Below are 115,343 nucleotides of genomic sequence, written 5' to 3'. Positions count from 1 at the left end.
AAACGCCGGAATATAAAGCGTTCTTAGTCAACATCGAGAAGGCGTAAGGGGGCGAACAGATGGCTATGGAAACGCAGGACATTATCAAAAGGTCCGCAACTAACTCCATCACGCCGCCTTCTCAGGTGCGTGATTACAAAGCAGAAGTCGCGAAACTTATCGACGTTTCCACCTGTATCGGCTGTAAAGCCTGTCAGGTGGCGTGTTCTGAGTGGAACGACATCCGTGATGAAGTGGGGCACTGCGTCGGGGTTTACGATAACCCCGCCGATCTGAGCGCCAAGTCATGGACGGTGATGCGCTTTAGCGAAACCGAACAGAACGGCAAGCTGGAGTGGCTGATCCGTAAAGACGGCTGTATGCACTGTGAAGATCCGGGCTGCCTGAAGGCGTGCCCGTCTGCTGGTGCGATCATTCAGTACGCTAACGGGATTGTCGATTTCCAGTCGGAAAACTGCATCGGCTGTGGTTACTGCATTGCCGGGTGTCCGTTTAATATTCCGCGCCTCAACAAAGAGGATAACCGGGTATATAAATGCACACTCTGCGTCGATCGCGTCAGCGTCGGCCAGGAACCGGCTTGTGTGAAAACCTGTCCGACCGGGGCTATCCACTTTGGCACCAAGAAGGAGATGCTGGAGCTGGCGGAACAGCGCGTGGCGAAACTGAAAGCGCGCGGTTACGAACATGCTGGCGTCTACAACCCGGAAGGGGTCGGTGGTACGCATGTCATGTACGTGCTGCATCACGCCGATCAGCCGGAGCTGTATCACGGTCTGCCGAAAGATCCGAAGATCGACACCTCGGTAAACCTGTGGAAAGGCGCGTTGAAACCGCTGGCAGCGGCTGGCTTTATCGCCACTTTTGCCGGGTTGATTTTCCACTACATCGGTATTGGCCCGAATAAGGAAGTGGACGATGACGAGGAGGAGCATCATGAGTAAGTCGAAAATGATTGTGCGCACCAAGTTTATTGATCGCGCCTGTCACTGGACCGTGGTGATTTGCTTCTTCCTGGTGGCGCTGTCCGGGATTTCGTTCTTCTTCCCGACGCTGCAATGGCTGACGCAAACCTTCGGTACGCCGCAGATGGGACGCATTTTGCACCCGTTCTTCGGCATTGCGATTTTCGTCGCGCTGATGTTTATGTTTGTGCGTTTTGTGCATCACAACATCCCGGATAAGAAAGATATTCCGTGGCTGTTGAACATTGTCGAAGTATTAAAAGGCAATGAGCACAAAGTGGCGGATGTTGGTAAGTACAACGCCGGGCAAAAGATGATGTTCTGGTCGATCATGAGCATGATTTTCGTGCTGTTGGTGACCGGGGTGATTATCTGGCGTCCGTACTTTGCGCAGTACTTCCCGATGCAGGTTGTCCGTTACAGTCTGCTGATCCACGCGGCTGCGGGTATCATCCTGATCCACGCCATCCTGATCCATATGTATATGGCGTTCTGGGTGAAAGGGTCGATTAAAGGGATGATCGAAGGGAAGGTGAGCCGTCGCTGGGCGAAGAAACACCATCCGCGCTGGTATCGTGAAATCGAGAAGGCAGAAGCGAAAAAAGAGAGTGAAGAAGGGATATAATCTCTTTTGAACTTTAAGCTGAAAATGGCGCTGTAAAAGGCGCCATTTTCATATTGTAGACAACGTAGGCTTTGTTCATGCCGGATGCGGCGTGAACGCCTTATCCGGTCTACAAACCGTTCAAATCTAATAGATTGCAGTGAACGTGTAGGCCTGATAAGCGTAGCGCATCGGGCAATGTTGCGTTTGTCATCAGTTTCAAATGGCGCTTTATAAGGTGCCATTTTTTTATTGCGTAACCAGACGGCGCAGTCGCGACACATCCACCGTTTTTTCCGCCTCTGCCAGACTCCAGGCGTTTTGCAGATTCAGCCACATTTGCGGCGAACTGCCGATCACCACGGAAAGTTTAATCGCCATTTCTGGCGTCAAAGCTGCTTTTCCGGTCAGCAATCGGCTTGCCGTTGAGGGCGCAATTTCCATTGCTCTGGCAAACTCGCGCAGGCTGACATTAAGTTCGTCCAGTGATTCCTGAATAATGTCCCCCGGGCGGGGATGATTGGCCATTTTCATCAGTGATAGTCCTCGTAATCCAGTATGTATGCATCGCCATTGACGAATTCAAATGTGATTCGCCAGTTGCCCGAGACAGATATCGCCCAAATTCCATCGCAATCGCCGCTTAACGGGTGTAGTCGGTAACCGGGCATATCGATATCAGCAAGACAGCTTGCTGCATCAATCACAGCGAGTCGGTGGCGTAATCGTTTGACTTGCGTCGGTATAACGCCGGAGGTTTTGCCGAGAAGAAACAAGTCACGCAATCCCTTGTGTCTGAAATTCATTATCATCTCTTCATCCTTGTTCCCTCGAAAGGAACACTATCACTATTGTTCCGTGCAGCGCAACAAATTTCGCTACGTTTTCGCGAATTGTGAGGGGAAAGATGGGGGAGGAAAAGAAGAAGAGTGAAATTGCGGAAAGCGTCTCGCAAAACAGGCTGCGACCCGAATATGGCAGTCGCAGCAAAGGCCTCTTAGCGACGGAAATCAATCACCATACGGCCACGGATTTTGCCTTCTTCCATCTCGGTAAAGATGGTGTTGATGTCCGCTAACGGACGCAGGGCGACTTTCGGCACCACTTTGCCTTCGGCGGCAAACTGAAAGGCTTCGGTTAGATCCTGGCGCGTGCCGACCAGCGAACCGACCACTTCAATACCATCCAGCACAAGGCGTGGGATATCCAGGCTCATAGACTCCGGCGGCAGACCGACAGCCACAACACGCCCACCTGCACGGACAGCATCAACTGCCGAGTTAAACGCAGCTTTAGCCACCGCTGTCACCACCGCGGCGTGAGCGCCACCGGTTTTTTCCTGCACAATTTTGGCGGCGTCTTCAGTGCGTGAGTTAATCGCTAAATCAGCGCCCATTTCGGTTGCCAGTTTTAACTGCTCATCATTGACATCAATGGCGATCACTTTGGCGTTAAAGACATTCTTCGCGTATTGCAGGGCGAGGTTACCCAGACCGCCAAGACCGTAGATAGCAATCCACTGTCCTGGACGAATTTTTGACAGTTTAACGGCTTTGTAGGTGGTGACGCCCGCGCAGGTAATACTGCTGGCGGCCGCCGAGTCCAGGCCATCTGGCACTTTTACCGCGTAATCCGCCACCACGATGCACTCTTCAGCCATCCCGCCATCAACGCTGTATCCGGCATTTTTTACCGAACGACAGAGAGTTTCGTTACCGCTGTTACAGTATTCGCAATGACCGCATCCTTCGTAGAACCACGCCACGCTGGCACGATCGCCTGGTTTTAATGAGGTGACACCGGGGCCAACTTCTGTCACCACACCAATACCTTCATGACCCAAAATCACACCGGTCTTATCACCAAAATCGCCATTCTTAACATGAAGATCGGTATGACATACACCACAACACTCCATTTTCAGCAGGGCTTCGCCATGTTTCAGTGAGCGCAGTGTTTTATCCGTAACGTCAACATGATGATCCTTCGTAACAACCGCAGCCTTCATAGTTCCTCCTTTTCGGATGATGTTCTGCATAGCAGGTGAGGCAAATGAGATTTATTCGCCACTACCCAGTATGGATGAGATCTGAAAAAGGGAGAGAAAAATTGCCCGGTAGCCTTCACTACCGGGCGCAGGCTTAGATGGAGGTACGGCGGTAGTCGCGGTATTCGGCTTGCCAGAAATTATCATCAATGGCCTGTTGCAAAGCTTCGGCAGACGTTTTCACCGCCACGCCTTGCTGCTGCGCCATTTTGCCAACCGCAAACGCAATTGCGCGGGAGACTTTCTGAATATCTTTCAGTTCCGGTAGTACCAGACCTTCGCCGTTCAGGACCAGCGGCGAATACTGAGCAAGCGTTTCACTTGCCGACATCAGCATCTCATCGGTGATACGTGACGCGCCGGAAGCAATAACGCCCAGCCCGATGCCCGGGAAAATAAAGGCGTTGTTACACTGGGCGATAGGGTAGATTTTATCTTTCCATACCACTGGGTTAAACGGACTGCCAGTGGCGACCAGCGCGTTACCTTCGGTCCAGGCGATAATGTCCTGCGGTGTGGCTTCCACGCGTGAGGTCGGGTTAGACAGCGGCATCACGATCGGACGCGGACAGTGTTTGTGCATCTCACGGATGATTTCTTCGGTGAAAAGCCCGGCCTGTCCGGAGACACCAATCAGAATATCCGGTTTGACATTGCGCACCACATCCAGCAGTGACAGCACATCGCTGTCGGTATCCCAGTCACTGAGGTTTTCGCGCTTCTGCACCAGTTTGGTCTGGAAAGGCAGCAAGTTCGGCATCTTGTCGGTCAGCAGGCCAAAGCGATCGACCATAAAGACTTTCTGCCGCGCCGCTTCCTCGCTTAATCCTTCGCGCTGGGTCTGGGCGATGATCATTTCGGCAATGCCGCATCCTGCGGAACCTGCGCCAAGGAAGACGATTTTTTTCTCGCTTAACTGACCGCCTGCCGCGCGACTTGCTGCGATCAGTGTGCCTACCGTTACCGCCGCGGTTCCCTGAATATCATCATTAAAGGAACAAATTTCATTGCGATAGCGGTTAAGCAGTGGCATCGCATTTTTTTGCGCGAAGTCTTCAAACTGTAACAGCACGTCCGGCCAGCGTTGTTTCACTGCCTGGATAAACTCGTCAACAAATTCATAGTATTCGTCGTCTGTAATACGCGGGTTACGCCAGCCCATATACAGCGGATCGTTAAGCAGTTGCTGGTTGTTAGTCCCAACGTCCAACACCACCGGGAGCGTATACGCCGGGCTGATACCGCCACAGGCGGTATAGAGCGACAGTTTACCGATCGGAATGCCCATCCCGCCAATACCCTGGTCGCCGAGGCCCAGAATACGTTCGCCATCGGTCACCACAATCACTTTGATATTATGGTTCGGCACGTTTTGCAGAATATCGTCCATATTGTGGCGGTTCTGGTAAGAGATAAACACGCCGCGCGAACGGCGGTAGATCTCAGAAAAACGCTCACAGCTGCGCCGACGGTTGGGGTATAAATAACAGGCATCATCTCATCAAGATGATTGTTTACCAGACGGTAGAAGAGGGTTTCGTTGGTGTCCTGGATATTACGCAGGTAGATGTGCTTGTCGATTTCGGTTTTGAATCCCTGATACTGGATCCACGCACGTTCCGCTTGTTCTTCGATGGTTTCGACCACTTCCGGCAGTAACCCCAGCAGGTTGAAGTTACGGCGTTCTTCCATGCTGAAGGCGCTGCCTTTATTCAACAACGGAAATTCCAGCAGTACAGGGCCAGCGTAAGGAATATAAAGCGAACGCTGTTTTTTTGTTTTTGGTTCCATGTCACTCACTCTTTTTTGAATATCCATCCCTGGGGTGCTTTTATCTTCTTTGCTTTACCGCCAGGGCGTCGGCCCCAAGTATAAAGCAGATAAAAACAAAAACACCATTGCGCAGGCAATGGTGTTTAATCGTCATTGAGGACTGATGGTTATGAATTACTTTTCAGCGGGGCGTTTTCTGCCGGTTGGGGTATTTACCACGCTGGATTTGTCACCTTCGGTAACTATTTTGCGCTGGTTAGAAATTTTATGATCCAGTCCAAGAATATGACGTGCCTGACGGTTCGATTTCATTTGTACTCCTCAATCCTGTAGCTAGTTTTAAGGACAACATCGCCGTAGCGAAGAAACACGTGCTAAACCCCTAAATTAGGTTGCCGATCAAGCATAGCAGCTTAAAGCGTAGGGTGCTGGCCGCTGATCACATAATTTATCGTTTGCTGGTAGATGTCACTGAGGATGTCGTTATCAGAGGCTTCGACCCATTTGGTCAGCTCCATGAGAATGTCATCTTCAGTGACAACACCGTGCTCTGCCCGAAGGCCTTGCTCAATGGCATTAACCAGAGCGGGTTCTGCTGTTGAATTTTTTGCCTGATAATAAGTAAACATAGTGATTCTCCGTGTCTGTGTATTTATGGTGTCTGCTACGGATTACAGATTTATAAAGCACATTCAGCATGACAAATATTTACCGCTTCGTTGTTAAGATTAGTCCTGGTTGATGATTTTTATATTTTAACCCCATGATATTGATAGTTATTATTATTGTGATGAGTTGATTGATATTGAGGCAATATCTCTTGAGTTATATATTTCCGGCTATCTATTGTGGGAATTTAATTTAAGTGCAGAAGTAATATTTTCGCCGGATTTTATTCGGAATATCCTGCTTATCCTCGTACTGTTTCTCACGTAGTCTATAATTTCCTTTTTAAGCCCACAGGAGAGCAACAATGACAATCCATAAGAAAGGTCAGGCACACTGGGAAGGCGATATCAAACGCGGGAAGGGAACAGTATCCACCGAGAGCGGCGTGCTGAACCAACAGCCGTATGGGTTTAACACGCGTTTTGAAGGCGAAAAAGGAACTAACCCTGAAGAACTGATTGGCGCAGCGCATGCCGCATGTTTCTCAATGGCGCTTTCATTAATGCTGGGGGAAGCGGGATTCACGCCAACATCGATTGATACCACCGCCGATGTGTCGCTGGATAAAGTGGATGCTGGTTTTGCGATTACTAAAATCGCACTGAAGAGCGAAGTTGCCGTGCCGGGTATTGATGCGTCCACTTTTGACGGCATCATCCAGAAAGCAAAAGCAGGATGCCCGGTTTCTCAGGTACTGAAAGCGGAAATTACGTTGGATTATCAGTTGAAAGCATAAGTACTCGCCGGATGATGTTGTCATCCGGCAAGCATTTACACAGATATTTTCTGCTTATCCCAATGAAACCTCGCATTTAAACTGCATCTTCATTTTTTTCGTTATTCCTGCCTGTTCTCGAACAATCATTATTGCATCAGGTTGTAAACTCCTGTTTCGTTAAGAATAACAGTAAAACTTTGTTTATTTATGTTCTCTGTTTGATGGTAAGAAATATTTATGGCATTGTAAGATTCAGTTGATTTAATTAACCTGAATTAATTAAATTTAATTAATGAGCTAATTAACATTGTTTAATAAGGATGAAACTATGTTGATGAAAAAGGTCTCTTTTGCCATTACTTTAATTTCCCTAAGTCAGTATGCAAGTGCGTCTTCAGAATTTAATTTCTTATCTGACAATGTTTTTGTTGATGCTTCTCTTTCATTTCTGAATGGTGAGTCAGGTGAGTTTGTTTATAGCAATGGTGGCAAACTTAGCCAACTGGACTGGAAAATCCAAAATACCCCCATTGCTAAAATGGGGGTAACCTGGGATGCAATCTCATGGCTGACGCTTAATGCTAAAGGCTGGACGACGATTGCGCCTGCCGGCACGCTGATGGATGATTATGACTGGCTGGAGCCGGGGCAGCACCACTGGAGCGATTGGTCACATCACCCGGCAACGCGGTTGAATTTTGCAAATCAGTTTGATCTCAATATGACAGGTTGGTTTTTAAAGGAGCAAAACTACCAACTTGGCGCCATGTTAGGCTATCAGGAGACGCGTTTCAGTTGGATCGCGAAAGGAGGTTACTATAGTTATGATAATGGCGCCGACACTGGAGACATTCCTCATAACGAAAGAGTTATTGGCTACCAACAAAAATTCAGTGCTCCCTATTTAGGTCTCTCTGGTAAATATATCTATCATGATTTTGATATCATTGCTCAATTTAAATATAGCGCCTGGGGAGAAGGGAAAGGTACGGATCAGCATTATTTGCGCAACATTACATTTAAAGATGAAGTATCCAACCAAAAATATTATTCAGGTCTTATTAATGTGGGATATAACATTAATTCACAGGCGCGTATTTTCACAGAAATGTCATGGAGTAGATTTTCTAATGATATTGGGAATACTATAATTTATCATAAAGAAAATGGCGAAAGTGTAAAAGAGAAAGATTCGCCAGGGATGCAAAACTATAATTATATTATTGGCGCGGGTATTCAGTATCGATTTTAATATAGCGTCGGGTGAATGGCTGAATGTGAATACATGAAATCTTGCCCGTCTGCACGGGCAAGATGTACTAAGCGTCGATTTGAAGCGGTAGCGCAGTAGACATCCAGACAGAGATCTCTTCGGCGGGCAAAGGACGTGAGAATAAATAGCCCTGAATAACGCGACAGTGGATCTTGCGTAGCATCTCAAATTGTTCTTTGGTTTCGACGCCTTCCGCCACGACGGTTAAATTGAGGCTTTGCCCAATGCTGGTAATGGCTTCAAGTAAGGCACGGATGCGTTTTTCGGTCAGACAACGATCGACAAAGCTTTTGTCGATTTTGATTTCCGTTACCGGAAGACTGACTAAACGGGATAAACCAGAAAATCCAGTGCCGAAATCATCGACAGATAAACCTACGCCCATATCACGCAGGATCTGAATGCGCTTAAAGATTTCGGTATCGTGTTCCATCATCATGCTTTCCGTGATTTCCACCGTCAGCTGGTGGCCGTCAATACCCCAGGCTTGCATTGCATCAGACACCTGATTGGGTAGCTGATTGCTACGAAAGTGCAGCGCAGACAAGTTAACGGAAAGCGCCGGGATATGAATATTCTGGCTACGCCATTCTGCTAGCTGGCGGCAGGCTTCAGCAATAACCCAGCGACCAATGTTTTCGATTTCGCCAATCTCTTCAGCAAGGGGGATAAATCGTGAAGGGGGAACATGACCATGCTGTGGGTCATACCAGCGAGCGAGGGCTTCGATACCATACAGTTCACCGGTTTCCGCAAAGATCTGCGGCTGATAAACCAGTTTTAGTTTGTTGTTGCTGATAGCTTCTTTCAGCGCCGCACCAAGAATCAGACGCTCTTTCACCATTTCGTTCATTACCGGGCTAAAGAATTGCCAGCCGTTACCGCCGTTTTTGCGAATAAAATCCATCGCATTGTGGGCAGTCGAAAGCAGGTAGTCCCGGTTTTTACCAACGTCGTAACTGATACCAATGCTTAAGGTTAGCGGGAATGGTTTATCGTCAATCATGACCGGTTTATTCACGACGTTGCGAAGTTCATCGGCTATTTGGGTAATGTTACTGACGTCGTTTTCCGGACTGATGAGGACAAACTGTGTACCTTCAATACGACAGAGATACTGGTCAGGTTTGATCTTTTCGCGAAAGCGATTGACCACTTCCAGCAATGCCTGATCGGCCCACGCATAGCCAAGGCTGTCGATGACATCCTGAATATGGTCAATGCCAATAAGATACACCACCGGAGAGACGGCATTTTCTACCAGGTCATCGAGATAATTGTGTAGGTTATTGCGGTTTGGCAAACCGGTCATCGGATCAAACTGAATGAGCTGCTCAATATGCTGGCGACTTTTTTCCTGTTCCAGCGCCAGGGCGGCCATATGCTGGCTGATATCCGCCACTCGTTCGATAAACGCACTGGTTACCGCCCCGGACGCTGTTTTGATTTTCAGAATCCCGGCAGGTGCGCCATCCCGCTGGCGAATGGTGACTGACCAGCTTTGCGCATTCTTTACTTCCGTCCCATGAGAGGACGACGCCCAATGCACCGGCATACCATTACGCAATGCATACAACGACACATGGGATTCATGAAGAATGGATTCAATATTCCGGCAGATGATTTCGCCCATTTCATGAAATGGCGGGCTGCTACACATCGCGGCGAGGATATTGCCTTCAAGCTCACGAATTTGTCGTTCTTCGGTGATATCGGAGAAGGTCATCACCAGGTTTTGCAGATTAGCCAGCACATCATAAACTGGGCTAATAGAGGCTTTAATCCAGATTTTTTCCCCCGTGCGCGTTAACAACAGAAATTCATCCTGATCACGCGCTGTTTTCCATAGCAGTTGCTGTAAGCGAATACGATTATCTGCTGGGTATTCAGGGATGTTAAGCAAAGTATCGGGCTGCATACCGCTGGCTTCGCTGATGCAGTAACCAAACATTTCAGTAAACGCGCGATTGCACTGCACGATATGGCGTTCCGGGTCCAGCACAATGACCGGGCGGTCGAGATGGTCAACGGCAATAATTAACTGCCGGGTCTGTTCTTTCTGTGCCATTTCTACGCTGGCATCACGTACCAGCGCCAGGTAATAAATTTTCCCTTCAGCAGTGACTTTGGATAGCGCGAAACGGGTCCAGATTTTACTGCCGTCTTTTTTCTCCAGCTGCAATTCCCGGCTCATACCTTCGACCCGCGCTTTACCGCCTTCGCGGTTATGGCGAATATATTCTGGATGCGCAGGGCGCAAATTATGGGGAATCAGCATATCAATGTTATTGCCTATCACCTCTTCGCGCTTATAGCCCCAGAGCTTCTCCGCCGCAGGATTAAAAAACATCACTTCGTCATTTTCGTTAATTAACACCGCGCCCATCATATTTTGCTCAAGGGCGGGAAAAAAAAATGCCGTCGGCGGCATTTTCTGCATCGGTTAGCTTCATGATTACCTCTGCATCCGGGAGCATCTAAAGACTGGCTTTCCAGAGTTCAACACGGTTTCTACCTCGTCTTTTCGCGATATACAGAGCTTCATCGGCTATTTGAATTAAGCGTTCATAATCAGGATGCCCATTAAACATGGCAGCGCCAATGGACAAAGAAAGGGTGATGTCTTCGCCATTTGCGGCTTTCAGTTTGGTTTTTTCCACCCGGCTGCGGATCCGCTCTGCGGTACGCAAAGTGTCATTTTCTGAAGCTTCAGTCAGCACTATGATAAATTCATCGCCACCGTAGCGAAAAACATAGTCACTGCTACGTACGTTGTCGTAAAACGCCTGTGAGACCTTACGTAAAATCTCATCGCCTGTGTTATGTCCCCATGTATCGTTGATCTCTTTGAATTTATCTACATCGATGATCAGAACAGACAATGGTGTACCGGCCCGATTGGCATGGGCAATTTCACGTTTAAAGATAGTCGGCAAGAAACGGCGGTTAAGTAATTTCGTCAGTACATCCATACCCACTTCATGACGCGAGACTTCTTCAAAGAGTTCACGCAGTAAGGTGATAATTTGCGATACGGTATTTCGTATCTGTAATAAAAACTTCACGCGCAGACTTTTGTTACTCAAATTTTTGGCATTGAGCATTGTCTGATGAAAAACCCCGTCGAAATCCTGAATAAGGCGAGAGATATGACCAACTTCAGCAATGCCACTAAAATAATGGCGACCTTTATGGTTAAACCACAGGCCAAAATCAGCCTGACTTAACGGTAAGCTGCTGCCTAAATCAGAATCCAACAGGACTTTATAAATAATATCTATTTCCCATGAAAGTAATGAGGCTATTTGGCGTTCTTTTTCTTCTTCGGCGTTTTCCAGTAATGAGAAGATACGATAGTTCTCGTCTTCTTTAGCCGCGCTACTGTCGCTAAAGGTAAATGCTCTGGTCATCACTTCCATGGCTATGTCGATACTGTTAATCGAAAAGTGATAAACCTGAAGTTTTTCAGAAGGTGAATAATCAGAGGAAAATATTACCGGGTAGAGGATTTTTTTCAGCACGCGAAAACCCATCTCGACAATTTCTACCGGAATGCCAATACGAGCATGGACTTCGGCTACGGTATGTTGGATTTGTATAAGTCTTTCAACATCGTCCGTTTGTGCAGAGAGCACATTGATAATCCACGTTTCCATCGCACTTTTAAGTTGCCTTTCAACCTGTTCGTTACTCAAAAACTCTTCGGCATGCGGGTCAGTGCGTACAATTCGATAAAACTCAACACTTAAGTAATGAGCATGCGTTACGGCAATTTCTGCCGCTTTGTTACGAATGAGGGGGTCGACCTGGGCAACTAATCCGGTCCACTCATCTTTCATTCTTTTAAAGTACATCTCCATAATTCATACCCTTATACGGCTGGAAAGGCAGACGGAATCGAAAAACGCAACTCGTTTGGACAGGTTTATGGCACCATATTCTCCTGAAATATGAAGATATACCGAAACGAAATAAATGACTTATGACCGTTTTAATCTACGTTACTGGTCTTCTGAAGAGTATAGCCCATCGTGATTATTTTTCGGTGATGGTTAATATCGTATGGTTTTTCATATTCATACGTTTTTATCAGGGGAATTATAACAATTCGACTTAAGTTGATTTGATTATTCGTTGAGAGTGTTTTGTTGATGACAAGCCGGTGTTTAAAGCACCGGCAGTGTCATAAAGTAAGAAAGGGCGTTTAGCTTCCCCAACGGCTTTGCAGATAGCTAACTGCCTGTTGAGTTTGCGGCTTGTTCAGATAGTCTTCGCGGAACAAAATCGTGCCGCTAATTTCTGGCACGGCGTCGTTAAGATCGAGCTGCTTTTTCAGTTCTGGCACGCCGCCGTTAACCATCCAGTCTGGTTCTATCTTTGAGGGTTCGCCGACTTTATAGAAGGCGATACCAATATAAAGACGGGTTTTGGTTGGTTTGACGACATCTGCCCACCATTTTGCCAGTACGTCATAACGTGCTGCGCTACGCGAGAACGGCCAGTAAATTTGCGGGGCTATATAATCCAGTAAGCCTTGTTCGACCCAACGACGAGTGTCTGCGTAGGACTCATCATAAGCTGCGGCCCCGCGCGTATCAGAACCGAGCGGATCGTGTGAGCGATTGCGCCAGACGCCCGCAGGGCTTACACCAAATTCGACTTCCGGCTTAATACTTTTAATGGTGTGCGACACCTTAGCAATTAACTGCTGGGTATTGTTGCGCCGCCAGTCAGCTTTTGACGCAAATGCACCACCGTATTTGCGGTATGTCTCGTTATCGTTAAGCCGTGAATCCGGTGATTCAGTATAAAAATAGTCGTCAAACTGCACGCCATCTACCGGATAACGAGAAACCACTTCAGCAACTATCGATGTGATCCAGTCCTGAACTTCAGGGATCCCTGGGTCGAGAACAAAACGGTCACCTGACGTCCTGATCCAGTCGCGATGTTGAACATAGACGCTGGCCGGTTGTTGAGACAGGGTGCTATTCAGTTCCCTGATAGTTCCGGGCTTCGTATTAACCGACACGCGGTAGGGGTTAAACCAGGCGTGTACTTTCATCCCACGCTTATGGGCTTCGTCGAGAATAAATTGCAGCGGATCGTAACCAGGATATTCACCAATTTTGCCGGTCATTAGATCGGACCACGGTAAAATCTTCGACGGCCAAAGGGCAGTGCCGTCGGGCTTCACCTGGAAAAAGACCGTGTTAATTCCCAGTCGTTGCAAGTTTTCCAGTTTGTCGATCATCGCCTGCTGTTGCACGCGAACCCGGCTGGTGGGGTTGCTGATGTTAACCGAGGAGACGGGAGGCCAGTCGAGGCGGGACACCGTGGCCAACCAGATACCGCGCATAGGTTGCGACGACTGTTGTGCGGTCGCTGGTGGTTTTGAGCCTGCTGGTGGTGTCGTCATTGAATCTGGAGGCGTGCTTTTACAACTACACAGTAAAAGAGCCAGTGCAACCAGTGCCGCTGGCCTTTTAATCGCGGATTTCACAGTTCGGGAGCAGATATCCATATATGCTTATTTCCGGTAAACAGATGTGCGCTTATTCTCGTACTTATCTGGGGCAAGTCAATACGGCAATAAGTACGCAAAAGGGAGCGATTAATTTTCGCTCCCTTGTGTTATTACCACTCAGACACGGTTAGTGTTTCTTATCGTTCATCACAATATAGTGCGGTGAACGAGCACGTGGATGCAGGAAGAAGTGACCTTTCGGCGCGTTCTGGCTGTTAATTGGCTCCAGTGTAACACCTGTATTCGCTTTGCCTTTACGGTCATGAATGGCATAGAGAATAAAGGGCAGGGCAAGTACCACCAGGAAACTAACGACCAGTAATTCGACATACATATCGGTAGAGTCACCCTGGATGTTATCCGGCGGCAGGAAGGAAACAATAAACGCCATAATTGAAGTCAGCAGACCGACAATAGCCACGACCAGTTTCACCCCTTTACCACCAGGGATATTAAATGTGCGTTTTAAGTCAGGATGTTTAAGAACCAACACAATGTAGCCAATAAACAGCATGAAATAAGCACACAGATAAATCACCACCGTCAGCGCCAGTGCGATCAGGAAGGACATGTTGTTACCACCACCGGTGTTGGTGAGGATGATCAACGCGATAGAGGTAATCACCAGCTGGGAAATTACCAGAGTTACCGGCACACCATTTTTGTTCATTTTAGCGAACGCGGCGGGCAGTAGATTTTTCTGCGCGGTGACATACATCCCACGAGAAGGGCCAACAATCCATGAGGCGATTTCCGCCAGAACACCCAGCAGCAGCAGGGCAGAGATAACGCGAACCGTCCACTCAATTTCCGGTGCCACATGAGACATCAGCACGGTGAATGTTTGCATTACACCTGCGGACAAGTTGATTTCATTACCCGGAATCACCATCGCAATGGACAAACCGCCTACTGAACTTAAGCAAATCGCTGCTACCATCAGCAGTAACATTGCCAGCGGATAGTCGCGCCCGGGGTTGCTCATTTCATTGACGTGGGTCGCGGAAGCTTCTACCCCCATATAACTCAAAATGAAGGCGACAAACACAACCAAAGTGCCAACTTTCGAGAAATCAGGGAAGAAGGTTTTGGCATCCATTTCGATAGCAACCGGTGCTCCGGAGTGCAGATAAATCGCTGCTAATGCAATCAAAATAAATGCAGGCAGTAGAATACCCGCGAAGAAACCCACTTTCGCAATTCGCGCAGTATATTTAGTTCCGCCAAACTGAGTTAATGCCAGCGCCCAAAGAATAATCAGCGCCGCGATAGTTTTCGTTACCGGGTCTTCATTCAGTGCTGGCCATTTCAGAATGTAGGACAGCGCCCCTAACACGAAATAGAGCATTGGAATAAAGCCAATAGCGATTTGCAGATAGCCAAATGAGATTGCAGCGAATCCCCATTTCGGCCCCAGGGTATTTGATACCCAGGCGAACACACCACCTTCTTCCCAGCCGTCCACGGTAGCCATTTCCGCAGCACAAAGACCAACGGGAATAAACCATAAAATCCCGCCTAAGAGCAGGAAGAAGACCAATGAAAAGCCAGATGTTGCGAAGGTAGGGTATTCATAAACAGCCATTACCATCGACGCCGTGATGGCGAAGAACCCGAGTAATGTTAGCTGCTTAGCTTTACCTGTCTGTACTGATGTAGCCATATTATCCCCCTAAAACGGTTGTCCTGTGGAACCGCACCTGTTTTGCTCTGAAGTGCCTTCAGAACAATTTTTTCCGTTGCTAATGCCAGTGAACAGACTTCGGAAATTGTCCCGAAACGGTTCGTTTCGGGACACCGTTACCGCTTAAACGTTATCAGGTATGTTTAAAGCTGTTCTGCTGGGCAATGCCCTGCAGTTTCGGGTGATCGCTGAGGTATTTCAGGGAGGCTTTGTAGTCTTCCAGCAACAGTTCAGCGAAGTCCATTTCGAAGCCACGGCGGCACATAATGCGCATTACCACGATGTCGGTGGCTTCACCGCCGAGAGTAAATGCCGGAACCTGCCAGCCGCGCAGACGCAGACGTTCAGAGAGGTCATACAGGGTATATCCTGGATTTTCCCCGTCTTTCAGTTTGAAGCACACCGCCGGGATACCTTCATCCGGGCGACCCGTACAGATGAACTCATACGGCCCCAGTTTGGCGATTTCATCCGCCAGGTAAGCAGCAACCTGGTAAGAGGCGTTCTGTACTTTGGTATAGCCTTCACGACCGAGGCGCAGGAATTCATAGTACTGGGCAATCACCTGACCTGCCGGACGGGAGAAGTTGATGGCGAAAGTACCAATCTGACCGCCGAGATAGTCAACGTTGAATACCAGTTCTTTCGGCAGCGCTTCTTCGTCACGCCAGATAACCCAGCCGCAGCCCAGCGGAGCCAGACCGAATTTATGGCCTGAAGCACTGATCGATTTCACGCGCGGCAGGCGGAAGTCCCAGACAATATCCGGCGCCACGAACGGCGCAAGGAATCCACCGCTGGCGGCGTCAATGTGCATGTCGATGTCGATACCGGTATCGGCCTGGAATTTATCCAGTGCATCGTGCAGCGGTTGCGGGAATTCATAGTTACCGGTATAGGTCACGCCGAAAGTCGGCACCACGCCGATGGTGTTTTCGTCGCAGGCCTCAATCATGCGTTTCGGATCCATGAATAGCTGACCGGGACGCATAGGGATCTCACGCAGCTCGACATCCCAGTAGCGGGCAAATTTATGCCAGCAGATTTGCACCGGGCCGCAGACCAGATTAGGTTTATCGGTCGGCTTACCTGCGGCTTCCATACGCTTGCGCCAACGCCATTTCATCGCCATCCCACCGAGCATACAGGCCTCGGAAGAACCAATGGTGTTGGTGCCAACGGCCTGGCCGTTTTTCGGTGCAGGCGCGTGCCACAGGTCAGCAACCATATTTACACAGCGCAGGTCGATGGCTGCGGATTGCGGATATTCTTCTTTGTCGATCCAGTTTTTGTTGATCGACAGATCCATCAATTTATGGACATTTTCGTCGTCCCAGGTCTGGCAAAATGTTGCCAGGTTCTGACGCGCATTACCGTCGAGAAATAATTCATCATTGATAATTTGAAATGCGACATCATCACGCATTTCATGCAGCGGAAAATGTTTAGATTCAGCGATGGTGGAAATAGATTTTGTACCAAAACGTGAATCGAGTAGTTCCGACCTTAAATCCGTTACTTGCTTCTTATCCATTTCAAACTCCTTAAAATGATTGGATCGCAATAAAAAAGTAGGATTTATCGATAAAGTAAGCAAGCTCAATGGTCTGGGTTTTAAATAACAAAATCCTAATCTTGTTTAGTTCCTGACAATAATTACATTATATTTTTTAAAGTAAAATCAAAAGGATGAACAATATGTCAATGATAATTTCGGGGTTTTCAGTGTTATTTTAATGTGTTTTTTTACCTGCCGTTATTATTGCGTAAAAATTAGCCAATAAAATATCATTATTAGTTAGTGGTTAATTTTTTGAACGTTTTTAAAGATTATCGAATAAAAAAGAGATAATTACCAGAATCCCCGCCAACATTGTTAGTGGGGTAATTTGTTATTTCGGCAGTAATACTACGATATAGGTAACTGCGTGAAGGAGTTGTTGCCCTGGATGTAAACTGATTTTTACCCTACGTGTCATATGGACGTTCACTTATTATCTTTGAAGGCCAGGCAAGATAACGTCAATACGGCGTTGGGGATCGTTTACACGCCAACTTCCGAAACTGATAAGTCTTCCTTTTAATTAATAGTGTAAAATTCAGGTATAACTCTGACAGGAGGAAATATGCGTAAATACATCACCAGCAGCGAATGGACGCTTTTTTTTAATGCTATAACGGGTACGCGAAATGAAATCCGTGATAAAGCACTACTGCAAATAGCTTACATTCATGGGCTTCGCGTCAGTGAATTGATAGACCTTAGGCTGGGAGATCTTGATATGACTGAAAAAATTGTTTTTATTAGGCGACTGAAAAATGGATTATCAACTTCACATCCATTACAGCCAGAAACAATAGAATTATTGCAACGCTGGTTCCTGATTAGAAAAAGATACGCTAAGGGTAGTCAGGATGATTATCTTTTTCTGTCAAGCCATGGAAAAAAAATTTCCAGACAATGGATTTATAAACTCTGCGCACGATATAGTCAGCGTGCGGGTCTGAGAATTAAGGTTCATCCGCACATGTTGCGTCATGCCTGTGGTTATGCTCTTGCTAATCAGGGACTGGATACCCGTCTGATTCAGGATTATCTGGGTCACAGGAACATTCATCATACTGTACTGTATACAGCCAGTAATCCAGGACGTTTTCATCGGGTCTGGCGAAGTTAAATTTTTACGCAAGGAATGAGGAATTGCATATCCATAATATTTTTATTATCTGTTCTGTGAAATAGTGTATATATAGGTCCTCTTTTTATAACACATTTATTAATACACAGTGCCCCCATGGCATCATATATATGAAAATCAAAAATCTCTTTGTATGTCCCAGTAAATTCCTGGCTGGCATATAAACCATCAGGAAGAAGCGTCTCTGGTAGGGAAAAACTGTTTATTTCTTTAAAAGTATAAATTAGTTCAGAATCTGTTTCTCTGGAGGGTATCATTTCGCCTGAAATCATAAAATCAGACATTTCATCAACAGGACCATAAATTGATATTATGGACTCAAAAAGGTTACGGTTATAAATAAAATGATCGCCGCTCTGGGTATGGATAAAGTCCATTCCCAGATTCACAGGCATTTTAAGGTTTGGAACAGAAGGATGATTGCCCTCAGCTATCTCAATCATTCTGAATTTTGTGCACAGTGTGGTTCTGTACAATACGGGCTGGGCATACTGCATATCCCAGGCATCCGCATTGCGATACTGTACTGGTGACACCTTGAACTGTTGCCTGAAAGCACGGGAAAAAGCCTGGGGCGAACTGAACTCATACATTAGTGATATATCTGTTATCCGGCGACTGGTATGACGCAAAAGTAAAGCGGCAAGTGTTAGTTTTCTGCGACGTATGTATTGCGCCACACTGATCCCCGTTACATCCTGAAACAGTTTGTACAACCAGCGTTCTGAATAGCCTGAACGTTCAGCAAGAACTTTTACTGACAGTGAGCTGTTCAGATTCCCTTCGATAATTCCCGCCAGTTGCTGGATTAAATTCATTTGCTATACCTGTGGGTCCATGCCAGTTGACTGTTCTTAAGAGCAATCGGTGTTTTATTCTGCTTTCCTGACTTTAGCACGTTTAGCCATAGCCTGATGGGGGCATCGTGTCACTCTTGACCGCTCTGTTTCATCTGACCGGAGCCATTAATGTCTTCCCGAAAATTTCTTACTCACCATGAAGTCAGCCTTTTGCTACAGGCGGTGCTGAAGGGGCGCCACCCGGAACGTGATGCCTGCATGATACTTCTTGCCTTTATCCACGGACTCAGGGTCAGCGAAATGCTTTCGTTACGTCTTGCTGACCTTGAGCTCGAGTCCCGAAAACTGTGCGTCCGGCGCCTGAAAAACGGCTTCAGTACCGTGCATCCCTTACTGACTGAAGAAGTACAATGTATCAGGAACTGGCTCAAAGCCCGGGGAACTATAAAGTTGTCTGCAGACGAAGAAGCGATGGGTTGGCTGTTTATTTCCAGAGCAGGGCGTCCGCTTACCCGTCAACGATTTTATAACTTGCTGGCTGAAGCCGGAAGAAATGCCGGGCTGGCTGTTGCTGTCCATCCACATATGCTGAGACATGGGTGTGGTTACGCGTTGGCAGATAACGGCATCGATACACGCCTGATTCAGGATTACCTGGGACACCGGAATATCCGGCATACGGTGATTTATACAGCTTCAAATTCGGCCCGCTTTGAACGGTTATGGAAGCCGTCAAAAAGGGCGAAAAAGCAACTTTTTGACCCAAACTGTAAACTGCCTGTATTGCGGTTGCAAATGTTAAAAAACACATGTTATGCAAACAACAATTAATTAAAGATCATTTGATTTAAATCAATAAAACCCCCGAATCAATTCCCTTCTGTAACAATATGGCATTGATGTCTGTCAGTTTTCTAAATTTTCCAAAACTCCATCAATAGTATAAATAGCCAAAAATATCACATAACTAAGAAAATAAAACCAGATAAAAACAAAAATTTAGTTTTTTAATCCAATGTTGTCAAAATGGGTCATTTTGACAACAACAGATCCTCTTCTTGTGCACCTGTACTGCGCGTTACTCAGCACTGATAACCCGACACAAGCGGCAACAGATGTCTGTTGTCATTATTGGGTGGAGGGATGTCAGTGCTTCTTAATTCATACTTCTGACGGAGAGATATTCAGGTGGCGGGTATGCCTGAGAGACGCAGACGAATAAAGAGACATTTTTTCTGTCCTGAGTGTGTTCAGGACATGCAGGCTCGGCCACTGTATATCATCGTGACCTTCTGGGGGATGCGAATCGGCAGGTTACTGACAGTTGAGGCGGTCAGCCGGGAGTTTCATATTCCCCAGAGAACAGCAAAAGATATTCTGTATTACATTGAGCACGAGGGACGAAACCATATCCGCTGCAGGCGCTTTATACAGAACGAACCGACAACGGGACGAAGACGCGCCCTGCGGATCCTGGATATACAGGATCCGCAGGAAATCCCGGCCAGTTCAGGAGCAAAACTGGATGTTCAGTTGGAACCTGTTGCCCCCGCAGCAAAGCAGTCACTCAGGCCACATACAAAATTTCAGAAACTACGTCAGTGGATGGTATCGAGAAAACAGAATGAACAGGCTCCTCTGGAGCTGACAGAATACGGATGAAACAGATATTTTTGATGAGTCAGTGTCAGTACACCCGCCTCGGGCTTTTGGCAGTGATGGAAAGTGCCGGGCAACATGCTGTTCAGGTTATTTCCGTGGAAACACCGGAGCAGATTGTGTCGCATATTCTGTCTGATAGACACCTCCCCGGGAAACAGCGTGTCATTGTGGTAGATCTCACCTGCCATGAGTCATCAGTGACTGTGAGGGCGCTGTGGTTTTTGTGGAATCTGTCAGTCCTTTATTCTGAACGCCACGAACTGAGAGAGATTCCATGCTTTTTATTTGGACATAAGGAAGGGCGTAATAATATCAGATATCCTTTTGTCTGGATTTCTCCGTCACAAAATTTTCGGCAGTTGAAAAATACTTTTCTGCACATTCTTGCCGTGCCTTCTCTCTATATAAGTAGTGGGTATGGACTTCAGCGTTTAAGTGTTAATGAGCGAAGGGTGATAAATGAACTTCTTAGTGGGGAAACTGTAAGTGATATTGCAAAGCGCATGGAAATACATTACAGCAATGTGTGTTACTACCGACAAAAGGCGATATTTAAAATCGGTCTGAGAAACCGGAATGATATTGCATGGATTATGAACAGGACGTTTTTGTAAGCGCTGTAACTGTACGTACTGAACGGATACACTTCCGAAATTGATAAGTCTTTCCGCACGTAAACTGTAAACTAACTCCTGCGCGTAGCCGGAAGTAATGCAGGGAGCATTTCATCTGCAACGACTAAAGTCGTTGGATAAATATAATGAAATGCGCGAGGCGTGACTTCGTGAGCATGTCATGTGTGAGCACATCTCTGCTATTACAGAAGAATATCATAACTGAACGATGGGTATTACTCATTATAAGAAAAACAACTCAGTTATATTGTTAGCGTACTCATCGTGCTTTTCAACGCTTATATATTTTTGAAGGTGAAAATATGTCAACGCTGAAGAATACATTTTTTATTCCTCCGCCTGATACGCCAACGCAGGCAGGGCCTGAAAATATTTTTTATGACTTTAATGATGGTGCACGTGTATTGCTTCCTGAAGGGAAATGGCACGTGCGTCTGCTGGATGCGGATTCAGAAAATATTCTTTTCTGCTGCGATGTGGATAAAGGCTGGGTAACCAGCAGTAAGAAATATTTCGTGCGCTTTCGTATTCAGGTATTCCGTCAGGGTGAAGAAACGCCTCTGCTGGATGAAACCCTGAAATTAAAAGACCGGCCTGTACTGATTTCATTCCCGACCGGGACGCTGGGCGATTTGCTCGGCTGGTTTCCTTATGCGGAACGCTTCCAGTCCCTGCATAAGTGCCGTCTGGAATGCACGATGGCGCAGGACATTATTGATCTGCTGGCGCCTCAGTATCCGCAGATACAGTTTTCCACGCCGGATAAGCCGCGCACGGTGGCGCCTTATGCCACCTATCGCGTGGGGCTCTATTTCGGTGGCGATACAAACAATCAGCCGGTGGATTTCCGCAAGGTCGGTTTCCACCGCTCTGCGGGCTACATTCTGGGCGTTGACCCGCGTGAAGCCCCCGTCCGGCTTGACCTGTCTGCCCCCCGGATTATCCAGGAGCCTTATGTGTGCATCGCCACACAGTCCACCTGTCAGGCGAAATACTGGAACAACGGCACCGGCTGGAGTGAGGTTATCGCACACCTGAAATCACTGGGTTACCGGGTGCTGTGCATTGACCGGGATGCCCATTATGGCCAGGGCTTTGTCTGGAATCACATCCCGTGGGGCGCAGAGGACTTTACCGGCAAGCTTCCGCTGCAGGAGCGGGTGAACCTGCTGCGGCATGCCAGCTTCTTCATTGGCTTGCCAAGCGGCTTGTCATGGCTGGCCTGGGCTACCCGTATTCCGGTGGTGCTGATAAGTGGCTTCAGCCTGCCCAACAGCGAATTTTATACCCCGTGGCGGGTATTCAACTCCCATGGCTGTTATGGATGCTGGGACGATACATCGCTGAATTTTGACCACCACGATTTTTTGTGGTGCCCGAGACATAAAAACACTGACCGGCAATTTGAATGTACCCGGCTGATAACCGGCGCTCAGGTCAATGGTGTCATCAATAAACTTCACCGTTCTTTAACTGAACAGGGTGTTGAGGACACTCTGGAGGAAGGAGTAAGCAATGAATAAGGTTTATAACACTGTGTGGAACGAGTCCACCGGGATGTGGGTCGTTACCTCAGAGCTGACCCGGAAAGGAGGCCGGCGCCCCCGTCAAATCAAACGTACCGTACTGGCAGGGCTGATTGCCGGCCTGCTTCTGCCGTCGGCGCCTGCTCTGGCAGTAGTTTATAACGATCAGGTGCTGGGGAAAGGAGGTACAAGCGCATCCATGTCTCTGGGGTCTGGCGACACGGCAACAAACACGACTATTAACAGTGGTGGGCAGCAGCATATCTCCAGTGGTGGCAGTGCCACGAGTACCACCATTAACCTGTTTGGGGCGCAGTATGTTTCCAACGGCGGCAGTGTCACTGACACCACCATTAAATATGGAGTGCAGCATGTCTTCAGCGGGGGGAGTGCCACGAATACCAACGTTAGCGGTATGCAAGCTGAACAACATGTCTATATCGGTGGCAGTGCCACGAACACCATTGTTAGCGGCTCCGGGAAGCAACAAGTCTTCGGTAATGCCACCAGTACCACCGTTAGCGGTACTGGTATCCAGTATGTTCACAGCGGTGGTAGCGCCACGAGCACTACCATTAATAGCGGAGGATTGCAGATAGTCTCCAGCGGCGGCAGCGCGATCGCTACAACAATCAACAATGCAACCCAGAATGTTCACAGCGGTGGTAGCGCCACGAGCACTACCATTAATAGAGGAGGATTGCAGATAGTCTCCAGCGGTGGTAGCGCCACGAGCACTACCATTAATAGAGGAGGATTGCAGATAGTCTCCAGCGGCGGCAGCGCCACGGGCACTACTGTTAACACAGATGGTAAGCAGAAAGTTAACTCTGGTGGTCTTGCGAACGGCACCACCATTTGGGGAGGGAGTCAACAGGTGGCGGCAGGCGCCAGTGTGACCAGCACCACCCTGATAGGAGGAGGGTGGCAAGTTATTGAACCAGGTGCCTCTGCCACAGACACTGTTATCCACTCTGGCGGCATTCAGCAATTATGGCTAACTAGTGTCGCAGACACTGTTATCCACACTGGTGGAGAACAGTATGTGTATGGCGGTAGCGCAACAAACACCACCATTAATGGTGGGGTCCAGTATGTTACGGAATATGCAAATGCTGGTTCCCCAGTGTTAGGCAGTGCCACAAATACGATAATCAACTCAGGCGGGAGCCAGCTTGTATTTATTGCCAGCGTGACCAGTTCCACCATTAATGAAGGTGGTGTTCAGGAACTGCTGACGCGTGGCAGTGCAACGGATACGATCGTCCACTCCGGCGGGACTCAGCATGTTCTTGGCGGCAGTGCAATCAGCACCACCCTCAATGGTGGTGTTCAGTATGTGGTGGAATATCCTGACCCTCAAACTTCCATCGTATCGATTGGATCTGCCACCGATACTGTGATCAATTCAGGCGGTGTACAGAATATCTTAGGTGGTTCAGTGACCAACACATCTATTAATGACGCCGGTACCCAGAATGTGCAGGTAGGTGGCAGTGCATCCCTGACCACTATTAATAACGGGGGGAGCCAGACTGTGCTACGTGACGGTAAGGCCAGTGACACCATTCTCAATAGTGGCGGCACCCTGATGGTGGATGCAGGTGGCACCGCCACCGCAATTACCCAGAATGATGGTGGTGCGGTGGTGACAAACACCAGTGCATTCCTGAGTGGTACCAACGATAACGGCAGTTTCAGTATCGCTGGCGGCAGTGCAACCAATATGCTGCTGGAGAACGGCGGATACCTGACGGTGTTTGACGGTCATCAGGCCAGCGATACGATGGTTGGCAGTGACGGTACGCTGGATGTCCGCAGCGGCGGTGTGCTCTACGGCACCACCACCCTGACTGATAAAGGGACGCTCGTCGGTGACGTTGTCACAAATGAAGGGAACCTGCATTTCCTCAGCAACAGTGCTGCGACCTTCGCAGGCACCCTGACGGGGACCGGTACCCTGACGCAGGAAGGCGGTAGCACCCGTTTCAGCGGCCTGTTGTCTCAGGACGGTGGGATTTTCCTTAAGAGTGGCGGGGCCATGACGATGGATGCCCTTCAGGCGAACACTAATGTGACGACACAGTCAGGTACCACCCTGACGCTGGATAACGGGACCATCCTGACAGGGAACGTTGCGGGAGACAACACCGGCGCAGGTGATATGGCGGTTAAAGGTGCTTCTGTCTGGCATCTCGATGGTGACTCCACTGTTGGCGCATTAACGCTGGATAACGGGACCGTTGATTTCCGTCCGTCAGCAACCACGCGTCTGACGCCAGCCTTCCAGGCGGTGTCGCTGGCGCTCGGGAGCCTGTCTGGTAGCGGGACGTTCCGGATGAACACGGATATTGCATCGCATACCGGAGATATGCTGAATGTCGCGGGTAATGCCAGCGGTAACTTTGTGCTGGATATCAAAAACACCGGTCTGGAGCCAGTATCTGCAGGAGCGCCGCTTCAGGTGGTGCAGACTGGTGGCGGTGATGCCGCGTTTACCCTGAAAGGCGGGAAAGTCGATGCCGGTACCTGGGAATACGGCCTGAGCAAGGAAAATACCAACTGGTATCTGAAGGCTGACACTCCGCCTCCGGTGACTCCGCCGACTAACCCAGATGCTGGTAACAACCCGGATGCTGGTAACCCAGGCACAGGTAAACCGGATGCAGGTAATCCAGGTACAGGTAAACCGGATGCAGGTAATCCAGGTACAGGTAAACCGGATGCAGGTGTGTCGTCTCCGGTGCGTCGGACAACAAAATCAGCCGACGCGGTACTGGGCATGGCGACAGCACCGGCATACGTTTTCAACAGCGAACTGGATAATCTGCGTTTCCGTCATGGCGATGTGATGCAGAATACCCGTGCACCAGGGGGCGTATGGGGCCGTTATACAGGGTCAGACAACCGCATCAGCGGCGGGGCCAGCTCGGGCTATACCCTGACTCAGAACGGTTTCGAAACCGGCGCCGATATGGTCTTTGACCTGGGTGGCAGCAGTTTAGCTGTAGGTACCTTCTTCTCTTACTCCGACAACAGCATCAAGCATGCCCGTGGAGGAAAGAGTGCGGTAGACAGCACCGGCGGTGGTCTGTACGCGACCTGGTTTGATAATGACGGCTACTACGTGGACGGTGTGCTGAAATACAACCGCTTTAATAATGAGCTGCGTACCTGGATGAGCGACGGTACGGCGGTGAAAGGGGATTACAGCCAGAACGGTTTCGGCGGTAGTCTCGAAGCGGGCAGAACCTTCAGTCTGAATGAGAATGCATGGGCGCAGCCATACGTGCGGACAACGGCATTCAGGGCGGATGCGAAAGATATCAGCCTGAATAACGGTATGAAAGCCAATATCGGTGCAACCAAATCTCTGCAGGCTGAGGCTGGCGTGAAGCTGGGGATGACCCTTGACGTTGGAGGAAAAGAAGTCAAGCCGTACCTGTCGGCGGCAGTGAGTCATGAATTTTCGGACAACAACAAAGTCCGTATCAATGACACCTACGACTTCAGGAACGACATCTCCGGGACGACCGGGAAATACGGACTGGGCGTCAGTGCGCAACTGACCCCAAATGCTGGCGTCTGGGCTGAAGCTCGTTATGAAAACGGTAAACAAACCGAGTCTCCGGTCACGGGCAGTGTCGGGTTCCGTTTTAATTTCTGAGACGTGTCCTGAACAGAGCAGGGATTAAACCATGCGCTGCGGGCGGAAGTTAAAAGGCTTCCGCCCGCGTTTAGATACTTGCTGCCAGAATTCGTAAAAAAATTTCACGGCCTGTAGCGATGCAAACTGTGTGGACAATGAAGCTAAGCCAGATGGTCAATGTAATATCTGAGGGGATAAAACAAGGGTAAACAGGTTTCCATATCCATTAGAACTATGGGCTCAAAAGATATTCATCTCTCGATGCAGAATAAATTACCATTTAAGTGATACTACGTAAGTGTGAAAATATTTAAAATATTAATGTTTTTTATCCTTTCGGTGTTTCTATATTTTAATGGTGGTAATTTGTATTTTTTAGAGAAAATCCGAGTAAAAGTCTGTTGAGAATCGAACCCATATTTATAGGCGATGCTCATCACAGACTCATTAGTCTCGACAAGATCTTTAGCTGCAAGACCAAGTTTTTTATCTTTGATATATTTCCCAAGGCTAACTTTTTTTATCTGTACAAAAATCCGCTGAAGATGCCACTTAGAGTATCCAGCCCGCGTAGCAACATCGTCTATCTTCAGCGGTTTATGTATGTTTGAATCAATCCATTGAGTTACCTCATCGATAATATCTTCTGTTCTGGACATAAGACGACGCTAACTATAAGAGGGCTGTGACATATATTGTTCAAAATGCTAATTACTTACTTGTAGATTTCAGCAACCCCGTGCAATCGGTTATTCCCCGTGGTAGACAGAATTTTGAATGATATTGCTCCTTGCTCATCAGCTTTACGAGAAAGCGCATTCGATAATTCATCAAGCGTCAGGGCATTACTGGCTGAGACTACACCAATCTTTTCTTTGCCATCTGCATGACGAATCTCCTCAGCAGCAGATGCAGTATTTACCGAAATGAATCCCATGAATAATGCAGTAATTAGTAGTGCTTTCATATCTGATACCTGTTTTAAACGATGTATTTGGAAGTTGACGAATATCAGAAGGAGCTTCCTCCTTCTTGATCTGTAAATATACAGTTCTAAGCTGTCATAAGACTGACTGTCATATGACAACGTTGTCAGATTTTTAAATTTTTTTAATACAGATTCAGGTCGTTAATAATGCACTCAGGTTCTTCAGTAAGGGGCATATTGTCTATATCGAAAACCCCATCATTTTTTTGGGGATTATCACTCTGCAGCTCTGCAAACAGAGGGGTGAGATCCTGCTGTGCTTCTCCTTGCTCTGCGACCAGTTCAAACGTTTTATTTTTAGCCGCATCATTGCTCAAGGCCGTTACCAGTACCCGGGCGATTTGTTCCCGGGAGATAACACCATCTTCCGGCGTTCCCGCATGGCGTCTATCCCCCTGAAGCATGACGATTCTGTGCTCATCATCATTGTTGTAATCAAACCAGCCGGGTCTGACGATAGTGTAGATATGCCCACTGGCTCTGACCAGGCGTTCAGAGCGTCTCTTCCAGTCATGAACTTCAGTACGTTGATTCCAGCTACTGAGCCGCTCAGTAACGCCAATCGTTGTCATCAGGGCGATGCGAACAGGTGTATCCCTGAATATTCGCAAAATGTTACGTACACCGCCGTAATCTATCGCTCTGGCACCAATACGTCCCTGACCATCGGAGCCGAGTGTAAAAATGATGGCATCAATATCTTTCGGTAAATCGGTGAGTGTTTCAGGTATTGAAACATCGCCATAGAAAATATCTGTTCCACGAGGGAGTAACTTGATTTTCCGCCGATTCCTGACCAGAGCCACGGGCTGATGGCCCATTGCAATAGCAGTATTCACAACATGAATGCCAATGCTTCCTGTTGCGCCAGCAACGAGTATTTTCATGATAAACCTTCTGATAATTCAGCCTTATATTTGATACAGCCAGAGAATATCAATTATCATTATTGCCAGTAACGAGGCTAAAATGATTGTGTCTATGAACACCCTTCATGAATGCGCTTTGAAGGGAGTGCTTCTACAAGGAAATCGTCAATGCTTAAAGAAAACTTCAACGAACTGCAAATCTTTCTTGTGGTGGCAAGAGAGCGAAGTTTTACCAAAGCAGCGAGCAAACTCGGCGTCTCTCAGTCTGCACTTAGCCATGCAATGAAGGCACTGGAGGAAAGGTTAAATATCCGTCTCTTAACCCGAACTACCCGTAGCGTGGCCCCCACGGAAGCAGGGGAGAGAATAATTGCCTGTCTTGAGCCACGTATAGATGAGCTTGAGCGCGAACTGGAATCACTTATCCAACTGAATGGCACGCCCTCCGGGAATATTCGTTTATCAGCCGGGGAACATGCTGCGCGCAGTCTGGTCTGGCCGAAGCTAAAACCGTTCCTCAGGGAATATCCCGAAATCAATGTCGAACTGGTGGTGGATAACGGTTTTGTCGATATTGTTGAAGGTCGTTTTGATGCTGGGATCCGGCTGGGTGAAAGTGTGGATAAGGATATGATTGCAGTGCGAATTGGGCCGGATATGCGGATGGCCATGGTGGGATCGCCGGCGTATTTTGCTGCAAACCCTGCGCCTGAAACGCCTCACGAACTACAAAATCATCGCTGCATCAATATGCGTCTGCCAACTGCCGGTGGACTTTATCACTGGGAGTTTGAACGCGAAGGGAAACCGTTTCGGGTCAGAGTTGATGGGCAACTGACGTTTAATTTGCTGCCAGAAAGAATTGATGCCGCATTATCAGGATTTGGTATCGCCTGTGTTCCCGAAAACGAGGTTCAGGATTATGTAAAGTCAGGCGAGCTTATTCAGGTTTTACAGGAGTGGTGTCCAACTTTTCCCGGATATTACCTTTACTATCCCAGCCGTAAGCAGCATCCGCCTGCTTTTGCGCTGTTGATTGATGCACTTCGCTATTCAGAGTAAAGGGCCCGCTTTTTGCTGTGGGCCCGTTTAGGTATTAACGGCCTACGCATGCCTGGTATGGCTATTGCAGATTTTTCTCTTTCAAAAACCGACTCACCAAATCAGCGATCTGCACATTATTCAGGTCAGAGAACGGGAAGTGGGTATTACCTTTTATCCCTACTTCAGGCAGATGCGTCACCGTCACATCCCCACCATGCTTGTTAACCACGTCACGACACTTACGCGCCATTGCCAGCCGTACTCGCCAGCTGTCCTGTGCGGGCATGGCTACAGGTTTATCCGGTATGTTATCGCCGTAAATAATCAAAATCGGGATTTTAGTCAGCGCCATAAACTGTTCCATTGGCACTGGTTCACCCTTCAGCGTGTCGAACGCACTTGGCATAGGGGCAGGGAGCTCTTTTTCCGGGAACACAAAACCGCTGCCTGGCTCGAAGGCGACAATGGCGTTGACCTTGTTGTTTTTCATCGCGGTATACCAGCCTGGTCCACCACCCTGAGAGTGAGTAAAGAGGCGAGCTGACAGCGTATCTGAAACCGTATATTCATGATTCATTTCGGTGACTCCTTTATTGATGAGCGCAGCATTTGCGGTAAGCGCAAAACCAAAGGTTAGCAGTACCGCTGCCGTTAATATCTTAATGGGCGTGGTATTGTTCATCTGTCACTAACTCCTTCCAGTTAACGCTTTTGCCATCCACCACGCCGGTTATTGCCAGATGTGTCATCGCACTACCGGGGGCCGCCCCATGCCAGTGTTTAACGTCCGCCGGACAAGAGACAACATCGCCAGCACGGATCGCCTGTACCGGCTTGCCTTCTTGTTGGGTGAGTCCAACACCAGAGGTCACAATCAGTCGCTGACCTGCTGGATGCGTATGCCAGGCGGAGCGGGCACCAGGTTCAAAGGTGACATAAGCCGCGGAAACACGGATGTCGTTGTCAGCATTGAACAGCGGATCAACCCGGACACGACCGGTAAAATTCTCCGCCGAGCCATACACCGCAGTCTGGCTTCCGGCGGGGGCGATATGGACGGTGGAATTTTGCTCCGCAGCCCATGATGAAGTTGTGAAGAGAGGCAATAGTAGCCCAAGATAATGTAACTGTCTGATCATACAAAGCGTCCTTATCTACGGTGACAGGAGGGGAGACAATGATTCTATTCAGACGGACATGTCGTCAGGCTGACGCCTCGCTGACAATTTTGTCAGCTAACGTTGCTCCAGACTCAGTGCCTGAAGGCGCATTGCTCACCGTTTTATCCGCTTTCAGCGCAAAAGTGAGGCCAAATGTATTGATGCCGCCTTCACTACGAGCAAAGACATCACCCTGGTGCATAATAGCGACGGCACGCACGATCGACAGGCCCAACCCATGATGGGCATCACTCCTTGCTCGTGAAGTGTCGATGCGATAAAACCGCTCAAAAAGCCGATGTAAGTGTTCTGGTGCTATCGGATTGCCTGGATTGGAAACTTCAACACAGGCCTGATTATCCCTTTCGCTTAAGCGCACAGTAATTGTGCTAATATCCGGCAATAGTGGTGGCTCACCCTAATGGTGGCGTAAAAGAGCAGGTCGCCGGATTATATGCCCAACGCCTGGCTGAACACGGATATATTACCATCGCCGCCGATGCTGCTTATCAGGGGGCCAGCGGAGGGCTGCCACGTAACGTAGACAAACCTGCGAACCGTATTGAAGATATCCACGGCATGGCTGATTTTATCAGCCAGTATCCCGGTGTTGATAGCACCCGTATTGGTTTGTTGGGGATTTGCGGGGGAGGAGGGTATTCACTTGCTGCCGCCGAGACGGACAAACGATTCAAATCGATTGCAACCATTAGCATGTTTAATTCAGGACTTGTACGGCGCAATGGTATGCAGGATTCACAGCTGGATACTATTCAACAACGTCTTCAGCAGGCTTCTGATGCACGAGCTCAGGAAGTAGCCGGTGGCGAAGTGCTTTACTCCGGTGATGCCAACCTGACTGATGAACAGATCGCTAAATTACCTTTTGCGTTATATCGCCAGGGCTACGAGTACTACTGGAAAACCCACGCGCATCCAAACTCAACGTTTAAATACACCACAAGCAGTCTGTTAGACTTGATGAACTTTGACGTGACGGACCATATCAACCTGATCAATAAACCACTGCTAATGATTGCCGGTTCAAAAGCGGATACGCTCTATATGACTAAAGATGCGTTCGCTAAAGCTACCGGTACGAAGGACAAAGAACTCTTCCTGATCGATGGTGCTACCCACATTGAGACATATTGGGTGCCTGAATACGTTGACCAGGCGACGCAAAAGTTAGACGTTTTCTTCCATAAGAATATCTAGTTACCCTCCAGGGGATCCCCAGCCGTACAGGCTGGGGGATATCCATCAGCTGTAGCCACTGTCCACTTGGCGAGGTAGTTAAAAAATCGAAAGAAAGCTCCAGCATCCTGGGGAATCAAGATTCCGACAATAGGGTAGTAATTTGCTGACTCTACGAGGCGAGACGTGGGTGTAAGACGTTGCTTATCCAATCCAATTCGTCATTTAACATAATATACATTATGCGCACCAACATAAACAAAGGGAAAATCCAGTCTTTAGCGGTCATGATTGTCCTGCTCATTAGCCACGACCAAAACCCTCATCTCACTTAATTCCGTATTCTCGGCTTAACCGACCGTGCAACCTCAACACATTGGTTTCAATTGCCGTCACCACATTCTCCGGAAAATCTGCCGGTAATGAAGCCTTCACGTTATCCAGTGCTGCGGGAATCATTCTGGCAAAGTCACTCAGGATTTCATGCATCTGCACTTCCGGGAATTTCAGCGCCTTTGCTGTCGCCAAAAAATGTCGCGGATAAATTTTATCGATTGCCGTTTTTCTGCCTTTGGATGCGTTAAGCCCCATTGCCAGTTTGAGATCGCTGATGTGTATTCCCGCGCCACCCAATACCGGAAATGCTGAAATGATGTCGTAAAATGGCGTGAGTCGATAACTGCCACCGGCCTGGATAAAAACCGAAAAATTTTTCGCATGGCCGTCCGTCGCGCCAATCAACCACTGGAATACCTGGAATTTCATAAAATCATAACGATCGCGAAGCGCCTCGCTGGACCCCATTAAAAACGCCATGATCCGCGCGATGCCTGGGCCTCCGTCAGATTCATATTTCACCGATGAAGGTAAACCGAATGTCTGACACATATCCTCCTGTGGCAAGCGAAGTAAAACCGTTCGTTCAGTATTCCAGCGCCTGTCAAAGCGTTCGACCGCTAACGCGCGCACTCTACCCGCTTTTATGATTTCTGCGTCCGGAACATTCAACCCGAGTTCTTTCGCCAGCAGCAGACAGTAATATTCATTATCCACGCTTTGACTGAGATCGAGCGTCGCGTTGGGCTGCCTGATTTCACCAATCGGTAATTTAATGATATGCGTCGTCGGCGTTATTCCTTTCGGAATGCACCAGTCATTGCCCATTCTGAGCAGCGCGGTCTTCTCCTGCGCGCCAGCAACCGAGATACGAAAGTCATTTTCTTCTCTAATCATGCCTAGCGGAATATCTGCTTTATAAGCCGTTAATACTTCTTCAAGTCTGGCGTCAGTAAGCTTTTCCCATGCCATTATCGGGTGCGTTACGGTTTCATCTTCTGGTAATAACGTCACGGCGCCAACGCTGTCTCGCCCGATTTCTGACAATAAATCAAACGGTTGTCTGGATTTAGCATGATAACGTTTAACGATCCGGTCGCGTACAACCGGGCTATCGGGTAACAGGTTATCGAAGAAGTTAAACACGGCATCAGAGGTGATATTCCCCCTCTGCAATGGCATCGATAGCGACAACGGCCTGGCATAACGGTTGGCTAACCACTCCGGCGCATACCTAAAAGTGTGCGCGCCATTGGCCAACTTCGTTAACTCGCCTACCCGCTGGTTGTTCATCCAAGTGACAAGTTTAGGCATTACCACTCCAGATCTTGCTGTTCTGTTGATTCTGGCGCAGCGTTTTTCGTGTCGCATAGCGTCATAGAGAGTTCAAGTGACTGTAATATCTTAAAAAATGTCGTCAGCGTGGTGTTATCGGGATTATTCTCGAAATTCGAAATCGTCGCCTGCTTAATGCCGATTTTTTTCGCCAGCTCGCTCTGCGTCCAGCCATTTTGCTGACGAACCAGTTTCATTGCATTCGCTAATTGCCTTGGGCTATAGATCATCGGAAAGCTTATCATGCCATACGTCCACAGGAAGTTTATCCGCTTAAGGGGATATTGTCCGTTTTATCCCTTAGTGAGGATAAAGTCAATCTGTAAACGCATTTTATCCGCTATACGGGATAAATGCTGCGATATCCGCGATCGCGGATAAAAGGGAGAATTTAAAAAACGGCGCTGATGCACCGGTTGAAGTTGCTGACTAAAGTCGGCAATACTAAACCGCATACCATCTTCGGCATGCGGCTTGATACGGTTTAGCAGATATATTTCACTCCCGGCATGCCCTGAGTGTCGCTATAGCCTTTATCACCTAATAAAGAAAAGAAATAGGAATACCGATACTCAAAAATTAACAGCCACGGTTATCAGGATGTGGCTGTCAATAAAACTATAACCCAGGCGCTTTCCATAACGATGTCGTCAGTCCGTGATCAACCAGCCCCAGTTGATCCTGATATACAGCCTGCCACTTATCGCGTGAATCTTGATAAAGTTCATGCTTTTCCGGGTCTGGTGTATGCGTTCGTTCCCAGCGTACAAGACGTTCTCCAGTTTCTGCCATTGATGAATAAATCCCGGCACCGACGCCAGCGGCAATGGCACATCCTAATGCGGTGGCTTCTTTGACCACCGGAATATTAACGGGTAACCCCGCGACATCAGCGAGAATTTGACTCCATAATTTCCCTTTTGAACCTCCGCCTGCAAAGACTAACGATGTGGGATGAATATTCGAAAAATCAGCAATTTGCTGCAAGTTACACGCGGATACAATCGCCGCATTTTCTTCCAGTGCACGGAACAACGTCGCTTTGTTACATTTATCCGGGTCGATGGACAAGTTAATAAAGGAAGGCGCAGCGTGATACCAGGTTTTAAAGCGCATTCTGTCGGAGAATATCGGCATCACGCCCCACGACCCAGGCGGCACCCGACTGGCCATCTCTTCCAGCAGCGTATAGGTGTCGATACCTAAACGTTCGGCAATCAGTTTTTCTTCGGCACAAAAGGCATCGCGGAACCAGCGCATGGTGAGTCCGGTAAAAAAGCTAATAGATTCAGCTTGTACCATGCCAGGTACAACATGGGGATTAACGCGCACGTTCATTTCTGGATCGGTCACCGGCGCGGCTAAGTTTACAACTTGCTGCCAGAATGTGCCGCCAAGAACAGCGGTTTGTGCCGGACGCACAACGCCTAACCCAAGGCAACCGAGTTGCACGTCCCCTCCTCCCACGACCACCGGAGTGCCAGCCTTCAGGCCGCAAAGTTCCGCAGCTTGTGAACTTACCACGCCCAGCAATGTGCCGGTTTCTTTGACAGGAGAAAGAATATCAGCCCGCAGTCCGGCCATATCCAGCAATGCAGGTTTCCAGTCACGGGTGGTGAGATCGAGAAGTCCCGTGGTGCCTGCGTTAGACGGATCGACTGCCAGTTCCCCACTTAACATATAGGCCAGCCAGTCGCTGATCATGGTGATGGTCGACGCCTGTCGGTAGATATCAGAACGATGGTGCGCCAGCCAAAGTAATCTGGGAATGGCGCTTAAAGCCAGCGTTTGTCCGGTCGCGCGATACACTTCGTTTTCAAAGGTATTGTTATGCAGTTCTTTTAGTTCGCTGACTTCCCGCGCCGCTCTGGCATCCACATTGGCGCAGGCCCAGATCGGTGTTCCTTCATTGTTATATAAAACAATGCCTTCGCGCATCGAACATGCCGAAACGGCAGCAATATATTCCGGCGCGATACCTGAATTATGTAACGCCTGGCGCATACATTCACACGCCAGTTGCCAGTTCTTATTCAGATCAAATTCCATTGAACCGGGAACGTCAGGTACTGCCAGATGCCGCCACTCCGCCTGTCCTACCGCGATTTGATTGCCTTCCAGGTCGAAAATCACAGCCCGAATACTTCCGGTGCCAGCGTCCAGCGCCATCAGGTAATGCTTTGATTCTGAAGGGGTAAAGAGTCGAGCCATTAGATTATCCTCGGCTTAAGCGTTCTGTCTGTTCCTCTATACGTTCTCCATCGTTCCCGGTAATAAGGTGATGCTAAATTAACCACGTAAAATCGCAGCGGCAGTATCCTGGTCGGTAACCAGCGCGTTGATGTAGCCGCCTTTCATCGCAGCGGCGATCGCTTCGGCTTTATTTTCGCCCCCTGCGACACCTACTCTAATTGGAATGGTTGTCATCGCGGTTAAAGGTAAGCCAATCAGTTCGTTATGTATTTTGATATCCGTGACAACGTCACCTTTAGCGTCAAAAAAGTAACCTAAAATATCGCCAATGGCCCCTTTTCGACCAATCATTAACTGTTCGCCCTGGCTGATATAACCGGAGCGAATAATCGTCGCATCCTCTTTTTGATTCACGGCGCCAATGCCGACAATTGCCACATCCGCAGCTTGCGCGGCTAACAGGACATCTTTGACGCAGTTTTCATTTTTCAGCGTTCGGGCAATTTCAGCCGAAGATGCCCGTAATGGCGCAGGAATGATGTTGACGCTGCACGCTGCGTTAAGTTGCCCGATGCCTGTCATATAGGAGCCGACGCCACCGGAGAGCGTGACCAGGCGGATTTGCTGTGACGAAATAAAACCACTTAAGCGTTGCAGCGTGTTCATCGTTGCCTCGCCAAAGCCAATCGCCAGCATTTGCTGTGGCTGGAGCAATCCCATCAACATATGCGCTGCGCCGATTCCTAAGCGCCCGCCGACATCTGCATCTGCGAGTCCAGGGATCACCCGCACATGCTGTAATGAAAACTGGCGACGTAATTGCGTTTCATATTCCAGACAGCCTTCAAAGCGAGAATTAATCTGCACGCGAATAATGCCGGACTGATGCCCTTTCTCCAGTAACCGCGACACTTTCAAACGCGTTAGCCCTAGGCGATCGCTAATCTCGCTCTGGGTCAGCCCGTCGTGATAGTAAAACCACGCGATCCGCGCGACCTGTTCTTCTTCGCACATTCCCTGTTCTGAAATTGCCGAATCGTTGATTGTCATAATTCATTCTTCACTTTGAACATATTTAAATCTTTAATGCAATTGTTCAGTTATTGCGCGCTTATATCTGTGATAGCCACCACAGTTTGGTCAAACAGCAATGAACAAACGCAACCATAAAAATCAAAATAGCATAAATTGTGATCTATTCGTCGGAAATATGTGCAATGCCCACCTAAGGTTATGAACAAATTAAAAGTAGAAACACATTTGTTCAAAACTCACCTGCAAAACTGAATGGGGGAAATATGCAAACGAGTGATACCCGCGCGTTACCGCTACTTTGCGCCCGCTCGGTTTATAAACAGTATTCAGGGGTTAATGTCCTGAAAGGCATCGATTTTACGTTGCATCAAGGTGAGGTCCACGCCCTGCTCGGCGGTAACGGCGCGGGTAAATCGACGCTAATGAAAATCATCGCCGGTATTACCCCCGCTGATAGCGGTACGCTGGAGATTGGGGGCAACAACTACACCAGATTAACGCCAGTTCATGCTCATCAGTTGGGTATTTATCTCGTTCCCCAGGAACCGCTGCTTTTCCCAAGCCTGTCGATAAAAGAAAACATCCTGTTTGGGCTGGCAAAAAAACAGCTCTCCATGCAAAAGATGAAGAACTTGCTGGCGGCGCTGGGCTGCCAGTTTGATCTCCATAGTCTGGCGGGCTCACTGGATGTTGCCGACCGACAAATGGTGGAAATCCTGCGCGGTCTGATGCGCGATTCGCAAATTCTTATTCTCGATGAACCTACAGCGTCGCTTACCCCTGCGGAAACCGAACGCTTGTTTGGCCGTTTGCAGGAACTACTCGCCACTGGCGTGGGTATTGTTTTTATCTCACATAAGCTGCCGGAAATTCGCCAGATTGCCGATCGTATTAGCGTGATGCGCGACGGAACTATTGCGTTAAGTGGCAAAACCAGCGAGCTGTCTACCGACGACATCATTCAGGCCATTACGCCAGCAACGCGGGAAAAATCTCTCTCAGCCAGTCAAAAGTTATGGCTGGAATTGCCCGGTAATCGCCCACAACATGCCGCTGGAACATCGGTACTGGCGCTGGAAAATCTGACTGGCGAAGGTTTTATGAATGTCAGTTTTACGCTGAATGCCGGAGAAATTCTTGGCCTGGCTGGGCTAGTGGGGGCCGGGCGCACTGAACTGGCAGAAACGTTGTACGGTCTGCGGCCTTTGCGTGGCGGGCGCATCATATTGAATGGTAAAGAGATCAATAAATTATCTACCGGAGAACGTTTGCATCGCGGTCTGGTTTATCTACCAGAAGATCGCCAATCCTCAGGATTGAATCTCGATGCTTCGCTGGCGTGGAACGTCTGCGCCCTCACCCATAATCAACGCGGATTCTGGGCAAAAACCGCGAAAGATAACGCCACACTGGAACGATATCGTCGCGCGCTGAATATTAAATTTAACCAACCGGAACAAGCTGCACGAACTTTATCCGGTGGCAACCAGCAAAAAATCCTGATTGCCAAATGTCTGGAAGCTTCGCCGCAAGTATTGATTGTTGATGAGCCGACGCGCGGCGTGGATGTCTCGGCGCGTAATGATATCTACCAGCTGTTGCGCAGCATCGCCGCACAAAATGTGGCCGTGCTGCTTATCTCCTCCGATCTGGAAGAGATCGAACTGATGGCTGACCGCGTGTATGTGATGCATCAGGGTGAAATTACCCACTCGGCACTGACCGGGCGCGATATTAATGTCGAGACCATTATGCGCGTTGCCTTCGGCGATAGTCAGCGTCAGGAGGCGTCATGCTGAAGTTTATTCAGAACAACCGTGAAATCACGGCACTGCTGGCGGTGGTGCTGTTGTTTGTATTACCCGGTTTTCTCGACCGTCAGTATTTAAGTCTGCAAACGCTGATCATGGTTTATAGCAGCGCGCAAATCCTGATCCTGCTGGCAATTGGCGCGACGCTGGTAATGCTTACGCGCAATATTGATGTTTCAGTGGGTTCGATTACCGGAATGTGCGCGGTGCTATTGGGGATATTACTGAATGCGGGGTATTCACTGCCTGTTGCTTGTGTCGCGACGTTACTGCTCGGCTTGCTCGCGGGATTTTTCAACGGTGTACTGGTCGCGTGGCTAAAGATCCCTGCTATTGTCGCCACGCTCGGTACATTAGGATTGTACAGAGGCATCATGCTGCTGTGGACTGGCGGAAAATGGATTGAAGGGTTACCCGCTGAACTGAAACAACTCTCCGCCCCGCTACTGTTTGGCGTTTCCGCGATTGGTTGGTTGACGATAATTCTGGTGGCATTTATGGCCTGGCTGCTGGCGAAGACGGCGTTTGGACGCAGTTTTTATGCCACGGGCGATAATTTGCAGGGCGCTCGTCAACTGGGCGTTCGTACGGAAGCCATTCGGATTGTGGCATTTTCGTTGAACGGCTGCATGGCGGCACTGGCGGGGATTGTGTTTGCTTCGCAGATTGGTTTTATCCCCAACCAGACCGGTACCGGGCTGGAGATGAAAGCGATTGCAGCCTGCGTGCTGGGCGGCATTAGTTTGCTCGGCGGTTCCGGTGCGATCATCGGTGCGGTACTCGGTGCCTGGTTCCTGACGCAGATCGATAGCGTACTGGTGCTGTTGCGCATTCCTGCATGGTGGAATGATTTTATCGCGGGCCTGGTTCTGCTGGCGGTGCTGGTGTTTGATGGGCGCCTGCGTTGTGCGCTGGAACGTAATCTACGGCGGCAAAAATATGCCCGCTTTATGACGCCACCGCCATCCGTTAAACCCGCTTCGTCAGGTAAAAAACGGGAGGCCGTGTAATGCGTATTCGCTACGGTTGGGAACTGGCCCTTGCCGCACTGCTCGTTATTGAGATTGTCGCATTTGGTGCAATTAACCCACGGATGTTAGATCTCAATATGTTGCTGTTCAGCACCAGTGACTTTATCTGCATTGGCATTGTCGCCCTACCGCTGACGATGGTAATTGTCAGTGGCGGGATCGATATTTCGTTTGGTTCGACCATCGGCTTGTGCGCCATTGCATTGGGCGTACTGTTTCAAAGTGGTGTGCCGATGCCGCTGGCGATTCTTCTGACTTTACTGCTCGGCGCATTGTGCGGGCTGATTAACGCCGGATTAATTATCTATACCAAAGTTAACCCGCTGGTGATTACGCTTGGCACGCTGTATCTGTTTGCCGGAAGCGCTCTGCTGCTTTCCGGGATGGCCGGAGCGACGGGGTACGAAGGTATTGGTGGATTCCCGATGGCGTTTACAGATTTTGCTAACCTGGATGTGCTTGGACTCCCCGTTCCGCTGATTATCTTCCTGATATGTCTCCTCGTTTTCTGGCTGTGGCTGCATAAAACCCATGCCGGACGTAACGTGTTTTTGATTGGGCAAAGCCCGCGCGTGGCGCTTTACAGCGCGATTCCAGTTAACCGCACCTTATGTGCGCTCTATGCCATGACGGGGCTGGCGTCTGCGGTCGCCGCTGTGTTGCTGGTATCGTATTTTGGTTCAGCACGTTCCGATCTCGGTGCGTCGTTTCTGATGCCCGCCATCACCGCCGTGGTGCTTGGCGGTGCCAATATTTATGGTGGTTCCGGTTCCATTATCGGCACCGCCATTGCGGTTTTATTAGTGGGATATTTGCAACAAGGTTTGCAAATGGCAGGAGTGCCAAATCAGGTGTCCAGCGCCCTTTCCGGTGCGCTGCTTATCGTCGTTGTCGTAGGTCGTTCCGTTAGCCTGCATCGCCAGCAAATTAAAGAGTGGCTGGCGCGTCGGGCCAATAACCCATTGCCATAAAGGATATCTTCATGACACTTCATCGCTTTAAGAAAATCGCCTTACTTAGCGCCCTTGGCATTGCCGCAATCTCTATGAATGTGCAGGCCGCAGAGCGTATTGCATTTATTCCCAAACTGGTTGGCGTGGGATTTTTTACCAGCGGTGGCAACGGCGCACAACAAGCGGGTAAAGAGTTGGGCGTTGATGTGACCTACGATGGGCCAACAGAACCCAGTGTTTCTGGTCAGGTACAGTTGATTAATAACTTCGTCAATCAGGGATATAACGCCATTATCGTTTCTGCGGTTTCGCCAGATGGTTTATGCCCGGCACTGAAACGCGCCATGCAACGTGGGGTGAAAGTACTTACCTGGGATTCTGACACCAAACCGGAGTGCCGTTCTTACTACATTAACCAGGGAACGCCCGCCCAGTTGGGAGGTATGTTGGTGGATATGGCGGCGCGCCAGGTAAATAAAGACAAAGCCAAAGTCGCGTTTTTCTACTCCAGCCCCACCGTTACGGACCAAAACCAGTGGGTGAAAGAAGCGAAAGCGAAAATCGCCAAAGAGCACCCAGGCTGGGAAATTGTCACTACGCAGTTTGGCTATAACGATGCCACTAAATCGTTACAAACCGCAGAAGGAATATTAAAAGCGTATAGCGATCTCGACGCCATTATCGCTCCGGATGCCAACGCCCTGCCCGCCGCCGCGCAAGCCGCTGAAAACCTGAAAAATGACAAAGTTGCGATTGTGGGATTCAGTACACCAAATGTGATGCGCCCGTATGTAGAGCGCGGCACGGTGAAAGAATTTGGTCTGTGGGATGTGGTTCAGCAAGGCAAAATTTCAGTTTATGTCGCGGATGCATTATTGAAAAAAGGATCAATGAAAACGGGCGACAAGCTGGATATTCAAGGCGTAGGTCAGGTTGAAGTCTCGCCAAACAGCGTTCAGGGCTATGACTACGAAGCGGATGGTAATGGCATTGTACTGTTACCGGAGCGCGTGGTTTTCAATAAAGAAAATATCGGCAAATACGATTTCTGATGTGCATTACTTAACCGGAGTAAGTTATGGCTGATTTAGACGACATTAAAGATGGTAAAGATTTTTGCACCGATCAACCGCAACAGAATATCCCTTTTACCCTGAAAGGTTGCGGTGCGCTGGACTGGGGAATGCAGTCACGTTTATCGCGGATATTTAATCCGAAAACGGGTAAAACCGTGATGCTGGCCTTTGATCATGGTTATTTTCAGGGGCCGACTACCGGACTTGAACGCATCGATATAAATATCGCCCCGCTGTTTGAACATGCCGATGTATTAATGTGTACGCGCGGTATTTTGCGCAGCGTAGTCCCCCCGGCGACCAATAAGCCGGTGGTACTGCGGGCGTCAGGTGCGAACTCTATTCTGGCGGAATTAAGCAATGAAGCCGTGGCGTTATCGATGGATGACGCCGTGCGCCTGAACAGTTGCGCGGTGGCGGCGCAGGTTTATATCGGCAGCGAATATGAACACCAGTCGATCAAAAATATTATTCAGCTGGTCGATGCCGGAATGAAAGTGGGAATGCCGACCGTGGCAGTCACTGGCGTGGGCAAAGATATGGTGCGCGATCAGCGTTATTTCTCGCTCGCGACCCGAATCGCCGCGGAAATGGGGGCGCAGATTATCAAAACTTATTATGTCGATAAAGGTTTTGAACGGATTGTTGCCGGATGTCCGGTACCCATTGTTATTGCTGGCGGTAAAAAATTACCGGAGCGCGAGGCGCTGGAAATGTGCTGGCAGGCTATCGATCAGGGCGCTTCTGGTGTGGATATGGGGCGAAATATTTTCCAGTCAGACCATCCGGTGGCGATGATGAAAGCCGTACAGGCGGTGGTTCACCATAACGAAACGGCTGATCGGGCATATGAACTCTATCTGAGTGAAAAACAGTAACTGCGGATTTAAGGAGAAGAATCATGCACGTCACACTGGTTGAAATTAACGTTCATGAAGACAAGGTTGACGAGTTTATCGAGGTCTTTCGCCAGAACCACCTGGGCTCGGTACAGGAAGAAGGTAATTTGCGCTTCGATGTCTTACAGGACCCGGAAGTGAATTCGCGCTTTTATATTTACGAAGCCTATAAAGATGAAGACGCAGTGGCGTTCCATAAAACCACGCCCCACTACAAAACCTGTGTCGCGAAACTGGAAGCGCTAATGACCGGGCCGCGTAAAAAACGCGTGTTCAATGGGTTGATGCCGTGAGGCGAATTCATCAGTTTTATCTACAATTGGGGTAACGCGCTGACGGGAGTAAAAAAATGTCTGACTGGAACCCCTCTTTATATCTGCACTTTGCCGCTGAACGATCGCGTCCGGCGGTGGAGCTGCTTGCCAGAGTGCCGTTGGAAAATGTCGAATACGTTGCCGATCTTGGCTGTGGCCCAGGTAACAGTACCGCCCTGCTGCATCAACGTTGGCCTGCGGCGAAGATAACTGGCATCGACTCGTCTCCGGCGATGATTGCCGAAGCGCGCAGTGCTTTGCCGGACTACCAGTTTGTGGAAGCAGATATCCGCAACTGGCAACCGGAACAGGCACTCGATCTGATTTTTGCTAATGCCTCGCTGCAATGGCTGCCCGACCACTACGAATTGTTCCCTCATTTGGTTTCGTTACTTAATCTTCATGGTGTGTTGGCAGTACAGATGCCAGATAACTGGCTGGAGCCGACCCATGTGCTGATGCGCGAAGTCGCCTGGGAACAAAATTATCCAGATCGCGGGCGTGAGCCGCTGGCTGGCGTTCATGCTTACTACGATATTTTGAGCGAAGCCGGATGCGAGATTGATATCTGGCGAACCACTTACTATCACCAGATGCCGTCGCACCAGGCGATTATCGATTGGGTGACCGCAACCGGATTACGCCCGTGGTTACAGGATCTGACTGAGAGCGAACAGCAGCATTTTCTTACTCGCTACCATCAGATGCTGGAAGAGCAGTATCCACTGCAAGAGAACGGGCAGATACTGCTGGCATTCCCGCGACTGTTTATTGTTGCCCGACGTACGGAGTAATTATCACGTCAGCTGGTAATGGCGATCGGGAAGAATTTTCGCTGGAATTTCTGCTTCATCGTTCATCTGTAACAGGTCAATTTCAATAGCGTTGCAGATGGCATCCAGCGGTAACTCATTGTTTTCAGTACCGAACGGATCTTCCAATTCTTCCGCCAGACAATCCAGCGAAATAAAAGTGTAGGAAATCAGCACAGAGATAAAAGGCGTCATGTAATGCAGGTCCACGACCAGCGCGAACGGCAGCATGATACAAAACAGATAAACGGTACGATGCAAAATCAGGGTGTAGGCAAAGGGAATTGGCGTATAGGCAATGCGCTCGCAGCCAGCCAGAACCGCTGAAATATCGTTAAGCCGATCGTTGAGGCTAATAAACAGGATATCTGAAAGTTGTCCATTGCGGCGCTGAACCGCCAACCACTCCCCCATTATCAACAAGATACGGTTAGCTGGAGAGTTCGAAGCCAGTACCCGCTGAAGATCTTCAGTATTGAGATAATGTGCCAGCACTTCCGCCTGTGGTTGTTTGCGTAACGTCATGCGTAAACAGTGGGCGAAGGCGATTTGCAGACGGGCAAACTCCCTTACCCTTGCCGAATCCGGCAATGTCGTTTTTACCTCACGCAATAATGACCGCGAAGCAATCATCAACTGCCCCCAAAGTTTGCGCGCTTCAACGTAACGGGCGTAACCAGCGTTATTACGAAACCCCAGAAAGATGGCGATGGCGACACCAAGAATGCTGAACGGTGCGAGGGTGAATTTGATGCCCAGATGTGTGTACCAGGGCAGCATGAAAATAACAGCGATAGAAAAGAGAAAATTGAGTAGTAAGCGCGAGGATATCTTGGATAATACTGAACCGTGCCAGACAAAAATACGGCGCAGCCAGTGTTGTTGTGGACGAACAATCATGGTTATCTTCAGGCGTGGAAAAGTCGCCCTATTAAACGTGATTACGATCACATTCTCAAGACAGTAATTACAAATTACCTACAAGACTACAACATTTACAGGTGCTACATATGGCACCTGGTTATGATAATTAGCATATAGGATGTTGTAACTAATATAGTAAAATAAGAAACCCGGTCGAAACCGGGTTCAGATAACGAAGCTATTTAGCACAACGGACGTACAGCTTCGCGCATCCCTTTTTCCAGAATGGAATCCAGGTCATTAGCAACCAGTTCGACCAGACCAGGCACTTGCGTCAGGTCCTGTTCCCAGTGGTCTTTTTCTGCCAGCACAATAGCGACCAGCTCCTGGGTGTCGATGATACGGTCACGATGCTGGCTCCAGAGTTGCTGATAACGTTCCAGCCAGTGGGCATCATCCTGTACCGGATACGCTTCCCCGTTACGTTCTCCACGATAGAATGCAATCAATGCCGCTAACGCGAAGGTCAGTCGGGCCGGAAGTTTACCGTTCGCCTTCTGTCCTGCCAGCAACTGCGGCAGAATTCGGGTACGGAACTTAGTCATACCGTTGAGCGCGATGGAAAGCAGCTGATGCTTAATATACGGGTTACGGAAACGCCCGGTTACCGCACTGGCGAAAGATTCCAGTTCATCACGTGGCAAGTCCAGTACTGGAATAATTTCTTCGTAGATGGCTTTTTCAACGAATGCGCAAATTTCAGCATCGTTCATCGCTTCGCCTACAGTATCCAGCCCTGCCTGGAACGCAACTGGCACCAGCGCGGTGTGCGCACCGTTCAGGATTGCAACCTTACGCTCTTTGTATGGCTTAATATCATCTACAATCAATACGTTGAGCGGATATTTGTCCAGACGTAGTTCTGAAGCTAAAGATTTCGGCCCCTGAATCACAAACAGGTAAAAGTGTTCAGCGGTATCGAGGAAACCATCGTGATACCCCAGCTCTTCTTCCAGTTTCGCCACTTCATCACGCGGATAACCGGTAACGATACGGTCCACCAGCGTTGAACAGAAGCTGTTAGCCTGATCCAGCCATTGAATAAATGCTTCTGGTAGCGCCCACTCCTGCGCGTAGCGCAGAACCAGTTCACGCAGCGCATCGCCGTTATAGTCGATCAGTTCACACGGGATGATGACCCAACCTTTATCCAGTGCACCGTTGAAATGGCTAAAACGTTCGAACAACAGGCGAGTCAGTTTTGCCGGATAGCTTACCGCTGGCGCGTCATCAAATTTGTCGCCTGCATGGTAGCTGATACCTGCTTCGGTGGTGTTAGAGAAAACAAAGCGCATTTCCGGGTTGTGCGCCAGTTTCAGGAATTCATCGTATTCACTGTAGACGCTGATTTCACGATTAACAGAACGAATCAGACGCGCATCGCTAACCGCTTCGCCCTTCTCATTCAAACCACGAATGATGGTGGTGTACAGACCATCCTGAGTGCTCAGTGACGGCGGGAATGAAGTTTCAATCGGACGAACTACGACCACACCAGAATTCAGATCGGTGTGCTCATTCAGGAGATCAATTTGCCAGTCGACAAAGGCACGCAGGAAGTTACCTTCACCAAACTGAATGATACGTTCTGGATACTGTGCACCGGGAAAATCGCGACGATTTAGTGTTTTCACAATGGGTTCCCTTTTGATTAGTCATACAACCTGTTTGAATTGGTACGACAGGTTAGCAAACTTTAATACGCTGAACCCCTGTTTTGATCAACTCGCGGCGAACAATTCACGTTTTTTGGCGAAAAATGTGCTGTTGGTCAAGGTTCCGGAAAGTGAAAGCTTGTAATCATGATTCCCGGTAAAAATGGGAAATGACAAAAATTGGTAGAACAAATTAGATGTTCCCCACAAAAACTCGCAAATTTGTCAGACAACTTCCTCGCCATAATGCATAGTGCTGGTACGATTTCGCCCGTCTTTTTTCGAGCGATAAAGACAAGTATCGGCTTCTACCATTAGTTTGTTGAAATCATCTATTAACGTACGAAATGTTGCACTTCCACTTCCGACACCAATGCTAACCGTCAAGTAAAGCGTTTTTTGTTGCCAGATAAACGGTTGCATTTCTACGCCTTTACGGATTTTTTCCGCCATCAGCAGACCATCCACAGGATTCACTGAAGGCACTGCAACCGCAAATTCTTCGCCGCCCATCCGCGCCACCAGCCCTTTATCACCAACTATCTTCTGTATATGCCGGGCAAACACGCTTAAAACTTTATCGCCACATTCATGGCCATAGTTGTCGTTTATGCTTTTGAAATAGTCGATATCAAGCAGCATCACCGTCAGATGTTGTGTCTGTTGTAGTGACGGATTTTTTAATGCCTCAAAAAGACCTGAGCGCGAGTAAACCTGGGTGAGAAAATCAAAATCGGCACGCAGAGAAACTTGCTTAACCAGCGAGTTAATTGCCGCCACGCTAAAGGAAACCATGATTGGGCAAATTGCCATGGTAGCAATCCCCAGACGAGCGGAGAACATTTGTGGGATAGAGAACGGCGAACCGACGGCGATATCTATCACCGAATTTGCCACCAGCACGATTTCCACCGCGCCCGTCAAAAAAGTCAGCAAACACGTTACCTGCGGGGTATAGCGTACCGCACACCAGATCAATGCAGGCAATGGGAACGCCAGACTCCCCGCACCGCCAATCACTACCGAGGCAATGACCGATACAATGAGCGCAATAAACGGCATCATCTGTTCTGCTTTAAAGCGTGGCAACGCCCTGGGGATCGCCAGCGTCAACATACACGGAACAATTAACACGCCCGTCGAAAACTGTTCGCTAAACCAGTCAGCAAGTAAGGGCCAGAAATCCAGACTATCAATACTTACTGAACCAACCGCCCCGACAATTGCGCATAATAATGCGGCTATAAGGCAATAATTAAACAAGCGTAAGGCACTTACTGGCTCATACTTATTTTTCCCCAGGCGCTTATCCCTCACCACTAACCGAGCCACGGTCACAATAAACATCATATTGGACAAGTTGATGACCAGTGAAACTAAACCCCATTCGGTAGTCATCGCATCATAAGCCAGCATCGCCACGTAACTGATTGCATAGTAATGCAGTCGATTGAGCCAGACATACCGGGCAAAAACCCCTGCCATCACACCATTCAGCGGCCAGAAGAGAGAAAGTTCATGAACCAGACGTAACTCTGCACCAACAAAATAGAACAGCGTGGTTAGCGCAAAAATCGCGATGCTATTACGTAGCAAATGGCCTTCCAGGAACAAATGGAAAGTTGAGATGGGGTGTACACGCATTAATTATCTGTCCATACAATTGCAGGCTGCAATTATTTTAACGCAATAAGTAAATTCTCATAGAGGATAGCATGTTCACTGGCAGCGGTGACAAATAAAGATATTAATCCGATACGGCTTTGTCGAAATCTGACATTCTTATGGCTGATTCATCTGAATAACCAGCCAGTGGTAGATAACCGTCACAATATAACGTTGTTGTTCCTCACTTAACGAAACACCCTGCGGAATGTTGTGCCACTTAGCCAGACAGCCGCGACAACATGTTGCTGTAGCATGCTGGGCAATAAACACCGGATGCCCGCGCATGGGAGTTTGCTTGCCATCGTTCGCCGGTAAGGCCGGGGCAAGACGTTTAGCGACAAAATCCGCCGCATGTTGTTCGATAACCGGCGCGCCCTTCTCCAGACAATACTGACGCTCCTTCACGCCTAAACGAAAGCGGGAGCGAAATTTTGAACGGGATAAACGCGCGAAGAGTGGTTCAAGAGACTGCATTAGTAAACCGAGCGTCCTAATTGTTTCGTCAATTGTTCAAGTACTGCAATACCGGCAAGAGAGTTACCTGCGTCATCCAGTTCCGGACTCCAGACCGCAATGGCCATTTCATGTGGGACGATCGCCACAATACCGCCACCAACGCCAGATTTCGCCGGAAGTCCCACCCGCCAGGCAAACTCGCCCGCGTTCTGGTACATACCACTGGTTGCCATCAGCGCGTTAATTTGTCGCGCCTGCATTGGCGTCACCACGGGCTCATCGATATGAATAGCCTTCCCCTGATTTGCCAGAAAGACAAACGTTCGTGCCAGCTCAACGCAGCTCATTTTTAGTGCACAGTAGTGAAAGTAGTTTTGTAGCACTGTTGTCACATCATGATGGAAATTGCCAAACGACTTCATCAGCCAGGCTATCGCCGCATTTCTCGCAGAATGCTCGAACTCTGAACGCGCTACCACCGTATCGTAGGCAATATCAGACACGCCGCTTAGTCCACGCACCACTTCCAGCATACGTTGCCGTGGGGCGCTTAATCGCCCTTGCAACATGTCGCAGACCACCAGCGCACCGGCATTAATAAAAGGATTTCGTGGAATACCCTGTTCCATTTCCAGTTGCACCAGAGAATTGAATGGCGATCCCGACGGATCCTTGCCCACACGTTGCCAAATCTCTTCTTCGGAGTAATGACGCATTGCAACAACGAGGCTGAGCACTTTGGAAATAGACTGAATTGAAAAACGCTCTTGCGCGTCTCCGGCCTGAAAAAGCTGCCCGTCAACGGTACAGATAGCAATGCCCAGTCGGGAACCCTCTACCGTTGCCAGTGCCGGAATATAATCCGCGACTTTCCCCTGACCAATTAGCGGACGTACTTGCCGCAAAATGTTTTCTAAAATTGCATTATCCATGGCGACTGCCACTCTCTGCTCCTTGCTCGCAGGTCTGAAAAGACCTGCGAGTATAACAGAGCTAAATATGTGACGTCAGATCCGGTCTTTCCATACCGTCTGGATATTACAGAACTCATGTAACCCAAAATGGGAAAGTTCACGACCAAAGCCGCTCTTCTTCACACCGCCAAACGCTACCCGTGCATCACTGGCGCTGAAGCCATTGATAAACACCCCTCCACATTCCAGACGTGCTGCCATTTGTTTCGCCAGTGCTTCATCAGAGGTAATAATGGTTGCAGAAAGTCCAAACTCGCTGTCATTAGCCAGTTTAAGCGCATGTTCAGCATCTTTCGCAATGGTGATTGCCGCGACGGGTCCAAACAATTCTTCACGAAACGCGGTCATTTCTGGCGTGACGTCTGCCAGAACCGTTGCCGGATAGTAGTTTCCTGCGCCTGCTACCTTTTCCCCTCCGAGTAACAGACGGGCGCCCTGTGCCAGTGATTTTTCAACCTGATGATGCAGCTCATCACGCAAATCGAAACGCGCCATCGGTCCGAGGTCGTTTTCCTCATGACTCGGATCGCCCATTTTCAACGCCGATACCGCCGCCACAAAACGTTCGGTAAATGCAGAGGCAATCCCCTCTTCGAGGATAAAGCGTTTTGCTGCTGCACAAACCTGCCCGGTATTCTGATAACGTCCAGCAACCGCGGCTTTCACGGCCAGGTCCAGATCGGCATCGTTAAGCACAATAAACGGGTCGGAACCGCCCAGTTCAAGCACACATTTTTTCAGCGCCGCCCCAGCCTGCGCGCCAATGGCTGCTCCCGCACGGACACTTCCGGTGACTGTAACCGCAGCAATGCGCGGGTCTTTAATCATCTGGCTTACACCGTCATTGTCGGCATTCAACCAGCCATATACGCCTTGTGGGATACCTGCATCGTTAAAGACCTGAGCAATTAACTGTGCACAGCCCATCACATTTGGCGCATGCTTAAGCAAATAACCGTTACCTGCCAGGATAATGGGAACAGCCCCTCGCATCACCTGCCATAACGGAAAGTTCCACGGCATAATCGCCAGGATCGTCCCCATAGGACGATATTCAATAACCGCTTGCTGATTTTCTACCTGCGTAGGTTCGCTCTTCAGCATCGCCGGGCCATGCTCTGCATACCAGTCGCACAAGTTTGCCGATTTCGCCACTTCGGCACGCGCCTGTTTGATCGGTTTCCCCATTTCTCGAGTGATCATTTGCGCCATCTCTTCGCTACGGGCGCGCAAAGCCTTACCGAGATCACGCAGTTTTTCTGCGCGATAATCTACGTTTGTTACGCGCCAGTCGCGAAAGCCTGCCGCCGCGAGCCGAAGTGCGTGTTCAATATCGTCAGCGCCAGCCCACGGCAGTGCAGAAAGTTGTTCGCCATTGGCTGGATTTATTGAAATAGCATGGGTAAGCGGAGTGATGGTCATCCGGGTATCTCCTTCGTGAGTTATGGTGTGAAGATACGCAGATTTACTCTTTCGTGAAAATGAATAATATTAAGTCACTTATTCACGAATCGAGAATGTTATGGATCTGACCCAACTGGAGATGTTTAACGCCGTTGCCGAGGCTGGCAGCATTACCCAGGCGGCAGCAAAAGTGCATCGTGTGCCATCTAACCTGACTACCCGTATCCGCCAGCTGGAAACAGAACTCGGCGTTGAACTGTTTATTCGTGAGAATCAGCGTTTACGTCTCTCGCCTGCCGGGCATAATTTTTTGCGCTATAGCCAACAAATTCTCGCGTTGGTCGACGAAGCGCGAAATGTTGTTGCTGGCGATGAACCACAAGGCTTGTTTTCTCTCGGTTCGCTGGAAAGCACCGCAGCGGTACGCATCCCAGCTACGCTGGCAGAATTTAACCGTCGTTATCCTAAAATTCAGTTTTCCCTTTCCACTGGCCCTTCCGGAACTATGCTGGACGGTGTACTTGAGGGAAAACTGAATGCGGCATTTATTGATGGTCCGATTAACCATACCGCCATTGACGGGATGCCGGTGTACCGCGAGGAGTTGATGATCGTTACGCCGCAAGGACATACTCCCGTTACCCGCGCCAGTCAGGTTAATGGTTGTAATATCTATGCCTTCCGCGCTAACTGCTCGTATCGCCGCCACTTTGAGAGCTGGTTTCATGCCGACGGCGCAGCGCCGGGGACAATTCATGAGATGGAGTCATATCACGGTATGCTGGCCTGTGTAATCGCCGGAGCGGGAATTGCGCTTATTCCTCGTTCTATGCTGGAAAGTATGCCGGGGCATCATCAGGTTGAAGCCTGGCCATTAGGTGAGCAATGGCGTTGGTTAACGACATGGCTGGTCTGGCGTCGTGGCGCGAAGACGCGTCAGCTTGAGGCGTTTATTGAACTGCTTGACACATCGCTGGAACAGCATGAAGCGGCAAAATGAGATGTGGATCACAAAGTCATTGTATTCACATCATTAACCGTTTTAAGATCATTTCATCACCTTTTCGCAACTCACCCGATAATCTGTTATGACAACAAACACTGTTTCCCGCAAAGTGGCGTGGCTACGGGTAGTTACGCTGGCAGTAGCCGCCTTCATCTTCAATACTACCGAATTTGTCCCTGTTGGCCTGCTTTCTGACATTGCGCAAAGTTTTCACATGCAAACTGCTCAGGTCGGCATCATGTTGACCATTTATGCATGGGTAGTAGCGCTAATGTCATTGCCTTTTATGCTAATGACCAGTCAGGTTGAACGCCGCAAATTGCTGATCTGCCTGTTTGTGGTGTTTATTGCCAGCCATGTGCTGTCATTTTTATCGTGGAGCTTTACCGTTCTGGTGATCAGTCGAATCGGCGTTGCTTTCGCACATGCTATTTTCTGGTCGATAACGGCGTCTCTGGCGATTCGCATGGCGCCAGCAGGTAAACGAGCGCAGGCGTTGAGTTTAATCGCTACCGGTACAGCACTGGCAATGGTATTAGGTTTACCCATTGGTCGAATTGTGGGGCAATATTTCGGCTGGCGAACGACGTTTTTTGCCATTGGTATTGGAGCGCTTATCACTCTGCTATGCCTGATTAAGTTACTTCCATTACTCCCCAGCGAGCATTCCGGGTCGTTGAAAAGTCTTCCGCAACTGTTCCGCCGCCCGGCATTGATGAGCATTTATTTGTTGACGGTAGTGGTGGTTACCGCGCATTACACGGCATACAGCTATATCGAGCCTTTTGTGCAAAACGTAGCTGGGTTCAGCGCCAATTTTGCCACCGCATTGCTGTTAATGCTCGGAGGCGCAGGCATTATTGGTAGTGTGATTTTCGGCAAACTCGGCAATCAGTATGCGTCCACGCTGGTGAGTGCGGCAATTGCGTTATTGCTGGTGTGCCTGGCGCTACTGTTACCTGCGGCGAACAGTGAGATGCACCTCGGCGTACTGAGCGTTTTCTGGGGGATTGCGATGATGATCATCGGCCTTGGGATGCAGGTAAAAGTGCTGGCGCTGGCACCGGATGCTACCGACGTTGCGATGGCGCTATTTTCGGGGATATTCAATATTGGTATCGGCGCCGGGGCGCTGGTGGGTAATCAGGTGAGTCTTCACTGGTCGATGTCGATGATTGGCTATGTTGGCGCGGTGCCTGCTCTCGCTGCGTTAATATGGTCAATCGTCATATTCCGCCGCTGGCCAGTGAAACTCGAAGAACAGACACAATAGTTGAAAGGCCCATTCGGGCCTTTTTTAATGGTACGTTTTAATGATTTCCAGGATGCCGTTAATAATAAACTGCACTCCCATACACACCAGTAAGAAGCCCATCAGGCGGGAGATCGCTTCAATTCCCCCCTTGCCCACCAGCCGCATAATTGCGCCAGAGCTACGTAGGCTTCCCCACAAAATGACCGCAACCAGAAAAAAGATCAGCGGCGGCGCAACCATCAGTACCCAGTCTGCGAAGGTTGAACTCTGACGTACTGTGGACGCCGAACTGATGATCATCGCAATGGTCCCCGGTCCGGCAGTACTTGGCATTGCCAGTGGAACAAAGGCGATGTTGGCACTGGGTTCATCTTCCAGCTCTTCGGATTTGCTTTTCGCCTCCGGTGAATCAATCGCTTTTTGTTGGGGGAAGAGCATACGGAAACCAATAAAAGCGACAATTAAGCCGCCAGCAATACGCAGACCGGGAATCGAAATCCCGAATGTGTCCATCACCAGTTGTCCGGCATAGTACGCCACCATCAAGATGGCAAAAACATATACCGAGGCCATTAATGACTGACGATTACGTTCGGCGGTGTTCATGTTACCCGCAAGCCCGAGAAACAACGCTACGGTAGTTAACGGGTTAGCTAACGGCAATAACACCACCAGCCCCAGGCCTATCGCTTTAAACAAATCTAACATTGGTGGTTGCCATCCTGTGTCGCTAGTTATCTGCGAAAAGTATAAAGGGTAAACAAGGAGAAAGTTTCACTCTTTAACTAATCTTGCAGCACACTGCGCAATACTTGAACCGATTTAGCAAATCGTGGCATCGAGGGATTCATTCGTTTGACTTATACTTGCCTGGGCAATATTATCCCATGCAACTAATTACTTGCCAGGGCAACCATTGTGAAAAGTACCAGCGACCTGTTCAATGAAATCATCCCATTAGGTCGCTTAATCCATATGGTTAATCAAAAGAAAGACCGTCTGCTTAACGATTATCTGTCACCGCTCGATATCACCGCGGCACAGTTTAAGGTGCTCTGCTCTATCCGCTGCGCAGCATGCATTACTCCCGTTGAGCTGAAAAAAGTCCTTTCGGTTGACCTTGGCGCGCTGACCCGCATGTTGGATCGCCTGGTCTGCAAAGGCTGGATTGAGCGGTTGCCGAACCCGAATGACAAGCGCGGCGTGTTGGTGAAACTCACCAGCAGCGGCGCGGCAATATGTGAACAATGCCATCAATTAGTTGGCCAGGACCTGCATCAAGAATTAACAAAAAACCTGACGGCGGACGAAGTGGCAACGCTTGAGCATTTGCTTAAGAAAGTCCTGCCGTAAACAAAAAAAGAGGTATGACGATGTCCAGACGCAATACTGACGCTATTACCATTCATAGCATTTTGGACTGGATCGAGGACAACCTGGAATCACCACTGTCACTGGAAAAAGTGTCAGAGCGTTCAGGTTATTCCAAATGGCACCTGCAACGGATGTTTAAAAAAGAAACCGGCCATTCATTAGGTCAATACATCCGCAGCCGTAAGATGACAGAAATCGCGCAAAAGCTGAAAGAAAGCAACGAGCCCATCCTCTATCTGGCAGAACGTTATGGTTTCGAGTCACAGCAAACGCTGACTCGTACCTTCAAAAATTACTTTGATGTTCCTCCGCATAAATATCGGATGACCAATATGCAGTGCGAGTCGCGGTATTTGCATCCATTGAACCATTACAACAGTTAATAAAAATGTGACAACGTCACTGAGGCAATCATGAAACCACTTTTATCCGCAATGGTAACCGCGCTTATTCTCTTTTCCGCGCAGAGCTTTGCGGAGCAAACCTCGCAACCGGTCGTTACTTCCTGTGGCGATGTGGTGATTGTTCCCCCATCGCAGGAACAACCACCGTTCGATTTAAATCACATGGGTACAGGCAGTGACAAATCGGATGCGCTGGGCGTGCCCTATTATAACCAACACGCCATGTAGTTTATTCAGGCCCCGGCATATCGGGGCTTGTTAGCCTCTCACCTTCACCGCTTTACGCCACCGCAAACCAAACACATTGATATACAGTCCGGTCATAATAAGCACGGCACCTAAGAATTGCAGGCCTGTTAGGCGTTCATCCAGCAGTAACGCTGCACTTGCCAGACCGACTACCGGCACCAGTAATGATAATGGTGCGACACGCCATGTTTCATAGCGTCCAAGCAGCGTACCCCAGATCCCATAACCAACTATCGTCGCCACAAATGCCAGATACATCAACGCCAGAATGGTGGTCATGTCGATAGTGACCAGACTGTGAATCATTTTTTCGGAGCCATCGAGAATGAGCGAGGCGACAAAAAACGGGATTATAGGGATTAATGCGCTCCAGACGACCAGAGACATCACTGCCGGACGGGATGAATGAGACATGATCTTTTTATTGAAGATATTGCCACTCGCCCAACTAAATGCCGCCGCCAGGGTCAAAATAAAACCGAGCATCGCCACATGCTGACCGTTAAAGCTATCTTCGATTAACACCAGTACGCCAAAAATCGCTAACGCAATCCCCGCCAGTTGCTTACCGTGCAGTCGTTCGCCAAAAGTAAAAGCACCAAGCACGATAGTAAAAAACGCCTGAGCCTGTAAGACCAGCGAGGCTAGTCCTGCCGGCATACCGAAGTTAATGGCGCAAAAGAGAAAGGCAAACTGCGCAAAACTGATGGTTAAACCATACCCCAGCAGTAAATTCAGCGGTACTTTTGGCCGCGCCACGAAAAAGATTGCCGGGAAGGCGACCAGCATAAAGCGTAAACCGGCCAGCATCAGCGGTGGCATGTTATGGAGCCCCACTTTGATGACCACAAAATTAAGCCCCCATACAACGACGACTAATAGCGCCAACAACCCATCTTTCCGCGACATTTTCCCGCCTCTGAATTTTCATTTTTTGTCAGCAATCAACTTAGCTGAATTTACTTTTCTTTAACAGTTCATTCGTTAATCACCGTTTACCACGGCATTAATGGCAAATAAGTCGCTATACTTCGGATTTTTGCCATGCTATTTCTTTACATCTCAAAAACAAAACATAACGAAATGCATTGTCGGACAGCCAAATGAACTTATCTCTGAGACGCTCTACTTGCGCCCTTCTCGCCTCGTCGTTGTTATTAACTATCGGACGCGGCGCTACGCTGCCATTTATGACTATTTACTTGAGTCGCCAGTACAGCCTGGGTGTCGATCTCATTGGTTATGCGATGACAATTGCGCTCACTATTGGCGTCGTTTTTAGCCTCGGTTTTGGTATCCTGGCGGATAAGTTCGACAAGAAACGCTATATGTTACTGGCAATTACGGCCTTCGCCAGCGGTTTTATCGCCATTCCCCTGGTGGACAGCGTCACACTGGTGGTACTTTTTTTCGCACTCATCAACTGTGCCTATTCCGTTTTTGCCACTGTATTGAAAGCCTGGTTTGCCGACAATCTTTCATCCACCAGCAAAACGAAGATCTTCTCGATCAACTACACCATGCTCAACATTGGCTGGACCGTCGGCCCACCACTCGGCACCCTGTTAGTCATGCAGAGCATCAATCTGCCCTTTTGGCTGGCAGCTATCTGCTCTGCGTTTCCCATGTTATTCATTCAAATTTGGGTAAAGCGCAGCGAGAAAATCATCGCCACAGAAACAGGCAGCGTCTGGTCGCCAAAGGTTTTGTTACGGGATAAAGCGCTGCTGTGGTTCACCTGCTCGGCCTTTCTGGCTTCTTTCGTGAGCGGTGCCTTTGCCTCTTGTATCTCGCAATATGTGATGGTCATAGCGGATAGTGGTTTTGCTGAAAAAGTGGTCGCAGTGGTCCTGCCTGTTAATGCCGCGATGGTGGTTACGTTGCAGTATTCCGTTGGGCGACGAATTAACCCGACCAACATCCGCGCGCTGATGACGGTAGGCACACTCTGTTTTGTCGTCGGGCTGGTCGGTTTTATTTTTTCCGGAAACAGCCTGCTATTGTGGGGAATTTCAGCCGCGGTATTTACTGTTGGTGAAATTATTTATGCTCCCGGTGAGTATATGTTGATTGACCATATTGCGCCGCCTGGAATGAAAGCCAGCTATTTTTCCGCTCAGTCATTAGGCTGGTTGGGTGCAGCGGTAAATCCATTAGTGAGTGGTGTGGTACTGACCACTCTCCCGTCTTCCTCGCTGTTTATCATCCTGGCGGTAGTCATCATTGCCGCGTGGGCGCTGATGTTAAAAGGTATTAACGCCAGACACCAGGGGCAGCCAGCACTCTGTTGACATTCGTGCCGTGCCACTGCTGGCACGGCTTTGCTAATCATTATTCTGAGGCAAAGGCATAGCCTTCCCTCGCCGAGCGGGTAAATATGAGTCCGCGCACTTTTTTGAGACGTTTTGAGGCGTTAACCGGCATGACGCCCGCCCGCTGGCTGCTCAATGAGCGCTTAATACGAGTACAGGATTATCTGCAAAATTCGGCTTTTAACATCGATAAAATTGCCGAGCTGACGGGTTTTGGCAATTCAGCGTTATTGCGTCATCACTTTCACCAACGTTTTTTTTATTATCCCCTTCGCAATATCGTAAAAACAGCCGTTCCCCATCACAATAACCGCCTGATTCAGCCTTTGTTTAGGTAATCTCTGCTAATATCTTTCTCATTGAGATGAAATTAAGGTAAGCGAGGAAACACACCACACAATAAACGGAGGAAAATAATGTTGGGTAATATCAATGTTTTTATAGCTGTTCTGGGAATAATTTTATTTTCTGGCTTTCTGGCCGCATATTTCAGCTACAAATGGGATGACTAATGAACGGAGATAATCCCTCACCTAACCGGCCCCTTGTTACAGTTGCGTGCAAGGGGCCTGATTTTTTGACGGCGAAAAAAAACCGCCAGTAAACCGGCGGTGAATGCTTGCATGGATCGATTTGTGTTTTGCTTTTACGCTATCAGGCATTTCTCTGCGCTGGTAACGGTTCTTTGACACAGTAGCATTATTTTTCTCAATGAATGTTAAACAGAGCTTAAACTCGGGCAATCACGTTTTGTTCGTCAATAAACATGCAGCGATTTCTTCCGGTCTGCTTGCCTTCATACATTGCTTTATCTGCTCTTCCTATAACCACATCCAGCGATTCTTCAGGAAATGCGCGGCTCACGCCAGCGGTCACTGTTATTGGGATATGTCCGCCAGGATGCGCTATGGCATGGTTATCGACTAACTGACAAATACGTAGCCCAGCACGACACGCCTCATCATCATTTTGCGCTTTGATGATAATAATAAACTCTTCACCACCATAGCGATAAACCGTATCGTAGTCACGCGTCCAACCGGCTAAGTAAGTCGCCAGGGTTCGTAATACCACATCACCGATTAAATGCCCGTAGGTATCATTAACCAATTTAAATCGGTCTATATCCAGCAGCATTAAATAAAGATTTAATGGTTCAGCATTACGTAATTGATGATCAAAGGATTCATCAAGTACCCGACGACCAGGTAATCCCGTCAATACATCCATATTGCTGCGAATAGTCAGCAAATAAATTTTGTAATCTGTTAATGCTGCGGTAAAAGAAAGCAACCCTTCCTGAAATTCGTCAAAATGAACTTCTTGCCAGCGATTTTCGACAATAGCCAGCATTAATTCCCGGCCACAGTTATGCATATGTTGATGGGTAGAATCGATTATCCGAACGTAGGGTAATTCATCACTATCGAGTGGTCCATGATGATCAAGCCACCGACCAAACTGGCACAGTTCATAAGAATGGTTATCCGTAATTTCTGGCTGACTGGTATCTCTCGCTACCACGCTATGGAACATACTCACCAGCCACTGGTAATGGGCATCGATAGCCTTATTGAGATCTAACAAGATAGCATCGATTTCCGTTGTCTTCTTGATCATTACCACTCCTTTTTCACAATTCTTTATGCGTTCTATTGTAACGAAAGAAAAGAAAATTTATGTCAACAATTCCATAGAAAAAACATTAATTAATGGATAAAAATATAACGGCGTGATTTAAAACAAAATAAACAGAAAAAAGTGATTAAATCTGTCAGAACACGTTAAATTCAAGCCAGAAGATATAATACCGATTATGCCAAAGGGAAGAAGGTAATGGCCTGAAAGATTAGGTCTTTTGGCAGTATTATAAATCCAATTATTTCTGCAAATGTACGCAGTTCCCGGATAACTAAAAAAGAAATGAACAGCATATTATAATATAGCACCGGACTGGATGTAGCCCGGTGCTATATGGAGGAATTATACGTTCAAGCCGCGATGTTGCAGCATCGGTGTAATCTGTGGTGCCTTACCTCGCCATTGGCGATACAGGTGTTCTAAATCTTCGCTATTACCTTTGGAAAGGATAGCGTCGCGAAAACGTTGCCCATTTTCACGCGTTAAACCGCCTTCCTCGACAAACCATTGATAACCATCGTCTGCCAGCATTTGCGTCCACAGATACGCGTAGTAACCCGCCGCATATCCGCCACCAAAAATGTGAGCGAAATAACTGCTGCGATAACGCGGCGGTACAGCGGGAAGATCTATGTTTTCCGCCGCCAGCGCCCGAAGCTCGAAATCGTCCACGTCCTGGCGTGCTTCATTCTCCTCCAGACAATGCCAGCGCATATCAAGAAGCGCAGCGCTAAGTAACTCGCTCATCTCGTAGCCTTTATTGAACAGGCTGGCATTGCGCATTTTCTGTTGTAACTCTTCCGGCATGGTTTCTCCGGTTTGGTAATGCCTCGCATAGCGAGAGAATACCTGCGGATTTGTCGCCCAATGTTCGTTGATTTGTGAAGGGAACTCGACGAAATCACGCGGCGTGTTGGTGCCAGAAAGCGTCGCATAACGTTGGCTGGCAAACAGGCCGTGCAGCGTATGACCAAATTCATGGAATAAGGTTATAACATCGTCCCACAATAACAATGCAGGTTCGCCTGTCGCTGGTTTCTGATAATTGCAAACATTGTAAATAACGGGACGTGTGTCATTGAGCGTGGATTGCTCAACAAAATTCCCCATCCACGCGCCGCCGCTTTTGGAATCACGGGCAAAGAAATCACCGTAAAATAGCGCAAGACCGACTCCGTTATGGTCAAATATTTCCCATACGCGCACATCCGGATGATAGACCGGTATATCAAAGCGCTCGACAAATTTAATGCCGAAAAGCTGATTAGCAGTCCAGAATACCCCCTCATTCAACACTGTGTTCAATTCGAAATAAGGTTTGAGCTGCGCTTCATCGAGACAGAATTTCTCGCGTCTTACCTGCTCGGCATAAAATGCCCAGTCCCACGGCTGGACGCTAAATCCGCCTTGCTGCTTTTCGATAACCGCCTGAATAGACGCCAGTTCATCGTCTGCTCGCTTACGCGCGGCCGGGACAATTTCACGCATGAAGTTAAGTGCTGCTTCGGGTGTTTTTGCCATCTGGTCGGCGATTTTCCACGCAGCATAATGAGGGAAACCAAGCAGTTTCGCCTGCTGCGCGCGGATCTCCACCAGCCGTTGAATAATGGCACGGGTATCGTTAGCGTCATTTTTTTCTGCTCGCGTCCAGCCCGCAGTGAACAGTTTTTCACGCGTCGCGCGATCGCGCAGTTCGGCAAGCGCCGGTTGCTGGGTGGTATTCAGCAGTGGGATAAGCCACTTGTTATCCAGACCTTTCTCGCGCGCTGCATCCGCCGCCAGGGCAATATCTTGCTCACTCATCCCCGCCAGTTGCCTAATATCGTCAACCACCAGCCCACCGGATTTGTTCGCCGCTAATAACCGCTGGTTAAACTGACTGATAAGGGTCGCGGCCTCTGTATTCAGCACTTTTAATTTTGCTTTGTCGGCCTCTGCAAGTTTGGCCCCGGCAAGAACAAAACGTTGATGAATCACCTCGACCAGTCGAATAGATTCGCTATCAAGACTCAGAGATTCACGGCGCTGCCAGATGGCATCGACCCGAGCGAACAATTCGCCGTTCAGGTAAATGTCATTAGCCAGTTCTGCAAGTTCTGCCGAGAACTGTTCATCAAGACGCTGTAATTCATCGTTGGTATGCGCCGAGGTCATAGCGAAAAAGACGCTGGTCACACGTGTGAGTAATTCCCCGCTCTTTTCAAGAGCCAGAATAGTATTAGTAAAATCGGGCGTCTGTGGGTTTAACGCTATCGCTTCTATCTCAACCCGCTTTTGCCGCATCCCCTCGTCGAATGCCGGGCGATAGTGATGATTTGCAATCTGATCAAAATGGGGCGCCATATAAGGCAGCGTGCTCTGCGTAAGAAAAGGATTCGTCGTTGACATTTTCTACTCCTGAAAACGAGGTGTTCCATAGCGTAGGCTTACTGATAACGGAGTGCAATGTTGCAAACCAGTATTACCCGCTCTTAAGCATCACGTGCTATGTTAGTGACACACAAAAGCGTTGAGGAACAGTGAGATGATCGTTTTAGTAACTGGAGCAACGGCAGGTTTTGGTGAATGCATTACTCGTCGTTTTATTCAACAAGGGCATAAAGTTATCGCCACTGGTCGTCGTCAGGAGCGGTTGCAGGAGTTAAAAGACGAGCTAGGCGATAATCTGTATATTGCCCAACTGGACGTCCGTAACCGCGCCGCCATTGAAGAAATGCTGGCATTGCTTCCTGCCGAGTGGAGTGACATTGATATTCTGGTGAACAATGCTGGACTGGCGCTGGGTATGGAACCTGCACATAAAGCGAGCGTTGAAGACTGGGAAACCATGATTGATACCAACAATAAGGGCCTCGTGTATATGACGCGCGCAGTCCTGCCGGGCATGGTTGAGCGCAATCGTGGTCACATTATTAACATTGGTTCAACGGCGGGTAGCTGGCCATATGCAGGTGGCAACGTCTACGGCGCGACAAAAGCCTTTGTTCGTCAGTTCAGCCTGAATTTACGCACAGATCTGCACGGTACGGCAGTACGTGTCACAGACATCGAACCCGGGCTGGTGGGTGGCACCGAATTTTCCAATGTCCGCTTTAAAGGCGATGACGGCAAAGCAGAAAAAACCTATCAAAATACCGTTGCACTGACGCCAGAAGATGTCAGCGAAGCCGTCTGGTGGGTAGCCACTCTCCCCGCTCACGTTAACATCAATACCCTGGAAATGATGCCGGTTACCCAAAGCTATGCCGGGTTGAATGTCCATCGGCATTAATTTTTATACCCGGCCTCACCGCCGGGTTATTGCTTGTCACAAAAAAGTGGTAGACTCTTGCAGTTAACCCACTCAAAAGCAATAACGAATGACCGTCGAAACACAACTTAATCCCACACAGCCTGTCAATCAGCAAATTTACCGTATTCTTCGCCGCGACATTGTGCATTGTCTGATTGCACCAGGTACGCCATTGTCGGAAAAAGAAGTTTCTGTTCGTTTCAATGTGTCACGCCAGCCGGTTCGCGAAGCCTTCATTAAACTGGCTGAAAACGGCCTGATTCAAATTCGCCCGCAGCGTGGCAGCTACGTCAATAAAATCTCCATGACCCAGGTTCGCAATGGCAGTTTTATTCGACAGGCCATTGAGTGCGCGGTGGCACGGCGGGCAGCGAGCATGATCACTGAAAGCCAGTGCTACCAACTTGAGCAAAATCTTCACCAGCAACGCATTGCCATTGAGCGCAAACAACTGGATGATTTTTTTGAACTTGATGACAACTTCCATCAACTCCTTACCGATATTGCTGACTGTCAGCTCGCCTGGGACACCATTGAAAACCTGAAAGCGACCGTTGACCGGGTGCGCTACATGAGTTTTGACCACGTTTCGCCGCCGGAAATGCTGCTTCGCCAGCACATGGATATTTTCTCTGCGCTGCAAACACATGATGGTGATGCCGTTGAAAAGGCAATGGCATTGCATTTGCAGGAGATTAGCGAGTCCGTACAGCTAATACGCCAGGAAAATAGCGACTGGTTCAGCGAAGAGTAATTCTTTACCTCTCATCCCATTCGGGGTGAGAGTTCATCCCTTTCTTCTGGTTTATGCAAGCATCAAAAAAGATGTGAACTTGATCATAAACAAAAAAAAATTCACTCGACAGGAGTATTTATATTGCGCCCGTTACGTGGGCTTCGACTGTAAATCAGAAAGGAGAAAACACCTATGACGACCTACGATCGTAACCGTAACGCAATCACTACTGGCAGCCGTGTTATGGTTAGCGGCACCGGTCACACTGGCAAGATCCTGTCGATTGATACTGAAGGTCTGACCGCAGAGCAAATCCGCCGCGGTAAAACCGTAGTAGTTGAAGGTTGTGATGAAAAACTCGCACCTCTGGACCTGATTCGTCTCGGCATGAACTAAGCGTGTGAATGCCGCCATCGGCGGCATTGCTGTCACTTATCACTTCACCGCATATTTCGCCACGGTCGCTTTCGCACCATGCGCTAATAAAGACAAATACGCTTCCGTCACCTTTGCAGTGAACAACGCATTGTTCGGCAAATCATCACCAAATATCGCATTAATCACCATCAAGGACTGCACGCGCGCTTTCCCTTCTGCACTACTTTGCACGGCCTTCTGAATGGCCGGTAATAACGGGTCGCTGATTTCGATGGGATTACCCTGCTCATCAACACCGCCGACATATCGCATCCAACCAGCGACGCCAAGCGCCAACAAATCGAACGCGCTGCCCTGTTTCAGATGCCAGCGAATGGAATCCAGCATACGCTGTGGGAGTTTCTGACTGCCATCCATCGCAATCTGCCAGGTTCGATGGCGTAACGCTGGATTACTGTAGCGTTCAATCAGTCGATCCGCATAATTTTGCAGATCCACGCCCTGCACTTTCAGCGTCGGCGCCTGTTCCTGCAACATCAAGGCATGTGCCGCACGGCGATAATTTTCATCTTCCATGCAGTCGTTAATATGCTGATATCCGGCCAGATAGCCCAGATACGCCAGGAATGAGTGGCTGCCATTGAGCATACGCAGTTTCATCTCTTCATAAGGCAGCACATCGCTGACCAGTTCAGCACCTGCTTTTTGCCATTCCGGACGTCCGGCAACAAAGTTATCTTCAATAACCCACTGACGGAACGGTTCACAGGCAACACCTGCTGGATCGCGCATGCCGGTAAGGTGCTCAATTTTATTCAGCGTTTCTGCCGTCACCGCCGGAACAATGCGATCAACCATTGTCGAAGGAAAAGTCACGTTTTCGACAATCCATTGCGCCAGTTCTGTATCGACTGCATGCGCGTAAGAAGTGACAACGTCACGCATCACATGACCATTTTCCGGCATATTGTCGCACGACATTACCGTAAATGCCGGTAAGCCTGCGGCCTTGCGCCGGGCTAGCGCCTCCACAATAACCCCTGCTGCCGTTTTCGGCTGGTGAGGATTATTTAGATCGTCAACGATCATCGGGTGATCCAGCATTAACTGCCCGGTCGCCGGAGAGTGAAAATAGCCTTTCTCTGTAATAGTCAGAGAAACAATTGCAATTTGCGGTTCGCACATGGCAGCAAGCACAGCTTCTAAACCGTCTATTTGCACGTGCAACGCTTTTTTCACTACCCCCACAACACGAGCGGTCCAGGCATCGGCCGACATTTCCGCAACGGTATAGAGATTATCTTGCTGTTTTAGATCGGCGATTTGTTGTTCACCGCCAATCAGGTTCACTTCATAGTAGCCCCAATCGCTGTGATGCTGGGCAGCCAGGATATCGGCATACACTCCCTGATGCGCGCGATGAAATGCGCCAAAACCTAAATGAACAATTTTGGGCGCCAGGTTATTACGATCATAAACAGGGAGTGTCGCTTTTGCTGATAACAAATTATTTCCCATGACAATTCCTTTAATTTCAATATGGCAAGCTGAATGGTTTGTTATATGAATAAAAAATCCCTCCTCACTAAGAGAAGGGATTCTGGATTTACAGACTTGTTGAAGGTTGCGCAGCTCTTACAACGCGCGGTTGATCTTCTGCCGCATCTTCCAGCGCACTCAAATCGCGGTCTTTAACTTCTGGCATTTTCAGCGCGGAGATTAAACCGATAACAGAATAAGCCATAATCATTATCGCAATGGGATACCAGGATTCAGTCATGGTGCAGAAAATACCCGCCAGGATAGGACCGAAACCGGAAGCAATAAGACCACCAATTTCTTTAGAAATTGCCATCCGGGTAAAGCGGTTTTTACAGCCGAACATCTCTGCCATAGTAATGTTTTCCAGGGCAAATAATCCCAATACCGCACAGTTATGAATCACAATCAACGCAACCATGATGGTGCTCGGGGCATAGCTTTTATCGACGATAATAGACAGCATTGGCCACGCCAGCACAATGGCTGAAGTATTCATAATAATGTAGGGAATACGACGACCAATTTTATCGGACAACCATCCCAGGAATGGAATAGTCATAAAACCGATAATTGAGCTGATCATTAAGGCATCTGTCGGAATCGCTTTATTAAACAGCAACGTCTGTACTAAATAACCTGCAAGGAAAGTTTGAATCAGGCCGGAGTTTCCTGCTTGCCCAAAACGAAGACCCGTTGCCAGCCAAAAAGATTTGCTCTGGAACATACTACCAGAAGGCACAGCTTTTGGCGCAGGTTGCTGACTGTCATTAACCTTCTCAAATACCGGGCTTTCTTTCAGGTTCATACGCAGCCAGATAGCAAAGACCATTACTACCACACTCGCCAGGAACGGTATACGCCATCCCCATGCCAGCAGTTCTTCTTTACTGAGAATAAAGAACATAAAGGCCCAGATTGCCGTTGCGCTCAAGGTTCCGCAGTTCGTTCCCATCGCGACGAACGAGGAGATAATTCCGCGCTTTCCTTTCGGTGCATATTCAGCAAGCATAGTACCTGCACCAGAAATTTCCGCGCCGGCTCCCAACCCCTGAATAATACGCAGCGTCACCAGCAAGATTGGCGCAAAAACACCAATCTGCGCATAGGTCGGCAACACGCCAATTAGGGTGGTACAGATCCCCATCATGGTGATGGTAATAAAGAGTACTTTTTTACGCCCTATTCTGTCGCCCATTTTGCCGAAAATAAATGCTCCGACAATACGTGCCACATAGCCTGCACCGTAGGTTCCCATTGCCAGAATTAACGCCATTGCGGTTGATGATTCCGGGAAAAATATTTCATGAAACACTAACGCTGCGCCGAGCGAATATAGCTGAAAATCCATGAATTCAAGCGCAGTCCCCAACCATCCCGACACTGCTGCTTTCACCAAATCCTTAGTGCTTCTTTCGTGTTTTTCTATTGTCATAATGGATATCTCTAAATAAGAGGTAAGATGCGTACTACTTACTCGCTGTTATTGGTATTATTCAGAAAAAGTGAGTAAGACTTTGCAGCAATGTTTTTGATCCTGTTCAAATAAACTTATGGCATCAGCAACATGCTGAAAATCAAACGTGTGGGTAATTAATTTTTCTGGTTTAATTAACCCTTTGCTTAACCAGTCGATCACGACCGGGAATTTGTTAGCATTTAACCGGGATGAGAAAATAGAAAGTTCTTTTCCGGTAATTCCCTGCTGAATGACTTCAGACGGTTCACTGGAGAAGCCCATTAACACAATACGTGCCGCTGGAGAAGCCAATGTAACCGCTTCTTTCAAAATTGACGGATGGCAAGCAGCATCAATAATTAATGTTGGCTTGATTCCTTTTTCAGCGAATATTTCACCAAGCGGAGTCTGACCATTATTAATCGCCCAATCCGCCCCGCTCTCTTTCGCTTTTTCCAGTCGTTCATCAATGCGATCGGCAACAATCACGTTTTTGACGTTATAAACACCCTTTAATACCTGAACAATAGTCAGGCCAATCGGACCTGCGCCATAAACCAGCACGGTGTCATCTTCAGTAGGTTTACCGTGTCCGGTTACGTTCGCCGCAATGGTAAAGGGCTCGATCATTACCGCAAATTTATCTGCCACTGCATCGGGGATTTTCCACGCATTTTTTGCCGGAACAACGGCATATTCACTGAAACCACCGTCAGCGTGAACACCTAATACAGCTAGCATTGTACAAACATTCGGTTTACCAATTGAGCACGGATAGCAATGCCCACAGCTCACTACCGGATCTACCGCAACACGTTCACCGATCCGGCTGTTTTCAATACCTTCGCCGACGGCATCAATCACGCCAAAAAATTCGTGGCCAATGACGCGCGGATATTTTGCAAACGGATTATGACCGCGATAAATATGGCTATCAGAGCCACAAATCCCAGCCAGTTTCACTTTTACCCGTACTTCACCCGCAGACGGGTTGGGTATTTCACGTTCGATAATTGCCAGTTGATTTGGTTTTTCAATTAAAATACTTTTCATTATTTTTCTCCTTACCAGTTCCACAGCGTGCCATCTTCCAGACGTGCGACTGGCAGATAAGCGGGTTCGTAGGGGTATTTTGCTGCCAGCTTTTCATCAAACTCGATGCCAAGACCCGGTTTGTCGCCCGGATGCATATAGCCGTTATCGAAAGTCCAGTTATGCGGGAAGACTTCGAGCATTTGTTCTGAATAGCCCATATATTCCTGAACACCGAAATTCGGCACCCACAGATCAAAGTGCAGCGCCGCAGCCATGCAGACAGGCGACAAATCAGAAGGACCGTGTGAGCCAGTGCGTACCTGATACAGGGATGCGAAATCAGCGATCCGACGCATACCGGTGATGCCGCCCGCATGAGTCAGCGTAGTGCGGATATAGTCGATGAGTTGTTCTTCTATCAGTTGTTTGCAGTCCCAAATGCTATTGAAGACTTCACCCACCGCAATTGGCGTGACGGTGTGTTGGCGAATGAGGCGGAAACACTCCTGGTTTTCCGCAGGCGTCGGGTCTTCCATCCAGAACATGCGATAATCTTCAATGCTTTTACCAAAACGCGCCGCTTCAATAGGCGTTAAACGATGGTGCATGTCATGCAGCAGATGTTCATCAAAACCAAACTTGTTACGTACCGCGTCGAACAGTTTTGGCATGAAGTCGAGATATTTTTCCGTCGACCACAACTGCTCCTCCGGCCACTGCCCTTTTGTCGCAGGTTCATAAGCCAAACCTTTGCCTTTGGACATGCCATAGGTGGTCTTCATACCTGGAATGCCGCACTGTACGCGGATGGCTTTGAACCCCAGTTCCTGATGACGAGCATAATCATCCAGTGCCTCATCAATGGAGTGACCGGTTGTGTGACAATAAACCATAACCCCTTCGCGAGACGCGCCACCCAGTAACTGATAAAGCGGCATGTTGGCGGCTTTGGCTTTAATGTCCCACAGCGCCATATCAACAGCCGAAATGGCCGACATGGTGACTGGACCGCGACGCCAGTACGCCCCTTTATAGAAAAACTGCCAGATATCTTCGATACGGTGAGCATCGCGGCCTATAAGCTGCGGACAAAGGTGATCTTGCAGATAAGACGCAACGGAAAGCTCGCGTCCATTCAGTGTGGCATCGCCAAGACCGGTAATACCGTCCTCGGTGGTGATTTTTAAGGTGACGAAATTACGCCCCGGACAGGTAACAAAAACTTCAGCCCTTACGATCTTCATGTTCGATTCCTTGCATCGCTTGTCGTGATGCATGAAATCTACGCAACTGAGCTACTACCATACAAGTATAAATGTTGGAAAAGGGAAGCGTGATCACAAAAATAAGCGCGTATTTGCGCCGTGAATAAATCTAAAAAAAGCCAGACTTTGCTGTTATCCTGGACACCGGGTAGAGCATATCTTATTAATAATAAAAGACATTGGTCATTCCCGACAAAATCAAGCTCGTCCCCAGCCAGCAACAATAATCAACATCCCACATAGCGCGACCAATGCTCCAGTCCAGTCGTAGAGACTGAGTTTTACGCCATCCACAACCCGCAGCCACAGCAGCGCCGTGCAAACATAAACGCCACCATAAGCTGCATACACTCGCCCACTGGCCGCCGGATGCAATGTTAACAGCCAGACGAAAAGCGCCAGGGAAATCCCCGCCGGAACCAGCAGCCATACGCTGGCGTTCCGTTTAAGCCATAGCCAGGGCAGGAAGCATCCGACAATTTCACACAAGGCGGTAGCAAAAAACAGTAACGTTGTTTTAATCATCTTTGTCACTCATTGACATCATGTATATTTATGGCTCGACATAATATCATCACCCTATACATCCTTCTGGTACGTTTTGCGTTCGCAGTGGATCGTGTAAAATCCCCTTTAAACATTCATGTAAGGAATGAATCATGAATATTACTTTCTGCAAACGGCTCGGACTGCTCGCTTTTCTGCTACCTTGCGCACTGGCATTTAGCGCAACGACTCATGCAGAAACCAATAAACTGGTGATTGAGTCTGGCGACAGCGCACAGAGTCGCCAACAGGCGACAATGCAAAAAGAGCAATGGAATGAAACTCGCAATCTGCGTCAAAAAGTCAATAAACGCACCGAGAAAGAATGGGATAAGGTTGACGCCGCATTCGATAGCCGCGATAAATGCGAACAAAGTGCCAACATTAATGCCTACTGGGAACCGAATACTTTACGTTGCCTGGACCGTCGTACTGGCCGCGTAATTACCCCCTAACCTGTTATTGATATAAGGAATGTAAGGACACGTTATGACAAGCGCCCACAGTGTTAAGCTACGTCCGCTGGAGCGTGAAGATTTACGCTATGTGCATCAACTCGACAATAACGCCAGTGTGATGCGTTACTGGTTTGAGGAACCCTACGAAGCCTTTGTTGAACTCTCTGATCTGTACGATAAACATATTCACGATCAGAGTGAGCGTCGTTTCGTGGTGGAGTGCGATGGTGAAAAAGCGGGTCTGGTGGAACTGGTTGAAATTAACCATGTCCACCGCCGCGCAGAATTTCAGATAATCATCTCCCCGGAATACCAGGGTAAAGGTCTGGCAACACGCGCAGCAAAATTAGCAATGGATTATGGCTTCACTGTTCTTAATCTCTATAAGCTGTATCTGATTGTCGATAAAGAAAATGAAAAAGCGATTCACATTTACCGTAAGCTCGGTTTTACGGTCGAAGGTGAACTGATGCATGAATTCTTTATTAATGGTCAATATCGCAATGCCATTCGCATGTGTATATTCCAGCATCAGTATCTGGCGGAACATAAAACGCCGGGTCAGGCAATGCTGAAGCCGACCGCGCAATAGCGTTAATAATAATCAATGGTATTTTTGATAGTGTAAACCCGTTCGACGGCGGGTTTTTCCGCTTCATCAACAATGATCAATTGGCAGTCCACCGGATTGGCGTGACTGTCATATTCACAGCTTTGCTTAACATTACCAACTTGTTGATTATTCAGTAAAGTAACTGCCGTGTAATCGAGTTTTTTGATCGGATCAGGTGACGGTGTTGCAGTGACTGATAACGTTTTGTCGTTGCTTACTGTGGTTTTACCCAGCGGATAGCCCTGTTCATCATACCTATAATCCACCTTCATCTGTTTACTGCTGGCTTTAACTACAAAGCCATTATCATCGGTTTCCCAACTCACTCCGGCGGAAGGTAATTCTGCTAACTGACATTTACCCTGTAAACGTACTTTTTTCTCCAGTGTCTGCGCGTCACGGTAATAATTCGCATCCAGCACTAAGGCAACCACGGTATTATTTTCCAGATCCAATAATTCAAGCGAATCGAAGCAACCTTCTTCCGATAAGCTGCCTGAAACACGTTTCGTCACTTCCCCTTGTTCATTCATCAATGTCTGGGTGAAATCTTTAACCGGACCACGCAGCGGATCAAAATCAAATTCATTAGAGAAACTGGCCATCTCTGGCGTAAAAGAAAAACGTCACTTCTGCGCGATCGCATCCTGTAAGCATTATCGCGAGCAAACATGGCAGTAATTTGAAATTCACTTTAGTCACCAGACAGTAGAGATTATTATCAATCATAGTAGTAAATACAGTACTTTACACGTGAAATGCTATGCTTAGTGAGTAATATTCATTTAAGGAGCCAATGATGAAAATCTCAACTTATTGCGCCGCTCTACTGCTCACAATTGCCTCACCCGCCGTGCTGGCCGCGCCAGATTCTTGTGAACGGATAAAGAGCGATATTTCACAGCGTATTATCAATAACGGTGTGCCAGAAAGTAGCTTTACTTTAAGTATTGTGCCGAATGATCAGGTCGATCAGCCTGACACCAGGGTGGTTGGCCATTGTGCCAATGATACGCATAAAATTCTCTATAACCGCACCACCAGCGGTAACAATTCTGCCCCTGCACAACCGACTCAGGATGGTGCACCTGCCGAACCGCAGTAAAAAGTATGATGGACGCTGGCGCGTCTTATCAGGTCTACATTCTGCAACGTGCTTGTGTTAGGGTTAACTCTCAAACCGGGCGGTGAGATGATCGGGCGAGCGCGATTTTATGGCCTGCATATGACTGTCGGAATGGCCGTCGCAGGTTAACAACTTGGTGCGGAGTAAGCCGCACGTTTCAGGATGATAGGAATGACGCATTTTTCACAACAAGATAATTTTTCTGTCGCGGCGCGTGTGCTGGGGGCGCTGTTTTATTACGCCCCAGAAAGCGAGGAAGCCGCGCCTCTGGTTTCTGCAATGACCAACGATGGCTGGGAAACTCAGTGGCCTCTACCGCAAATGTCTTTAGTACCGCTGGTAACGGCTTTTCAGCAACAGAGTGAAGAGTCGCGTACGCAGGCCTGGCAGCGTTTATTCGTTGGCCCGTGGGCGTTGCCGTCCCCGCCGTGGGGATCGGTCTGGTTGGATCGTGAATCGGTACTGTTTGGCGATTCAACGTTGGCACTTCGTCAATGGATGCGCGAAAAAGGCATTCAGTTTGAGATGAAGCAAAACGAACCTGAAGATCATTTTGGTTCCTTGCTACTGATGGCGGCCTGGCTGGCGGAGAACGGTCGTCAGACTGAGTGCGAAGAGTTGCTGGCGTGGCATCTTTTACCGTGGTCGACGCGCTTTCTCGAGGTGTTTATCGAAAAAGCAGAACACCCTTTTTACCGCTCGCTTGGTGAACTGGCTCGCTTAACGCTGGCTGAGTGGCAGTCACAATTGCTGATTCCCGTCGCAGTTAAGCCACTTTTTCGTTAAGGTTCCCGTAGCATTACCGGATGGCGACATTAGCGCGCCATCCCATATTAAATAAGTTACAGTGTCACACCATTTCCCCACTTAAAGCACGTACAGCTTTTGCGCCTGACGTCTTTTCCCGCAAAATAGATGCCCGTGTTTAAATTGCCATTTTTACTCATGCATCATCTACACCTTTACCCGGATCTGCGCACCCTGTTTCGTCGTCTGCTTATCGCAACGATAATCGGTATTCTCGCGGCGTTTGCCGTTGCCGGATTCCGTCATGCCATGCTGTTGCTGGAGTGGTTGTTCCTGAGCAATGATTCCGGGAGTCTGGTCAATGCTGCGACAAACCTTTCTCCGTGGCGACGCTTGTTAACTCCTGCGCTCGGCGGTCTGGCGGCAGGTTTATTGCTCATGGGCTGGCAGAGAGTTACGCAGCAACGACCCCATGCGCCGACCGATTATATGGAAGCGTTGCAGAGCGAGGGGCAGTTCGATTACGCAGCAAGCCTGGTAAAATCACTTGCCTCTCTGCTGGTGGTGACCAGCGGTAGCGCAATTGGCCGTGAAGGCGCGATGATTCTGCTGGCGGCTCTTGCTGCATGCTGGTTTGCCCAACGTTTTACGCCGCGTGAAGAGTGGAAATTATGGATTGCCTGCGGTGCTGCGGCAGGCATGGCTGCAGCCTATCGCGCACCGCTTGCCGGGAGTTTATTTATTGCCGAAGTGCTGTTTGGCACCATGATGCTGGCCTCTCTTGGCCCAGTGGTGATTTCAGCCGTGGTGGCATTGCTTGTCAGCAATCTTATTAATCACAGCGATGCATTGCTCTACAGCGTTCAGCTCGAGGTGATGCTGCATGTGCAGGACTATGCGCTAATTATCAGTACCGGCGTGCTGGCTGGTCTTTGCGGACCATTACTGTTGAAAATGATGAGCGCCAGTCATCAAGGTTTTGTTCACCTAAAACTGACGCCGCCCTGGCAGTTGGCGTTAGGGGGGTTGATCGTCGGCCTGCTTTCCCTGCTCACGCCTGCCGTATGGGGCAATGGTTATAGTACGGTGCAATCCTTTTTAACCACCCCACCACTGTTTACGGTCATTGCTGCGATCTTCATCTGCAAACTTTTTGCCGTGCTGGCCAGTAGCGGTTCCGGCGCGCCTGGCGGCGTGTTTACGCCAACGCTATTTATCGGGCTTGCAATTGGCATGCTGTATGGACGTAGCCTGGGGTTATGGCTTCCAGGCGGCGAAGAAATGACGCTTTTACTCGGACTAACAGGGATGGCAACACTGCTGGCTGCGACCACGCATGCGCCAATTATGTCAACATTGATGATATGTGAAATGACCGGGGAGTATCAGCTACTCCCCGGTTTATTGATTGCCTGCGTGATCGCGTCGGTAATGTCGCGGACCTTACACCCTGACTCTATCTACCGACAGCACACTACGCAGCATGGCTAAGCGGATGTATTGACCCAGTTCTCGCTGTTCAGCTCGGGGCAGATAAGGCAGTTCACCAATGAGCGGTGCCGGGAGTTTTTTACCCAGCACATCAATGATTTCAGCATAATGCGCTAACCCAGGGTTAATACGATTAGCCACCCAGCCAATGAGCGGCAGACCGTCGTTCGCAATCGCTTGTGCGGTCAGAAGCGCATGGTTAATACAGCCTTCCTGAATGCCCACCACCATCAACACCGGTAGCTGCTCCTGGACCACCCATTCAGAGAGCGGACGCAGATCATTCATCAGGCTGCGCCATCCGCCAGTCCCCTCAACGACAACATGATCAACTTTGTCGGTCAGGTTAGCCAGACCATTTGAAATGAGCGTGTAATTGATTGGACAACTGTGCGCCACGCTACTTTCTTCTTCGCTTAACGCAATGGGATTGACTGCTTCATAAGGCAGTTCAATTGATGAAACACTCTGCAACACCAGGGCATCTTTATTACGCAGCCCCTCAGGTGTCTCTTTGCTCCCCTTCGCTACGGGTTTGTATCCCGCAACCGTTTTTCCCTGGGAGGCTAACGCTTGTAGCAATGCGCGGGAAACCACCGTTTTCCCTACAGAAGTGTCTGTACCTGTTATAAAGAAACGCTTCAGCATCACTAACTCCACCGTTATGCTTCACTAATATAAGCCAGGAAAATAATTCAACGTGGAAAGTCTAAGTTATGCTTTCTGCACTCAATTTGAGATAGCGCAAATTTTGGTAGAACAGTTAAAAAATGTTAACCCTGCAACAGACGAATCAGCAAAGATCCATTATATAGCGCATCTTTTACCAGCGCGGCCCCTGCCATTGTCCCCTGATTGGTGAACTGAGTGCTCTCAACGCTAATATGCTGGCTGTATGCTGGAAGCGCCTGCTGGCGGATGCTGTCAGAAATCACAGGGAACAGAATATTTGCCGCTTTGCTTAACGGCGAGCCAATCAGTATTTTTTGTGGGTTAAATAAATTCACCATGATGGCCAGAATGCGCCCAACATGCGCGCCTACGCCAGTGATAATATCCTTTGCCAGCAAGTCACCCTGCAACGCCGCATGGCATAATGAATCCACGCTCAAAGGCTGCCCGTGCAACATCGAACTCATTGACTGATTAAGGCGTAATTGCGCCAGTTCGAGGATGCTGTCCACACTGGCGATGGTTTCCAGACAACCGTGGTTACCGCAATAACAGCGTTTACCATACGGATCCACCTGGGTATGACCAATTTCTACAAGGCTACTGCTTCCGGCATGTAACAAGTGACCGTCGGTAATCACGCCCGCGCCAACATTGTGATCAATTACCACCTGAATCACATCGCGCGCCCCGCGAGAGGCTCCAAATAATGCCTCGGCCATCGTCCATGCACTAATATCATGCTGAATGTAAACCGGTACACCTGTGTGCTGCTCCAGCGCTTCGCCGAGCGGCATCTCTTTCACATCCTCGTAAAACGGCATCCGGTGCACAATACCATTTTCCGTATCAATAATTCCCGGCAAAGTAATGGCGATGGATGTCAGGCGTTCGAGTTTTTTCTGATGACGGATAAAAAACTGATCAATATGCGCAATGATACGTTCCAGCAAAGGCAATTCATCCTGAAGCGCCAGCTCCAGTGTCTCTTCCACCACCAGCTTGCTGCTTAAATCACGCAGGGCAAGAAAAATTAAACCACGACTGATGCGCAGAGAAAGATAATGCCAGGCTTCTGTTTCCACCACCAACCCCACCGCAGGGCGGCCACGGTTTCCCCCTTCTTTAATTTCTAACTCTTGCACCAGGTGCGCTTCTAGCATTTCGCGGACAATTTTGGTGATACTGGCGGGAGCCAGTTGCGCCATGCGGGAAAGGTCGATTCGCGAAATGGGACCAAGCTGATCAATCAGGCGATAAACAGCACCCGCGTTGGTCTGCTTTATTTGATCAATATGTCCAGGCTGGTTTTCTGCAACCACCTTATACTCCCTATATTTTCGCGCTCCGAAATAATCTGTAGGCTATGGTGAAACACTTCAATGCGTGCCGTCAAATTTTTACTTAGCCATGTGATTAACAGCACACTTTTCGGGTTTTTTAGCTGAATTTTACCTCACCTGAGAGCATTCAGCAGCTGAATACGAAAGTTTCGCGCTGCCGGACTTTGTTCATGATGCGTCGGCCAGACCAACCACATTTCAGAAACCGCATCTTCTTCAGCAATAGGTATCCAACGCATTTCATTAAGCTGAACACGCTTAAATGAGGCGGGCAAAATCGAAACGCCCAAACCGGCAGACACAAGGCCAATGATGGTCATCGCCTCGCCCACTTCCTGGGTAATAACCGGTGTAAGATTGTAGCGTCGCATCAGGCCAAGAATGTCATCATAAAGCCCTGTCCCGACGTGAGGATCAAAGAAAACAAACGGCTCTTTTGCCAGTTCCGCCAACGTAACTACAGATTTACCGGCTAACGGATGATCGTGCGGAATCATCGCCATAAGCGGTTCATGCACAATTACCGCATGGTTCAACGTCTCCGGCAGCAAAGTATTGCGTAACAGTCCCATATCGAGCGTTCCTTCGATAAGGGGCGCAATTTGCTCGCGGGTATTCATCTCGCGCGTCTGCAAATGGACATCAGGAAATTCGCGGCGAAATAACGATAAGGTATCTGACACTGCGCGAATGAATGGCGCCGATGAGGTAAAACCAATGCGTAATTCTCCCGCCTCCCCCTGATGCAGTCGTTCTGCCCGCGCTGCGGCATCGTCTACCAGAGAAAGAATTTGACGACTATCGGCAAGAAATTGCTTGCCTGCAGCGGTGAGCGCAACGCTTCGATTGGTCCTGGCCAGCAGGCGCGCGCCAATTTGTTGCTCCAACGCCTGAATCTGTTGGCTTAGTGGCGGTTGAGAAATATTCAGGCGCGCAGCAGCTCGACCAAAATGCAATTCTTCTGCAACAGCGATGAAGTAACGTAGGTGACGCAATTCAATATTCATATTTCATACATATTATTTGAGACTATTAATATATTAGACATAACAATTCGATTTTCCTACTCTATTCCAGAGCTAACACAACGCGCATATTTAGTAAGGATTTCAAGTGAGTCGTACCACAACTGTTGATGGTGCTCCGGCAAGCGCCACTGACAAGCAAAACGTTTCCCAGCCAAACCTGTTCATCAAACGCGGTACGCCGCAATTTATGCGCGTGACCCTGGCGCTTTTTTCTGCCGGACTGGCAACCTTCGCACTTCTCTATTGTGTGCAACCTATCCTTCCGGTTCTTTCGCAGGAGTTTGGCTTAACACCCGCAAACAGTAGTATTTCACTGTCCATTTCAACGGCAATGTTGGCTATCGGATTGCTGTTTACTGGCCCGCTTTCCGATGCCATTGGTCGCAAGCCAGTGATGGTTACGGCGCTGTTATTGGCCTCCATCTGCACGTTACTTTCGACGATGATGACCAGCTGGCACGGCATTTTGGTGATGCGCGCCTTGATTGGCCTTTCATTAAGCGGCGTGGCTGCGGTGGGCATGACCTACCTTAGCGAAGAGATCCACCCGAGTTTTGTCGCCTTTTCGATGGGGTTGTACATCAGCGGTAACTCGATTGGCGGCATGAGCGGACGCTTAATTAGCGGTGTTTTCACCGATTTCTTCAGCTGGCGAATTGCACTGGCAGCGATTGGCTGTTTCGCACTGGCCTCGGCGTTAATGTTCTGGAAAATTCTTCCAGAATCTCGCCATTTCCGCCCCTCCTCACTGCGCCCTAAAACATTGTTCATCAACTTCCGTCTGCACTGGCGCGACCAGGGATTGCCTTTATTATTCGCAGAAGGTTTTTTGCTGATGGGCTCATTCGTCACCCAGTTTAATTATATTGGCTATCGCTTGATGCTTTCCCCGTGGCATGTCAGCCAGGCGGTGGTGGGTTTATTATCGCTGGCCTATTTGACCGGTACCTGGAGTTCACCAAAAGCCGGAACCATGACCACCCGCTTCGGACGCGGTCCGGTGATGCTGTCTTCGACAGGTGTCATGCTTGTTGGCTTGTTAATGACATTGTTCAGTTCGATATGGCTGATTTTTGCCGGGATGTTGCTCTTCTCCGCCGGATTCTTTGCTGCTCACTCGGTCGCCAGCAGCTGGATTGGCCCCCGTGCTAAACGCGCCAAAGGCCAGGCTTCCTCGCTGTATCTGTTCAGTTACTACGTGGGTTCAAGTATTGCCGGAACATTAGGTGGGGTCTTCTGGCATAACTACGGCTGGAACGGCGTTGGCGCTTTTATTGCGTCGATGCTGGTGGTCGCGATTATAGTGGGTACACGTTTGCACTATCGATTGCACGCCTGAAAAAATAAGCCCGGGCTAAGTAAAATACCCACCCGGGCTTATTGTCTGCTCAACTCAACGTTAATAACCATCCTAAAATAGACGAAGCGCCAGCCAATTCCCGCAGCGCATCTAATGTCATCAGGATAATAAATACCCAAATTAGCGGATTCATTTACTGTGTGTCATTTATTGATGATGCAAAGTAATTCTACCGTTTTGGGAGTAGAGAAATAGTAAACTCGATCAAGACTACTGATATTAGTAGGGAATTTACCTTAAGTCGCATCGCGTTATTATTTACCAATTTACTTTGTACATATCGTTACATGCCGAAACCAACCACTCACGGAAGCCTCTCATTACCCGAGATATAGTCATTACATCGGCCCCGTAGTGGGGTTGCATAAAAAAACCAAATTGAGGGTATGACAATGAAAAAAGTATTAGCTCTGGTTGTTGCCGCTGCGATGAGTCTCTCTTCTGCCGCTTTTGCCGCAGAGACTGCGACCACACCTGCCCCTGCAACTACTGCCACCAAAGCTGCACCTGCAAAAACCATGCATCATAAAAAACAGCATAAAGCAGCACCTGCCCAAAAAGCGCAGGCGGCTAAAAAGCATCATAAAAAAGCGAAAACCGAACAGAAAGCTCCGGAACAAAAAGCACAAGCCGCGAAAAAACACACCAAGAAACACAGCCATCAGCAACCTGCAAAACCAGCTGCCCAACCAGCAGCTTAAGTTTTCAGCAGCAATAATGGCGCGCCCCCTCGCGCCTGAAAATTACGGCGCTAGACGGATAACGTTTAGCGCCGCCTTAAGCGGAGGGTACTATGGTGGGCCGTTATCGCTTTGAGTTCATTCTTATCATCCTTATTTTATGTGCATTGATTGCCACTCGCTTTTATCTTTTCTGATCGTAGTTATCTGATTTGACTCCCACTTTAATCCCGTCCCAGCTATAGTATTTATGAGGGTTTGCTTTTAATAATCATAATTACCCACCAGAGTGTGATATGCGTACAACCATTGCTGTAGTACTGGGTGCAATTAGTTTGACATCTGCATTGGTATTTGCAGATAAACCTGACAGTCCTGAATCGGCTAATGATGAAGTCAGCACCCTTTTTTTTGGTCATGATGATCGAGTGCCAGTAATTAACACGACCCAATCTCCGTGGGATGCGGTTGGGCAACTGGAGACTGCCAGTGGAAATCTCTGCACGGCCACCCTGATTGCGCCCAATCTCGCATTAACGGCGGGTCACTGTTTATTAACGCCGCCAAAAGGCAAACCAGACAAAGCAATTGCGCTGCGTTTTGTGTCGAATAAGGGGCTATGGCGCTATGAGATCCACAACATTGAAGGCCGCGTTGATCCGACATTAGGTAAACGGTTAAAGGCTAATGGAGATGGCTGGATTGTCCCGCCTGCTGCCGCGCCGTGGGATTTTGGTTTGATTGTGCTGCGCAATCCGCCTTCTGGCATTACACCCTTACCACTTTTCGAGGGAGACAAAGCAGCACTCACCGCCGCATTAAAAACGGCAGGTCGTAAAGTGACCCAGGCAGGCTATCCCGAGGATCACCTGGATACGTTGTACAGTCATAAAAATTGCGAAGTGACTGGCTGGGCGCAAACGTCGGTGATGTCGCATCAGTGCGATACCCTGCCGGGTGACAGCGGTTCGCCGCTAATGCTGCATACTGATGACGGCTGGCAGTTGATTGGCGTGCAAAGTTCGGCGCCTGCGGCTAAGGATCGCTGGCGGGCTGATAACCGGGCTATCTCTGTTACCGGCTTTCGCGACAAACTGGAAGAGTTATCCCGGCAATAGCGTTTAAATGCTGCCCGAAAATACGGGCAGCATAAACATCAGGCGAGTTTCACCATGATCATTCCGGCTAACAACAGGACCAGACCAACCCAGCCTTTGCGGTTTAACCGCTGACCAAACAGGACCCAACCGGCTGCTAATGTGGCGACAATACCAAACCCACCCCACAGCGCATACGCCACTGACAAGTCGATCCCTTTCACTGCCTGGGATAGTGCACTAAAAGCAGCAAGTACCGCCGCCAGCGACAGCAAGCCATAGACTTTACGGCGAAAGCCATCAGAAAATTTCAAAAAGACGTTAGCAATAATTTCCAGCACTATCGCCAGTGCCAACCAGGCGGCGTGAATCCATTCAAACTGAGCCATGATTCTGCTCCAGCGTAGATTTACGCACTTTACGTGTACCCGATTTGATCAATACAATCCCGGCAACCAGAGTTGTTAACCCGACAATTTTCATCAGCGATAAACTTTCATCAAATAACAGAACGCTAAACAGCGTAATAAATAAAATACCGATACCTTCCCACAGCGCATAGGCTACCCCTAACGCGATTTTTTTAACGGCGAAAGAGAGAAGTATATATGACAGAGAAATCATCACCAGCATTAAAATAAACCCGCTGTTTCCATCACTGACGCTAGCCCATTTCATAGATAACGTGCCGGTAATTTCTGTGGCGATAGCCAGACCTAATAAAATCCAATAAAAATACATTACCCTTCTCCTGCAAGAGAATTATTTTAATATTCGCTTAATTCAGCGAAAGTAAAGTGGTCAAGCCCAGCGCATAGCGCAAGCTTTGGCAGAAGAAAGGACTAAAGCGCGTTGCGCCAGTGCTGCTCACCTGCGAGCAAGATAGTGGATGAGGTACGAAGATGGGTAAATGTAGAAAATAACGTCCTGAACAAATTGTCCATAAAATTACAATTATCCGCAGTGTTGCTTCTCGTCATCGCGGATGATAATTGTCCTCGGTAGTTGAACACGTCTGATTTGTATCATAGCTTAAGAATTAACTCAAAACATTTTCACTTCTTTACCTGAGTGGTTTGATTTTCGTTATAATGCCGCAGCAAAAAAGAAAATATTATTAGCGAAGGAAGAAAAAACGAGGATAAACATGGCAAAGCCGATCATCACGCTCAATGGCTTAAAAATCGTCATTATGCTGGGAATGCTGGTCATTATTCTGTGCGGTATCCGGTTTGCCGCCGATATCATCGTCCCCTTTATCCTCTCTCTATTTATCGCGGTAATTCTTAACCCGCTGGTACAACGCATGGTTCGCTGGCGAGTGCCGCGCGTACTGGCGGTGTCAATTTTGATGACCATTATCGTGATGGCGATGGTGTTAATGCTGGCCTATCTCGGTTCAACACTCAATGAACTGACCCGCACTTTGCCACAGTATCGCAGCTCAATCATAAAACCCCTGCAGGCTCTGGAACCTTTATTACAGCGCGTGGGGATTGATGTCTCAGTTGACCAACTGGCGCATTACATTGATCCGAACTCGGCAATGACGTTGCTCACCAACTTACTGACTCAGTTATCTAATGCCATGTCGTCAATATTTTTATTGTTGCTGACGGTGTTGTTTATGCTGCTCGAAGTGCCGCAACTGCCCGGTAAACTCCAGCAAATGATGGCGCGTCCAGTTGAAGGGATGGCGGCAATTCAGCGCGCGATTGACAGTGTGTCGCATTACCTGGTACTAAAAACCGCTATCAGCATCATCACCGGACTGGTCGCCTGGGCGATGCTCGCTGCACTGGATGTTCGCTTTGCTTTTGTCTGGGGATTGCTGGCCTTTGCGCTTAATTACATACCCAATATTGGTTCAGTTCTGGCAGCGATTCCCCCTATCGCTCAGGTACTGGTGTTTAATGGTTTCTACGAGGCGTTACTTGTACTGGCGGGATATCTGCTGATTAATTTGGTCTTCGGCAATATTCTGGAGCCACGCATTATGGGCCGCGGGTTAGGACTTTCCACACTGGTGGTTTTTTTGTCATTAATTTTTTGGGGATGGTTGTTAGGCCCCGTGGGAATGCTGCTTTCTGTGCCGTTGACGATTATTGTCAAAATTGCACTTGAGCAAACGGCGGGAGGCCAAAGCATCGCCGTTCTGTTAAGCGATCTCAATAAAGAGTGACGGCCTCCGTAGAGGCCGTCAGGGTTACAGTGATTTCAGGATTGCATCCACGCTGGCTTTGGCGTCACCAAACAGCATGTGGGTGTTCTCCTTGAAGAACAGCGGGTTTTGCACGCCAGCATAGCCGGTGTTCATCGAGCGTTTAAAGACAATCACGTTCTGCGCTTTCCACACTTCCAAAACAGGCATGCCAGCAATCGGGCTCTTCGGATCGTCCTGTGCCGCCGGGTTAACCGTATCGTTGGCACCAATCACCAGTACGGTATCGGTATCAGCGAAGTCATCGTTGATTTCGTCCATTTCCAGCACGATGTCATACGGTACTTTCGCTTCCGCCAGCAACACGTTCATATGCCCAGGCAAACGGCCCGCAACCGGGTGAATCCCGAAACGCACATTGATACCACGGGCACGCAATTTCTCGGTGATTTCTGCCACCGGATATTGTGCCTGCGCGACCGCCATACCGTAGCCAGGGGTGATGATCACCGAGTGCGAATTTTTCAGCAATTCTGCCGTCTCTTCCGCAGTGATTTCGCGGTGCTCGCCCACTTCCTGATCATCGCCGGTAGAGGAACCATCAGTGCCGAAACCGCCCGCAATGACGCTGATAAAGGAACGGTTCATCGCCTTACACATAATGTAAGAAAGAATCGCGCCCGACGAACCGACCAGCGCACCGGTCACAATCAGCAGGTCATTACTGAGCATAAAGCCCGCCGCTGCCGCCGCCCAACCGGAGTAGGAGTTCAGCATCGATACCACCACTGGCATATCTGCACCACCGATGGAAGCCACCAAATGCCAACCGAAGACCAGCGCTATAGCGGTCATTATCAGTAATGCCAGCACCTGCAAGCCAACACTATCGGTACGAACAAACACCATCAACAGCAGGAAGGAAACGACCAATGCAGCCAGGTTCATTTTATGGCGGTTTGGCAGCATCAACGGTTTAGACGAAATCTTTCCGCACAGCTTACCGAACGCCACAACCGAACCGGTAAAGGTTACCGCACCAATAAAGATGCCAAGGAACACTTCCGTCAGGTGAATATTGGCCAGAATCGGTGCCATTCCCGCGTCATGATGCAGATAGCTGTTAAAGCCAACCAGCACCGCCGCCAGCCCCACGAAGCTATGCAGGATCGCCACCAGTTCCGGCATTTCAGTCATTTCGACTTTCTTCGCCAGACGGATACCAATCGCGCCACCAATGACCATCGCAACCAGGATCCAGCCAACATTGCCAGTATCCGGCCCGAAGATGGTTGCAATTAACGCAATCGCCATCCCGGCGATACCGAAGTTGTTACCACGGCGAGACGTTTCATGTTTAGAAAGCCCGGCCAGACTGAAGATAAACAGGATCGCGGCAACAATGTATGCAGCTGTAACTAATCCTCCAGACATATGTTACCCCTTAGTTTTTGCGAAACATTTTCAGCATGCGCTGAGTCACGGTAAAGCCACCGAAAATATTAATGCTGGCGATAAGCACCGCGATAAAACTAAGGAAGCTAACCCAGCCGCCCTGGCCAATCTGCAATAGAGCTCCGACAACAATAATCCCTGAAATCGCGTTAGTAACCGACATCAGCGGCGTATGCAACGCGTGGGAGACATTCCACACCACGTAATAACCTACCACGCAGGCCAGCGCGAAAACGGTAAAGTGCCCGAGGAATTCTTTCGGTGCTACGCTTGCCAACCAGCCGAAAAGGATGATTGCCAGCGCCATCAGCGCATATTTACGCCACGGTGAGCAGGCACATTTTTCTTCGGTTTTAACATCAGGTGCCGCTTTCTGTGCTGCCTGCGGTTGGACTGAAACCTGAATCGGCGGCGCCGGCCAGGTAATTTCGCCAGAACGGATCACGGTCACGCCGCGAATCACCACATCATCAAAATCAACCGTGATATTGCCGTCTTTCTCTTTGCACAACAGTTTCAGCAGATTGACAAGGTTGGTGCCGTAAAGCTGTGAGGATTGCGTCGGCAGGCGACCAGGAAGATCGGTGTAGCCAATCACTTTGACGCCATTCTCCGTGGTGAAGATTTCACCCGGCACGGTGTATTCACAGTTACCACCGTTTTGGGATGCCAGGTCGACAATCACACTACCCGACTTCATAGAATCAACCATTTCACGGGTAATCAGTTTCGGTGCTGGTTTGCCTGGAATAAGCGCAGTGGTCACAATGATATCGACCTCTTTTGCCTGGGCGGCAAAGAGTTCCATTTCTGCTTTGATGAACGCTTCCGACATCACTTTGGCGTAACCATCGCCGCTACCTGCTTCCTCTTTAAAATCCAGCTCGAGGAACTCCGCGCCCATACTTTGAACTTGTTCTTTCACTTCCGGGCGGGTATCGAATGCACGCACAATTGCGCCGAGGCTGTTAGCTGCGCCAATGGCGGCCAGACCAGCAACACCCGCACCAATCACCATCACTTTTGCTGGCGGCACTTTACCTGCTGCGGTGATTTGCCCGGTAAAGAAACGCCCAAATTCATGCGCCGCTTCAACAATGGCGCGATAGCCGGCGATATTCGCCATCGAACTTAACGCATCAAGCGATTGCGCGCGAGAAATGCGTGGTACAGAGTCCATCGCCATCACCGTCACGTTACGCTCCGCGAGTTTTTGCATTAACTCCGGATTCTGCGCGGGCCAGATGAAGCTCACCAGCGTGGTTCCCGGATTGAGTAACGCAATTTCATCATCTAACGGCGCATTGACCTTCAGAATGATCTCTGACTGCCAGACGTTATTCCCTTCTACAATTTCGGCGCCCGCTTGCACAAACGCTTTATCGTCAAAACTAGCCAGTTGACCTGCGCCGCTCTCTACCGCGACGGTAAAACCTAGTTTCAGCAACTGCTCCACTGTTTTTGGCGTTGCTGCAACACGGGTTTCATTGGTTAACCGTTCTCTTGGTATGCCAATTCGCATGATATTCCCTTCCATCGGTTTTATTGATGATGGTTTGCCTGTGTTTTTGATACACAAGCCGCTCATGTACGAGCTAAATGTTACTCCGTTAAAATAAATTAGTAACAAACGCCTATAACGTACTGAAAATAATGCCTGTGATCTAGCGTCAAAAATCAGTATTTCGGCGTGAACTCGCAAAATATTAACGATTCAGCCTTGATAGCGGGATAAACACCATAGAACACAGGATAATGGGCGATAATTGTCTTTGATAATCAGGTAAAACATGAGATATCACCGACGCCAGCCACCGGTTAACATTAAATTAACTTATACAATTCAGCCAGTTCAGTCATTCTTCTGTTATTGTGGCTATTTTTTAAGCACGGACGCTCATTCGATCAGATTTAAAATCAAATCAAGAAGTCTGATATGAAAAAATCACGCAGACAGTTACACACTTTAAATGCAATAATCAGCCACGTTTCTCGTTAATAACAATACCAGTACCTGGTTTGCGCAAGGCGAAGGATTATTTTTATGAAGCTTAAGAACACCCTCCTGGCGTCGGCACTGCTTTCTGCTACGGCATTTTCCGTTAACGCAGCAACAGAACTGACACCGGAGCAAGCGGCAGCGGTTAAACCTTTTGACCGTGTAGTGGTTACCGGTCGTTTTAATGCCATTGGCGAAGCGGTTAAAGCCGTTTCCCGTCGCGCTGATAAAGAAGGCGCCGCCTCTTTTTATGTTGTCGACACTTCAGATTTCGGTAACAGCGGTAACTGGCGTGTAGTTGCCGATCTTTATAAAGCCGATGCTGAAAAAGCAGAAGCTGATAAGAATCGCGTTTTTAATGGCGTTATTGAACTGCCTAAAGACCAGGCTGTTTTGATCGAACCGTATGACACCGTTACCGTCCAGGGCTTCTTCCGCAGCCAACCGGAAGTGAACGATGCCATCACCAAAGCAGCAAAAGCGAAAGGTGCCTACTCTTACTACATCGTTCGCCAGATAGATGCCAACCAGGGCGGCAACCAGCGTATTACTGCGTTCATCTACAAACAAGATGCTAAAAAACGCATCGTCCAGAGCCCGGATGTGATCCCTGCGGATTCTGATGCTGGTCGCGCGGCACTGGCCGCAGGTGGCGAAGCCGCGAAGAAAGTTGAAATCCCGGGCGTTGCCACCACTGCATCACCAAGTGCTGAAGTTGGTCGTTTCTTTGAAACTCAGTCCTCAAAAGGCGGACGTTACACTGTCACGCTTCCTGACGGCACCAAAGTAGAAGAATTAAACAAAGCGACCGCAGCAATGATGGTTCCGTTCGATAGCATTAAGTTCTCGGGTAACTACGGCAACATGACCGAAGTCTCCTACCAGGTTGCTAAACGTGCCGCGAAGAAAGGTGCTAAGTATTACCACATTACCCGCCAGTGGCAGGAACGTGGTAACAACCTGACCATCAGTGCAGACCTGTATAAATAAATAACTATTCAGTATCACATTAAGGCGGCTTTATGCCGCCTTTCAGATTTTTAGCTACAAATTTTCCCGCAACCATTGCATGCCGCCACTTCTCTTCGTAAAATCCCGCGCTTTAGTGGCATTCACCATTTTTATGCGTTTTGCCCTAATATTTATTCTTCTGAACACGTTTTAAACACTGGATATCGATGGAAAAGAAACTGGGACTGAGCGCACTCACCGCGCTGGTATTAAGCTCAATGCTGGGCGCGGGTGTTTTCAGTCTGCCGCAAAATATGGCGGCGGTTGCCAGCCCGGCAGCACTGCTCATCGGCTGGGGTATTACTGGCGCTGGCATCTTATTGCTGGCCTTTGCCATGCTGATCCTGACACGCATTCGTCCCGACCTTGACGGCGGTATTTTTACCTATGCACGGGAAGGGTTTGGCGAGTTAATCGGCTTCTGCTCCGCATGGGGATACTGGCTATGTGCGGTTATCGCCAACGTCTCTTATTTGGTTATCGTCTTTTCCGCATTAAGTTTCTTCACCGATACGCCGGAACTACGCCTGTTTGGCGATGGTAACACCTGGCAATCGATCGTCGGTGCATCGGCATTGTTGTGGATTGTTCACTTTTTGATCCTGCGCGGCGTACAAACCGCCGCCAGCATTAACCTGGTGGCGACACTGGCAAAATTATTGCCGCTTGGTTTGTTTATTGTGCTGGCGATGATGATGTTCAAACTGGACACCTTCAAGCTCGACTTTACAGGCCTTGCGCTTGGCGTGCCGGTATGGGAACAGGTGAAAAACACCATGCTAATCACACTGTGGGTATTCATTGGTGTGGAAGGTGCGGTGGTTGTTTCTTCACGGGCGCGGAATAAACATGATGTTGGCAAAGCAACGCTTCTGGCGGTGCTTTCTGCACTGGGCGTTTATTTATTAGTCACGCTGCTTTCGATGGGGGTGGTTGCTCGTCCTGAACTGGCTGAGATTCGTAACCCGTCTATGGCCGGTCTGATGGTGAAAATGATGGGGCCGTGGGGCGAGATTATCATCGCTGCCGGATTGATCGTTTCTGTTTGTGGCGCGTATTTAAGCTGGACCATTATGGCGGCAGAAGTCCCCTTCCTGGCAGCTACCCATAAGGCATTCCCGCGTATTTTTGCGCGCCAGAATGCACAAGCAGCGCCGTCTGCCTCGCTGTGGCTGACCAACATCTGCGTGCAAATATGTCTGGTGCTGATTTGGCTGACTGGTTCCGATTACAACACGTTGCTGACCATCGCCTCAGAAATGATTCTGGTGCCCTATTTCCTGGTTGGCGCGTTCTTGTTGAAAATCGCTACTCGTCCGCTGCATAAAGCGGTAGGTGTCGGTGCCTGCATTTATGGCTTATGGTTATTATACGCTTCAGGCCCAATGCACCTGTTGTTGTCCGTCGTTCTGTATGCGCCAGGGCTGCTGGTTTTCCTGTACGCGCGTAAAACGCATACACATGATAATGTACTGAATCGTCAGGAAATGGTGCTGATTGGCATGCTGTTAATTGCCGCAGTTCCGGCAACCTGGATGCTGGTGGGATAACGTTCGTCCCATCGTATGCTTGCAAAGGAGATTAACGATGGGGAAAACCCAGCCCTTGCCAATATTAATCACTGGCGGAGGCCGTCGTATCGGCCTCGCTCTCGCCTGGCATTTCATTCATCAAAAGCAACCGGTGATTGTCAGCTATCGAACGCACTATCCTGCCATTGATGGACTGATTAATGCGGGTGCGCAGTGTATTCAGGCTGATTTTTCAACGAACGACGGCGTGATGGCGTTTGCCGATGAAGTGTTAAAAACCACCCACGGCCTGCGTGCCATTTTGCATAACGCCAGTGCGTGGATGGCAGAAAAACCAGGTACGCCACTGACTGATGTTCTGGCCTGCATGATGCAGATCCATGTTAATACCCCTTACCTGCTCAACCATGCGCTGGAAAGATTACTGCGCGGTCACGGACACGCTGCCAGCGATATCATTCACTTCACCGATTATGTGGTGGAGCGCGGAAGCGACAAACATATTGCCTATGCTGCAAGCAAAGCGGCACTGGATAATATGACCCGTTCGTTTGCCCGCAAATTGGCACCGGAAGTGAAAGTGAATTCTATTGCACCATCGCTGATCCTGTTTAACGAGCATGATGATGCCGAATATCGCCAACAGGCGCTGAATAAATCACTGATGAAAACCGCGCCTGGTGAGAAAGAAGTTATCGATCTTGTCGATTACTTACTCACCAGTTGCTTTGTAACCGGACGCAGTTTCCCGCTTGATGGCGGCCGTCATTTGCGTTAATGCAGCTTCATCCAGCAAATAATTAGCACCCATGCGCTTAACCCCCAGCACGCAACAGAACCCACAAAAGCAGCGGGCAAGCGCATGATTCCGGTGAAATACCACAACGACGCCAGATAAACAAAATAGGGAATAATCGACCACATACTGAAAACGATTGTGGCGCGCAAAGCTTCAATGCCGCGTTCACTGACAACAATATAATGCGCGATGAGCGCAAAAGTCGGGAAAAGCGGGATCAGCCCGGCGATATAGTAATTTTTCGTTTTTGCTAATACACCAATCAACACCACCACCAGCGCACCAAGCGCGGCTTTGATTACCAGCCCCATTTTTAACCTTAACACTTCCATAACAAGTTATCTGTAGAATACCCGATGCAACCTTGTTTAGAAACGATTGATAGTAAGTAAAATCAGCGCGGTGTATTGTGACGTTTTTATATCTGCCGTGAATAATATGAACACTATCGTATTTGTGGAAGATGACACAGAAGTCGGTTCACTGATTGCTGCGTACCTGGCAAAGCATGATATGCAGGTTACCGTGGAACCGCGCGGCGACCACGCCGAAGAGACAATTTTGCGGGAAAATCCGGATCTGGTGCTGCTCGATATCATGCTGCCTGGCAAAGACGGAATGTCCATCTGCCGCGATTTACGCGCAAAGTGGTCCGGGCCGATTGTTCTGCTGACCTCTCTCGATAGCGATATGAACCACATTCTGGCGCTGGAAATGGGCGCCTGCGACTATATTCTCAAAACAACGCCCCCCGCTGTTTTGCTAGCGCGTTTACGTTTGCATTTGCGTCAGAATGAGCAAGCCACAGTGACCAAAGGTATTCAGGAAACGTCTCTGACACCTTACAAACCATTGCATTTCGGTACGTTAACTATCGACCCCATCAACCGCGTAGTGACACTTGCTAACCATGAGATTTCACTCTCGACAGCTGATTTCGAATTATTGTGGGAATTAGCTACCCATGCCGGGCAAATCATGGACCGCGATGCATTGCTGAAAAATTTACGCGGCGTCAGTTATGACGGACTGGATCGTAGCGTGGACGTGGCTATTTCGCGGTTAAGAAAAAAACTGCTCGATAACGCCGCAGAACCTTATCGTATTAAAACCGTGCGTAACAAAGGCTATCTTTTTGCGCCTCATGCGTGGGAATAAGCGATGAAAAAACTGTTTATCCAGTTTTATCTTTTGCTGTTTGTCTGCTTTCTGGTGATGTCTCTGCTGGTTGGGCTGGTGTACAAATTTACCGCCGAACGTGCAGGCAAACAGTCGCTGGATGATTTGATGAACAGTTCGCTGTATCTGATGCGTAGCGAATTACGCGAGATCCCTCCACACGACTGGGGAAAAACGTTGAAGGAGATGGATTTAAATCTCTCTTTCGATCTGCGCGTCGAGCCGCTGAGTAAATATCATCTCGATAATAACGCCATGCACCGATTGCGTGGCGGAGAGATTGTTGCTCTGGATGATCAGTACACTTTTTTACAGCGTATCCCGCGCAGCCACTACGTGCTTGCCGTGGGTCCCGTTCCTTATCTTTATTTCCTCCATCAAATGCGTTTGCTGGATATCGTGCTGATCGCCTTTATTGCCATCTCCCTCGCCTTTCCGGTGTTTATCTGGATGCGTCCGCACTGGAAAGACATGTTAAAACTGGAAGCGGCAGCGCAACGATTCGGTGATGGGCATCTCAATGAACGTATTCACTTTGATGATGGTTCAAGCTTTGAACGACTTGGCGTGGCGTTTAACCAGATGGCGGACAATATCAACGCGTTGATTGCCAGTAAAAAGCAGCTTATCGATGGCATTGCCCATGAACTGCGAACGCCATTAGTGCGCCTGCGTTATCGGCTGGAGATGAGCGACAACCTGAACGCCATAGAGTCCCAGGCCTTGAATCGCGATATCAGTCAACTGGAAGCCTTAATTGAAGAACTGCTGACTTATGCCCGGCTCGATCGCCCACAAAATGAACTGCATCTTAGCGAACCAGACCTGCCGTTGTGGCTGTCAACACATCTGCAAGATATTCAGGCCGTGACCCCCGACAAAACGGTACGGATAAAAACGATCACGCCAGGTAATTACGCGGCACTGGATATGCGCTTAATGGAGCGCGTGCTGGATAACTTACTCAACAACGCCCTGCGCTACTGCCATTCAACCGTTGAAACCAGCCTGCTACTGGCAGGAAACAGAGCAACATTGATTGTTGAAGATGATGGTCCGGGAATTGCGGCAGAAAATCGCGAGCATATCTTTGAACCCTTTGTTCGCCTCGATCCCAGCCGGGACCGCGCAACTGGCGGCTGTGGGCTGGGGCTGGCGATTGTCCACTCCATCGCTCTGGCAATGGGCGGTACGGTCAATTGTGACACCAGCGAACTGGGGGGCGCCCGCTTCTCGTTCAGCTGGCCACTGTGGCACAACATCCCGCAATTCACTTCTGCCTGACACCAAACGCACGGTGGTTAAGTTGTCGTCAATGTGCTATAAATAAAGTATGTTGTAACTAAAGTGGTAATTTTATGGCCCGTTACGATCTTGTTGACCGACTCAATACGACTTTTCGCCAGATGGAACAAGAACTGGCAGCGTTTGCCGCTGAACTTGAACAGCACAAGTTGCTGGTTGCCCGCGTGTTCTCGTTACCGGAGGTCAAAAAGGAGGATGAGCATAATCCGCTTAATCGCATTGAGGTTAAGCAACATCTCGGGAAAGAAGCGCAGGCGCTGGCACTGCGCCATTTCCGCCATTTGTTTATTCAACAACAGTCCGAAAATCGCAGCAGCAAGGCGGCTGTTCGTTTGCCTGGCGTGTTGTGCTATCAGGTCGATAACCTTTCACAAACGGCGCTGGCAAGTCATATACAGCGCATCAACCAACTTAAAACCACTTTCGAGCATATCGTCACGGTTGAGTCAGAACTGCCTACGGCAGCGCGTTTTGAATGGGTACATCGTCATTTGCCGGGGCTGATTACCCTTAATGCTTATCGCACGCTCACCGTTCTGCACGACCCCGCCACTTTACGTTTTGGCTGGGCGAATAAACATATCATTAAAAATTTGCATCGTGATGAGGTGCTGGCGCAGTTGGAAAAGAGCCTGAAATCGCCACGTAGCGTTGCACCGTGGACGCGCGAGGAGTGGCAGGGAAAACTGGAACGCGAGTATCAGGATATTGCCGCCCTGCCACAGGACGCGAAGTTAAAAATCAAACGTCCGGTGAAGGTTCAGCCAATTGCCCGTGTCTGGTACAAGGGGGATCAAAAACAAGTTCAGCACGCCTGCCCGACACCGCTTATCGCGCTGATTAATCGGGATAATGGCGCAGGCATGCCAGACGTTGGTGAGCTGTTAAATTACGATGCCGACAATGTTCAGCATCGTTTTAAACCCCAGGCGCAGCCGCTTCGTTTGATCATTCCCCGGCTGCACCTGTATGTTGCAGATTAACGCCCTGCTTTCATACTGCCGACCATCTGTTCTGGTCGTACCCAGCTATCAAACTCGGCTTCGCTAAGATAACCCAGCGCAAGGGCGGCAGCTTTTAAGGTCAGCCCTTCTTTATGCGCTTTTTTGGCGATCTCCGCAGCTTTGTCATAGCCAATATGGGTGTTTAGCGCGGTCACCAGCATCAGCGATTCATTGAGTAATTGGTTGATACGCTCGCGATTTGGCTCTATTCCCACCGCGCAGTGTTTGTTAAAACTTTCCATACCATCTGCCAGCAAGCGCACCGATTGCAGGAAATTGTGGATCACCATCGGACGGAAGACGTTCAGTTCGAAGTTACCAGAAGCGCCGCCGATGTTGATTGCCACGTCATTCCCCATCACCTGGCAGCAAAGCATGGTTAATGCTTCACACTGCGTTGGGTTCACTTTTCCCGGCATGATTGAACTGCCCGGTTCGTTTTCCGGGATGGAGATTTCGCCAATGCCGCAACGCGGGCCAGAGGCCAGCCAGCGGACGTCATTGGCAATTTTCATCAGTGACGCCGCCAATCCTTTTAACGCACCGTGCGCCTGAACCAGCGCATCACAGGTCGCCAGTGCTTCAAATTTGTTCGGTGCGGTAACAAACGGCGCACAGGTAATGACCGAAAGCTCGTCCGCCACGCGACGGGCATACTCCGGATGGGTGTTCAGCCCCGTCCCTACTGCGGTCCCCCCCAGCGCCAGTTCCGCTACGTGAGGCAGGCTGTATTCGATATGTTTGAGGTTATGCTCCAGCATCGCTACCCAGCCGGAAATCTCCTGCCCTAAGGTCAGCGGCGTGGCGTCCTGCAAGTGGGTTCGACCGATTTTGACGATATCGGCAAATGCACGCGATTTTTCACTCAGCGTCTGTGTCAGGGTTTTAAGCTGCGGAATGAGTTGCTTGCGCAGCGCCAGCAGCGCTGCAACGTGCATCGCCGTCGGAAAGACATCGTTGGAACTTTGGCTTTTGTTCACGTCGTCGTTAGGGTGAACTTTACGTTCCATCCCGCGCACACCGCCGAGTAATTCACTGGCCCGGTTAGCCAGCACTTCGTTCATGTTCATGTTACTTTGCGTGCCGGAGCCGGTCTGCCAGATTGCCAGCGGGAATTCGTCGTCATGCAGCCCCGCCAGTACTTCATCCGCCGCCTGCCGAATGGCACTCGCTTTCTCTTCAGACAGCAAGCCTAAATCTTCATTAACTTTTGCCGCTGCGCGCTTGGTTAGCGCCAGCGCATGAATCAGTGAGGTTGGCATTTTCTCCGTCGAAATGCGGAAATGCTCCAGCGAGCGTTGAGTTTGTGCGCCCCACAGCTTATCTGCCGGGACATCGATCGCACCCATCGAATCTTTTTCGCTGCGTACTGTTTTCATGGCCTGCTCCTCACCTGATTAATTTTTTTCTTCTTTGCTTACGTTAAGCAACTTTTAGCTCACTCATTATTTACTATTTGATAACAAATGTTTGGTATTTCGTGCCATGTAAAAAAGCCGCCTCGAAGGGCGGCTCTGCTTATTTCACGCAGCGACTACACTGCGTGAGTTGTATCTGCTGGAAGAAGTCATTTCCTTTATCATCCACCAGGATAAACGCCGGGAAATCTTCCACTTCGATTTTCCAGATGGCTTCCATTCCCAGTTCCGGATATTCAACACATTCCAGACTCTTAATACTCCCCTGCGCCAGCACTGCCGCAGGCCCGCCGATACTGCCGAGATAGAAACCGCCATGTTTTTTACAGGCATCCGTCACCTGCTGGCTGCGGTTGCCTTTCGCCAGCATGATCATGCTGCCGCCCTGCGCTTGCAGTTGATCGACGTAAGAATCCATACGTCCGGCAGTCGTTGGGCCAAGAGAACCGGAGGCATAACCTTCCGGCGTTTTGGCCGGACCCGCGTAGTAAATTGGATGATCTTTAATGTACTGTGGCAGCCCTTCACCGTTATCCATCCGCTCTTTCAGTTTGGCATGAGCGATATCACGACCGACGATAATCGTGCCGTTAAGCGATAAGCGTGTAGAAACGGGATACTGCGACAACTGTGCGAGGATCTCTTTCATTGGACGGTTAAGGTCAACGCGTACCGCTTCGCCTTCTCCCGCTTTACGCAGTTCTTCAGGGATGTATTTGCCAGGATTATGTTCCAGTTTTTCGATCCAGATCCCCTGACGGTTAATCTTCGCTTTGATATTACGGTCAGCAGAACAGGAGACGCCCATACCAATCGGGCAGGATGCGCCGTGGCGTGGCAGGCGAATCACGCGAATGTCATGGGCGAAATATTTCCCGCCAAACTGCGCGCCCAGCCCGAGATTTTGCGCTTCAATCAGCAATTCGTTTTCCAGTTCCACATCGCGGAACGCCTGACCGTGCTCGTTCCCTTCCGTTGGCAGTTCGTCATAGTATTTAGCGGAAGCCAGTTTCACCGTTTTAAGGTTAGTTTCCGCAGAAGTTCCGCCAATAACGAACGCAATATGATACGGAGGACACGCCGCCGTACCCAGTGTGCGCATTTTCTCAACCAGGTAATTTTTCAGTTTCCCCGGCGTCAGTAACGCTTTGGTTTCCTGATAGAGATACGTCTTGTTTGCCGAACCACCACCTTTGGCGATACAGAGAAATTTGTACTCGTCGCCATCAACGGCATAAAGATCGATCTGCGCTGGCAAGTTGGTGCCGGTATTCACCTCTTTATACATATCCAGCGGCGCGTTTTGCGAGTAGCGCAGGTTATCTTCGATGTAAGTGTTATAGACACCGCGCGCCAGCGCCGCTTCGTCGCCACCACCGGTCCATACACGCTGTCCTTTTTTACCAACGATGATCGCGGTGCCGGTGTCCTGGCAGGTTGGCAGAACGCCTTTTGCGGCGATATCGGAGTTTCGCAGGAATTGCAGTGCCACATACTTGTCGTTTTCGCTGGCTTCCGGGTCACGCAAAATATCGGCTACCTGCTGTTGATGGGCCGGACGCAGCATGAATGACGCATCATGAAACGCCTGACGCGCCAGAAGAGTTAACGCTTCTGGTGCAACTTTCAAAATCTCCTGCCCTTCAAATTCAGATACGCTGACATGTTCGCTGGTCAGCAGGTAGTACTCGGTATCATCTTTTTTGAGTGGGAAAGGAGCCTGATAATGAAAGGGTTTGTTTGACATTGTTCTCTCACTTACTGCCTGGTTTGGTTATGCTTTGGGCGAGTGTTCCATTGCCCTGTTAAAAGCGAGTTACATTATCCTACACACTTTTTTAACAAAAACTGAGACTAGTACGACTTTTTGCGGCTCCAGGTTACTTCCCGTAGGATTCTTGCTTTAATAGCGGGATTAATTTCCACATTTAAACAGGGATTGATCATGCAAAAACTCATTAACTCAGTGCAAAACTATGCCTGGGGCAGCAAAACGGCGTTGACTGAACTTTATGGCATGGAAAATCCGTCCAGCCAGCCGATGGCCGAGTTATGGATGGGCGCGCATCCAAAGAGCAGTTCACGTGTGTACGATGCCGCAGGAGATATCGTTTCACTGCGTGATGTGATTGAGAGTGATAAATCGACTCTTTTGGGAGATGCCGTTGCCAAACGCTTTGGCGAGTTGCCTTTCCTGTTCAAAGTATTATGCGCAGCCCAGCCACTCTCCATTCAGGTGCATCCAAACAAACGCAATTCTGAAATCGGTTTTGCCAAAGAAAATGCCGCAGGTATTCCGATGGATGCCGCCGAGCGTAACTATAAAGATCCTAACCACAAGCCTGAGCTGGTTTTCGCCCTGACCCCTTTCCTCGCGATGAACGCGTTTCGTGAGTTTTCCGACATCGTCTCCCTGCTTCAGCCCGTCGCGGGCGCACATCCGGCCATTGCTCACTTTTTGCAGCAGCCCAATGCCGAACGTTTAAGCGAACTGTTTGCCAGCCTGTTAAATATGCAGGGTGAAGAGAAATCCCGCGCGCTGGCGATTTTGAAATCGGCGCTCGACAGTCAGCAGGGCGAACCGTGGCAAACGATTCGTTTAATTTCTGAATTTTACCCGGATGACAGCGGTCTGTTCTCCCCGCTGTTGCTGAATGTCGTGAAATTGAATCCTGGCGAAGCGATGTTCCTGTTCGCTGAAACACCGCACGCTTACCTGCAAGGCGTGGCACTAGAAGTGATGGCGAACTCCGATAACGTGCTGCGTGCGGGTCTGACGCCTAAATACATTGATATTCCAGAGCTGGTTGCCAACGTGAAGTTTGCAGCCAAACCGGCCAACCAGTTGTTGACCCAGCCGGTGAAACAAGGCTCAGAGCTGGACTTCCCGATTCCGGTGGATGATTTTGCCTTCTCGCTGCATGACCTTAGCGATGAAGAAACCACCATCAGCCAGCAGAGTGCCGCCATTTTGTTCTGCGTCGAGGGCGATGCAACGCTGTGTAAAGGTTCTCAGCAGTTACAGCTTAAACCGGGTGAATCAGCGTTTATTGCCGCCAACGAGTCACCGGTGACGGTCATAGGCCACGGCCGTTTAGCCCGTGTTTACAACAAGCTGTAAGAGCTTACTGAAAAAATTAACATCTCTTGCTAAGCTTATTAAAGGCTTATAACACCTTCAGGCGGCCAGTCCGCCTGATTTTATTTTATGGATAATCATTATGAATAAATCGCTGGTAGCGGTAGGCGTCATTGTTGCGCTCGGCGTAGTCTGGACAGGCGGCGCATGGTACACAGGCAAGAAGATTGAAACCCATCTCGAAGACATGGTCGCGCAGGCAAACGCGCAACTCAAACTGACAGCTCCTGAATCCAACCTGGAAGTAAGTTATCAAAACTATCATCGCGGCGTATTCAGCAGCCAGTTGCAACTGGTGGTGAAACCCATTGCCGGGAAAGAAAATCCGTGGATTAAAAGCGGTCAGAGCGTCATCTTCAACGAATCGGTTGATCATGGTCCCTTCCCCCTTGCCCAGCTTAAAAAACTGAACCTGATTCCGTCGATGGCATCAATTCAAACCGCGCTGGTCAATAACGAAGTAAGCAAACCACTGTTTGATATGGCAAAAGGTGAAACGCCTTTTGAGATTAACTCCCGCATTGGTTACAGCGGTGATTCCAGTTCCGATATTTCACTCAAGCCACTGAATTACGAGCAAAAGGATGAAAAGGTCGCCTTTAGCGGCGGCGAGTTCCAGTTAAATGCAGACAGAGACGGCAAAGCTATCTCCCTTTCCGGGGAGGCGCAAAGTGGTCGGGTGGATGCGGTTAATGAGTATAACCAGAAAGTACAGTTGACCTTTAATAATCTGAAAACTGACGGTTCCAGCACGCTGGCAAGTTTTGGTGAGCGCGTAGGTAACCAAAAACTGTCGCTGGAAAAAATGACCATTTCAGTGGAAGGCAAAGAACTGGCACTGCTGGAAGGCATGGAGATCAGCGGTAAATCGGATCTGGTCAATGATGGTAAAACGATCAATAGCCAACTGGATTACTCGCTAAACAGCCTGAAGGTACAGAATCAGGATCTGGGCAGTGGCAAGCTGACCTTAAAAGTCGGCCAGATTGATGGCGAGGCCTGGCATCAGTTTAGCCAGCAATATAACGCGCAAACTCAGGCGCTGCTGGCACAGCCAGAAATTGCCAACAATCCTGAACTTTATCAGGAGAAAGTGACGGAAGCCTTCTTTAGCGCCCTGCCGCTGATGTTGAAAGGCGATCCGGTGATTACTATCGCACCATTGAGCTGGAAAAACAGTCAGGGTGAAAGTGCGCTGAATCTGTCGCTGTTCCTGAAAGATCCGGCAACGACTAAAGAAGCGCCGCAAACGCTGGCACAGGTAGTGGACCGCTCGGTCAAATCTCTGGATGCGAAACTGACCATTCCGGTGGATATGGCAACTGAGCTGATGACTCAGGTAGCGAAGCTGGAAGGATATCAGGAAGATCAAGCGAAAAAACTGGCGAAACAGCAAGTTGAAGGTGCATCAGCAATGGGGCAGATGTTCCGTCTGACCACCTTGCAGGACAACACCATCACCACCAGCCTGCAATATGCTAACGGTCAGATCACGTTAAACGGACAGAAAATGTCGTTAGAAGATTTTGTTGGCATGTTTGCGATGCCAGCTCTTAACGTTCCGGCTGTACCGGCAATTCCGCAGCAGTAATTCACGGCCAAAACGCCGGAGAATTTTCACTCCGGCGTTTTTTCTCACTTCAGCATAAAGTCATACTGAATGCTCATTTTCACATCCCAGTAATTCAGGCGATCGCCCAGCGCACTGCCATCGCGCTTTTCCCGCCCTTTATCGGCAGCAAGAAAGAAATTCATCCCTTGTAGCGGCCCTTCGCTAACCCGATAGTTCACGCCACCTAAGATACCCGCGCCTTCAATCCGCACGTCTCGTTTACTGGATTCATAGCCGCGGGTCACAATCGGTGCAAATGTCAGCGTAAATTGCGGGGTTAAACGATAATTGACGCCCAATTGCCAGGACTGCATTCCTTCGCGGTTACGATCAAGACTTAATGAAAAGGGATAGCCAATGTCGGTGTCCACTACGGCTCCATTCATTGCATGGCGCAAATAACCACCACTGCCAAATACGCTTCCCCACGGCGCGCTCCAGGTCAATTGTCCACTAACCAACGCCGTTTCATTGGGCTGGCTGGTATTACGACTTAGGCCTTCGAGTTGCGCATAAAAGCCGAGCAACTCCCCTTTCAACGTATAATTCGGGTCGAGCGGTATGCTTTTCTCGAGAATACTTTGTATCTGGTTGGAAACATCTTTCTGTACCGATGCTCCCAGAGAATAGCGACTGGTATCATCATGCCAACTGGCGGCTAAAAAAGAACGTGAGCGATGTTTATCGTATTTTCCCGTCTGGCTGTTATAAACCCCTTCATCACGAATACCGGTTGTTGAATCGGTCCATAAAAATACTCGTGAACGCCACATTCCCCACAATTCAATATTTGGCGTTAACGCCCAGTAACCTAATGCTCCTTCGGAAACAGTCGGCAATGTCCGTTGCGAACTACCAGCAATTAACGGAATACGATAAGGTAAGCTGCCATAACTATAATCTGTTCCGAAGCGACCTAATTTAAGCAGGCTATTTTCACTGGGTTTTATTTTTACTGCCCCCAGGGCAAAGCCAAAACTTTTATCACCATCAAGATACCAGCGGGTACTCATATCAGCACGAGCACCTAATTTATAAACATAATACGCCCCGCCTTCGACACCAATAATATTAGAATAATAGCCACTATTAAAATCAAGTAATCCTCCCTGTACCCACGCGTAAATGTCTCTTCCCGCGCCAGCACTAGGTTTGTCAGCCCTGCGTAATTCATTTTTCAGTCTGATGCGTAGTCCCGCTTCATCGTCAGCCAGTTGTGCAGCGTAAGCGGTGGTAAGGCCAGAGGCAGCCGTCAGGCAAATAACGGCCATGGCCACTATTTTTCTCATAGTTGCACCTTTGATGTTCTGATTATTTTTATGGAATATTAATTAGTGATATCGCTGATTAATTGCTGCTGCATTTGTTTGCGATTATCAATTTCAACTACGATTTCTTTGAATTTTTTATCCGTGAGCGGATAAAACCAGATTATTATAAATGCCAGTAGCATAAACCCGCAGGGTACTAAGGCAATTGATGTGCGGATCCCCATAATAACTTCCGGTGTTTGCACCTGATTGGCAATATATCCGCTTAATCCCAAAATAAAGGCGGGAATTGATCCTCCTATTGCCTGGCCGCATTTGCGCGTAAATGAGAATAGTGAATAGGTAAGTCCTTCAATCCGCACACCAGTCAGGTATTCACCATATTCTACGGTATCGGCTTCCAGCGCCCACATCACCGTCATGGTAACGCCCTGACCAATTGAGGCAATGGCTAACGCAACCAGTGCCACCGGCAGCGACCAGACGGATACCCAGAAGAACAGCAGGTAACCACAAGTCCCCAGCAGCGCGCCAATCAGGAAGGTATTCTTTTTACCGATCCTGGCGACCATCCCCGGTACCAGCGGTGCCGACGCCACTGTACCGACCAGGTTCTGTACCAGCACTAACACCGTGAACAATCCTGCATCATTCAAAACGTAGCGTACGTAAAATAACGATGAGGCACTGACCGCGAAGGTCGAGATCAGCACACACAGCGCCCCAATGCACAACATAAACAGCGGGCGATTTCGTTTCAGCGTTTGCAGACTGATCTTCAACGAAGGCTGCGCCACAATACGCACCACATTTTCACGCGTCGATTTGAAGCAGATGAAGTAAAGCAGCATTCCGGCAATCGCCAGCACAATCGTCCAGAAATGGTATACCGACACCATCTCCTCCGGGCTGGAGTTCTTAATGCTCGGTCCTATCAGAAATGCCAGGCAGACAAAGGTCAATGAAGCGGCAATCCCGCGAGCCGCGCCCAGACGGGCGCGGGATTGTGGCTGTTGGGTCATCGCGGTAGCAAGTGAACCATAAGGAATATTCACCAGGCTGTAGCAAAGCCCGAGGCCCATGTAGGTCAAATATGCATATACAACTTTGCTGCTATGGCTCCAGTCGGTCGGCACCCAGAATACCAGCACGCTGAAGATCATTAACGGCGCAGTACCGAAGAGTAAAAACGGGCGGAATTTTCCCCAGCGGGTATTAACACTGTCCACCACTCGTCCGGCGAGGACGTCGGCGAAGGCATCGAATACCCGCACCAGTAACAGCATGGTGCCCGCCGCAGCGGCACCGACGCCTGCGACGTCGGTGTAGTAACTCAACAAGAAGAGCGCCCCCATTGCGAAGGCGAAGTTATTGGCGACGTCACCGAGGCTGTAGCCGACGATGGTGCGCCAGGAGAGTTGTTGATTCATTGTTTGCCTCCCTGCTGCGGTTTTTCACCGAAGTTCATGCCAGTCCAGCGTTTTTGCAGCAGGAAAGCCGCCGATTTCGGTTTGCGGTCGCGAGTGAAGATCCCTTTCTTGTTGCCTCCAACGCGCATAATGCCCTGCGAGGTCGCAAAATCAGCGAAGTTCCATACCTGTTCACCGACGACGGCGCTGACGCGATCAAAGACGCGGTGATACATATCCAGCCATGCACACTGATACTCTTCACTCCACATGTCGGTGTACATCGAGTGCAGACCCGCTAACGTATCTACGCCGTATTCGGTGATGATAATCGGCTGATGCAGTTTCTCTTGCCAGGCAAGCAGTTCTTTTTCCAGTACCTTCTCTGCCGTTTCCAAATCGCCGCTTTGGACATACCAACCGTAATAACGATTCAGGCACAGCACATCAAAGAGATCGCTGATGGTATCGGTGTGAGCGTCGCAGAACATTACATTGACGCAGGTGATCGGTCGCGTCGGGTCCAGTTTACGCGTTGCCTCTGCCAGTGGTGCGAAATATTCCCGTGCACCTTGCGGGCGAGTATCCGGTTCGTTGGCAATGCTCCACATCACCACGCTGGGGTGGTTTTTGTCACGCGCAATCAGTTCTTTAATCGCCTGTAAGTGCGCCTGCTGAGTTTCCCCGTTGACAGCCTCTTCGCTGTAGAGTTCTTTTGGCTTGTTACCCGCTTCAAATCCAATGCCTAAAGAGAGGTTAAAGCCGACGGCAGCAGTTTCATCAATCACCACGATGCCATTTTCATCAGCCCAGTCGAGCATCTCTTCAGCGTAAGGGTAATGCGAGGTACGGTAAGAGTTGGCACCAATCCAGTCCATCAATGCGTGATCGTGCACCATCAGCACGTTATCGAATCCTTTACCACGTAAATCCGCATCTTCATGACGACCAAAACCAGTGAAGTAGAACGGTTTGTGGTTGATCAGGAACTGTTCGCCCTTCACTGCCACTGACCGGATGCCGACGCGCAGCGGGTAGATATCACACTCTGTCTGGCTTTTGGCTGTGACGCACAGTTCATAGAGATAACCTTCACCCGGTTGCCAGAGGTGCGGATTCACCACTTGCAAAGTCCCGCTGTTGCCTTGTCCAGTCGCAACAACCTGTTGATCCGCATCACGCAGTTCAACGCTGACATCACCATTTGCCACCACCTGCCAGTCAATAGACGCGTGGTTACAGTCTTGCGCGACATGCGTCACCACGGTGATATCGCCCACCCAGGTGTTCGGTGTGCTGTAGAGCATTACGCTGCGATGGATCCCGGCGTAGTTAAAGAAATCATGGAAGTAAGACTGCTTTTTCTTGCCGTTTTCGTCGGTAATCACCATTCCCGGCGGGATAGTCTGCCAGTTCAGTTCGTTGTTCACACAAACGGTAATACGTACACTTTTCCCGGCAATAACATACGGCGTGACATCGGCTTCAAACGGCGTATAGCCGCCCTGATGCTCCATCACTTCCTGATTATTTACCCACACTTTGCCGTAATGAGTGACCGCATCGAAACGCAGGACGATACGCTGCCCCGTCCAACCTTTCGGTATAAAGACTTCGCGCTGATACCAGACGTTGCCCACATAATTACGAATATCTGCATCGGCGAACTGATCGTTAAAACTGCCCGGCACTGCAATTGCCCGGCTTTCTTGTAACGCGCTTTCCCACCAACGCTGAGAGATTCCGCAGTTTTCCCGATCCAGGCTGAATGCCCACAGGCCGTCGAGTTTTTTGATTTCACGAGTTGGGGTTTCTACAGGACGTAACATAAGGGACTCCTCATTAAGATAAAAATACTGGTCAACCTTTAATCTGATTAGTTAACCAATTCTGTGTTGCACACAGTTATCTGTGAGAAACCCATGGAAGAGAAATGGAAATAAAAAGAACTGACACCGCGATCAAAAAACCAAAAACTGCAATACCCACAGCGTGATATGGATCGCATTAATCTTTAAAACAGCGTTGACAGAAGACACAAAATAAGCAATCGAACGCTCGTTCGACTGCTTATAAAGCGATAAATTCCCATGACATATGGTTTCGACGAATGTTTTAGTGGGATTTTTCGACCAGGGGAGAACGTTTTTTGTTCAGCCGTGTTGAGACATTGAACGCGGGCCCTCTCTTAACCTGCCCGCGGAAAGTGAGGATCAGGATGCGGTCAAGATACCGCCAATCATCGCGCGCAGCCCCTGGGCAAATAACGCTTCTCGCGCCAAGTCTTCCGCTTCGATATCGGCCAGCACGCCATAGGTCAGATCCAGCAGTAAACGAGAGGTCATTGCCGTGTTAATGTCAGGGCTTATCTCGCCTTTTTGCTGGGCATCCCTCATGCGCTGGGCAATACATTCCGTGATGGTCAGATGTTTATTCTTAAGCATGGTGGCAACCTGTGGATTGCGCATCCCTTCTGCCATAATTTCGACCACCAGCGCTCGTTGTCCAAAGGCTTCATGGGTGAGAGAGACTATCGACTCGACCATATAGTCAACGAAATGGATCCCTTCAATCGGTTCCCGGAAGCGGGCCAACGCCCTCTCCTGGTCCTGGAGAATAATCGCCTGAATCAAGGCTTCTTTCGAAATGAAGTGGTGATAAAGCGTCCCGGGACTGATAGCGCAGGATTTACAGATGGCTTTCATTGAGGCACTGTGAAATCCATTTTCTGAAAAAATCTCTCTGGCAGCATTGAGGATCCGGGTCCGTGTCGGTTGTGCTTCAGTTTGCATGTTATCCATCGTTAAACCAATATAGTTAGCATGAATAACTAGTTTACCGCGTTGTCCGGTGAGCGCCTATCATTGCAGTTGAATTGTGCGAAGGTACACCCGTTTCGTTTACTATTTGCACGACAATTGGTCAACCAGCAGGCGGAATTTGGCTACCAGTTATCTGGCGGAGGTTTTCCCTACTCTACACGCGGTGTCGGTAAACAACACTCACTCGGTTGTTTACCGACCTGTTAGCGTATTAATTCAGTTCCTGTACACCACCGCCGGAGACGGTGAGTATTTGCCCGCTTATCCAGCTGGCAGCTGGTGAACAGAGGAATAGCGCCGCGTTGGCAATATCTTGCGGTTGGCCCAGACGCCTGATTGGCGTGTGCTGCAACATTTTCTGTTCAATTTCTGGTGTAATAACGGATTTCAGGGCATCAGTTAATATTGCCCCAGGCGCTATGCCATTCACCCGAATATTTTTTTCACCCAGGTCAAACGCCATATTCCTGACCAGATGGCTGGCCGCAGCTTTAGATGACGCATAGGAGGTCATGTTTTTATTTTTATTTTCTGCCGCCATAGATGTGATGGTCAAAATAACGCCTCCGCCATTTTTTTCCATTTCAGGCGCTATGAGTTGTGACAGATGAAAAAAAGAAAACACATTCAGCTCATAAGCGCGGCGGAAATCCGCCATTGGCATATCAAACGGTTTAGGACCACCACCACCAGCATTGTTAACCAGAATATCAACTTTGCCCAGCTTACTGATGGCAAAGCCTGCCAGAGCAGATAACTCCTGTTCGGAAGTAATATCACAGCGCCAGGCAAATGCCTGCCCACCCAACTGTTGAATTTCATCTACAACATGATTAGCTGCATCGGCGTTAATATCACTGACCACCACAGATGCGCCAGCTGTCGCGAATGTAATGGCGATTTCTTTACCAATACCTGCACCCGCTCCTGTGATGATGGCGCATTTTCCGTCGAGTCTCAGGTTGTCAGAATTAAACACATAAACCTCCTGTGAACTTCAGTAAAAATAAAAGGCACCGCCTGTGTGCCACATTTTTTATCATTAACTTTGAGGAAAGGACACTACCAGGTATAGCAGATAAAGAGAGGTTTATTTCGCCGCAATGAGCCGGGCAGGAATAATAAGATTACGTGAATGCGTCTCTTCATGAGTGATTTTTTGCATCATGCGATCCGCAAGTGTCGTACCAAGTTCCCGCGCAGGCGTGCTGGCCCAGGTAACGGGTATATCATCAAGTGCAGTTGGCGTCGCATCGGTAAATGCCGCCAGTGAAACCTGTTGTTCAAAGTAACGATCGACGCCACTTTCGCCACTTTGCCGCCCTGCTTTCAGCAAACCAAACCATGCCCCCATCGCAATAGTTTCGTTGTAACAAACCACGGCGCTGATGGTCGGGTTATGGCGCAAAAGCGCCGTAATGGCTTCCGCAGCTTGCTTCTGACTCGAGGCACACTCCAGTACCCAATCACTGTGAAACGGCAGGCTGAATTTCAATAGTGTCGCGCAATAGCCACCCACTCGTTCCGCACGGGTTAAAGAGGAACTTTGCCCTCCCAGCCAGGCAATACGCTGGTGTCCATTGCGAATGAGATGCTCCGTCAATAACTGCGCTGCCTGCATGTTATCCGGGCGAACAGTATCAACATCATCAAGATAGCTGGCGCGGGAAGCGAAAATCACCGGGATACCTTTTTCTTCTGCCATGCGCCGCAGGTCATCACTGCTCCCTGCCGCACCGGCAATGACGACGCCATCGACGCCCTGGTTCAGTAGCAGTGAAAAGCGCTGGGTCAGTTGCTCACCGTCTTTACCGCCGTGGAGCAAAAAAACCATTCGCCCCTGCGCTTCCAGTGCCTCCGTCAGCCCGGCTGTTAATTCAGCGTAAAACGGCGCAGACAAGTCACGCACAATTAAGCCAACCACACCACTCTGCCCGCCGCGTAGTGCCGACGCCTGGCGATTGCGCACAAACCCCAGTTCTTCAATGGCGGCGTTAACACGTTCTCCTGTGGCGGTAGAGATTCGCCCTTTGCCACTAAGCACCAGCGAAACGGTACTGACCGACACGCCCGCAGCGAGCGCAACATCATGAATGGTGATTTTTTTGGCGGTAGCCATGCAGATGACCTACTCCCTGATTATGTGACAGATAAAACGTTTTACCTTTTATTTATCTTATACCCGCTATTATCGTTGCGTAATGTGATTTATGCCTCACTAAAATTTGATAAAACGTTTTATCTTCTCGCGCAATTTATTGAATCCAGATTGTTCTCTACGAGGAGTCGTTTTATGACGGCGAAAGCAGCACCGAAAGTCACGCTGTGGGAATTCTTCCAGCAGTTAGGCAAAACCTTTATGTTACCTGTCGCATTACTGTCGTTCTGCGGCATTATGTTGGGGATTGGCAGTTCCCTTAGTAGCCACGATGTCATCACACTGATCCCGGCATTGGGTAACCCTGTGTTGCAGGCCATCTTTACCTGGATGAGCAAGGTTGGTTCGTTCGCGTTTAGTTTCCTGCCAGTAATGTTCTGTATCGCCATCCCGCTGGGTCTGGCGCGCGAAAACAAAGGCGTCGCGGCGTTCGCTGGTTTTGTTGGTTACGCAGTGATGAACCTGGCGGTGAACTTCTGGTTGACCAATAAAGGCATTCTGCCGACCACCGATGCTGCCGTGCTGAAAGCCAATAACATCCAAAGCATTCTTGGGATCCAGTCGTTCGACACCGGGATCCTCGGTGCGGTGATCGCCGGTATTATCGTCTGGATGTTACATGAACGTTTCCATAATATCCGCCTGCCAGATGCGCTGGCGTTCTTCGGCGGTACGCGCTTCGTGCCAATCATCTCCTCGCTGGTGATGGGCCTTGTCGGTCTGGTGATTCCATTGGTCTGGCCGATCTTCGCCATGGGCATTAGTGGATTAGGCCATATGATTAACAGCGCGGGTGATTTCGGACCTATGCTGTTTGGTACGGGTGAGCGTCTGCTGCTACCATTTGGTCTGCATCACATTCTGGTGGCATTAATTCGCTTTACCGACGCAGGCGGCACGCAGGAAGTCTGCGGTCAAACCGTCAGCGGCGCACTAACCATCTTCCAGGCGCAATTGAGTTGCCCGACCACTCACGGTTTCTCTGAAAGCGCCACGCGCTTCCTCTCGCAGGGCAAAATGCCTGCATTCCTCGGTGGTCTGCCAGGTGCAGCGTTAGCGATGTATCACTGTGCGCGCCCGGAAAATCGCCATAAAATTAAAGGCCTGCTGATTTCTGGCCTGATCGCCTGTGTCGTTGGCGGCACTACCGAACCACTGGAATTCCTGTTCCTGTTCGTAGCGCCAGTTCTGTACGTCATCCACGCGCTGTTAACCGGCCTCGGCTTCACCGTCATGTCTGTGCTCGGTGTCACCATCGGTAATACCGACGGCAATATCATCGACTTTGTGGTGTTCGGTATTCTGCATGGCCTGTCAACCAAGTGGTACATGGTGCCAGTGGTGGCGGCAATCTGGTTTGTTGTTTACTACGTCATCTTCCGTTTCGCTATTACCCGCTTCAATTTGAAAACCCCTGGCCGCGATAGCGAAATTGCCAGCTCAATCGAAAAAGCCGTTGCCGGTACGCCAGGTAAATCAGGTTACAACGTTCCGGCAATCCTCGAAGCCTTAGGCGGTGCCGATAATATTGTCAGCCTCGATAACTGCATTACTCGTCTGCGTTTGTCAGTGAAAGATATGTCCCTTGTTAATGTGCAGGCACTGAAGGACAATCGGGCAATTGGCGTAGTACAACTTAATCAACATAACCTGCAGGTTGTTATCGGGCCGCAAGTTCAGTCAGTCAAAGATGAAATGGCCGGTCTGATGCGCACTGTTCAGGCATAAGGATAAGATATGTTCGATTTTTCGAAGGTCGTGGATCGTCATGGCACATGGTGCACACAGTGGGATTATGTCGCTGACCGTTTCGGCACTGCTGACCTGTTACCGTTCACGATTTCAGACATGGATTTTGCCACCGCTCCCTGCATTATCGAGGCGCTGAACCAGCGCCTGATGCACGGCGTGTTTGGCTACAGTCGCTGGAAAAACGATGAATTTCTCGCGGCTATCGCCCACTGGTTTTCCACACAGCATTACACCGCCATTGAAACGCAGTCGGTGGTATATGGCCCTTCTGTTATCTATATGGTGTCGGAACTGATTCGTCAGTGGTCCGCTGTCGGTGAAGGTGTGGTGATCCATACCCCGGCCTACGACGCATTTTACAAAGCCATTGAAGGTAATCAGCGCACCGTGATGCCCGTTGCTTTAGAGAAGCGGGTTGAAGGCTGGTTTTGCGATATGGGCAAACTGGAAGCCGTGTTGGCGAAACCGGAGTGTAAAATTATGCTCCTGTGTAGCCCTCAGAATCCTACCGGTAAAGTCTGGACTTGCGATGAACTGGAAACAATGGCTGACCTGTGCGAACGCTATGGTGTGCGCGTTATCTCCGATGAAATCCATATGGATATGGTATGGGGTGAGCAACCGCATATTCCCTGGAGCAATGTAGCTCGCGGCGACTGGGCGCTACTAACTTCTGGTTCGAAAAGTTTCAATATTCCGGCTCTGACCGGGGCTTACGGGATTATTGAAAATAACGACTGCCGTGAAGCGTATTTATCGGCCCTGAAAGGCCGTGATGGGCTTTCCTCCCCTGCGGTACTGGCGTTAACCGCTCATATCGCTGCCTATCAGCAAGGCGCACCGTGGCTTGATGCCTTACGCGTCTATCTGAAAGATAACCTGACGTATATCGCAGAGACGATGAACGCCGCGTTCCCTGAACTCAACTGGCAGATTCCCCAATCCACTTATCTCGCATGGCTTGATTTACGTCCGTTGAACATTGATGACAACGCGTTGCAAAAAGCCCTGATTGAACAAGAAAAAGTCGCAATCATGCCGGGATATACCTACGGTGAAGAAGGCCGTGGCTTTGTTCGGCTCAATGCCGGATGCCCACGTTCTAAACTGGAAAAAGGTGTCGCTGGATTAATTAACGCCATCCGAGCTGTACGCTAATTGCGATTGCGCAACGCAAATAATCGTTGCGCAATCGTAGATTTTTACCCTGCTTTGTTTTTATAATGGTGCGCACTTTTATATCCAGAAAAAGAGTGCGACCATGATTGATACCACCCTGCCATTAACTGATATCCATCGCCACCTTGATGGCAACATTCGTCCCCAGACCATCCTTGAACTTGGCCGCCAGTATAATATCTCGCTACCTGCACAATCCCTGGAAACGCTAATTCCACACGTTCAGGTCATTGCCAACGAACCCGATCTGGTGAGTTTTCTGACTAAGCTTGACTGGGGCGTTAAAGTTCTCGCCTCGCTCGACGCATGCCGTCGCGTGGCGTTTGAAAATATTGAAGATGCTGCCCGAAACGGTCTGCACTATGTCGAACTGCGTTTTTCGCCAGGTTATATGGCAATGACGCATCAGTTGCCTGTTGCGGGCGTTGTCGAAGCCGTTATTGACGGCGTACGTGAAGGTTGCCGCACCTTTGGTGTGCAGGCGAAACTTATCGGCATTATGAGCCGGACCTTTGGCGAAGCTGCCTGCCAGCAAGAGCTGGAGGCATTTTTAGCCCACCGTGATCAGATTACCGCACTGGATTTAGCCGGTGATGAACTTGGTTTTCCGGGGAGTTTGTTCCTCTCTCACTTCAACCACGCGCGTGATACAGGCTGGCATATTACCGTCCATGCAGGCGAAGCTGCCGGGGCAGAAAGTATCTGGCAAGCCATTCGTGAGCTGGGAGCTGAACGCATTGGGCATGGCGTAAAAGCCATTGAAGATCGGGCGCTGATGGATTTCCTCGCCGAGCAACAAATTGGCATAGAATCCTGCCTGACCTCCAATATTCAGACCAGTACCGTGGCATCTCTGGCGACACATCCGCTGAAAACGTTCCTTGAGCATGGTATCTGCGCCAGTATTAACACCGACGACCCGGGTGTTCAGGGCGTCGATATCATTCACGAATATACCGTTGCCGCGCCCGCTGCAGGTTTATCTCGCGAGCAAATCCGCCAGGCGCAGATTAATGGTCTGGAAATGGCTTTCCTCAGCGCAGAGGAAAAACGCGCACTGCGAGAAAAAGTCGCAGCGAAGTAACAAAAATGGATGGTGCTAATTGCACCATCCCCTTTTCAAGCAAGGCACAAAGTCGAGCGATGTTTGGCGGATTCGATGCCCAGCTCAATCAACTCCATTACCTGAATGGCCTGACTTGCTGGCACCGGGTTTTCACCGTCGCCATTCAACGCATCACGAATGGCAGCATAGTAAGCCGGATAATTCCCCGGCACGGTCAACAGCGTTTCTTCAACACGTTCCTCGCCTTCAACACGGGTTAGTACACCGTCACGCATATCGTAGCCCCAGTCTTCCTGCGGCAGACGCTCACCATTTTTCAACCGCTCTTCCTGCGGATCGAGGCCGTATTTAACATAGCTGCCACGGGAGCCATGCACGATATAACGTGCTGACTCAGCTGCCGCCAACATGGTGCCGTGTAAAATGACCCGCCGCTGTGGGTAGGACAAAATGGCGTGGAAATAATCAGTCGACTGCGCCCCTGGGCGCAACTGTGCTAAATCCACCGTCATACTGACGGGTAAGCCAAAAAGCGTAATAGCTTGATCGAGCAAATGCGGTGCCAAATCGTACCAGATACCGCTGCCAGGGCCGCCCTGTTCACGCCAGCGATCGCGCACCTGCGGCCGAAAGCGGTCAAAATGAGACTCAAAGTACGCAACTTCACCCAGCGAGCCTTCCGCGAGCAAACCTTTTAGTGTCAAAAAATCGCTATCCCAGCGACGATTATGAAACACCGACAATACGCGACCCAGACTTTTTGCCAACGCATCCAGTTCTCGAGCTTGTGACAGTGTCACGGTAAAAGGCTTGTCGACGACCACATGTTTACCCGCTTCAAGCGCCGCTTTGGCTAACGGGAAATGGGTATCATTTGGTGTGGGAATGACAATCAAGTCTATGTTGGGATCATTAAAAAGATGCTTTGGTTCAGAGACAACCGTCACTGTTGGCCAGTCGGCTTTTACTTTTGTTTCGTCACTGCTGGAAATTACTGCCAGTTCTAGTCCGGGCGTGCCCGCAATCAGGGGCGCATGGAAGGTTTTGCTCGCATAACCATACCCAATCAACCCAACACGGATGTTGTCGCTCATGTCATTGCCTCTCAGAGAAGTACGATCGCTATTTGACACTATCCTTTACCCTCTCTCAACAGTTTAATAACCAGCCCGCAATAAGGGATGTTATTTAACTTAAGTCAAAGAAATAGCGAATTTTCTAATGATAAAAGCTAAATATCGCAAAAACCTCAGCAAAAATCTTGCTGGGGCAATTATTGCTAAGTAACATTTACCCCCTGAAGTTAATGGATCACTCAACATAGATGTGGGCAGTAATGAATCGTCTTATTGAATTAACAGGTTGGATCGTTCTTGTCGTTTCTGTCATTCTCCTTGGCGTGGCGAGTCACATTGACAACTACCAGCCGCCAGAACAGAGTACACCAGTACAACATAAGTAATACCTGCACTTGCAGAACAGCATGCAGTCCGTCCGGATGCATGTTTTAACTTGTCGGGTATTAAACCAGGAATTTATTATCTTGTGGTGTGTTGTCGGCGATTGGCAGGGATAGTAAAGCGCGTTACTCTTTTCAGGACAGTATTTCATCCCTGAATATTTACCATCAGCACATTCTTATTATTGTTATTACATAAGCGTTCACTTTTGGTGAAGTTTTATCATTACATATAATACCTACCACTTTGGTATTAATTATTTTATGGGCCTTTTATGACTGTTCAGGACTACTTATTAAAATTTCGCAAAATCAGTTCACTCGAAAGCCTGGAAAAACTCTACGATCATCTTAATTACACACTGACCGACGATCAGGACCTTATCAACATGTATCGCGCCGCCGATCACCGCCGCGCAGAGCTGGTGTCTGGCGGGCGTTTGTTTGACCTGGGCCAGGTGCCGAAGTCCGTCTGGCATTATGTCCAATAAAGAAAGTAGCGATTGATAATAAAAACCTTATAATAACGCCCCTAAAATTAGATTTGCCTGTTTGCTGTCGCTATTCTGGAGAACCTATGACCACCACAACGCCACAACGTATTGGAGGCTGGTTGCTTGGCCCTTTGGCCTGGCTGTTAGTCGCTCTATTGAGTACGACGCTGACGCTGTTACTGTATACCGCAGCGTTATCTTCTCCTCAAACATATAAAACGATCGGCGAACAAGCACTGACAACGCAAATCTTATGGGGCGTTTCTTTTATTACCGCCATCGCCATGTGGTATTACACTTTGTGGTTGACCATCGCTTTCTTTAAACGTCGGCGTTGTGTTCCTAAACACTATATTATCTGGCTACTGATCTCCGTATTACTGGCTGTTAAAACCTTCGCTTTTTCGCCAGTTGCAGATGGCGTAGCCGTGCGCCAGTTGTTGTTTACTTTGCTGGCAACCGCATTGATAGTCCCCTATTTCAAACGCTCGTTGCGGGTCAAAGCGACGTTTGTGAATCCGTAATAACCTTACAGTTAACCTGTTGTCGCCTGCTCTGGATTAACGGATAATAGGCGGCTTTTTTATTTCAGGCCGAAAAATGACTGACTACCTGTTACTGTTTGTCGGAACTGTACTGGTCAATAACTTTGTACTGGTTAAGTTTCTGGGCCTCTGTCCGTTTATGGGCGTTTCCAAAAAGCTGGAAACTGCAATGGGGATGGGGCTGGCAACAACATTTGTGATGACGCTGGCGTCAATTTGCGCCTGGCTTATCGACACGTGGATCTTGATTCCACTTAATCTGATTTACCTGCGCACGCTAGCGTTTATTTTAGTGATCGCTGTTGTCGTGCAGTTCACCGAGATGGTAGTGCGTAAAACCAGCCCGGTGCTTTATCGTCTGCTGGGGATTTTTCTGCCGCTTATTACCACCAACTGTGCAGTGCTTGGTGTCGCGTTGCTGAATATTAATCTCGGGCATAATTTCTTGCAGTCGGCGCTGTACGGTTTTTCAGCAGCTGTCGGCTTCTCGTTGGTGATGGTGCTTTTCGCAGCCATCCGCGAGCGCCTGGCTGTGGCTGATGTCCCGGCACCTTTTCGTGGTAATGCCATTGCGCTGATTACCGCAGGTCTTATGTCTCTGGCCTTTATGGGCTTTAGTGGTTTGGTGAAGTTGTAATGAATGCTATCTGGATTGCCGTTGCCGCCATCAGCCTGCTGGGCCTGGCGTTTGGCGCCATTCTGGGTTATGCCTCCCGCCGTTTTGCGGTGGAAGACGATCCGGTCGTTGAGAAAATTGACGAAATTTTACCGCAGAGCCAGTGTGGTCAATGCGGTTATCCTGGCTGTCGCCCGTATGCGGAGGCTATCAGTTGCAACGGTGAAAAAATCAACCGCTGCGCCCCTGGTGGCGAAGCAGTAATGCTGAAAATTGCCGAGTTGCTCAACGTCGAACCACAGCCGCTGGATGGCGAAGCGCAAGAGTTGACGCCTGCGCGTATGGTAGCCGTTATCGATGAAAATAACTGTATCGGCTGCACTAAGTGTATTCAGGCGTGTCCGGTGGACGCCATTGTCGGCGCTACCCGAGCAATGCATACCGTCATGAGCGATCTGTGCACAGGTTGTAATCTGTGTGTAGACCCATGCCCAACGCATTGCATCTCCTTACAACCGGTTGCAGAAACGCCAGACAGCTGGAAATGGGATCTGAACACCATTCCCGTGCGCATCATTCCCGTGGAACACCATGCTTAAGTTATTCTCTGCTTTCAAAAAAAATAAAATCTGGGACTTCGATGGCGGCATTCATCCACCGGAGATGAAAACTCAGTCCAACGGTACTCCCCTGCGCCAGGTTCCGCTGGCGCAGCGATTTGTTATTCCACTAAAACAGCATATTGGTGCTGAAGGCGAGCTGTGCGTTAACGTTGGTGATAAGGTACTGCGTGGACAGCCACTCACCCGTGGACGCGGCAAAATGCTACCGGTTCACGCGCCCACCTCGGGTACCGTTACGGCTATTGCGCCCCACTCTACGGCTCATCCTTCAGCTTTAGCTGAATTAAGCGTGATTATTGACGCCGATGGCGAAGATTGCTGGATCCCACGTGACGGTTGGACCGATTACCGCTCACGCAGTCGGGAAGAATTAATCGAACGCATTCATCAATTTGGCGTCGCCGGACTGGGTGGTGCTGGCTTCCCTACTGGCGTTAAATTGCAGGGCGGCGGCGATAAAATCGAAACGTTGATCATTAATGCCGCAGAATGCGAGCCGTATATTACCGCCGATGACCGCTTGATGCAGGATTGCGCCGCCCAGGTCGTGGAAGGTATTCGCATTCTTGCGCATATTCTACAGCCACGCGAAATTCTGATCGGCATTGAAGATAACAAACCGCAGGCAATTTCCATGCTGCGTGCGGTGTTGGCGGATTCTCACGATATTTCTCTGCGAGTTATTCCGACCAAATATCCCTCTGGCGGCGCCAAACAGTTAACCTACATCCTGACCGGAAAGCAGGTTCCACACGGCGGTCGTTCATCAGATATCGGCGTGTTAATGCAAAACGTCGGCACGGCTTACGCAGTGAAACGAGCCGTTATTGATGGCGAGCCGATTACCGAGCGTGTCGTAACGCTAACTGGCGAAGCAATTGCACGCCCCGGCAACGTCTGGGCACGACTGGGTACGCCGGTCCGTCATTTATTGAACGATGCAGGATTCTGCCCTTCTGCCGATCCAATGGTGATTATGGGCGGCCCGCTAATGGGCTTTACCTTGCCGTGGCTGGATGTTCCGGTCGTAAAAATAACCAACTGTTTACTGGCACCGTCTGCCAATGAACTTGGCGAACCACAGGAAGAACAAAGCTGCATCCGTTGTAGCGCCTGTGCTGATGCCTGCCCTGCAGATCTCCTGCCGCAACAGTTGTACTGGTTCAGCAAAGGTCAGCAGCACGATAAAGCCACCACACATAACATTGCAGATTGTATTGAATGCGGGGCCTGTGCGTGGGTTTGCCCAAGTAATATCCCTCTTGTGCAATATTTCCGTCAGGAAAAAGCCGAGATTGCCGCCATTCGTCAGGAAGAAAAACGCGCAGCCGAAGCAAAAGCACGCTTTGAAGCTCGTCAGGCACGTCTGGAACGTGAAAAAGCCGCGCGTCTTGAACGACACAAGAACGCGGCGGTTCAACCTGCGGCCAAAGACAAAGATGCGATTGCTGCCGCACTGGCACGCGTAAAAGAAAAACAGGTCCAGGCCACACAACCTATTGTGATAAAAGCTGGCGAACGCCCGGATAACAGCGCGATTATTGCGGCCCGGGAAGCGCGTAAAGCGCAAGCCAGAGCGAAACAGGCTGAATTGCAACAGGCTAACGAAGCCGTAATTGCTCGCGCCAAAGCACGCAAGCTGGAACAGCAACAGGCTAATGCCGAGCCAGAAGAACCGGTCGATCCGCGTAAAGCTGCCGTCGAAGCCGCTATCGCCCGTGCTAAAGCGCGCAAGCTGGAACAGCAGCAGGCAAATGGAGAGCCAGAAAAACAGATTGATCCGCGTAAAGCTGCCGTCGAAGCGGCTATCCGCCCGTGCGAAAGCGCGCAAGCTGGAACAGCAGCAGGCAAATGGAGAGCCAGA

The 115,343-nt window shown here is 49.2% G+C and carries 105 protein-coding genes and 11 pseudogenes (1 of these 116 running past the window's edge); 60 read left to right on the top strand and 56 right to left on the bottom strand.

Annotation, left to right across the window (positions count from 1 at the left end; all coding sequences use genetic code 11):
• The 3 genes in view from fdnG to fdnI are tightly spaced (at most 12 nt apart) and all read left to right on the top strand, a layout consistent with a single transcriptional unit that may run on beyond the window.
• Nucleotides 1-47: the final stretch of a formate dehydrogenase-N subunit alpha gene (gene fdnG / locus FFT88_RS18000; RefSeq protein ID WP_103253616.1), read on the top strand. Its footprint begins 3,001 nt before the window's first position; the window shows 47 of its 3,048 coding nt (coding positions 3,002-3,048); its start codon lies off the left edge, out of view; its stop codon occupies nt 45-47.
• A gap of 12 nt (nt 48-59) precedes the next feature.
• Nucleotides 60-944, top strand: a complete 885-nt coding sequence (gene fdnH, locus FFT88_RS17995; protein ID WP_001240581.1) for a formate dehydrogenase N subunit beta — start codon at nt 60-62, stop codon at nt 942-944.
• Entirely contained in the window at nt 937-1,590 is a 654-nt protein-coding gene (gene fdnI, locus FFT88_RS17990) for a formate dehydrogenase-N subunit gamma (protein ID WP_000045648.1), read from the top strand. The genes fdnH and fdnI overlap by 8 nt, the downstream gene beginning before the upstream one ends.
• Nucleotides 1,591-1,818: 228 nt before the next feature.
• On the opposite strand, the gene FFT88_RS17985 is transcribed toward fdnI, so the two are convergent.
• From FFT88_RS17985 to bdm, 6 genes and pseudogenes are all read right to left on the bottom strand, one after another.
• Nucleotides 1,819-2,103: a HigA family addiction module antitoxin gene (locus FFT88_RS17985; protein WP_000781370.1), complete on the bottom strand. Its 285-nt coding sequence runs from the start codon at nt 2,101-2,103 to the stop codon at nt 1,819-1,821.
• Nucleotides 2,103-2,381: a type II toxin-antitoxin system RelE/ParE family toxin gene (locus tag FFT88_RS17980; RefSeq protein WP_135405915.1), complete on the bottom strand. Its 279-nt coding sequence runs from the start codon at nt 2,379-2,381 to the stop codon at nt 2,103-2,105. The genes FFT88_RS17985 and FFT88_RS17980 overlap by 1 nt, the downstream gene beginning before the upstream one ends.
• A gap of 185 nt (nt 2,382-2,566) precedes the next feature.
• The gene (adhP, locus tag FFT88_RS17975) at nt 2,567-3,577 is read right to left on the bottom strand and encodes an alcohol dehydrogenase AdhP (protein ID WP_135405914.1); all 1,011 of its coding nucleotides are present in this window, start codon (nt 3,575-3,577) and stop codon (nt 2,567-2,569) included.
• Nucleotides 3,578-3,710: 133 nt separating this feature from the next.
• A pseudogene (gene maeA / locus FFT88_RS17970) lies at nt 3,711-5,407 on the bottom strand (malate dehydrogenase).
• A 156-nt stretch (nt 5,408-5,563) separates the two neighbouring features.
• On the bottom strand, nt 5,564-5,701 hold the full coding sequence (gene sra, locus FFT88_RS17965) for a stationary-phase-induced ribosome-associated protein (protein WP_000841557.1): 138 nt from the start codon (nt 5,699-5,701) through the stop codon (nt 5,564-5,566).
• A gap of 101 nt (nt 5,702-5,802) precedes the next feature.
• On the bottom strand, nt 5,803-6,018 hold the full coding sequence (gene bdm, locus FFT88_RS17960; RefSeq protein ID WP_130217566.1) for a biofilm-dependent modulation protein: 216 nt from the start codon (nt 6,016-6,018) through the stop codon (nt 5,803-5,805).
• A 344-nt stretch (nt 6,019-6,362) separates the two neighbouring features.
• Between bdm and osmC the strand changes: the two genes are divergently transcribed.
• Together osmC and FFT88_RS17950 are read left to right on the top strand one after the other, a co-directional pair.
• Nucleotides 6,363-6,794 (top strand): peroxiredoxin OsmC, encoded by a 432-nt coding sequence (gene osmC, locus FFT88_RS17955; protein ID WP_000152304.1) that lies wholly within the window; start codon nt 6,363-6,365, stop codon nt 6,792-6,794.
• 310 nt (nt 6,795-7,104) lie between these two features.
• On the top strand, nt 7,105-8,028 hold the full coding sequence (locus FFT88_RS17950) for an omptin family outer membrane protease (RefSeq protein ID WP_135405913.1): 924 nt from the start codon (nt 7,105-7,107) through the stop codon (nt 8,026-8,028).
• Nucleotides 8,029-8,095: 67 nt separating this feature from the next.
• On the opposite strand, the pseudogene dosP reads toward FFT88_RS17950, so the two are convergent.
• The 5 genes and pseudogenes from dosP to FFT88_RS17925 all read right to left on the bottom strand — a co-directional run bounded on the left by dosP (nt 8,096) and on the right by FFT88_RS17925 (nt 16,794).
• Nucleotides 8,096-10,502, bottom strand: a pseudogene (gene dosP / locus FFT88_RS17945) (oxygen-sensing cyclic-di-GMP phosphodiesterase DosP).
• A 24-nt stretch (nt 10,503-10,526) separates the two neighbouring features.
• The gene (gene dosC / locus FFT88_RS17940; protein ID WP_130210475.1) at nt 10,527-11,909 is read right to left on the bottom strand and encodes a diguanylate cyclase DosC; all 1,383 of its coding nucleotides are present in this window, start codon (nt 11,907-11,909) and stop codon (nt 10,527-10,529) included.
• 344 nt (nt 11,910-12,253) lie between these two features.
• Entirely contained in the window at nt 12,254-13,573 is a 1,320-nt protein-coding gene (locus FFT88_RS17935) for a glycoside hydrolase family 10 protein (RefSeq protein WP_130224876.1), read from the bottom strand.
• A gap of 130 nt (nt 13,574-13,703) precedes the next feature.
• Nucleotides 13,704-15,239 carry an acid resistance gamma-aminobutyrate antiporter GadC gene (gadC, locus tag FFT88_RS17930; RefSeq protein ID WP_130259039.1) on the bottom strand — a complete coding sequence of 512 codons (1,536 nt, stop codon included), beginning with the start codon at nt 15,237-15,239 and terminating at the stop codon, nt 13,704-13,706.
• A 154-nt stretch (nt 15,240-15,393) separates the two neighbouring features.
• Nucleotides 15,394-16,794: a glutamate decarboxylase gene (locus FFT88_RS17925; RefSeq protein WP_135405912.1), complete on the bottom strand. Its 1,401-nt coding sequence runs from the start codon at nt 16,792-16,794 to the stop codon at nt 15,394-15,396.
• Between the two features lie 592 nt (nt 16,795-17,386).
• Here FFT88_RS17925 and FFT88_RS17920 point away from each other — a divergent pair.
• Complete coding sequence (locus tag FFT88_RS17920) at nt 17,387-17,938, top strand: tyrosine-type recombinase/integrase (protein WP_135405911.1); 552 nt, start codon at nt 17,387-17,389, stop codon at nt 17,936-17,938.
• Here the strand turns inward: FFT88_RS17920 and FFT88_RS17915 are convergent.
• The gene (locus tag FFT88_RS17915) at nt 17,935-18,777 is read right to left on the bottom strand and encodes a helix-turn-helix transcriptional regulator (protein WP_135405910.1); all 843 of its coding nucleotides are present in this window, start codon (nt 18,775-18,777) and stop codon (nt 17,935-17,937) included. The genes FFT88_RS17920 and FFT88_RS17915 overlap by 4 nt on opposite strands.
• A 150-nt stretch (nt 18,778-18,927) precedes the next feature.
• Here FFT88_RS17915 and FFT88_RS17910 point away from each other — a divergent pair, with 150 nt between their 5' ends.
• From FFT88_RS17910 to FFT88_RS17890, 5 genes are all read left to right on the top strand, one after another.
• Nucleotides 18,928-19,590: a tyrosine-type DNA invertase gene (locus FFT88_RS17910; RefSeq protein WP_135405909.1), complete on the top strand. Its 663-nt coding sequence runs from the start codon at nt 18,928-18,930 to the stop codon at nt 19,588-19,590.
• A 366-nt stretch (nt 19,591-19,956) separates the two neighbouring features.
• The gene (locus FFT88_RS17905; RefSeq protein WP_135405908.1) at nt 19,957-20,421 is read left to right on the top strand and encodes a CaiF/GrlA family transcriptional regulator; all 465 of its coding nucleotides are present in this window, start codon (nt 19,957-19,959) and stop codon (nt 20,419-20,421) included.
• Entirely contained in the window at nt 20,418-21,035 is a 618-nt protein-coding gene (locus FFT88_RS17900; protein WP_135405907.1) for a LuxR C-terminal-related transcriptional regulator, read from the top strand. Before FFT88_RS17905 ends, FFT88_RS17900 begins: the two co-directional genes overlap by 4 nt.
• A gap of 323 nt (nt 21,036-21,358) precedes the next feature.
• Entirely contained in the window at nt 21,359-22,579 is a 1,221-nt protein-coding gene (locus tag FFT88_RS17895; protein WP_135405906.1) for an autotransporter strand-loop-strand O-heptosyltransferase, read from the top strand.
• The gene (locus FFT88_RS17890; protein ID WP_135405905.1) at nt 22,572-26,249 is read left to right on the top strand and encodes an autotransporter outer membrane beta-barrel domain-containing protein; all 3,678 of its coding nucleotides are present in this window, start codon (nt 22,572-22,574) and stop codon (nt 26,247-26,249) included. The genes FFT88_RS17895 and FFT88_RS17890 overlap by 8 nt, the downstream gene beginning before the upstream one ends.
• A gap of 272 nt (nt 26,250-26,521) precedes the next feature.
• Here FFT88_RS17890 and FFT88_RS17885 read toward each other — a convergent pair whose 3' ends face one another.
• From FFT88_RS17885 to FFT88_RS17875, 3 genes are all read right to left on the bottom strand, one after another.
• Entirely contained in the window at nt 26,522-26,890 is a 369-nt protein-coding gene (locus FFT88_RS17885) for a helix-turn-helix domain-containing protein (protein WP_135405904.1), read from the bottom strand.
• Nucleotides 26,891-26,946: 56 nt separating this feature from the next.
• Nucleotides 26,947-27,198, bottom strand: a complete 252-nt coding sequence (locus FFT88_RS17880) for a DUF1471 domain-containing protein (RefSeq protein ID WP_135405927.1) — start codon at nt 27,196-27,198, stop codon at nt 26,947-26,949.
• A gap of 143 nt (nt 27,199-27,341) precedes the next feature.
• The gene (locus tag FFT88_RS17875) at nt 27,342-28,106 is read right to left on the bottom strand and encodes an SDR family oxidoreductase (protein ID WP_135405903.1); all 765 of its coding nucleotides are present in this window, start codon (nt 28,104-28,106) and stop codon (nt 27,342-27,344) included.
• Between the two features lie 150 nt (nt 28,107-28,256).
• Between FFT88_RS17875 and FFT88_RS17870 the strand changes: the two genes are divergently transcribed.
• On the top strand, nt 28,257-29,150 hold the full coding sequence (locus tag FFT88_RS17870; RefSeq protein ID WP_135405902.1) for a LysR family transcriptional regulator: 894 nt from the start codon (nt 28,257-28,259) through the stop codon (nt 29,148-29,150).
• 61 nt (nt 29,151-29,211) lie between these two features.
• Here the strand turns inward: FFT88_RS17870 and FFT88_RS17865 are convergent.
• The 4 genes and pseudogenes from FFT88_RS17865 to FFT88_RS17855 all read right to left on the bottom strand — a co-directional run.
• Nucleotides 29,212-29,667: pseudogene (locus FFT88_RS17865) on the bottom strand (hypothetical protein); the annotation flags it as partial.
• A pseudogene (locus FFT88_RS25945) lies at nt 29,668-29,814 on the bottom strand (carboxymuconolactone decarboxylase); the annotation flags it as partial.
• Nucleotides 29,792-30,271: a cupin domain-containing protein gene (locus FFT88_RS17860; RefSeq protein WP_135405901.1), complete on the bottom strand. Its 480-nt coding sequence runs from the start codon at nt 30,269-30,271 to the stop codon at nt 29,792-29,794. The pseudogene FFT88_RS25945 and the gene FFT88_RS17860, both read right to left, overlap by 23 nt.
• Nucleotides 30,272-30,335: 64 nt before the next feature.
• Nucleotides 30,336-30,683 (bottom strand): annotated as a pseudogene (locus tag FFT88_RS17855) (ATP-binding protein); the annotation flags it as partial.
• A gap of 2 nt (nt 30,684-30,685) precedes the next feature.
• Between FFT88_RS17855 and FFT88_RS17850 the strand changes: the two are divergent.
• Nucleotides 30,686-31,510: pseudogene (locus tag FFT88_RS17850) on the top strand (alpha/beta hydrolase); the annotation flags it as partial.
• A gap of 306 nt (nt 31,511-31,816) precedes the next feature.
• Here FFT88_RS17850 and hipA read toward each other — a convergent pair.
• From hipA to lsrR, 4 genes are all read right to left on the bottom strand, one after another.
• The gene (hipA, locus tag FFT88_RS17845) at nt 31,817-33,139 is read right to left on the bottom strand and encodes a type II toxin-antitoxin system serine/threonine protein kinase toxin HipA (RefSeq protein ID WP_135405900.1); all 1,323 of its coding nucleotides are present in this window, start codon (nt 33,137-33,139) and stop codon (nt 31,817-31,819) included.
• The gene (hipB, locus tag FFT88_RS17840; protein WP_135405899.1) at nt 33,139-33,405 is read right to left on the bottom strand and encodes a type II toxin-antitoxin system antitoxin HipB; all 267 of its coding nucleotides are present in this window, start codon (nt 33,403-33,405) and stop codon (nt 33,139-33,141) included. Before hipB ends, hipA begins: the two co-directional genes overlap by 1 nt.
• Before the next feature lie 373 nt (nt 33,406-33,778).
• On the bottom strand, nt 33,779-35,371 hold the full coding sequence (lsrK, locus tag FFT88_RS17835; protein WP_130224828.1) for an autoinducer-2 kinase: 1,593 nt from the start codon (nt 35,369-35,371) through the stop codon (nt 33,779-33,781).
• A gap of 78 nt (nt 35,372-35,449) precedes the next feature.
• Nucleotides 35,450-36,403: a transcriptional regulator LsrR gene (lsrR, locus tag FFT88_RS17830; protein WP_130258990.1), complete on the bottom strand. Its 954-nt coding sequence runs from the start codon at nt 36,401-36,403 to the stop codon at nt 35,450-35,452.
• Nucleotides 36,404-36,651: 248 nt separating this feature from the next.
• Between lsrR and lsrA the strand changes: the two genes are divergently transcribed.
• From lsrA to tam, 7 genes are read left to right on the top strand one after another with little or no spacing between them, the layout of a single operon-like run.
• The gene (gene lsrA / locus FFT88_RS17825) at nt 36,652-38,187 is read left to right on the top strand and encodes an autoinducer 2 ABC transporter ATP-binding protein LsrA (protein WP_135405898.1); all 1,536 of its coding nucleotides are present in this window, start codon (nt 36,652-36,654) and stop codon (nt 38,185-38,187) included.
• Nucleotides 38,181-39,209, top strand: a complete 1,029-nt coding sequence (gene lsrC / locus FFT88_RS17820; RefSeq protein ID WP_135405897.1) for an autoinducer 2 ABC transporter permease LsrC — start codon at nt 38,181-38,183, stop codon at nt 39,207-39,209. Before lsrA ends, lsrC begins: the two co-directional genes overlap by 7 nt.
• Nucleotides 39,209-40,201 carry an autoinducer 2 ABC transporter permease LsrD gene (gene lsrD, locus FFT88_RS17815; protein WP_001222721.1) on the top strand — a complete coding sequence of 331 codons (993 nt, stop codon included), beginning with the start codon at nt 39,209-39,211 and terminating at the stop codon, nt 40,199-40,201. The genes lsrC and lsrD overlap by 1 nt, the downstream gene beginning before the upstream one ends.
• Before the next feature lie 11 nt (nt 40,202-40,212).
• The gene (lsrB, locus tag FFT88_RS17810; RefSeq protein ID WP_135405896.1) at nt 40,213-41,235 is read left to right on the top strand and encodes an autoinducer 2 ABC transporter substrate-binding protein LsrB; all 1,023 of its coding nucleotides are present in this window, start codon (nt 40,213-40,215) and stop codon (nt 41,233-41,235) included.
• A gap of 26 nt (nt 41,236-41,261) precedes the next feature.
• Nucleotides 41,262-42,137 (top strand): 3-hydroxy-5-phosphonooxypentane-2,4-dione thiolase, encoded by an 876-nt coding sequence (lsrF, locus tag FFT88_RS17805; RefSeq protein ID WP_135405895.1) that lies wholly within the window; start codon nt 41,262-41,264, stop codon nt 42,135-42,137.
• A gap of 23 nt (nt 42,138-42,160) precedes the next feature.
• Nucleotides 42,161-42,451 (top strand): (4S)-4-hydroxy-5-phosphonooxypentane-2,3-dione isomerase, encoded by a 291-nt coding sequence (gene lsrG, locus FFT88_RS17800; RefSeq protein WP_130209237.1) that lies wholly within the window; start codon nt 42,161-42,163, stop codon nt 42,449-42,451.
• A 56-nt stretch (nt 42,452-42,507) separates the two neighbouring features.
• A complete protein-coding gene (tam, locus tag FFT88_RS17795) occupies nt 42,508-43,266 on the top strand; it encodes a trans-aconitate 2-methyltransferase (protein WP_135405894.1) in 759 nt (252 codons plus the stop codon).
• A 3-nt stretch (nt 43,267-43,269) separates the two neighbouring features.
• Here the strand turns inward: tam and FFT88_RS17790 are convergent, their stop codons facing one another.
• The 6 genes from FFT88_RS17790 to sad form a co-directional block, all read right to left on the bottom strand.
• Nucleotides 43,270-44,184 (bottom strand): bestrophin family protein, encoded by a 915-nt coding sequence (locus FFT88_RS17790; protein WP_135405893.1) that lies wholly within the window; start codon nt 44,182-44,184, stop codon nt 43,270-43,272.
• Between the two features lie 206 nt (nt 44,185-44,390).
• Nucleotides 44,391-45,842, bottom strand: a complete 1,452-nt coding sequence (uxaB, locus tag FFT88_RS17785) for a tagaturonate reductase (RefSeq protein ID WP_135405892.1) — start codon at nt 45,840-45,842, stop codon at nt 44,391-44,393.
• 246 nt (nt 45,843-46,088) lie between these two features.
• The gene (locus FFT88_RS17780; protein WP_135405891.1) at nt 46,089-47,507 is read right to left on the bottom strand and encodes a diguanylate cyclase; all 1,419 of its coding nucleotides are present in this window, start codon (nt 47,505-47,507) and stop codon (nt 46,089-46,091) included.
• A 138-nt stretch (nt 47,508-47,645) separates the two neighbouring features.
• Nucleotides 47,646-48,005, bottom strand: coding sequence for a DUF4186 domain-containing protein (locus tag FFT88_RS17775; protein WP_135405890.1), 360 nt, complete (start codon nt 48,003-48,005; stop codon nt 47,646-47,648).
• Nucleotides 48,005-48,931, bottom strand: coding sequence for a glutaminase B (gene glsB, locus FFT88_RS17770; protein WP_064529958.1), 927 nt, complete (start codon nt 48,929-48,931; stop codon nt 48,005-48,007). The genes FFT88_RS17775 and glsB overlap by 1 nt, the downstream gene beginning before the upstream one ends.
• A gap of 63 nt (nt 48,932-48,994) precedes the next feature.
• Nucleotides 48,995-50,383 (bottom strand): succinate-semialdehyde dehydrogenase, encoded by a 1,389-nt coding sequence (gene sad, locus FFT88_RS17765; protein WP_135405889.1) that lies wholly within the window; start codon nt 50,381-50,383, stop codon nt 48,995-48,997.
• Between the two features lie 100 nt (nt 50,384-50,483).
• Between sad and FFT88_RS17760 the strand changes: the two genes are divergently transcribed.
• Nucleotides 50,484-51,365, top strand: coding sequence for a LysR family transcriptional regulator (locus tag FFT88_RS17760; protein WP_130219101.1), 882 nt, complete (start codon nt 50,484-50,486; stop codon nt 51,363-51,365).
• An 88-nt stretch (nt 51,366-51,453) separates the two neighbouring features.
• On the top strand, nt 51,454-52,644 hold the full coding sequence (ydeA, locus tag FFT88_RS17755) for an L-arabinose MFS transporter (protein ID WP_130260618.1): 1,191 nt from the start codon (nt 51,454-51,456) through the stop codon (nt 52,642-52,644).
• 24 nt (nt 52,645-52,668) lie between these two features.
• Here ydeA and marC read toward each other — a convergent pair whose 3' ends face one another.
• Nucleotides 52,669-53,334, bottom strand: a complete 666-nt coding sequence (gene marC, locus FFT88_RS17750) for an NAAT family transporter MarC (protein WP_130209251.1) — start codon at nt 53,332-53,334, stop codon at nt 52,669-52,671.
• Between the two features lie 210 nt (nt 53,335-53,544).
• Here marC and marR point away from each other — a divergent pair, with 210 nt between their 5' ends.
• The 3 genes from marR to marB are packed head-to-tail and all read left to right on the top strand — an operon-like array spanning nt 53,545 to nt 54,632.
• A complete protein-coding gene (marR, locus tag FFT88_RS17745) occupies nt 53,545-53,979 on the top strand; it encodes a multiple antibiotic resistance transcriptional regulator MarR (RefSeq protein ID WP_130209253.1) in 435 nt (144 codons plus the stop codon).
• Between the two features lie 20 nt (nt 53,980-53,999).
• On the top strand, nt 54,000-54,383 hold the full coding sequence (gene marA, locus FFT88_RS17740; protein WP_130209255.1) for an MDR efflux pump AcrAB transcriptional activator MarA: 384 nt from the start codon (nt 54,000-54,002) through the stop codon (nt 54,381-54,383).
• 30 nt (nt 54,384-54,413) lie between these two features.
• Nucleotides 54,414-54,632: a multiple antibiotic resistance protein MarB gene (gene marB / locus FFT88_RS17735; protein WP_130209257.1), complete on the top strand. Its 219-nt coding sequence runs from the start codon at nt 54,414-54,416 to the stop codon at nt 54,630-54,632.
• A 30-nt stretch (nt 54,633-54,662) separates the two neighbouring features.
• Here marB and eamA read toward each other — a convergent pair whose 3' ends face one another.
• The gene (gene eamA / locus FFT88_RS17730) at nt 54,663-55,562 is read right to left on the bottom strand and encodes an O-acetylserine/cysteine exporter (protein ID WP_135405888.1); all 900 of its coding nucleotides are present in this window, start codon (nt 55,560-55,562) and stop codon (nt 54,663-54,665) included.
• A 194-nt stretch (nt 55,563-55,756) separates the two neighbouring features.
• On the opposite strand from eamA, the gene ydeE reads away from it, so the two are divergent.
• The 4 genes and pseudogenes from ydeE to FFT88_RS25660 all read left to right on the top strand — a co-directional run bounded on the left by ydeE (nt 55,757) and on the right by FFT88_RS25660 (nt 57,580).
• Nucleotides 55,757-56,944 carry an efflux MFS transporter YdeE gene (gene ydeE / locus FFT88_RS17725; RefSeq protein WP_135405887.1) on the top strand — a complete coding sequence of 396 codons (1,188 nt, stop codon included), beginning with the start codon at nt 55,757-55,759 and terminating at the stop codon, nt 56,942-56,944.
• 65 nt (nt 56,945-57,009) lie between these two features.
• Nucleotides 57,010-57,275, top strand: a pseudogene (locus FFT88_RS17720) (helix-turn-helix domain-containing protein); the annotation flags it as partial.
• A gap of 106 nt (nt 57,276-57,381) precedes the next feature.
• Entirely contained in the window at nt 57,382-57,477 is a 96-nt protein-coding gene (gene mgtS / locus FFT88_RS17715; RefSeq protein ID WP_135405886.1) for a protein MgtS, read from the top strand.
• Nucleotides 57,477-57,580: pseudogene (locus FFT88_RS25660) on the top strand (hypothetical protein). Before mgtS ends, FFT88_RS25660 begins: the two are co-directional and overlap by 1 nt.
• A gap of 114 nt (nt 57,581-57,694) precedes the next feature.
• Here the strand turns inward: FFT88_RS25660 and FFT88_RS17705 are convergent.
• Together FFT88_RS17705 and dcp are read right to left on the bottom strand one after the other, a co-directional pair.
• Nucleotides 57,695-58,585, bottom strand: a complete 891-nt coding sequence (locus tag FFT88_RS17705) for a diguanylate cyclase (protein ID WP_135405884.1) — start codon at nt 58,583-58,585, stop codon at nt 57,695-57,697.
• A 363-nt stretch (nt 58,586-58,948) separates the two neighbouring features.
• Nucleotides 58,949-60,994: a peptidyl-dipeptidase Dcp gene (gene dcp, locus FFT88_RS17700; RefSeq protein ID WP_135405883.1), complete on the bottom strand. Its 2,046-nt coding sequence runs from the start codon at nt 60,992-60,994 to the stop codon at nt 58,949-58,951.
• Between the two features lie 136 nt (nt 60,995-61,130).
• Between dcp and ydfG the strand changes: the two genes are divergently transcribed.
• From ydfG to ydfZ, 3 genes are all read left to right on the top strand, one after another.
• Nucleotides 61,131-61,877 (top strand): bifunctional NADP-dependent 3-hydroxy acid dehydrogenase/3-hydroxypropionate dehydrogenase YdfG, encoded by a 747-nt coding sequence (ydfG, locus tag FFT88_RS17695; RefSeq protein ID WP_130224796.1) that lies wholly within the window; start codon nt 61,131-61,133, stop codon nt 61,875-61,877.
• Nucleotides 61,878-61,965: 88 nt separating this feature from the next.
• Nucleotides 61,966-62,652 (top strand): DNA-binding transcriptional regulator rspR, encoded by a 687-nt coding sequence (gene rspR / locus FFT88_RS17690; protein ID WP_130219085.1) that lies wholly within the window; start codon nt 61,966-61,968, stop codon nt 62,650-62,652.
• 174 nt (nt 62,653-62,826) lie between these two features.
• Nucleotides 62,827-63,030, top strand: a complete 204-nt coding sequence (gene ydfZ / locus FFT88_RS17685; RefSeq protein WP_000214710.1) for a putative selenium delivery protein YdfZ — start codon at nt 62,827-62,829, stop codon at nt 63,028-63,030.
• A 39-nt stretch (nt 63,031-63,069) separates the two neighbouring features.
• On the opposite strand, the gene FFT88_RS17680 is transcribed toward ydfZ, so the two are convergent.
• The 5 genes from FFT88_RS17680 to FFT88_RS17660 form a co-directional block, all read right to left on the bottom strand.
• Nucleotides 63,070-64,530: a mannitol dehydrogenase family protein gene (locus FFT88_RS17680; protein WP_135405882.1), complete on the bottom strand. Its 1,461-nt coding sequence runs from the start codon at nt 64,528-64,530 to the stop codon at nt 63,070-63,072.
• Nucleotides 64,531-64,618: 88 nt separating this feature from the next.
• Nucleotides 64,619-65,986, bottom strand: coding sequence for an MHS family MFS transporter YdfJ (gene ydfJ, locus FFT88_RS17675; RefSeq protein WP_130219081.1), 1,368 nt, complete (start codon nt 65,984-65,986; stop codon nt 64,619-64,621).
• Nucleotides 65,987-66,043: 57 nt separating this feature from the next.
• Complete coding sequence (locus FFT88_RS17670; RefSeq protein ID WP_130219079.1) at nt 66,044-67,063, bottom strand: Zn-dependent oxidoreductase; 1,020 nt, start codon at nt 67,061-67,063, stop codon at nt 66,044-66,046.
• Nucleotides 67,064-67,074: 11 nt separating this feature from the next.
• The gene (gene rspA / locus FFT88_RS17665; RefSeq protein WP_064529975.1) at nt 67,075-68,289 is read right to left on the bottom strand and encodes a starvation-sensing protein RspA; all 1,215 of its coding nucleotides are present in this window, start codon (nt 68,287-68,289) and stop codon (nt 67,075-67,077) included.
• 219 nt (nt 68,290-68,508) lie between these two features.
• A complete protein-coding gene (locus FFT88_RS17660; RefSeq protein WP_064529976.1) occupies nt 68,509-68,835 on the bottom strand; it encodes a YnfA family protein in 327 nt (108 codons plus the stop codon).
• A 134-nt stretch (nt 68,836-68,969) separates the two neighbouring features.
• Between FFT88_RS17660 and FFT88_RS17655 the strand changes: the two genes are divergently transcribed.
• Together FFT88_RS17655 and speG are read left to right on the top strand one after the other, a co-directional pair.
• A complete protein-coding gene (locus FFT88_RS17655; RefSeq protein ID WP_130219077.1) occupies nt 68,970-69,311 on the top strand; it encodes a DUF1283 family protein in 342 nt (113 codons plus the stop codon).
• A gap of 34 nt (nt 69,312-69,345) precedes the next feature.
• The gene (speG, locus tag FFT88_RS17650; protein ID WP_064529978.1) at nt 69,346-69,906 is read left to right on the top strand and encodes a spermidine N1-acetyltransferase; all 561 of its coding nucleotides are present in this window, start codon (nt 69,346-69,348) and stop codon (nt 69,904-69,906) included.
• 2 nt (nt 69,907-69,908) lie between these two features.
• Here speG and FFT88_RS17645 read toward each other — a convergent pair.
• Nucleotides 69,909-70,620, bottom strand: a pseudogene (locus FFT88_RS17645) (YnfC family lipoprotein).
• Nucleotides 70,621-70,726: 106 nt separating this feature from the next.
• Here FFT88_RS17645 and FFT88_RS17640 point away from each other — a divergent pair.
• The 4 genes and pseudogenes from FFT88_RS17640 (at nt 70,727) to clcB (ending at nt 73,291) form a co-directional block, all read left to right on the top strand.
• Complete coding sequence (locus FFT88_RS17640) at nt 70,727-71,032, top strand: DUF1161 domain-containing protein (RefSeq protein ID WP_135405926.1); 306 nt, start codon at nt 70,727-70,729, stop codon at nt 71,030-71,032.
• A gap of 51 nt (nt 71,033-71,083) precedes the next feature.
• A pseudogene (locus tag FFT88_RS17635) lies at nt 71,084-71,182 on the top strand (dimethylsulfoxide reductase); the annotation flags it as partial.
• A gap of 42 nt (nt 71,183-71,224) precedes the next feature.
• A complete protein-coding gene (dmsD, locus tag FFT88_RS17630) occupies nt 71,225-71,839 on the top strand; it encodes a Tat proofreading chaperone DmsD (RefSeq protein WP_135405881.1) in 615 nt (204 codons plus the stop codon).
• A gap of 159 nt (nt 71,840-71,998) precedes the next feature.
• On the top strand, nt 71,999-73,291 hold the full coding sequence (clcB, locus tag FFT88_RS17625; RefSeq protein ID WP_135405925.1) for a voltage-gated ClC-type chloride channel ClcB: 1,293 nt from the start codon (nt 71,999-72,001) through the stop codon (nt 73,289-73,291).
• Here clcB and bioD read toward each other — a convergent pair.
• The 3 genes from bioD to FFT88_RS17610 all read right to left on the bottom strand — a co-directional run bounded on the left by bioD (nt 73,244) and on the right by FFT88_RS17610 (nt 76,313).
• The gene (gene bioD, locus FFT88_RS17620) at nt 73,244-73,939 is read right to left on the bottom strand and encodes a dethiobiotin synthase (RefSeq protein ID WP_130209293.1); all 696 of its coding nucleotides are present in this window, start codon (nt 73,937-73,939) and stop codon (nt 73,244-73,246) included. The two genes, clcB and bioD, sit on opposite strands and share 48 nt — an antisense overlap.
• Nucleotides 73,940-74,064: 125 nt before the next feature.
• Entirely contained in the window at nt 74,065-75,285 is a 1,221-nt protein-coding gene (gene mlc, locus FFT88_RS17615) for a sugar metabolism global transcriptional regulator Mlc (protein ID WP_130219069.1), read from the bottom strand.
• A gap of 134 nt (nt 75,286-75,419) precedes the next feature.
• Nucleotides 75,420-76,313, bottom strand: a complete 894-nt coding sequence (locus FFT88_RS17610) for a LysR family transcriptional regulator (RefSeq protein WP_130209297.1) — start codon at nt 76,311-76,313, stop codon at nt 75,420-75,422.
• A 106-nt stretch (nt 76,314-76,419) separates the two neighbouring features.
• On the opposite strand from FFT88_RS17610, the gene FFT88_RS17605 reads away from it, so the two are divergent.
• The 4 genes from FFT88_RS17605 to FFT88_RS17590 all read left to right on the top strand — a co-directional run bounded on the left by FFT88_RS17605 (nt 76,420) and on the right by FFT88_RS17590 (nt 79,492).
• Nucleotides 76,420-77,673 carry an MFS transporter gene (locus FFT88_RS17605; RefSeq protein WP_135405880.1) on the top strand — a complete coding sequence of 418 codons (1,254 nt, stop codon included), beginning with the start codon at nt 76,420-76,422 and terminating at the stop codon, nt 77,671-77,673.
• Nucleotides 77,674-78,086: 413 nt separating this feature from the next.
• Nucleotides 78,087-78,395 (top strand): acid resistance repetitive basic protein Asr, encoded by a 309-nt coding sequence (gene asr, locus FFT88_RS17600; RefSeq protein WP_214678558.1) that lies wholly within the window; start codon nt 78,087-78,089, stop codon nt 78,393-78,395.
• Nucleotides 78,396-78,487: 92 nt separating this feature from the next.
• Nucleotides 78,488-78,571 carry a hypothetical protein gene (locus FFT88_RS17595; RefSeq protein ID WP_000233091.1) on the top strand — a complete coding sequence of 28 codons (84 nt, stop codon included), beginning with the start codon at nt 78,488-78,490 and terminating at the stop codon, nt 78,569-78,571.
• Nucleotides 78,572-78,670: 99 nt separating this feature from the next.
• A complete protein-coding gene (locus FFT88_RS17590) occupies nt 78,671-79,492 on the top strand; it encodes a serine protease (RefSeq protein ID WP_130209303.1) in 822 nt (273 codons plus the stop codon).
• Nucleotides 79,493-79,530: 38 nt separating this feature from the next.
• Here the strand turns inward: FFT88_RS17590 and mdtI are convergent, their stop codons facing one another.
• Together mdtI and mdtJ are read right to left on the bottom strand one after the other, a co-directional pair.
• Nucleotides 79,531-79,860 (bottom strand): multidrug/spermidine efflux SMR transporter subunit MdtI, encoded by a 330-nt coding sequence (gene mdtI / locus FFT88_RS17585; protein ID WP_130219061.1) that lies wholly within the window; start codon nt 79,858-79,860, stop codon nt 79,531-79,533.
• A complete protein-coding gene (gene mdtJ / locus FFT88_RS17580; RefSeq protein ID WP_130209307.1) occupies nt 79,847-80,212 on the bottom strand; it encodes a multidrug/spermidine efflux SMR transporter subunit MdtJ in 366 nt (121 codons plus the stop codon). Before mdtJ ends, mdtI begins: the two co-directional genes overlap by 14 nt.
• Before the next feature lie 406 nt (nt 80,213-80,618).
• On the opposite strand from mdtJ, the gene tqsA reads away from it, so the two are divergent.
• On the top strand, nt 80,619-81,653 hold the full coding sequence (gene tqsA, locus FFT88_RS17570) for an AI-2 transporter TqsA (protein WP_135385943.1): 1,035 nt from the start codon (nt 80,619-80,621) through the stop codon (nt 81,651-81,653).
• A gap of 24 nt (nt 81,654-81,677) precedes the next feature.
• Here tqsA and pntB read toward each other — a convergent pair whose 3' ends face one another.
• Both pntB and pntA read right to left on the bottom strand, forming a co-directional pair.
• Entirely contained in the window at nt 81,678-83,066 is a 1,389-nt protein-coding gene (gene pntB, locus FFT88_RS17565) for a Re/Si-specific NAD(P)(+) transhydrogenase subunit beta (RefSeq protein WP_135405879.1), read from the bottom strand.
• Nucleotides 83,067-83,076: 10 nt separating this feature from the next.
• Complete coding sequence (gene pntA, locus FFT88_RS17560) at nt 83,077-84,609, bottom strand: Re/Si-specific NAD(P)(+) transhydrogenase subunit alpha (protein WP_135385941.1); 1,533 nt, start codon at nt 84,607-84,609, stop codon at nt 83,077-83,079.
• Between the two features lie 522 nt (nt 84,610-85,131).
• Here pntA and ydgH point away from each other — a divergent pair.
• From ydgH to folM, 3 genes are all read left to right on the top strand, one after another.
• Nucleotides 85,132-86,076: a DUF1471 family protein YdgH gene (gene ydgH, locus FFT88_RS17555; RefSeq protein WP_130209317.1), complete on the top strand. Its 945-nt coding sequence runs from the start codon at nt 85,132-85,134 to the stop codon at nt 86,074-86,076.
• Nucleotides 86,077-86,264: 188 nt separating this feature from the next.
• Nucleotides 86,265-87,647, top strand: coding sequence for an amino acid permease (locus tag FFT88_RS17550; RefSeq protein ID WP_135405878.1), 1,383 nt, complete (start codon nt 86,265-86,267; stop codon nt 87,645-87,647).
• Nucleotides 87,648-87,684: 37 nt separating this feature from the next.
• Nucleotides 87,685-88,407, top strand: a complete 723-nt coding sequence (gene folM, locus FFT88_RS17545; RefSeq protein WP_135405877.1) for a dihydromonapterin reductase — start codon at nt 87,685-87,687, stop codon at nt 88,405-88,407.
• Here the strand turns inward: folM and FFT88_RS17540 are convergent.
• Nucleotides 88,404-88,739, bottom strand: a complete 336-nt coding sequence (locus FFT88_RS17540; protein WP_130209323.1) for a GlpM family protein — start codon at nt 88,737-88,739, stop codon at nt 88,404-88,406. The genes folM and FFT88_RS17540 overlap by 4 nt on opposite strands.
• A 127-nt stretch (nt 88,740-88,866) precedes the next feature.
• Between FFT88_RS17540 and rstA the strand changes: the two genes are divergently transcribed.
• The 3 genes from rstA (at nt 88,867) to tus (ending at nt 91,895) form a co-directional block, all read left to right on the top strand.
• Nucleotides 88,867-89,586, top strand: coding sequence for a two-component system response regulator RstA (gene rstA / locus FFT88_RS17535; protein WP_135405876.1), 720 nt, complete (start codon nt 88,867-88,869; stop codon nt 89,584-89,586).
• A gap of 3 nt (nt 89,587-89,589) precedes the next feature.
• A complete protein-coding gene (gene rstB, locus FFT88_RS17530) occupies nt 89,590-90,891 on the top strand; it encodes a two-component system sensor histidine kinase RstB (protein ID WP_130260602.1) in 1,302 nt (433 codons plus the stop codon).
• Nucleotides 90,892-90,965: 74 nt separating this feature from the next.
• The gene (gene tus / locus FFT88_RS17525) at nt 90,966-91,895 is read left to right on the top strand and encodes a DNA replication terminus site-binding protein (RefSeq protein ID WP_130219049.1); all 930 of its coding nucleotides are present in this window, start codon (nt 90,966-90,968) and stop codon (nt 91,893-91,895) included.
• Here tus and fumC read toward each other — a convergent pair.
• Together fumC and fumB are read right to left on the bottom strand one after the other, a co-directional pair.
• Entirely contained in the window at nt 91,892-93,295 is a 1,404-nt protein-coding gene (gene fumC, locus FFT88_RS17520) for a class II fumarate hydratase (RefSeq protein WP_135405875.1), read from the bottom strand. The two genes, tus and fumC, sit on opposite strands and share 4 nt — an antisense overlap.
• A 139-nt stretch (nt 93,296-93,434) precedes the next feature.
• The gene (gene fumB, locus FFT88_RS17515; RefSeq protein ID WP_130209333.1) at nt 93,435-95,081 is read right to left on the bottom strand and encodes a class I fumarate hydratase; all 1,647 of its coding nucleotides are present in this window, start codon (nt 95,079-95,081) and stop codon (nt 93,435-93,437) included.
• Nucleotides 95,082-95,279: 198 nt separating this feature from the next.
• Between fumB and manA the strand changes: the two genes are divergently transcribed.
• Nucleotides 95,280-96,455, top strand: coding sequence for a mannose-6-phosphate isomerase (manA, locus tag FFT88_RS17510; RefSeq protein WP_135405874.1), 1,176 nt, complete (start codon nt 95,280-95,282; stop codon nt 96,453-96,455).
• A 100-nt stretch (nt 96,456-96,555) separates the two neighbouring features.
• Nucleotides 96,556-98,064: a YdgA family protein gene (locus FFT88_RS17505; protein WP_135405873.1), complete on the top strand. Its 1,509-nt coding sequence runs from the start codon at nt 96,556-96,558 to the stop codon at nt 98,062-98,064.
• A gap of 44 nt (nt 98,065-98,108) precedes the next feature.
• On the opposite strand, the gene uidC is transcribed toward FFT88_RS17505, so the two are convergent.
• The 6 genes from uidC to malI all read right to left on the bottom strand — a co-directional run bounded on the left by uidC (nt 98,109) and on the right by malI (nt 105,706).
• Entirely contained in the window at nt 98,109-99,374 is a 1,266-nt protein-coding gene (gene uidC, locus FFT88_RS17500; protein WP_135405872.1) for a glucuronide uptake porin UidC, read from the bottom strand.
• A gap of 38 nt (nt 99,375-99,412) precedes the next feature.
• Nucleotides 99,413-100,786: a glucuronide transporter gene (uidB, locus tag FFT88_RS17495; RefSeq protein WP_135405871.1), complete on the bottom strand. Its 1,374-nt coding sequence runs from the start codon at nt 100,784-100,786 to the stop codon at nt 99,413-99,415.
• Nucleotides 100,783-102,594 carry a beta-glucuronidase gene (gene uidA / locus FFT88_RS17490; protein WP_135405870.1) on the bottom strand — a complete coding sequence of 604 codons (1,812 nt, stop codon included), beginning with the start codon at nt 102,592-102,594 and terminating at the stop codon, nt 100,783-100,785. Before uidA ends, uidB begins: the two co-directional genes overlap by 4 nt.
• 384 nt (nt 102,595-102,978) lie before the next feature.
• Nucleotides 102,979-103,566, bottom strand: coding sequence for a DNA-binding transcriptional regulator UidR (gene uidR / locus FFT88_RS17485; RefSeq protein ID WP_130209345.1), 588 nt, complete (start codon nt 103,564-103,566; stop codon nt 102,979-102,981).
• 232 nt (nt 103,567-103,798) lie between these two features.
• The gene (gene hdhA / locus FFT88_RS17480) at nt 103,799-104,566 is read right to left on the bottom strand and encodes a 7-alpha-hydroxysteroid dehydrogenase (RefSeq protein WP_130219035.1); all 768 of its coding nucleotides are present in this window, start codon (nt 104,564-104,566) and stop codon (nt 103,799-103,801) included.
• A 111-nt stretch (nt 104,567-104,677) separates the two neighbouring features.
• Nucleotides 104,678-105,706, bottom strand: coding sequence for a mal regulon transcriptional regulator MalI (malI, locus tag FFT88_RS17475; protein ID WP_130219033.1), 1,029 nt, complete (start codon nt 105,704-105,706; stop codon nt 104,678-104,680).
• Nucleotides 105,707-105,880: 174 nt separating this feature from the next.
• On the opposite strand from malI, the gene malX reads away from it, so the two are divergent.
• From malX to add, 3 genes are all read left to right on the top strand, one after another.
• Nucleotides 105,881-107,473, top strand: a complete 1,593-nt coding sequence (gene malX, locus FFT88_RS17470) for a PTS maltose transporter subunit IICB (RefSeq protein ID WP_130209351.1) — start codon at nt 105,881-105,883, stop codon at nt 107,471-107,473.
• A 9-nt stretch (nt 107,474-107,482) separates the two neighbouring features.
• Nucleotides 107,483-108,655: a bifunctional maltose regulon transcriptional repressor/cystathionine beta-lyase MalY gene (gene malY, locus FFT88_RS17465; RefSeq protein ID WP_135405869.1), complete on the top strand. Its 1,173-nt coding sequence runs from the start codon at nt 107,483-107,485 to the stop codon at nt 108,653-108,655.
• Nucleotides 108,656-108,758: 103 nt separating this feature from the next.
• A complete protein-coding gene (add, locus tag FFT88_RS17460; RefSeq protein WP_135405868.1) occupies nt 108,759-109,760 on the top strand; it encodes an adenosine deaminase in 1,002 nt (333 codons plus the stop codon).
• Nucleotides 109,761-109,795: 35 nt separating this feature from the next.
• Here add and FFT88_RS17455 read toward each other — a convergent pair whose 3' ends face one another.
• Nucleotides 109,796-110,836, bottom strand: a complete 1,041-nt coding sequence (locus tag FFT88_RS17455; RefSeq protein WP_064530016.1) for an oxidoreductase — start codon at nt 110,834-110,836, stop codon at nt 109,796-109,798.
• 242 nt (nt 110,837-111,078) lie between these two features.
• Between FFT88_RS17455 and blr the strand changes: the two genes are divergently transcribed.
• From blr to rsxC, 6 genes and pseudogenes are all read left to right on the top strand, one after another.
• A complete protein-coding gene (gene blr / locus FFT88_RS17450) occupies nt 111,079-111,204 on the top strand; it encodes a division septum protein Blr (RefSeq protein WP_032147885.1) in 126 nt (41 codons plus the stop codon).
• 272 nt (nt 111,205-111,476) lie between these two features.
• Nucleotides 111,477-111,692 carry a transcription modulator YdgT gene (gene ydgT, locus FFT88_RS17445; RefSeq protein WP_064530017.1) on the top strand — a complete coding sequence of 72 codons (216 nt, stop codon included), beginning with the start codon at nt 111,477-111,479 and terminating at the stop codon, nt 111,690-111,692.
• Nucleotides 111,693-111,778: 86 nt separating this feature from the next.
• Entirely contained in the window at nt 111,779-112,219 is a 441-nt protein-coding gene (locus tag FFT88_RS17440; protein ID WP_130209359.1) for a DUF2569 domain-containing protein, read from the top strand.
• A gap of 76 nt (nt 112,220-112,295) precedes the next feature.
• Nucleotides 112,296-112,877 (top strand): electron transport complex subunit RsxA, encoded by a 582-nt coding sequence (rsxA, locus tag FFT88_RS17435; RefSeq protein WP_000133193.1) that lies wholly within the window; start codon nt 112,296-112,298, stop codon nt 112,875-112,877.
• Entirely contained in the window at nt 112,877-113,455 is a 579-nt protein-coding gene (gene rsxB / locus FFT88_RS17430; RefSeq protein ID WP_130209361.1) for an electron transport complex subunit RsxB, read from the top strand. Before rsxA ends, rsxB begins: the two co-directional genes overlap by 1 nt.
• Nucleotides 113,448-115,343: pseudogene (gene rsxC, locus FFT88_RS17425) on the top strand (electron transport complex subunit RsxC); the annotation flags it as partial. The gene rsxB and the pseudogene rsxC, both read left to right, overlap by 8 nt.

This window comes from Escherichia sp. E4930 (assembly GCF_005845405.1).
GTDB lineage: Bacteria > Pseudomonadota > Gammaproteobacteria > Enterobacterales > Enterobacteriaceae > Escherichia.
This window is presented reverse-complemented; position numbering and strand designations above follow the sequence as displayed.

Bases quoted from the DNA above. Each gene is read 5' to 3' on its own strand.
- rstB (WP_130260602.1), top strand. From the start codon at position 89,590: ATGAAAAAACTGTTTATCCAGTTTTATCTTTTGCTGTTTGTCTGCTTT.
- dcp (WP_135405883.1), bottom strand. From the start codon at position 60,994: ATGTCAACGACGAATCCTTTTCTTACGCAGAGCACGCTGCCTTATATG.
- FFT88_RS17900 (WP_135405907.1), top strand. From the start codon at position 20,418: ATGAAACAGATATTTTTGATGAGTCAGTGTCAGTACACCCGCCTCGGG.
- osmC (WP_000152304.1), top strand. From the start codon at position 6,363: ATGACAATCCATAAGAAAGGTCAGGCACACTGGGAAGGCGATATCAAA.
- FFT88_RS17890 (WP_135405905.1), top strand. From the start codon at position 22,572: ATGAATAAGGTTTATAACACTGTGTGGAACGAGTCCACCGGGATGTGG.
- FFT88_RS17925 (WP_135405912.1), bottom strand. From the start codon at position 16,794: ATGGATAAGAAGCAAGTAACGGATTTAAGGTCGGAACTACTCGATTCA.
- ydfJ (WP_130219081.1), bottom strand. From the start codon at position 65,986: ATGACAATAGAAAAACACGAAAGAAGCACTAAGGATTTGGTGAAAGCA.
- FFT88_RS17670 (WP_130219079.1), bottom strand. From the start codon at position 67,063: ATGAAAAGTATTTTAATTGAAAAACCAAATCAACTGGCAATTATCGAA.
- speG (WP_064529978.1), top strand. From the start codon at position 69,346: ATGACAAGCGCCCACAGTGTTAAGCTACGTCCGCTGGAGCGTGAAGAT.
- dmsD (WP_135405881.1), top strand. From the start codon at position 71,225: ATGACGCATTTTTCACAACAAGATAATTTTTCTGTCGCGGCGCGTGTG.
- FFT88_RS17595 (WP_000233091.1), top strand. From the start codon at position 78,488: ATGGTGGGCCGTTATCGCTTTGAGTTCATTCTTATCATCCTTATTTTA.
- ydeA (WP_130260618.1), top strand. From the start codon at position 51,454: ATGACAACAAACACTGTTTCCCGCAAAGTGGCGTGGCTACGGGTAGTT.
- rspA (WP_064529975.1), bottom strand. From the start codon at position 68,289: ATGAAGATCGTAAGGGCTGAAGTTTTTGTTACCTGTCCGGGGCGTAAT.
- ydeE (WP_135405887.1), top strand. From the start codon at position 55,757: ATGAACTTATCTCTGAGACGCTCTACTTGCGCCCTTCTCGCCTCGTCG.
- lsrB (WP_135405896.1), top strand. From the start codon at position 40,213: ATGACACTTCATCGCTTTAAGAAAATCGCCTTACTTAGCGCCCTTGGC.
- sra (WP_000841557.1), bottom strand. From the start codon at position 5,701: ATGAAATCGAACCGTCAGGCACGTCATATTCTTGGACTGGATCATAAA.
- FFT88_RS17505 (WP_135405873.1), top strand. From the start codon at position 96,556: ATGAATAAATCGCTGGTAGCGGTAGGCGTCATTGTTGCGCTCGGCGTA.
- ydgH (WP_130209317.1), top strand. From the start codon at position 85,132: ATGAAGCTTAAGAACACCCTCCTGGCGTCGGCACTGCTTTCTGCTACG.
- FFT88_RS17935 (WP_130224876.1), bottom strand. From the start codon at position 13,573: ATGGATATCTGCTCCCGAACTGTGAAATCCGCGATTAAAAGGCCAGCG.
- fumB (WP_130209333.1), bottom strand. From the start codon at position 95,081: ATGTCAAACAAACCCTTTCATTATCAGGCTCCTTTCCCACTCAAAAAA.
- tus (WP_130219049.1), top strand. From the start codon at position 90,966: ATGGCCCGTTACGATCTTGTTGACCGACTCAATACGACTTTTCGCCAG.
- rsxB (WP_130209361.1), top strand. From the start codon at position 112,877: ATGAATGCTATCTGGATTGCCGTTGCCGCCATCAGCCTGCTGGGCCTG.
- rsxA (WP_000133193.1), top strand. From the start codon at position 112,296: ATGACTGACTACCTGTTACTGTTTGTCGGAACTGTACTGGTCAATAAC.
- blr (WP_032147885.1), top strand. From the start codon at position 111,079: ATGAATCGTCTTATTGAATTAACAGGTTGGATCGTTCTTGTCGTTTCT.
- rstA (WP_135405876.1), top strand. From the start codon at position 88,867: ATGAACACTATCGTATTTGTGGAAGATGACACAGAAGTCGGTTCACTG.
- malX (WP_130209351.1), top strand. From the start codon at position 105,881: ATGACGGCGAAAGCAGCACCGAAAGTCACGCTGTGGGAATTCTTCCAG.
- FFT88_RS17905 (WP_135405908.1), top strand. From the start codon at position 19,957: ATGCCTGAGAGACGCAGACGAATAAAGAGACATTTTTTCTGTCCTGAG.
- FFT88_RS17760 (WP_130219101.1), top strand. From the start codon at position 50,484: ATGGATCTGACCCAACTGGAGATGTTTAACGCCGTTGCCGAGGCTGGC.
- FFT88_RS17655 (WP_130219077.1), top strand. From the start codon at position 68,970: ATGAATATTACTTTCTGCAAACGGCTCGGACTGCTCGCTTTTCTGCTA.
- lsrA (WP_135405898.1), top strand. From the start codon at position 36,652: ATGCAAACGAGTGATACCCGCGCGTTACCGCTACTTTGCGCCCGCTCG.
- marC (WP_130209251.1), bottom strand. From the start codon at position 53,334: ATGTTAGATTTGTTTAAAGCGATAGGCCTGGGGCTGGTGGTGTTATTG.
- FFT88_RS17980 (WP_135405915.1), bottom strand. From the start codon at position 2,381: ATGATAATGAATTTCAGACACAAGGGATTGCGTGACTTGTTTCTTCTC.
- FFT88_RS17775 (WP_135405890.1), bottom strand. From the start codon at position 48,005: ATGCAGTCTCTTGAACCACTCTTCGCGCGTTTATCCCGTTCAAAATTT.
- FFT88_RS17860 (WP_135405901.1), bottom strand. From the start codon at position 30,271: ATGATCAGACAGTTACATTATCTTGGGCTACTATTGCCTCTCTTCACA.
- rspR (WP_130219085.1), top strand. From the start codon at position 61,966: ATGACCGTCGAAACACAACTTAATCCCACACAGCCTGTCAATCAGCAA.
- folM (WP_135405877.1), top strand. From the start codon at position 87,685: ATGGGGAAAACCCAGCCCTTGCCAATATTAATCACTGGCGGAGGCCGT.
- FFT88_RS17885 (WP_135405904.1), bottom strand. From the start codon at position 26,890: ATGTCCAGAACAGAAGATATTATCGATGAGGTAACTCAATGGATTGAT.
- uidR (WP_130209345.1), bottom strand. From the start codon at position 103,566: ATGGATAACATGCAAACTGAAGCACAACCGACACGGACCCGGATCCTC.
- pntA (WP_135385941.1), bottom strand. From the start codon at position 84,609: ATGCGAATTGGCATACCAAGAGAACGGTTAACCAATGAAACCCGTGTT.
- eamA (WP_135405888.1), bottom strand. From the start codon at position 55,562: ATGTCGCGGAAAGATGGGTTGTTGGCGCTATTAGTCGTCGTTGTATGG.
- FFT88_RS17640 (WP_135405926.1), top strand. From the start codon at position 70,727: ATGAAAATCTCAACTTATTGCGCCGCTCTACTGCTCACAATTGCCTCA.
- pntB (WP_135405879.1), bottom strand. From the start codon at position 83,066: ATGTCTGGAGGATTAGTTACAGCTGCATACATTGTTGCCGCGATCCTG.
- fdnI (WP_000045648.1), top strand. From the start codon at position 937: ATGAGTAAGTCGAAAATGATTGTGCGCACCAAGTTTATTGATCGCGCC.
- bioD (WP_130209293.1), bottom strand. From the start codon at position 73,939: ATGCTGAAGCGTTTCTTTATAACAGGTACAGACACTTCTGTAGGGAAA.
- uidC (WP_135405872.1), bottom strand. From the start codon at position 99,374: ATGAGAAAAATAGTGGCCATGGCCGTTATTTGCCTGACGGCTGCCTCT.
- FFT88_RS17875 (WP_135405903.1), bottom strand. From the start codon at position 28,106: ATGAAAATACTCGTTGCTGGCGCAACAGGAAGCATTGGCATTCATGTT.
- fumC (WP_135405875.1), bottom strand. From the start codon at position 93,295: ATGAAAACAGTACGCAGCGAAAAAGATTCGATGGGTGCGATCGATGTC.
- lsrD (WP_001222721.1), top strand. From the start codon at position 39,209: ATGCGTATTCGCTACGGTTGGGAACTGGCCCTTGCCGCACTGCTCGTT.
- ydfG (WP_130224796.1), top strand. From the start codon at position 61,131: ATGATCGTTTTAGTAACTGGAGCAACGGCAGGTTTTGGTGAATGCATT.
- FFT88_RS17920 (WP_135405911.1), top strand. From the start codon at position 17,387: ATGCGTAAATACATCACCAGCAGCGAATGGACGCTTTTTTTTAATGCT.
- FFT88_RS17705 (WP_135405884.1), bottom strand. From the start codon at position 58,585: ATGATCAAGAAGACAACGGAAATCGATGCTATCTTGTTAGATCTCAAT.
- lsrG (WP_130209237.1), top strand. From the start codon at position 42,161: ATGCACGTCACACTGGTTGAAATTAACGTTCATGAAGACAAGGTTGAC.
- ydfZ (WP_000214710.1), top strand. From the start codon at position 62,827: ATGACGACCTACGATCGTAACCGTAACGCAATCACTACTGGCAGCCGT.
- hipA (WP_135405900.1), bottom strand. From the start codon at position 33,139: ATGCCTAAACTTGTCACTTGGATGAACAACCAGCGGGTAGGCGAGTTA.
- FFT88_RS17780 (WP_135405891.1), bottom strand. From the start codon at position 47,507: ATGCGTGTACACCCCATCTCAACTTTCCATTTGTTCCTGGAAGGCCAT.
- mdtJ (WP_130209307.1), bottom strand. From the start codon at position 80,212: ATGTATTTTTATTGGATTTTATTAGGTCTGGCTATCGCCACAGAAATT.
- clcB (WP_135405925.1), top strand. From the start codon at position 71,999: ATGCATCATCTACACCTTTACCCGGATCTGCGCACCCTGTTTCGTCGT.
- lsrC (WP_135405897.1), top strand. From the start codon at position 38,181: ATGCTGAAGTTTATTCAGAACAACCGTGAAATCACGGCACTGCTGGCG.
- bdm (WP_130217566.1), bottom strand. From the start codon at position 6,018: ATGTTTACTTATTATCAGGCAAAAAATTCAACAGCAGAACCCGCTCTG.
- dosC (WP_130210475.1), bottom strand. From the start codon at position 11,909: ATGGAGATGTACTTTAAAAGAATGAAAGATGAGTGGACCGGATTAGTT.
- FFT88_RS17680 (WP_135405882.1), bottom strand. From the start codon at position 64,530: ATGGGAAATAATTTGTTATCAGCAAAAGCGACACTCCCTGTTTATGAT.
- fdnH (WP_001240581.1), top strand. From the start codon at position 60: ATGGCTATGGAAACGCAGGACATTATCAAAAGGTCCGCAACTAACTCC.
- FFT88_RS17550 (WP_135405878.1), top strand. From the start codon at position 86,265: ATGGAAAAGAAACTGGGACTGAGCGCACTCACCGCGCTGGTATTAAGC.
- FFT88_RS17660 (WP_064529976.1), bottom strand. From the start codon at position 68,835: ATGATTAAAACAACGTTACTGTTTTTTGCTACCGCCTTGTGTGAAATT.
- FFT88_RS17950 (WP_135405913.1), top strand. From the start codon at position 7,105: ATGTTGATGAAAAAGGTCTCTTTTGCCATTACTTTAATTTCCCTAAGT.
- malY (WP_135405869.1), top strand. From the start codon at position 107,483: ATGTTCGATTTTTCGAAGGTCGTGGATCGTCATGGCACATGGTGCACA.
- manA (WP_135405874.1), top strand. From the start codon at position 95,280: ATGCAAAAACTCATTAACTCAGTGCAAAACTATGCCTGGGGCAGCAAA.
- FFT88_RS17895 (WP_135405906.1), top strand. From the start codon at position 21,359: ATGTCAACGCTGAAGAATACATTTTTTATTCCTCCGCCTGATACGCCA.
- add (WP_135405868.1), top strand. From the start codon at position 108,759: ATGATTGATACCACCCTGCCATTAACTGATATCCATCGCCACCTTGAT.
- adhP (WP_135405914.1), bottom strand. From the start codon at position 3,577: ATGAAGGCTGCGGTTGTTACGAAGGATCATCATGTTGACGTTACGGAT.
- marB (WP_130209257.1), top strand. From the start codon at position 54,414: ATGAAACCACTTTTATCCGCAATGGTAACCGCGCTTATTCTCTTTTCC.
- tqsA (WP_135385943.1), top strand. From the start codon at position 80,619: ATGGCAAAGCCGATCATCACGCTCAATGGCTTAAAAATCGTCATTATG.
- uidB (WP_135405871.1), bottom strand. From the start codon at position 100,786: ATGAATCAACAACTCTCCTGGCGCACCATCGTCGGCTACAGCCTCGGT.
- lsrK (WP_130224828.1), bottom strand. From the start codon at position 35,371: ATGGCTCGACTCTTTACCCCTTCAGAATCAAAGCATTACCTGATGGCG.
- asr (WP_214678558.1), top strand. From the start codon at position 78,087: ATGAAAAAAGTATTAGCTCTGGTTGTTGCCGCTGCGATGAGTCTCTCT.
- hipB (WP_135405899.1), bottom strand. From the start codon at position 33,405: ATGATAAGCTTTCCGATGATCTATAGCCCAAGGCAATTAGCGAATGCA.
- FFT88_RS17880 (WP_135405927.1), bottom strand. From the start codon at position 27,198: ATGAAAGCACTACTAATTACTGCATTATTCATGGGATTCATTTCGGTA.
- mdtI (WP_130219061.1), bottom strand. From the start codon at position 79,860: ATGGCTCAGTTTGAATGGATTCACGCCGCCTGGTTGGCACTGGCGATA.
- marA (WP_130209255.1), top strand. From the start codon at position 54,000: ATGTCCAGACGCAATACTGACGCTATTACCATTCATAGCATTTTGGAC.
- tam (WP_135405894.1), top strand. From the start codon at position 42,508: ATGTCTGACTGGAACCCCTCTTTATATCTGCACTTTGCCGCTGAACGA.
- lsrF (WP_135405895.1), top strand. From the start codon at position 41,262: ATGGCTGATTTAGACGACATTAAAGATGGTAAAGATTTTTGCACCGAT.
- FFT88_RS17870 (WP_135405902.1), top strand. From the start codon at position 28,257: ATGCTTAAAGAAAACTTCAACGAACTGCAAATCTTTCTTGTGGTGGCA.
- ydgT (WP_064530017.1), top strand. From the start codon at position 111,477: ATGACTGTTCAGGACTACTTATTAAAATTTCGCAAAATCAGTTCACTC.
- FFT88_RS17590 (WP_130209303.1), top strand. From the start codon at position 78,671: ATGCGTACAACCATTGCTGTAGTACTGGGTGCAATTAGTTTGACATCT.
- FFT88_RS17540 (WP_130209323.1), bottom strand. From the start codon at position 88,739: ATGGGGCTGGTAATCAAAGCCGCGCTTGGTGCGCTGGTGGTGGTGTTG.
- gadC (WP_130259039.1), bottom strand. From the start codon at position 15,239: ATGGCTACATCAGTACAGACAGGTAAAGCTAAGCAGCTAACATTACTC.
- FFT88_RS17790 (WP_135405893.1), bottom strand. From the start codon at position 44,184: ATGATTGTTCGTCCACAACAACACTGGCTGCGCCGTATTTTTGTCTGG.
- FFT88_RS17440 (WP_130209359.1), top strand. From the start codon at position 111,779: ATGACCACCACAACGCCACAACGTATTGGAGGCTGGTTGCTTGGCCCT.
- FFT88_RS17915 (WP_135405910.1), bottom strand. From the start codon at position 18,777: ATGAATTTAATCCAGCAACTGGCGGGAATTATCGAAGGGAATCTGAAC.
- FFT88_RS17985 (WP_000781370.1), bottom strand. From the start codon at position 2,103: ATGAAAATGGCCAATCATCCCCGCCCGGGGGACATTATTCAGGAATCA.
- lsrR (WP_130258990.1), bottom strand. From the start codon at position 36,403: ATGACAATCAACGATTCGGCAATTTCAGAACAGGGAATGTGCGAAGAA.
- FFT88_RS17910 (WP_135405909.1), top strand. From the start codon at position 18,928: ATGTCTTCCCGAAAATTTCTTACTCACCATGAAGTCAGCCTTTTGCTA.
- sad (WP_135405889.1), bottom strand. From the start codon at position 50,383: ATGACCATCACTCCGCTTACCCATGCTATTTCAATAAATCCAGCCAAT.
- FFT88_RS17610 (WP_130209297.1), bottom strand. From the start codon at position 76,313: ATGAATATTGAATTGCGTCACCTACGTTACTTCATCGCTGTTGCAGAA.
- FFT88_RS17455 (WP_064530016.1), bottom strand. From the start codon at position 110,836: ATGAGCGACAACATCCGTGTTGGGTTGATTGGGTATGGTTATGCGAGC.
- malI (WP_130219033.1), bottom strand. From the start codon at position 105,706: ATGGCTACCGCCAAAAAAATCACCATTCATGATGTTGCGCTCGCTGCG.
- mgtS (WP_135405886.1), top strand. From the start codon at position 57,382: ATGTTGGGTAATATCAATGTTTTTATAGCTGTTCTGGGAATAATTTTA.
- uidA (WP_135405870.1), bottom strand. From the start codon at position 102,594: ATGTTACGTCCTGTAGAAACCCCAACTCGTGAAATCAAAAAACTCGAC.